Raw genomic sequence first — 111,618 nt, forward strand, 5'->3', positions numbered from 1 at the left:
CGGCTCACCCAGCCGGCTCACTCAGCTTCGAAACCGCCGTGGTGGCGGGCCACAGCGAGCCACTCCAGCCATGCGGTCCACCGGGGCTCCATCTCCAGCCGGGCCCTCAGGTCGGCGGGCGCCCGGCCGTAAGCGGCCAGCGCCTCCTCGATCTCCGCCGCGGTGATCACCCAGCGGTCGTTCGACACCAGCTTGAACGCGGGAATACCCGCCCGCCCGGGCGGGCGCTGCGATCGCCAGAGCAGATCGGCGCCGTCCCTGGCGGTCTCGTCGCCCTGCCCGTCGGGCGGCCCGGTCCACGGTTCCGGTTCGGCTGCGTACCCCATTCCGGTCAGCCGCATGTTCTCGTTGATGTCCGCGAACCGCCGGTACCTGAACTCCGACGGATACTCACCCGCCCCGGGCCGTTCGGCAGCGGCCGTCGCGACCAGACGATCGAGGATCGCGGCGCAGTCAGGCTCGTGCGAACACCGCGGCCCGGCGTCCCGGCAGGCAGCCCACCGATACCGCGCCGCAGCACAGTCGGCCAACTCCAGATCGATCCCCACCCGCCCATGATCGCATTCCGGGGCCTGATCGAACGACGCTGACGCGACCCCGCCCCGGCAGCCGGACATCGATCGCTTCCGTCACGCCAACGGCGGGCGGTCGATCACTTCGACGTACATGATGAGGTTGTCGACCACGTCGAGGATGAGCATGCCGGGGCCGGCCGGGCTCAGGCCGATGTTGCGGTGGCCGGGGCCGTACGCGCCGTCGGGTGGGGGTTGGGTGTAGAAGCTCTGGCAGAAGCTGTCGCCGCAGCCGCACTCCTTCAGCACCCGGAGCTCGTCGATCCGGGCGGCCAGGGCGTTTTCGCCCTCCTCGAGGAGGGCGGTTCTCAACTCGGCGGCGAGAAGGGGCCATCTACTGCTCACAAGTGTCATCGGCCGCGACGGTAGTCAGCTGCGCATCGCCGCGTCGAACGATAATTGCAGCCCGCGCATGACGGTGAGTTCGGCCGGGTCGGCGAAGCGCTCCCGCATCGTGGCGGGGTCGACGTCCTCGAGGTGGGTCTGGATCCACCAGATGTTGCCGACCGGGTCCTTGATCCGGCCGCCGCGGTCGCCCACGATCCTCGACGTGACCACCTCGGTGACGAGCGTGGCACCGGCGTCGAGAGCGCGTGCCACCACCTCATCGGCGTCGTCGACGTAGACGCTGAGAAAGCTCGGGGTCGGGGGCCACTCGGGGTGGGCGTCGAAGGCCATGATGACCGCGCCGTCGATGGTGATCTCCGCGTGCCCGATCGTGCCGTCCTCGTTCGGGACGCGGACTGCCTTGTGCGTGGTGAACACCGCTTCCACGAAGTCGAGGAAGCGGGCCGCGCCCCTGGCCACCACGTAGGGGGTCACTGCCGATTTGCCGCCGGGAATGGTTGTCATGCGGTCCAGCATGGACGCCATTGCGGTCAGGATGTGGCCTCTGCGGGACGGACGAGGGGCAGGAGGATGTCGTCGACGATCGAACGGATGCGGTCCTGTTTCAGGGGTTCGAGGTTCATGAGCAGGTCGTGGCGGACCAGGTCGAAGGGCATGGCGAGGACCGCGGCGGGGATGGTGTCGAGGTTGATCTCGCCCCGGTCGTGGGCGCGCTGGTAGAGGGTGCGCATGCGGGCGTGGCGCTGGTCGCCCATAATGCGGTCGCGGACCTGGGCGGGGGTGCGGCCGGCGGTGGCCAGGCCGGAGGAGACGGCGGCCGCGGCGATGGCGAAGAAGGGGGCGCGGGCCTCGCCTATGCCGGTCAGGGCGGCGAGGAGGTCACCGCGCAGGGTGCCGGTGTCGGGGAGATCGATGCGGTGGGTGGCGCCGTAATGCTCGAGGGCGGCGAGCACCAGCTCGTCCTTGTTGGCCCAGCGGCGGTAGAGCACGGCGATGCCGGTGCCGGCGCGGGTGGCGACGGACTCCATGGTCAGCCTGGCGAAACCGGTCGCGGTGAGTTCTTCCCAGGCGGCGTCGAGGAGCGCGGCCTCGAGCTCGGCTCCGCGGCGGCGGCGCGGGGGGTCTGTGGGCGTCACCACCCCATCATAAGGAAGGGTTGCATTCCTTAAAGACACGACCTACGTTCTTAAGAGAGGTTTCCATCTCTTAAGCGAGGGCTGCACATGACCGTCGACACGAAGTTGTCACCGCAGGTGAGGATGGCGTTGCTGGCGCTGCTCGTCGGGGGGATCGCGGCGATCCTGGACTCGACGATGGTGACGCTGGCGATCCACACGCTGACGGTGGAGCTGCACTCGGGCACCGGCACCATCCAGTGGGTCACCACCGGCTTCCTGCTGGCGATGGCCGTGGCGATCCCGGTCACCGGGTGGGCGGAGCGGCGCTGGGGCGGCAAGCAGGCCTGGATGGCGGCGCTGACGCTGTTCGTGCTGGCGTCGGTGCTGTGCGCGGTGGCGTGGAACGACGTCGCCCTGATCGGGTTCCGGGTGCTGCAGGGCTTCGGCGCCGGGCTGATCTTCCCGCTCATGCAGACCCTCGCGGTCCGGGCCGCGGGCGGGCAGGTCAGCAGCCGGTTGATGGCGTCCGTGACCCTGCCGATCGCGCTCGGCCCGATCCTCGGCCCGGTGCTCGGCGGGATCATCCTGCACTGGCTGAGCTGGCGCTGGCTGTTCCTGGTCAACGTGCCGCTGATCGCGGTGGGCCTGCTGCTGGCGTGGCGGTTCCTGCCCGCGGACCGCCCCGGCCCCGCGGCGCGGCGCTCACGGCTGGACGTGACCGGTCTGGCGTTGCTCGCACCCGCGCTGGCCGGGATCCTGCTCGGGCTCTCGCAACTCCCCGACGAGGGCGCGGGAGCGCTGGTGCCGCTGCTGGCAGGGGTCGCGCTGCTGGCCGTGTTCATCATCCGGGCGGCTCAGTACGGCGCGGGTCAGCCTATCGTCGACATCCGGCTGCTGCGGCTCCGGTCGCTCGGCAGCGCCTCCGCGGTCCTGTTCACCGCGGGCGCCGCGATGTACGCCGCCATGTTCCTGCTGCCGCTCTACTTCCAGCAGCTGCGCGGCGACAGCGTGCTGGAGGCCGGCCTCCTGCTGATCCCCCAGGGCGTCGGTGCGCTCGCTGCGCGCTTCGTGGTCGGCGGTCTGGTCGATCGGTACGGTGCCCGCGCCATGACGATCGCCAGTTTCCTGCTCGCCGCCGTGGCGACCGTCCCGTTCGCGCTCGCCGGCCCGGGCACGAGCCTGTGGTGGTTGTCGATCGTGCTCCTGATCCGCGGGGTGGGCATCGGGGCGGTGCTGATCCCGCCGATGTCCGTCGCCTACACCGGGATCGCGCCGGGCGACATCCCGCACGCCACCATGAACACCCGCATCGCGCAGCAGGTCGGAGCGTCGTTCGGCACCGCGATCGTCGCCGTCGCCCTGCAAGCCACGCTCGGCGCGACCACCACCGACGCCTTCCGCGGCGCCTTCTGGTGGGCGATCGCCATCACCGTCCTCGCAGTGATCCCCGCCCTCCTCCTCCCGGCAGATCGCCCCACGAACACCCGCCCGGAAAGCGCCAGGCCGGGCCGGTGAGAAAGCAGCCCACAGGGATCATGAAGCGGTGAAGGCGGCCATCCAGGCGAGGGCGGAGTTCCAGTTGATGGTCAGCTCGTTGGTGGACCAGGACTGGATGTCGTCGATGTAGCAGAACTGCGCGACGCACCCGGTGAGCTTGCTCTGCGCGTACGGGTCCTGGATCGAGGAGTTCGCGCCCCCGGCGAGGGACCCGTTCGGCGGGTGCGGGAGGGTGGCGTCGAGCTCGTGGGCGTACCAGCGGCTGTGCTGGTTCTGGGAACTGACCTCGCCGTAGCCGGTCACGTAGGACTGGTTGAGCGCGTTGCGGCCGAGCACGTAGTCCATGGTTTCGAGGGCGGCGTCGCGGAAGGCCGAGCGGCCGGTGAGGTCGTAGGCGGTGGCGAGGACCTGGGCGTTGTTGAGGACGGCGCTGTTGGAGCCCCAGTCCCAGGCGTTGTTCGCGGGGGCGTACGGCACGCCGTAGGGCTGGTTGCGCTGGATCGCGAGGTAGTGCGCTGCTCCGCGTACGACGGAATCCCTGATCTGAGCCCGGCCCGGCAGTCTGCTCGGCAGGACCGCCAGGTCGAGGCGGGCGGCAGCCGCGGTGCTGGCCCAGTCGAAGGCGCCCGCACCGGTGAAGACGTCGGCCGTGTGCAGCGGGGAGGCGAGCAGGAAGTCCTGGTAGGAGCGTTCGCCGGTGGTCAGGTAGAGCTCGGCGGCTGCCCAGTAGAAGTCGTCGTCGACCTTGCTGTCGTTGTAGGCGCCACCGCCGATGCCGTCGGACTCGGGGGCGTAGAGCGCCGGGTTCGCCCTGGCGGCGGTGAACGCGGTGCGGGCGGCGGCGAGAGCCTTGGCGGCGAAGGCCGGGTCGAAACGGCGGTAGACGCGGGCTGCCTGCGCGGCGGTCGCGGCGAGGTTCAGGGTCGCGGCGGTGGAGACCGGGTGCAGCTCACGCTGCTGCGGGTCCAGGTGGGGCAGCAGGGGAAGTCCGGTCCAGGCCGCGTCGTGGATCTTGTGGTGGGCCATGCCGGCGTACGCGTGCCCGGCCGGGACCTGCATCTTCAGCAGGAAGTCGAGCTCCCAGCGCACCTCGTCGAGCACGTCCGGGGTGGCGTTGCCGCTTTCCGGGATGGCCAGCTCACTCTTCACCCCGAAGCGTTCGTACGCGCTGAGCACCTGCCACACCGAGATCCCGCCGTTCACGACGTACTTGCCGTGATCCCCCGCGTCGTACCAGCCACCCGTCACGTCGAGGGTGTAATCGCACACGCCGGGCTGACAGGGGACTGCACCGTCGCCGAGGTTCGGGGCGACGTCGACGTGGCCGGCCGGGCGGGCGTACCCGGGTCGCAGGTCCTCCCGGATCTCGATGCCGCTGCGCTGGGTGTAGAAGAACTTGAGCGAGTCCGTCCGCAGCTGCCGGTAGGCGGCGGTGTCCACGTCGAACGGGCGGCTGGTCTCGCCATCGGCGACGAGCGTGTAGCCGGCTCCACGGACCCGGTATCCGCTGAAGTCGATCGAGTGCACGTTCTGCCCGGAGCTGACGTCGACGCCGCGCGGGGTGCTCCGGCCGCTCTTGACGACCTTGCCGGCGGCGTTCCTCAACTGCCAGGGCAGCGCGGTGGTCGCGTCGGTGACGAGGGTGGCCTTCTTCGGGCCGTCCGGCAGATAGCCGACCTGGTTGACGCGGACCCGCGGTCCGGTGTCGGGGACGTAGACCTCGGGTGGCACGCCGCCGAGCAGCGAGGCGTCGTCGACGCAGAAGGTCCAGGGATCGGGGCTGCCACCGAGCTGGAACGCCACTTGCGCCTGGCCGGTGGTCACTGCGGAGGTGAAGGTGTACGCGTACGGCTGCGCGTCCGCGGTCAGCCCGGGTGACGCCTCGAAGTACGTGTCGTAGGGCGCCGCGGAGCCCCCGACGATGGCCCGCACGACATGCCCGGCCCCGGTCGCCGTGAACGAGTAGCGGTAGTTCTCCCCCGCCACCAGGTCGATGTCGTTCTGCCCGATGGAGAAGTCCCATTTGTTCACGGTCCCGCCGGGCACGTCCACGCAGGCCTGCCCGCCCGCGACGGTGATCGCCCCGGAGCTGGCCCACCACGGCGCGGCGCCGTTGTCGAATCCCCCGTTGACGATCTGCTCGACCTCATCGGCATTCGCAGCCCGGGCATCTGCGGTCTGGGCATTTGCGGCCTGGGCATTTGCGGCCTGGGCCGTCACGGGCACGAGCAGCAGTGTTGTGGCAAGGACGACAGCGGTTCGGATCACGTGACGACTCCCTGGGAGCGCTTCCAGCCATCGGGCAATGCAGATATGTTGATGGCTACGTTACGTGCTGTCAACGCTTACGTAACGACGGGCTACCGCAGGGGGTATCGACTGATCGCGTCCGATGCCAGGGCCGCGGCCTGGCTGATCTCCGCCAGATCGGCGTCGGTGAAGTCGTGCCGCTCCGGCGTCATCACGCAGTGGCTGCCCAGGATGTGGCCGTCGGGAAGCACGAGCGGCACTCCCGCGTACGCCCGGACGAGCCCACCGCGTACCGCCGGATTGTTGCGGTATTCGTCGTCCTCGGTGAGATCACCGCACACGTACGGCGCCGCGTCGACCACCACGTGCGGGCAGAACGACAGCTCGTTCGGCGAGCCCCCGATCACCGACAGGAAGTCGGCCTCCCCGGCATTGGTGGCCATCGTCGCCGTCGCGGTGTCGAGCACGGCCTGGACTGCGCTCAACGGCAGCTCGAGGCGCTCGGCGCTGTCCCGGCAGATCTCCTCCAGCTCGGCGGTCAGGTCCGGGTTGAACAGGTCGTAGGCGGCCATCGCGGTGAGGCGATCGAGGTCGGCGAGGGCCGCGGTGTCGGTGGTCATGACGGGCTCCCTTCTCAGCTCAGCGCGCGTCGGCTACGGCGGACGCCGCCGCCTGCAGGTATTCGTAGGACTTGATGCGGATCATCAGGGCGCGGCCGGAGAGGGCGAGGACGGGGTCCGACGCGGCCATGGTGTCGGCCAGCCGGCGTACGGCATCCGGGTCGGTCTCCTTGCCGGTCAGGCCGGACTGCGTGAGCAGCCGCTGCCAGATCTCCGCCGAGGTGTGCCCGTAGAGCTGTTCGAGCGCGGCTTTCGCCTCGGCGAGGTCGGGCCGGCGCATATGGTACGGATCGTCACTCGTCATGCGTCCTCGTTCCTCAGAAGCTCAGTAGCTGAACCGGCCGACCAGGGCATTGAGCTTGGTCGCCAGCCCGGAGAGGTCGTCAGCCGCCTCCTTGCTGGAGCGCGCCGCGTCGGACGTCGCCTCGGTGACCTGGGAGACCGCGGCGAAACTGGCCTGCACGTCACCGCTTCCCTGGGCGGCGTCGCTGATCGAGCGGGTCATCTCGTTGGTGGTGGCCGACTGCTCCTCCACCGCGGAGGCGATCGTGGTGCTGTAATCGGTGATCTGGCCGATGACCTCCTCGATCCGGGCGATCGCCGCGCTGGCACCCGCGCTGCGCTGCTGGATCGCGCCGATCTTGGCGGTGATGTCCTCGGTCGCCCGCGCGGTCTCCTGGGCGAGATCCTTGACCTCGCTGGCCACGACGGCGAAGCCCTTGCCCGCGTCGCCGGCCCGGGCCGCCTCGATCGTCGCGTTGAGGGCCAGCAGGTTGGTCTGCTCGGCGATCGAGGTGATCAGCTTGACCACGTCACCGATCTCCGTGCTGGCCTGGCCCAGTTCGGCGATCTGCGAGCTGGTCTCCTGAGCGATCGACATCGACTCGTTGGCCACCTCCGCGGCCTTCGAGGACGTCGTGGCGATCTCCCGGATCGACGCGGTCATCTGCTCGGCGCCGGCCGCCACCGACTGCACGTTCGAACTGATCTGCTCAGCCGCGCCCGCCGCCGCCCCCGCTTTGCCGGACGCCTCCCCCGCACCGGTGGTCAGCTCGTCGCTCACCTTCGACAACTGCACGGCCGCGGTGGACAACGCCGTCGCGGTGGTCACGAGCTCCCGGATCGTGTCGGCCACGGACGTCACGGCCTGATCCAGGTCCCGGCCCATGGCTCCCAGCTCGTCGCGGGAGTCGAGACCCGCCGACCGGGTCAGGTCGCAGGCCGCCAGGCCTTTCAGCGCGTACGAGACCTTGCCCATCCCGGAGATCACGGAGCGGGCCACGTAGCCGGCGAACGCGAGCGCGACCAGCACCCCGGCAACGAGCAGGACAATGATCTGGGTACGCGCGGTGCCGTATGCGTCAGCGGCCGCGCTCTGGCGCTCCTTCGCGTCGGAGGCCTCGGCCTCGGCCAGCTTGTTGACGATGTCCCCGGCCTTCGTGGCGGCGGGCAGCGTGATCTCGTCACGGGCCTTCTCCACGGCGGGCAGATCACCCTTGCGCGCCGCGGGCAGCAGGTCGCTGTCGCGCAGCTTCTGGAACTCCGCCCAGGTCGTCCCCAACTCGGCAACGAGCGCGGGCTGCACCGACGTCGCCTGGTAGACCTTCAGATCCGCGGCGAACGCGGCATCGTTGGCATCGAGCGCCTGCTGGTACTTCGTGAACGACGCCTCGGTGCTGGAGATCGCATAGTTGAGCATGTTGCGCCGGGTCTGATCCATGTCGAGCTCGACCGCGTCGATCTCCTGGACCGGCAGCAGCCCCTGCTCATAGATGGCGTTCGCGTCATCGCTCAGCTTCGCCATCCCGACGATGGCAAGTATGCCGACGAACACCGCCACCGCCGCCATGACCAGCACCGCGGCAGCGATCTTCGTCAGGATCCCCCGGTCCGCGACCAAGCGCCCCACACCCATGTCAGATTCCCCCCGCCGAGTGCTCCCCCACCCCCGATCGGCACCCACCCCAAAACCCTGAGCCCGCCCGCACGGGCCCGCCCCCACAGGCCCCTCCGCTGCCCACCGCAGGCCCCGCCCACCGCAAGCCCTGCCCGCTGCCCACCGCAGGCCCTGCCCCTCCTGCCCCCTGCAGGCCCAGCCCCCCGCCCACCACAGGCCCAGCCCCCCGCCCACCACAGGCCCAGCCCCTCCTGCCCACCGCAGGCCCCGCTCCTCACGCCCCCTGCTCCCGGCGACCCAGCCGACCGCAGGTCCTGCCCACCACACAGGTCCTGCCCGCCACACAGGCCCCGGCCCGCCACACAGGCCCCCGCCCCCGACGACCACAAGCCGATACGCAGCGTTAGGTTGTGTGCAACTTAATTGCACACAACTTAACCGGCCGTGATCAGGGCACCACGGCGTCCGAGGGCCCAGACGGTGAGCGCGAAACAGCTGAGAACCATCCCGGCGATGGTCACCGCGGTCCAGCCGCCCGCGGACCAGAGCACGGACGCCGCGGCGGACCCGATCGCGCCGCCGATGAAGTTGCTGGTCACGTAGGCGGTGTTGAGCCGGCTCCGCGCCTCGTGCGAGACGGCGAAGACGCGCAGCTGGTTCAGAATGTTGACGCCCTGCATGGCGATGTCCAGCACGACGATGACCACGAGGATCAGCAGCACCGAGCGCCCGGAGAACGCGGCGAGCACAAAACTGAGCAGGATGACCGCCCAGCCGAGCCCGGTGCCCGGCAGCGAGAGCCCCCGGTCGTGCAGCTTGCCGGCGCGCTGGGCGGCCACCGCACCCACGAGCCCGGCCAGCCCGAACAGCCCGATCACCGACACGGGATAGCCGAACGGCGGCGCGCTGAGCAGGAACGTCAGCGAGGTCCAGAACATCGTGAAGGTGGCGAAGCCGGTCGCGCCGAGGACGAGCGTCCAGCGTACGGTCCGCTCCCGCACGACAACGGCAAAGACCGAGCCGATCAGCCGGGGGTACGCAAGCCTGGTCTTGGGTTCCAGTACCGGAATCGCCCGATGGAGCAGCACCGCGAAAACCACCGCGGCCAGCGCGGCGACCACGTAGATCGCCCGCCACCCGGCCACCCCCGCGACCAGCCCGCTGACCGTACGCGAGACCAGGATCCCGGTCAGGATGCCGGACGCCACCGTGCCGACCACGTGCCCCCTGGTCGCCTCGTCGGCGAGGTCCCCCGCGAGCGGCGTGAGGATCTGCCCGGCGACCGTCGTCACGCCCAGTGCGGTGATCGCGGCGAGCAGCACCCCGAAACTCGGCGCGACGGCGCACCCGACGAGCGCGACGGCGGCGCACAGCATCATTACGGGGATCAGCTTGCGGCGGTCGACGACGTCCCCGAGCGGGACGATGAGCAGGATGCCGGCGGCGTACCCCAATTGGGTAGCGGTGACCAGCCACCCCGCGGCCGCGGTCGGCGCGTGCAGGTCCTCCGCGATCAGGTCGAGCAGGGGCTGAGCCCAGTACAGGTTGCCCACGGCGGCACCGGCGGCCACGGCGAAGAGAAAGGTCAGGCGTTTCACCTGATCATCCTCACCCGTCCCGGCCCGGCCGGCCGGCCCGGGGGCGTTGACAGGTGGGATATCAATGATTCCATGGTGGACTCGGAATTGCAGGTGGAGATCCCGCACGCGGCCCGGATCTGGAACTACTGGATGGGCGGGACGGACAACTTCCCCGCCGACCGTGCCGCCGGCGACGCGGTGGCGCAGGTCTACCCCGAGATCGTGCTCATGGCGCGGCAGTCCCGCAGGTTCCTGATCCGGGTGGTCCGCCACCTGGCCGGCGAGGCGGGCGTACGCCAGTTCCTCGACATCGGCACCGGCCTGCCCACCATGCAGAACACCCACGAGGTGGCCCACGGCGTCGCCCCCGAATCCCGCATCGTCTACGTCGACAACGACCCCCTGGTCCTCGCCCACGCCAGATCCCTGCCCGCAGGCGGCGACACGACCTACGTCCACGCCGACTACCACCAGCCCGAGAAGATCCTCGCCGAAGCCGCCCGCACCCTCGACTTCAGCAAACCGGTCGCCATCATGTTCATGGGCGTCCTCGGCTACGAACCGGACCTCACGGTCCTGCGCGACATCGTCCGCACCACCATGTCCGGCACGGTCCCCGGCAGCCACCTGGTCCTGTGGGACGGCACGGACACCACCCCCGCCGTGGTCGAGGGCAGCGCCAAACTCGCCGAGAGCGGCGGCGTGCCGTACATCCTGCGCAGCCCCGAGGACCTCGCCACCTGCTTCGACGGCCTCACCCTCCTCGAGCCCGGCCTGGTCCAGCTCCCCCTGTGGCACCCCGACCCCACCGACGACCCCGAATGGCTCGACGCCTACGGCGCCGTCGCCGCCAAACCGTAGTTTCAGTTCGCGAGACCCGGGGGCAACGTATTCTCGCCGGACGTTTCGCGCTCTTGCCAGGACAACAAGTCACGACGCCGCTGCCGGGCAACCGCCACGGCAGCGGCGATCGCGCCCAGATCCGCCGGCCTGGCAGGGAAGCGCCCCAGCTCCTCACCAGCACCCAGAGCCGGAGCGGGCGACCAGACCGTCGTCGGCACGCAGACGACCGCATCCGCCCGGGAAACGCCGATCAGAGACTCGAAGTCTTCCGTGGTCATGAACCACGCCCGATCCCAGCCGGTACGCCTCCCCAGCCTAACTCCGGCTCGGGGTAGTCCACCCCGCATTCGACCACGGCCGGCCGCACCGGGAGGCCATGCCGCCGCAGAAGCCGGAACCCGGACAAGGTATGCTTCTGATGTCGACGCGGGGTGGAGCAGCTCGGTAGCTCGCTGGGCTCATAACCCAGAGGTCGCAGGTTCAAATCCTGTCCCCGCTACAAAGTAAGTGCAGGTCAAAGGCCCTTCATCCTTCCGGGTGAGGGGCCTTTGTGTATCCCGTGGTCGCAGGGTGGTCGCAGACGAAAAACACGAACGGTTCGACCGGCTGCTGCACGCTCACCCGCGACCACTGCTGCACCGCCAACGCCGGACGCGCCGTCAGGTCCAGCCGGCTCACGCACACAGCGTTCTGATCGGCGTCCAGGAAGATCGCGACCACGCTGTCCTTCGGGTGGGACCCCAGCAGGTAGGGGCACCAGGCCCAGCACCTCCGCACATGAGCGCACATCCTGACGCCTCTGAAGAATTTCAGTCACGCCGAACATTGATCGGTAAGGGATAATTTAGTGCTTCTATCCATCGATTTCAAGAAAGAATTGTATCGGCCCAGGATTGATGCGGAGCTGTCCGGATTGATCGCTCATATATTCGCGAAACTCGACCATGAGCGTGATGCCTCCATTGCTTTCGAAGATGGATCGCAGGCGCCAGTCCTCAGCCCTGGTGATGAAGCGTGGTGCACCTTCGACGAACGATATCGCGGAGAGGGAGAGCCCCCCTCCGGCAAAGCGCTTCTACGTTTGGCGGTCAATGCGGCAACGGGATACGGGTCGCTGACCTGGATGGGGACAGCTCCAGACGGGCAGTCCAGTGATCTCTATGACCACATATGGGTGTCCGATAATCCTCAACCGCTCGACTGGGATCCACGTGTAGTCGGGGATCCCTACGTTCCAACTTTTCATGATCCGCGAAACGCGCTGCCGATCTTTCAAATTCGTTCCGCTGTCGACGAGTACTGCAGTACCGAAGATGGTGAACGGCCGGCAGAGATTCGGTGGGCGCATGGCGAGTTCGACGGGCAACGGCCGGGATGGGGCACTTCAGCTTTCAGCGAGGAGTCGGCGGTCACGGCTCGGGCCGAATCCGTCTGAGATTACCTGGATACAGGGTGGCGTGTCTTAATTTATTTGACGGCCGGGTTGCGAGAGAATGAGGCATGTCTGTTGCTGCCGCGTTGATTCTGCGTCCCGGTGATGGTGTCCGGCTGCGGGAATTGACGCGTTCCTCGACGGCGCTGGCGGGCATATGCAGCAGGCTCGGATGGTGTTGCCGGCTGCGGAAGGCTGCCTAATGCGGAGATCGGCCGGCAGGTGGGGATGACCCGGCAGACGGTGATCGCCTGGCGGTCCCGTTACGAAGCCGGCGGGGTCGAAGCCCTGGCCGATCTACCCCGCTCCGGGCGACCGCCGGTGATCGACGAGCCTGTGTCATCGCGTCCACGTTGAACCCGACGGCGAACGCGGTGGTGGTCTGCGTCGATGAGAAATCAAACACCCGGGCCTCGGCTCGCACCACACCCCTGTTGCCGATGCGTCGACCAGGCCGAACGCCGCACCCGCGACTACCGGCGGCTCGGCACCATCACCCTGTTCGCCGCTTTGGACGTCGCGACCGGGAAGATCACCGCGAACGCCTGCTACGAACGGCACTGCACCACCGAGTTCCCCGCTTTCCTCAAGCAGGTAGCCAAAGCGCACCCGAGGGTTAAGCCGCACGTTGTAGCCGATAATTACGCCACCCACAACCACCCGAACGTCAAAGCCTGGCTGGCGCGTAACCCACGGATCACTTTGCCTTTCACCCCGGCCGGCGATCCGTGCATTCATCGACGGCTGCAACGATCGCTGTCAGCCGTTCCGCTGGACCAAGACCGCCGACCAGATCCTTCAAAAGCGCAGCGCAAGCCCCGGCTTGACGTCAAAGATCACGCCACGTGTGCGGCTCTTGATAGGCATGCCAGCCACGGAAGAACCAGTCCGCCAGGTCTCTCAGCCGCTCCAAGCAGTCCTGGTAGTACTGCACCGGCTCCGGCCGAGGAAAATTCGGGTGACTGGTCCACTCCGCCACACAGTGTGAAGTTTCATAGAATCCCTCTGCCATCCAACGCGGCAGATCGTCACGGTCTTCGTACTGTTCACAGGCCGACCGCATCGCCTGCCCCAAGCGGCTGAACGCCGCCCGGTCCCAGACCAGGCCCTCGCCTCGCAGACACAGCAGGAAACTGCCCTCTGTCCCCTCAAACTCCCGCCTCAGCAGGGTCAACGCGTCATCCACGTCCGCATCCTGGCACGCGGGTACGACAATCCCCACGCCGTCAAACTACTTCAGACACGCGATAGTAGCGGTAGTTTGTCGGCTTCGTAACCTTTTGTTGCTCTGCCACGTTGCACCGGCTGGTGTCGGTCAAGTGAGTCGGGGTGCTGGTGGTTCGCGCGGTGTGTCCACCGGCTGCAGGTCCGTTGGAGGACTATGCAGCCGGGTTTGACAAGTTGTTCTCCCGGCTGGCTCAGCGGCGAGGGTTTCGCGAGTATTTGACCGGTCTGCTGGCCCCGCGCGATCGCAATAAAACGCTGACCGGCCTGGCCGGGTCTGAACCGGTCGAAGGGGCGCAACACGCTGCGGTGCAACGGTTGCAGTACTTCTTGTCACAGTCCACCTGGGATGCCGATGAGGTCAACCGGCGGCGTCTGGAGCTGCTGGTCAACGACCCCGCGACCGCACCACACGCGCGTGGTGTGATCGCTATCGACGACTCCGGTGATCGTAAAGACGGCACCGCGACGGCGCATGTCGGGCGGCAGTGGCTGGGCCGCTACGGCAAGACCGACAACGGCATCGTCACCGTGACCACGGTCTGGGCTGACGAGCGGGTCTACTATCCGCTGCACGCCGAGCCTTACACCCCGGCATCGCGCTTGCCGGGCAAGAAAGCTGATCCCGAGTTCCGGACCAAGTTGCAGATCGCCGCCGACCTGGTCTCCCAAGCACTTTCCGCCGGTGTGACATGCCGGGCGGTCGTAGCGGACAGCTTCTACGGCGACCACGACGCGCTACGGGGAGAACTGAGCCAGAGCGGCTTGGGCTTCGTGATGTCCCTCAAACCCTCCCGCGGCACCTGGCAGTACGGCGCTGATGCCTATACCCCGAAAGACGCCGCGCGGGCCGTGCCATGGGGCGGGCCCGACGATCCCGGCGGCTGGAGCCCGGTCGTGCGCCGGTTCCGTGACGGGCACACCGAAACGTGGTGGGCCGTCGATGCCCAACTCGGCTGGTGGGGGCCCGACGGACACACCCGCCTCGTCATCGCTACCACCGACCCGTCCGTCCTGCCGGACAACGCCACCTGGTACTTGGCCACCAACCTGGCACGCCCCGACGGCCCGCACGACACCCCCGATGCGCTGCACGAGCCGGCCAACCTGACCGAAGTCGTAAGGCTTTACGGCATCCGGCACTGGATCGAGCAGAGCTACAAACAGGTCAAGGACGAACTCGGCTGGGCCGACTTCCAAGTCCGGTCCGCCACCGCGATCCGCCGCCACCAAACCCTCGTCCACTGCGCATTCTCGTTCTGCTGGAATACCTGGTTCGGCCCACCATCCACAAACGACAACTCTGCAAGCTCTCCGGAACCGTCAAACGACGACTCCGGAGAGAGGGGGCCCCGCAACCGGCCCGCCGGCTGAACTCCCCAGCTGGCCCAAAGCGCTGCGCGCCGTCCGCGCCTGGCTCGCACCCTGGCTACTGCTCCAACGCTGGTGGCAGGCCTGGACCGACAAACCCCCACCCGCTGAACTCCAACAACTCTTGAACGCTCTCGAACAGGGCCATGCCATCAATCTATATTTACCACCTTAAAGCCGACAAACTACCGGTAGATGTACCGGATGTGCCACAGGTGCATTACGCGGTCGGCGGGGAAGACCCAAAGCTCAGGACCGGGCGGACGCCGGGACGTCGGCTGCGTCGACGACGGTGGTGGCGACGCGTTCGAGGTCGCGCTGGTCGTCAGGGGTGAGGTTTTTTGCGATGTCGGGCAGGCGGTCGGCGGTCTCGGCGTACACCGCGTCGGCAAGGACCTTTCCCGTGGGTGTGACGCCGAGCATGATGACGCGCCGGTCCTGGTCCGAGCCCACCCGGTTGACCAGGTCGCGCCGTTCGGTGCGGTCGACGAGCTGGCTCAGTGCGTTCTTGGTCATGCCGAGGGAGGCGGCGAGGTACGTCATCCGCTTCGGCTCGTCCTTGATCGCGCAGAGCAGCGTGGCCTGCATGGGGGTCAGGTCGAGCTCGGCGCAGATCTGCGCGTACCTGCGCTGGATCAGGACCGAGAGCCAGAAGAGCTTGTCGCCGTAGCCCAAGCCCGCGTCCGATGCCACCCGCCTACTCTACCGCCGGGGGCGAGCCACCCGGCCGGCTGACAGAGGCCCTATCCGTGAGTTTCCCGCCCGAGGCCCCGGCGGATCGCGATCTCCACGGGAGAGTACGCACCGTCGGGCCGATCCAGTTCGTACGGTGCGGCCGGCATCAGGGGCGGCTGGGCCATGAAGCGGGGGCGGGTTCCGTGGTGGGGCTGTGCCGCGTGGACCAGGAACGGATGGCACAGGAAGACGTCACCGGGAGAGCCCGTGGCGAGCGCGAGGGGGCGGTGGTCGGAGGCTGCTATCAGATCGGGGGCGAGGGTCAGGCCGCTTGCCCCGTCCTCGCCGTACTTCTCCAGCACCTTCGGGACGTCGAGGTGCGAGCCGACCCGGATCACGGTCGGGGCGTCCCGGTCGGCGACCTCGCTGAACAGGAACAGCATCAGCAGCGCGCGGCCCCGGGAGCGTACGTTGGTGAAGTACCAGCTCTCCCCCTCCGGCAGGTAGCTGCCCTCGATGTGCCAGCCCGCGTCGTCCGGCTCCGTCTCGTGCGGGAAGCGCAGCGGGAACGTCCCCAGCGAGTAGCGCGGCTCCCAGCGACCCGCGCCGACGAGCAGGTCGTACGCGTGATGCAGGAACGGCGAGTTGGGCGCCGCCGCGAAGGGGCCCTGCGCCATGCCGGGCACCCAGTGCACGGGCTGTGTCCATGTCGCGGGATCGTCCGGGTCGCAGCCCGTCTCCCGCCACAGCAGCCGCGCGCAGTCCGCGGCCACGCGCGGCGCGACCGCGCCCTCCAGCTTCACGAAGCCGTCGCTGAGGAAACGGGATACCAGGGTCGCATCGTCCACGCCCCATCCTGTCGCGACACCGGCTCCGACCGCACGGCATTTTCCGGGGCGTGGATCTCAAGCGGGCACGTCAGACCGGGGCGGTCCACTTCTGGTTGGCCGCGCCGGTGCAGGTCCAGAGCTGGGTGGGGGTGAAGTCCGCGGAGCTGGCGCCGGTCAGGTCGAGGCACTTGCCGGACTGCGGGTTCACCAGGTCGCGGGCGGCTGTGTAGACCCATTGCTGGGCGCCGGTGCCGTTGCAGTCCCAGAGTTGCACCTTCGTGCCGTCGGCCGTGCCGCTGCCGGAGACATCGAGGCACTTGCCACCCGTACGGAGAGTGCCGTCTGTGGATCTTGTCCACTGCTGGGTCGAGCTGGCCACGCAGGAGTAGAGGTCGACAGCTGTGCCGTTGGCGGTGGCGCCGCCCGCCGCACCGATGCACTTACCGGCCAGACCGGTGATCTGACCGGTCGCGCCGGCGGGTGGTGGCGTGGTGCCGCCGTTGTCGCCGCTTCCGGAGACGAACTTCCAGGTCACATTGAGGACGCCGGGGGTGTTCGCCGGATCCGTGGAGGCGAACTGGGCGAAGGCCGGCGCGCTCAGATCGATGTGCGTGGCGTCGCAGCTGGGGCACTTGTCCCTGACCGGGACCGTGATCGTGCGGCCCTGATAGGTGACCTGCACGGAGATGCCGCTGCACAGCGGGTCGAGGTTGGGGTTCGCCGTCGTCCACCACCGGTAGGAGACGGCGACCAGCATCTCGGTGGCGGCGTTGATCTGCGTGCCGCAGGCACCGTACCCGGCATCGTTGTAGTAGGTCGTCGTGCCGGTCTGGGTCTCGCCGATGGGGATGGCCGCCGCGGCCGGCGCGGCGAGAGCCACCACCGCTGTCAGTCCCGCGGCAACGGCGAGCACGGCCTTACGCACGAAGAGCAATGGGTACGCCCCTTCCAGGATATAGAGCATTACGAATCTGTAAGGACTCTATACGGTTCCTGTGTGGAGGACCATGAGGAACCACGCGTTCGCCACGATCCAGCCGACGACTTCCCCTACCCCGACAAGACGCCGGTCCTACCTGCCGGACTGACCCGACCAGAACGTGACGCGGGCAACGACCGTCACCTCACGAAACGTGCGATATCCTCACGCAGTTTCTCGTCGTCCTCGAGGTCGCCCGGGTCGACCGACCGGGCGACGTCCGCCAAGCGCTCACGCTCAGCCGGGTTCGCCACCCAGTACTCGGCGGGCACCTGCCGCAACACGGCCGCCAGCAGATCGCCCGGGTAGTAGTCACCCTCGGCGAGGGGGTCCCGCTCCAGCACCTCCAACGCGAGCGGCACCAGCGTCGCCACCCCCACCCGCTGGCCGATCAGCACCCGCAGCTCCTCGACGTCCAGCGCACCGACGGGCTTGCGACGCAGCCGGTGCACGGTCTCCATCAGCTTCGGCGCGTCGGCGGGTGCGCTGCCCCACACGCGGTTCTCGATCTCCTCGAGCGACTGCTCCCGCGACATCTCTTCTCCTCGGACTCAAGGGGGCGCGCTGGCCCGCAACGGTGAGACCGGCGGGGAAGACCCTAGACTCCGGCTGTGATCGACGACCCGGTCGCGCAGCGGAGTCTCGGCTTTCTGGTCCAGGTGGAGGATCCCGGCCGGGCCATGTCGCTCTACCGGGCCGCGGCCGAGGGCGGGGACGCCATCGCCGCTTTCAACGTCGGTATGACGCTCGGCAAGTCACCCGCGGCGGTCCCGTGGCTGCGGCAGGCCGCCGCGGCCGGTGCCCGCGGCCTCAGGCGTACTCGGGGAGTTGCCAGGCACCGCCGCGGTCCTGCTTGGCCATGCGGGTGACCAGGTCGGGGATGCGCAGGAAGCAGGCAAGGGACGTGACGGCGTGGAGGGTGTCGATCTCGAACTGGTGCATCGGCATGCCGAGCTTCAACAGCTGAGGCTTCACCTCGGCCTGGATCTTGTCGACGAACGGCCGCAGCGTGGTGTCGTAGTTCGCCAGGGCTGCGGGCAGGTCGTCCGGGTTGCGGTTGAGTTCGCCGGCCAGGACGTACGCGCCGACGAGCCCGCCCGAGATGCCCATGCCGCTGTACGGCGAGGCACAGTGGGCGGCGTCCCCGACCAGCACGACGCGTCCCTGGGACCACGTGTCCGTGCGTACCTGGAGCACTTCCTGGGAGTAAAAGCTTTCCGTCGTCTGCATGCCCTCGATGAACCGCTGCGTCTGCCAACCCGCGTTGCGGAACCGGCCCGCCCAGAATTCCTTCTGCCGTTCGACCGGCTCCCGGTGCACGGCCGATGCCTCCGCGGACTGCTCCCGGAGCACGAAGTACGCCTGGGTGTCGGCCGGGTTGTGACTCCTGCGCATGATCATGCGACCACCCGGGGCCAGGTACGTGTCGCGGATGTTGCTGTCCGACGCGATGCGCGGCACGAACCAGTACGCCATGTGGATCCCCACCCGCCAGTAGGGGTCCGCGTCGTCGGGCAGCAGGGCCCGGCGGATCCGTGATCCCTGCCCGTCAGCGCCGACCAGCAGGTCGAATTCGCCGGACGTGCCATCGGAGAAGTACGCGATGACATGCTTCTCGTCCTGCTCGAAGCTGTCCACGCTGACGCCGAAGACGTACTCCACGTCGTTCCTCGTCGCGTCGTGCAGGATACGGACCAGGTCGCCGCGCATGATCTCGTACTCGGAGGTCAGGGACTGTTTTCCCTGCCCGGACGTGTTGGCCATGATCGTCGCCCGGGCCCGGCCCCGGCTGTTGACGAAGGCGACCCCGGCCTCGTCGACGAGCTTGTCCCGGACGGCGCCGAGCAGCCCCATGCGCTTGACGGCGTCGATGCCCTGCCCGCGCAGGTCGACCTGCGCGCCGGTCGCGCGCAGGGCCGGGAAGCGCTCGGCGACGACGACCTGGTGCCCGCCCCGGGCCAGCCAGAAGGCCAGCGCCTGCCCCGCGATGCCGCCACCGGCGATGAGGATCTTCATGTCGTCAACTCCAACCTATCAGTGAAAGGTAACGGTCGCCTATCGGCGATAGGTTTGTCAAGGACTATCACTGATAGGCTGGCGACATGGCCAAGCTGAACCGGGATTCCGTCATCGCCGAGGCGCTCGACCTGCTCGACGAGGTCGGCCTCGACGCCGTGAGCACGCGGCAGCTCGCGAGGCGGCTGGGCGTCGAGCAGCCGTCGCTCTACTGGCACTTCCACAAGAAGGAAGACCTGCTCAGCGCCATGGCGGAAGCGGCCATGGCACCCCACGCGGCCGCTCCCCTGCCGGCCCCGTCGGACGACTGGCGGAACTGGTTCGCCGAGAACACCCGCAGCTTCCGCCGGACCCTGCTGCTGCGCCGCGACGGCGCGAGGCTGCACGCCGGATCAATGCCCGCCGGCAAGGACCTCGACCGAGCCCTGCAAAAGTACGAATTCCTGGTCGCCGCCGGCCTGCCCGAGCCCGATGTCCGCACGGCGATGCTGGCCACCAGCCGCTACACCGTCGGCAGCGTCCTCGAGGAGCAGGCGAACGCCGCCCCGGGCACCGATCACGAACCGGCGTTCGACGCCGGCCTGGCGCTCATTCTCGACGGCCTGGCCCTCAAACTGCGGGCGTAGAACCTCAGCTGGGGAAGCCCTGCACCACCGCGAGCGCCAAACACTTCACCAGGACCGACCTGAGCGCTGAGCCCGCCACGGGTGCGGGCTCAGCGCGTTCGCCGGGTGCGGGCTCAGCGCGTTCGCCGGGTGACGGCTCGTTGCAGGACGATGAAGGCGAAGAGCAGGACGCCCACGACGATGCGGGTCCACCAGGAGCTGAGTGTGCCCTGGAAGGTGATGATGGTCTGGATGAGGCCCAGGACCAGCACGCCGAGCACCGTACCGAAAAGGTAGCCGGACCCGCCCGTGAGCAGGACCCCGCCGATGACCACCGCGGCGATGGCGTCGAGTTCCATGCCCTGGGCGTTCAGGCTGTAGCCGGAGCTCATGTAGAAGCTGTAGAGGACGCCGCCGAGGGCGGAGCAGAAGCCGCTGAGGGTGTAGACCGCGATCCGGGTACGCCCGACCGGGAGCCCCATCAGCAACGCCGAGTCCGCGCTGCCGCCGATGGCGTACACCGTGCGGCCGAAGCGGGTGTAGGCCAGGACGTACGCGCCGATCAGGACCACGATGAGGGCGATCACCACGCTCGTGGAGATGAAGACTCCGGGGCCGAAGCGGATGCGTTCCTCGGCCATCGCGGTCCAGAAGCCGTCGGTGATCGGGATGGAGTTGCGGTTGATGAGCAGGGCGATGCCGCGGGCCAGGAACATGCCGGCGAGGGTGGCGATGAACGGTTCCACCTGGAAGAAGTGGATGACCGCGCCCATGCCCAGCCCGAGGACGGTGCCGATGAGCAGGACCAGGGGCAGGACGACGGCCGCGGGCCAGCCGGCGTGGAGCAGGGTCGCGGCGACGGTGGTCGTGAGGGCGACGACCGCGCCCACGGACAGGTCGATGCCGCCGGTGAGGATCACGAACGTCATGCCCGCGGCGACGACGAGCAGGAACGCGTTGTCGACGAAGATGTTCAGGACGACCTGGGTGTCGGAGAAGCCGCGGTAGTTCGCGACGCCCACGGCGTACATGATGATTAAAAGCGCGAGTGTCGCCAGGACCGGGACGTGCCGGCGGTTTTGTTTCAGGACGCGGTTGCGGGCCTTCGCCGGTGGTGTGCCGGGCGGGGCGGTGACGTCGATCATGCGGAGGCTCCCACTCGCGAGGGACGGCGCAGCACCTTGGCCCGGAAGGCGGCGGACTGGACGAGGCAGAGGACGATGACGACGATCGCCTTGAAGAGCAACGTCGTCTCGACGGGGATGCCGATGCTGACGGTCGTGACGTTGAGGGTCTCGATGAGTACGGCGCCGAGCACCGTGCCCGCGAGGGAGAACCGGCCGCCGGTGAGTCTCGTGCCGCCGATCACGACGGCGAGGATGGCGTCCAGCTCGATGAGGTTGCCGGCCGCGTTGCTGTCGGCGCTGGAGACGTTGGAGCTGTAGATCAGCCCGGCGATGCCCGCGCAGATCGCGGAGAAGACGTAGACCATGATCGTGAGGCGGCGGGCCTGGATGCCGGCGAGCCGGCTCGCGGTGGGACTGCCGCCGACCGCTTCGATCAGCAATCCCAGCGCGGTACGCCGGGTGAGCACCACCGCGATCGCGACCATCCCGGCGGCGATGAGCACCGACACGGGCAGCGCGATGGTGTAGCCGGCACCGATCACCTTGTACGGCGCGGACGTCACGTTGAGGATCTGCCCGTCGGTGATCAGCTGGGCGATGCCACGCCCGGCCACCATCAGGATCAGCGTCGCGATGATCGGCTGGATCCCGATGCTCGCGACCAGCGCGCCGTTCCAGATGCCGAGCACCAGGGAGAGCGCGATCCCGGCCGCGCAGGCCAGCAGCACGCCGGTGACGCTGTTCTGGTTGTCCAGGTCACCGATCAGCAGGCAGGCCAGGGCGCCGGAGATCGCCATGACCGAGCCGACCGAGAGGTCGATGCCGCCGGTCGCGATGACCAGGGTCATGCCGATGCCCACCAGGATCAGCGGGGCGCTGCGGCGCAGGATGTCGATGATCGAGCCGTACAGGTGACCGTCGTGCACGGTGATGCTGAAGAAGCCCGACGAGAAGAAGATGTTGCTGGCCAGCAGCGCCACGAGGATGGCGGCGGGCCAGAAGAGCCGGTGCCGGACGAAGCTCATTGGGCCACCCCGCCCGCGATCGTGCGCATGACCCGGTCGGCGTCGACGTCGTCGGTGTTGTCGAGCTCCTCGACGAGGCGCCGGTCGCGGAGGACCTCGATCTTGTGGCTGAGCCGCAGGACCTCGTCGAGCTCGGCGCTGACGAACAGCACGGCGGTGCCGCCGTCGGCGAGCTCGGCGACGATGCGCTGGATCTCCGCCTTGGCGCCGACGTCGATGCCGCGGGTGGGCTCGTCGATGATCAGCAGCCGGGGCTCGGTGATCAGCCAGCGCGCCAGCAGCACCTTCTGCTGGTTGCCGCCGCTGAGGTTGCGCACCGGCATGTCGGGGTCGGCGGGGCGGATGTTCAGCGCCTTGACGTACTTGTCGACCAGCTCGTCCTGACGCCGCCGGGCGATCGGCCGGGTCCAGCCCCGCGCCGCCTGCAGCGCCAGGATGATGTTCTCGCGCACGCTCAGCTCAGCGACCACGCCCTCGGTGCGGCGGTTCTCGGAGGAGAAGCCGATCCCGTGCGCCATGGCCGTGCGTGGGCTGCGCAGGACGAGCGGTTTGCCGTCGATCTCCAGGTGACCGGTATCGGCACGGTCCGCACCGAAGAACAACCGCGCCATTTCAGTACGCCCGGAGCCCAGCAACCCCGCGAGCCCGACCACCTCCCCCGCATGGATCTCCATGTCGAACGGGGCGATCCCGCCGGTCCGCCCGAGTCCCACGGCCTTCGCGATCAGCGGGCCGCGTTCGAGTTCCCGGGCGGAGCTGCGGGGCTGGCTCTCCAGTTCCTCGAGGGCTTCCAGGTCCTTGCCGATCATGCGCGCGACGAGCTGCATCTGCGGGAGGTCCGCGGTGCGGTACTCGCCGATGAGCCGCCCGTTGCGCAGCACGGTCATCCGGTCGGCCACCTCGTAGACCTGGTCGAGGAAGTGCGACACGAACAGGATGGCGACGCCCGCGTCCTTGAGCCGGCGCATCACCGCGAACAGCTGGGCCACCTCGGACGCGTCGAGGCTGGACGTCGGCTCGTCGAGGATGAGGACCTTGGCGTCGATGTCGATGGCGCGGGCGATCGCGACCATCTGCTGGATGGCGAGGGAGTACGTGCTGAGCGGCGCCGACACGTCGAGGGTCAGGTCGAGCCTGGCCAGCAGCTCGACGGCCCGGCGCCGCATCTCGGCCCAGCGGATGCGGCCGAGTGTGCGGGGTTCGCGGCCGATGAAGATGTTCTCGGCGACCGACAGGTTGGTGCAGAGGTTGACCTCCTGGTACACCGTGCTGATCCCGGCCTGCTGGGCCTGCAGCGGGCTGCCGAACAGCACCGCGGCGCCCCCGAGCCGGATCTCGCCGCCGTCGGTGCCGTACACGCCGGTCAGCACCTTGATCAGCGTCGATTTGCCGGCGCCGTTCTCGCCCATCAGGGCGTGCACCTCGCCCGGCAGGAGCCGGAAGTCGACGTCGTCCAGGGCGGTGACGCCCGGGAAGACCTTCCGGATGCCGGTCATCTCGAGGACCGGTGGCCGCGAACCCATGTGCGAACCTCTCAGTACTTGCGCTCGGCCAGGACTGCCTTGGCCTGCTCGGGGGTGAAGGTGGTCTCCTCGGTCAGCACGCGCTGCGGCACGGTCTCGCCGGCCTTGACCTTCTTGGCGAGATCCATCAGCTGCGGGCCGAGCAGCGGGCTGCACTCCACGATGTAGTTGATCTTGCCTTCGGACAGCGCCGTCATACCGTCCTTGACCGCGTCCACCGTGATGATCTTGATGTCGGTGCCGGGCTTCTTGCCGGCCGCCTCGATCGCCTCGATCGCGCCGAGACCCATGTCGTCGTTGTGCGCGTAGAGCACGTCGATCTTGGGCTGGGCCTTGAGGAACGTCTCCATGACCTGCTTGCCGTCGGTCCGGGTGAACTGCCCCGTCTGCGACGCGACGACCTTGAACTTCGGGTCCGCCTTGATGACGTCGGCGAATCCGGCCTTGCGGTCGTTGGCGGGTGCCGCTCCGGGCGTACCCTGCAGCTCCACGATGTTGACCGGATCGGTCTTGCCCGTGTAGTCCTTGACCAGCCATTCGCCGGCCTTCTTGCCCTCGAGCACGAAGTCCGAGCCGATGAACGTTTTGTAGAGCGACGTGTCCTGCGAGTCCACCGCGCGGTCGGTGAGGATGACCGGGATGTTCGCGTCCTTGGCCTCCTTGAGCACGGTGTCCCAGCCGGACTCCACCACCGGCGAGAACGCGATCACGTCGACCCGCTGGGTGATGAAGTTGCGGATCGCCTTGATCTGGTTCTCCTGCTTGCCCTGCGCGTCGGAGAACTTGAGCTCGACACCCGCGGACGCGGCCGACTCCTGGATCGACTTGGTGTTCGCCGTGCGCCAGCCGCTCTCGGCACCGACCTGGGAGAACCCGAGGACCAGCTTGCCGTCGCCACCACCGCTACCACTGTCGCCGTCGTCGCCACCACACCCGCTGAGGGCCGAGGTGATCAATAATCCACTCAGTACGGCGGCGGTCCATCTCTTCGACACCACAACACGCTCCTGGGGGGCTGTTAGCGTTCACAATTGAGATTGATCGATGTAGCGGCCGATACTCACCCTGCCGGGGAGGGACGGCGGGAGGCCAATGTGGCCTGAACCACATTGATTTCGGAAGTGTTACCGTTCTCAACCGCAGCGTCAAGAGTCGATTTCTGTCCGTGATGAACGACAGGGGGTCGGGTGCCACTCCAGAAGGCTCCACGGGGCACGGTGATGCGCGACGTGGCCAAACTGGCCGGGGTCTCGCACCAGACGGTGTCCAGAGTGCTCAATGAGCACCCCAACGTCCGTCCCGAGACCCGGCTGCGGGTCCTGGAAGCCATGCGATCACTCAACTACCGGCGCAACCTGGCCGCCCGCACACTGGTCACCCGCCGCTCGAACACGCTCGGCATCATCGGCTTCGAGACCACGCTCTTCGGTCCGGCGTCGATGCTCTACGGCATCGAGAGCGCCGCCCGGGAAGCGGGTTACCTGGTCAGCATCGCCACCGTCCGCAACCTGGAACGCGCCGACGTCCTCAGCGCCGTCGACCGCCTCGCCCAGCACGCCGTGGACGGCATCATCGCGATCGCGCCGAAGACCGCGGTCACCAGTGCGCTGATGCAGGCACCGACCGACCTGTTCTGCGTGGCCGTCGGCGGGGCGGGAGACTCCGAGGCGGTCCCCACCGTACGCATGGACAACGCCGAGGGCGCGTGCCTGGCCACCCAGCACCTGCTCGATCTCGGGCACGCCACCGTCCACCACGCGGCCGGCCCCGGCGACTGGCCCGAGGCCCACGAACGCACCGAGGGCTGGCGCCGCACGCTCTACGCGGCGGGCGCCGTCGTGCCTCCCGTACATCCACAATGGTGGGACGCGGCCTCCGGCTACGAACAGGGCCGCGCCATGGCCGCCGACCCGGCCGTCACCGCGATCTTCTGCGCCAACGACCGCATCGCGCTCGGCGTGCTGCGCGCCCTGCACGAGGCCGGCCGCAAGGTCCCCGAGGAGGTCAGCGTCGTCGGCTTCGACGACATGCCGGACTCCGGCTTCTTCCTGCCCCCGCTCACCACGGTCAGCCAGAACTTCGGCGAGCTCGGCCGGCGCAGCCTCGCACTGCTGCTGGAGCACATGAACCGCCCCAGCGACGCCGAGACGGTCGACCACGTCATCGTGGAACCCACGCTCGTGCACCGGGCCAGCACGGCACCACCGCCCCGCCGTGCTCCGCGCGGCTCACAGGATGCACCCTGAACGGTCGGCAACGGTAGGTGGCCATCACACTGCCAAAGCCTTCGCCGCGCGATCTACTGGAAAGGTGAGAGGAGCGGCGATGATGACCCTTCGATGTACCCCGTTCACGGTCACCTATTCGGAATTCCCCTCCCGGCTGCGGCTGGCCGGCGAGCTGGACATGCAGACCCTGCCGGTCCTCGACCGCGCCCTCGAAGAGCTCCTGGACGCCGCCGGCCACGGCTGGATCGACCTGACCGGCCTGACGTTCATGGACGTCGGCGGCATGCGGGCACTCGCGCTCGCCGCCCGGGCGATGCGCGAGGCCCGCAGAGAACTGCACCTCACCGGAGCCGCCCCGAACCTGCACACCATGGCGCGCATCCTGGGCTGGTCCCACATCTTCCAGCAGTAGCCTCACCAGTCCGGATGGCGGCACAACCCCGGATCCTGCGGGCCGGAAACCCCCGCGTCAGGGGGCGCCATCGGCACGGCGACGTCCACGCTGCCGCCCTCGGTGAACGTGAACCGGACCGACACGCTGTAGCCGTACGTCATCTCGGCCTTGATCTTCCTGGCGATCAGATAGCCACCGTCGGGCGGCACGAGCAGGCTGCAGCCCTGGGCGGCGACGGCGACCGGGAGCCGATGCACGCCGTCGGGGGTGACCTCGGCCGGAATCACCGCGTTGTCCCCCGCCGGGCCGGGCCCGACGGCGCTGAGCTGGACCGTCGACGTCGCCTCGCTGACGATCCGGACCACCAGCGGCACGTCGGACCCGGCCGGGTAACCGTCCTGCCGGAACGGCACCATCAGGTCCAGCAGCCGCATCGGGCCGGCCTGCGCGTCGGCACCCTGCACCGCGGGTGCCTCGTTGCTGGTCTGCGCCTCCTGACCGGCCCCGCACGCCGACGCCGTGACCAGCACACAACCGAGCAGCATCAGGATCTTCCGCATCAGTACGCCAGAACAGGCCGGCCGGTGACCACAGCGTTGTCGCGGGTCTCGTGGACGCGGAGCCGGTGCACCGTCAGGCCGAGCAGCAGCAGGCTGACCGCGGCGATCACGGCGTACCCGGGGGTCGTGCCGATGCTGTCCCAAGCCGCGTGCAGGACGACCGCGACCAGGTAGACGCCGGCGAACCGCAGCACCGGCCGGAGCTTCCAGCGATGGATGGCCGCATACCAGAGGGCGGTCGCGGTGAGACCGGTCCACGCCATGTGCGCGGCCGGGCTCATCAGGCCCCGGATCAGCAGCACCCCGTCCACCGCGCCGATGTCACCCTGGCTCTGCACCAGCGAGACGAACGCGTACCCCATGGTCTCCAGCGCGGCGAACCCGGCGCCGGAAGCAACCCCGACCAGCAGGCCGTCGGCCGGGCGCCGGTGCCGGGTGAACAGCAGCACGGCGAGCGGCGCGATCAGCTTCGCCGCCTCCTCGATCACCCCGACCGCCACCATCGGCAGCGTCCCCAGGTCCTTGGCCGTGTCGTACTCCAGCGTCCCCGCGGCGGCGATCCCCACGATCCCCCCGACAATGGCGATCAGCGCGACGGTGCCGCCGTCCACACTGAACGTCAGCTTGCGGGCCCGCACGAACGTGACGAACGCCGCGGGCACGATCGCCGCACCCAGCACGATCAGCGCCGGCAGCAGGTTCGGGTTCTCGGTGGCGATCACCGTCCGCCGGATCACCTCGAACAGCACCAGCCCGACCACCAGCACCAGCAGCCAGGCGCTCCTAGCAAATCTGCTCATGACCATGCCCTCTTTCCGGAAGTCACGCGACAGGGTCGACCGCGTTGACCCGGCCTACGATCAGCGGGTCCGCGGGGGTGAACGGCAGGGCGGGCAGATCCCCGACACCCAGCCCGAACGACGCGGCGACGACCTCGGGCCGCAGCGCGCTCATCGCGGCCCGGTACCCGACGTCGTACGGCATGGGCTGATCGAAGAAGATCAGGAAGTGGATGTCGCCCTCGCCGACGTCCTCGATGTGATGCGGGTACGAGCGCGGAATGAAGTACACGTCGCCCTCGTGCAGCTCGAACGTGTCCCAGGTGCCGTCCGGGTCGAGAATCGTCATCCGCCCGGTGCCCTTGGCGATGTAGCCCATCTCGGCGGTCCCGGGATGCCAGTGCGGCTCCCGCATCCCGTTGTCGGCGATCGTCAGCGAATACATGGCGACGTCCTCGAGCGCGGCCCAGAACTGCTTACGCCCCAGCCGCGCCTGCCCGTCCGACGTCCCGATCGGCGCGGACTGTGCCTCGATGTCGAACTTGAACGGGTCGAGCCGCCGATCGTCCAGCGTCGGCACCGGCCCCGCACCGAGATCCTGCAGGACTCCGTCGTGCACGGCGTGATTGCGCTTCGCGACGGCGGCTGCCGGGAGATCGTACGTATTCCCGATCACCGCGTCCGTCATGACCGCGAGCGACCCGGACATGCCGAACTCCTCCGGCAGCTCATGGGTGAGCGTGGCGATGAACTCGGCCTCGCCCTCCCCCACCACCTCGATGGTGTGCAGCGCCCCCAGCGGCACGAAGAACATCTGCCCCGCACCGATCGTGAACCGGTGATACCGGCTCCCGCTGTCGAAGATCGTCACGATCGACGCCCCGCGCAGGCAGTACGTCAGCTCATGCGCATTGGTATGCCAGTGCGGCTCCCGGATCATCCCCGGCTGCAACACCAGCCGCCGGATGGACAACCGGCTGAGCACCGGCAATTCCGTGGCCGAAACCTGCTGCACCGAGCTCCCCCGCAGTTCGGCGCTCGGCTTCTGCTCCCGCAACGAGACGACATGTCTCATGGCACCCTCCTGTCTGTAGACCCCCTCAAGTCAATGTCCTGCCGCCGGGCCCGCCAATGTGTGCCTTCCCCACCCATACCGGCCAGCCGGTGGGCCCAGTAAACGGTTTACCGTTTCCCGTGCGGTCGACCCCGCCCGCCGATGCGACCGTTCCGCTCATGACCGCCCGCCGTCTCGCGTTGTTCGGGCCGGCCCTGGTGGCCGCGATCGCCTACGTCGACCCCGGCAACATCGCCGCCAACACCCAGGCCGGCGCCCAGACCGGCTACGCCCTGGTCTGGGTCATCGTCCTGGCCAGCCTGATCGCCCTGCTCGTGCAGTACCTGTCGGCCAAACTGGGACTGGCCACCGGTCGCAGCCTCCCCGAGCTCTGTGCCGCCGAGTTGCCGCGCCGCACCAACATCGCGATGTGGATCCAGGCGGAAGCGATCGCCATCTGCACCGACGTCGCCGAGTTCGTGGGAGCGGCCCTCGGCCTGAACCTGCTCTTCGGCACCCCGTTACCGATCGCCGGCATCATCACGGCCGTAGCCTCTCTCGCCCTGCTGCACCTCCACCGCTTCCAGGGCGCGGTGGCGGCCCTGCTGGTGCTCACGGCAGGAGGATTTCTGTACGACACCATCGCCCTCGACGACATCACCTGGCCCGCCATGGGCGCGGGCCTGGCCCCCACGCTCCCGGACGCCACCGCGGTGACCCTGGCCGCCGGCATCGTCGGCGCCACCGTGATGCCGCACGCGGTCTACCTCCACTCGGCCCTGACCACGACCCACCCCGCAGCGGACCGGCAGCACCTGCTCCGCTCCCTGAAACTCGACTGCCTGACCGGCCTCGGCCTGGCCTCCCTGGTCAACCTGGCCCTGCTGGTCCTGGCCGCCGAGCTGTACGCCACCCACCCGGACGGCGCCGAGACCATCCAGGGCGCGCACACCTTGATCCAGGGCTCGGTGGGAGCCCCGGCCGCGGTGATCTTCGCGGGCTCCCTGCTCACGTCTGGCCTGGCATCCTCCAGCGTCGGCACGTTCGCGGGCGAGGTCGTCATGGCCGGCTTCATCCAACGCCGCATCCCCGCCACCACCCGCCGTCTGATCACGATGCTGCCGTCGCTCGTGGTCCTGTGCACAGGAATCCCGATCACGGCGACGTTGGTGGCCAGCCAGGCCGTGCTGTCGTTCGGGGTGCCGTTCGCACTGGTGCCGCTGGTGCTCTTCACCCGCCGGCGCCGGCTGATGGGCCCGCTGGTCAACCGGCGGCTCACGACGCTGGTTGCCGCAGTGGCCTGCGCGCTGGTCATCGCGCTCAACATCGGGCTGCTGGTGACCCTCTTCCTGTGAAAGGCGCGCCCGTGCCCCGATTCCTCCGCGACCCCGACCACGGCCCGCTACCCGGCCTCCTTCTGCTGCTCACCCTGACCACCGGAATGGTCGACGCGGTCACGATCATCCGGCTGGGCAAAGTCTTCACGGCGAACATGACCGGTAACACGGTCTTCATCGGCCTGGCCGCCGCTGGGGTGCCGGGGTTCGCGTTGTGGGGATCATTGCTGTCGCTGTCATGCTTCGCGCTCGGGGTCGCTCTGGGCGGCCTGGTCGCCCGGCGCGCCGCAAACCGGGCGCACATGCTGCGCAACACGACGGCGTGCCAGGTCCTACTCCTGCTTGCTGCGACCCTGCTGTCCCTGACCTCCGTGACGCACTACCTGTTGCTGGCGCTGTGCGCCCTGACCTTCGGCATCCAGAACGCAGCGGTGAACGTCCTCGAAGTCCCCGACCTGACCACCTCAGTCCTCACCCGAACCCTCACCGCTCTGATCGTCAACGCCCACCACGCCCCCGCACCAGTCACCCTGCGCCGCCTCCTGTCAGTCCTCTGCATCTTTACGGGCACACTGATCGGCGCCCTGCTCGTACTCCATACGAGCGTCGCCGCGACGCTCACCACAGCGGCCATCACCCAAACAGCGGTCACGATCCTGGTGACGCTGTCCAACCGCCGCCCGGCAAATTGGCAACGCGTGTCATGAACGTCGGGCTCTATTTCTCTCCGGCACGGAAACGGACTCATGCTCGGGGCAATTCGCCCGCTACGCGATCTACTACCCCTTCGAGCCGTCCGACGTCGTTCCATCTGTCGATATGGCGCATGATCCCGGGAAGACGCTCGGGCTTCAGACCGGTGTGCAGAAGGAGGCAAAGCGTGGTCACATAGAACATACTCTCCGCGAGCCAGAGCAGGTCGGCGCCATCAAACTTCCGTTGTGCCTCGTCAAGGTGCGTGAGAGAGTTCCGGGCCTTCTTGACGGCGGTCACCCAACGGCCGACATCGCCACCGACAAGGAAGTAGGCAAGATCCCCCAGTTCAGCCGCCAGGTCCCGCAATCTTCGATCAAGATCGAAATCATTTGCGTGAGCCATGACGCTGTTGAACCACTTGTAATGGTCAGGCGAAACGAGCTGCTCCCGGACAGCACGTCTCAGTCGGTCAAATTTCTTCTTCGGCATGTGCTCGCCTTTACCGACGAGAGCCCGATGGAGACCCTCCCGCAACCGCTCGATCACGACCGTGCGTAACTCCGGCGAGCGTTCGACCGCGAACAGTTTCGGCCACCCCCGGGCTGCCGCCGCGGCGGTGCCGGCGGCCACCGCCCGGTAACCGGCCCGGCCGCCGTGCCGGGCGACCTCCCGCGACACGATCGACGGGTCCCGGCCGATCCGCACACCGATTTCCTTATACAGCAAGCCTTCCGCCATTCCGCGGGAGATCTCTTCACGGTCGATCGACGTCAGCATCACACGCACGGCGGGCATCCTGTCCCACCGAACCAGCAAGATCAAATGCTACGACCGACTGAATCTGCCAGCTTCTTGGTTGACCCAGGGAGCAGCATCACGCAGCCGAACGATGACAGACTCGAATTCAGTTTCCTCATCGGTCGCGAAGTGGCCGCCGATCAGGAATGAATTCGGTCGATATTTTCTCCGGGCAGACCAGATGCAATCAATGAGCGTAACCGGCTGGAGCACTTCGCCGTCGTTGATGACACCGAGGATCCGGCCCCGGACCCCGCCGTCCAACTCGTGCTCTTGCCCGCTCGGCAGCCTTTCGATGAGCGAGTCAGCCAGCGTGAGGGAGGTTCCTTCGACAGGGTCGAACACAAGGCGGCCATCCGCCTGACTCCGTGCGGACCCGGAAGCCAAATTCTCCGATTGCATCAAGCGCCTGCATTTCGCCGATGCTATCTCCGGGATGACGACGGTAAAACCACGTTTCGAGTGACACGGCCGATGCGCCGAGTCGTTCTCACGTATCGCAGCAGATCTACAGGCGCCGCAGGCGACGGGGAGCTCAAGGGTCGGCCGGATGTCCTGACCGTGTCCGATGTGCGAGGGAGCAAGGCGGGTGACCCGGAGCGGGCGAGGCTGCCATCCTGACGGCATGGATCTCGACATCGCGCCTCTGGATGGCCGGATGGGGTTGTGGGAACAGCTCAGCGGCTACTGGCCCACGTTCGTGACCAATGATCCGACCGGGGCGCTGTACTACCGGCATTTCGCGGAGATCTGGCCGGAGTTCACGTTGCTGGCGGTGGATCGGGCGACCGGGGAGCCCGTGGCCAAGGCGCACTCGGTGCCGCTCTCCTTCACCGGAGACATCGGCGACATCGGCGACGGGCTGCCGGAGAACGGCTGGGACTGGGCGATTCGCTCGGCGGCCCTGGACCACATGGGCAGTGTGAAGCCCACGATCGTGTCCGCGTTGGAAATCATGGTGCGGCCCGATGTGCGCGGTAGCGGGTTGTCCGGGCTGATGCTGGGTGCGATGCGGGAGAACGCGGGCCGGCTGGGCTTCAAGGATCTGGTTGCCCCGGTGCGGCCCAGCGGGAAGCATGCTCAGATCGACAAGTCCATCGATGAGTACGCGTACGAGACGCGCGCCGACGGCCTCCCGATCGATCCGTGGCTGCGGGTGCATGTGCGGGCCGGCGGCACCATTCTGAACGTGGCGCACAGCAGCATGGTGGTGGCCGGTTCCCTGAAGCAGTGGCGGGAGTGGACCGGGTTGCCGTTCGACCGGACCGGGCCGGTGGTGGTGCCCGAGGCGCTGACCGCAGTGCACTGTGACGTGGAGGAGGATCACGCCGTGTACGTGGAGCCGAACGTCTGGGTCCACCACCGGATCTGAGCCGGCAGAAGGCAGGATCTGAGGCGGCAGAAGGCCGGATCTGAGGCGGTTAGAAGCCGGTCGGGGCCGTGATGGTGACGGGCTGGCCGAAGTCGTAGAACTCGGTCAGGGTGCGGCGGTCGGTCTGGTCGACGGCGATGCGGCGGATGAGGTTGCCGGAGGTCCAGACGTCGAGGGAGAGGATGTCCTCGGCGTGCTCCACCTCGAACCAGGCGGTCTCCACCGGTGGGAGGGCTGCCAGGGCGGCGCGGGACTTTGCCGTGAGCTGCACGTGGTAGTGGGTGGCCTCGGCTCCGCGTACCTCATCGGTGCCTTTGTCCGTCACGTCGGCGTCGTTGAGGGCGGCTCGGACGACGTCGGCGGCTGAGTCGGCGAACGGGGCGAGGCGCTGCTCGGGCTGCATCTCCTGCTTCGACTTGTCGCCGTCGGAGTTCGATTCGTAGCCGATGTTGCCGACGATGGTGGTGGTGATCGTACCCATGTCGTCCTGGGTGATGATCTTCATGTCGGGGCCGTTGGCCTCGATGGTGGAGCGGGTGGAGCCGCCGGTCTTGACGTCGTCCTGGGTGGTGCCGCGCAGGGTGACCACGGTCTCGGTCTTGTCGGCCGCGGTCAGGACGGCCGCCGACGCGGAGGTGGTGTTGCCGCCGAGGACGACCATCGTGGCCACCACCGACGCTGCCACGCCCGTCCCGGCCGCCGCCCAGGTCATCCAGCGGCGCGAGCCCCCGGAGCGGAATCGCTGCCGACGGAGAAGGGCGGGCCGGCGGGCCGGTTCCCAGGGGCCGGAGTCGACCGGGCGCCACGGGGCAGGAGCAGTCGACAGACTAGGGCGGATCGCCTCGTAGCGCGCCGAGCCCGGCGCCGGCGGCTCGTCGTGCAGGGTGGGGTCGAGGGAGCGCAGGAAGTCGAGGTCAGTGTCAGGCATGTTCGTCCTCTCGCGGGCGGGCTGTGTCGAGGTGCTGGTCGAGGCGGCGGCGAGCCTTGTGCAGCCGGGAGGAGACCGTGGCCGCTGACGTGTTGAACAGCGTGGCGATCTCGGTGACGGCGAGGCGGTCCCAGGCGCGGAGCAACAGCAGCTCGCGATCGTCCGGGTTCAGGGCCGCCAGGGCGTGCCACAGGCCGGCGGCTGCGGGGTCGGGCGGTTCGAGGGCGACCGGCGGCGGGTCCTCCGTGGCGATCTTGAGGTGCAGGCGGCCACGGCGGCGGGATTCGCGGTGCTGGTTGGCCAGGACGTTGCGGGCCACCCCGAACAGCCACAGCCGGGCGCCTTCCGCGGGGATGTCGTCCCGGCGGCGCCAGGCCACGGCGAAGGTCTCGGCCGTGATGTCGTCGGCGTCCTCGCCTGTTTCGGTACGTCTGCGGGCGAAGCGCCACAAGTCAGCGAACTGTGCGGTGTAGAAGTCGCTGAAGCTGTCCTCGTCCATGCCACCTCCAGAGGGTCGAAGTGTTCCACTCGCCCTCCACATGTCCGGTGCCCCGGAAATCTTGCCGGCTGCATCCGCGGAAAATTTTGCAACGCGACAGCTGCGGCAGACGTCTTCAGTACGTGAATCCCGATCGGAAAGTGCTGCGACGCAACGTCATCATCGGCGGACTCGGCGCGACTGCCGGCCTCGCCGTCGCCGGCTGCTCCACGCCGACGCACGCGAGCAGCCGTACACAAACGGATGAAAGCCCGGTAGCGGGCACCTGGCAGTCACCCTCCGCAATGCCCGTCAGTCTGACCGTGACCCCCAAGGCCGGTAGCACCAAGGCCTCCCCGGCCGAGCCGGTCACCGTGGCCGTCACGGGTGGCAAGCTCGCGTCGGTCAAGGTCGTCTCCGGGAAGAAGACCGTCAGCGGCGCGGTGCAGTCCGACGGGGTGACCTGGCGTTCGACCGGAGCCCTGGCCTACGGCAAGACCTACAAGGTGACGGCCTCCGTGCTGGACAGCCTGGGCGCGCAGGTCGAGAAGACCTCCACCTTCACCACACTCAAGCCGGCCCACACCGCCGGAACAACCTTCCAGGCCAATGCGATGAGTACGCTCACAGCAGGCGGAACGTACGGCATGGGCCAGCCGGTCATCGTGGCGTTCAGCCGCAACGTCACCGACAAGGCGGCAGCGGAGAAGGCGATCACCGTCGAGACCTCGCCCGCCGTGGACGGCAAGTTCTACTGGGTCACCAAGTCGATCGTGCACTGGCGCCCCGCGAAATACTGGACGAAGGGCACCACGATCAAGGTGTCCGTCAACGCGTTCGGGGTGAACCTCGGCAACGGCGTCTACGGCTCGGCCGACGCGAAGACCCACTTCACCATCGGGCGTACCCTCCTCGCGGTCAGCGACAACAGCACCCACCACACCAAGGTCTACATCGACGGCAAACTCGTGCGGACCATGGCCTGCAGCAACGGCAAGGGCGGCTACACCACGGGCGCGGACGGCCAGCAGCTCCACTTCTGGACCCACGAGGGCCCCCACGTCGTGCTCTCCAAGGAACGGACGCACAGCATGAGCTCGGCGAGTTACGGGCTCACCGACCCGACCAACCCGAACTACTACGCCCCCGAGATCGTCAAACTGTGCACCCGGATCAGCTACTCCGGCGAATTCCTGCACGCCGCCCCGTGGAACGGCTCCCTGGGCCAGGCCAACCTCTCCCACGGCTGCATCAACCTCAGCACCGCCGACGCCCAATGGGTCTACGACAATTTCCTCGTCGGCGACGTCGTCGACGTCCGCCACACCCCGAAACCCCTCCCGATCGGCGACGGCCTCGGCGACTGGACGGTCTCCTACGACAAGTACGGTGCGTAGGTGGGCTACGACTGGCACATCACCCGGGCATTCGTGTCGTACGAGAGCCGGTGGTTCCCGATTCTCGGCACCGAGGTGGACGCCCTGGTGAACGCCGAGCCCGACCTGCTCATCCCCGCCGGCACACCGAAGCGCCCGGACTTCTGCTACGTCAGCTGGACGGGCGAGGCCGCCGACGAGGACGACTACCTGATCTTCCAGGACGGCCGCCTGTCCAGGAAGAACCCCCGCCCGGCGTTCCTGCGCCGCATGGCCGCCATCGCCGCCCACCTCGACGCCTGGCTCATCGGCGACAACTGCGAGGTGTACGCCGACCCCACCGCCTGGGAACGCGGCCCCGCAGCCTTCGCCACCCGCCACTTCATCACCCGCGGCCCCTGGCACACCGGCGAGAACAATCCCCCACCAATCCACACCGACGAGTGGGCCGCGCTCGTGGACACCCAGCCGGACTTCGAGTGGGCAACCCGCATCGAGGCCGTCCTACCTTCCGGAGCCCGACCGATCCCCTGCCCCCCGACAGCCACCTGGACCACCCACCCCACCGCCCACCCCGTCCCGTTCTTCATGGACGACGACGCCATCCAGGTCCGCAACGCCGACCCCCCGACGATCACCCGGATGAAAGCCCTCGCCGTCCCCCTCAAAGCCCACATCCTCGACGACAACGCCCAACCCGCCTGACGCCGCCAATCCCCCTCAGACCCCAGCAGTCATCACCACACCTGACACGCTCAGCAGCGAACATCCGCTCACGCCGATGACAACAAGACGGCCAACGAACTCGTGGCGCGATGAGCACGAGGATCGCCCTCCCGGGATCCATCCGCCACTACTTTACGGCTATCTGAATACTCACTATCTGCCATTCGAGTTCGTGTGATCCCCCTCAACCCGACAATGGCACACCCGCCCTTCCGATCATGAAACTCCCTGAGAAGAATAAAGGAATGAAATACGCTCAGCTGGAGATCTTCACGACCGTTGAACTGGCGTGGATACGTGACCCTACACGGCGCCGGAACTACTCCCCGGCAACCGAAGAGTTCCGGCGCGAGCACAAGGTTCGGCGGGCCTTCGGAAAAGCTCTCGGCCACACCACCCGCTTACGGCGCGACTCTCCCGAAGCCCGGACACCGGACGGCAAGCTGATCTGGATCGAAGCCGCACGAGCATTGTTCCGTGAGGCGAACTCCCACCGGGCACAGGCCACCGCCGACCATGAACGTGACCGCAGACGCGCCGCCGGTGACCTGTTCGACTGGGGCCGGTTCACCAACCGCTGGCTGGTGAAGTACGCCGCCGCCTCTTAACCCGCGAACACCGGACTCTGCGTCACACCCGGGGCGTGACACGACAATCAACACGCGCACGTGAAAGCACTCAACCAAAGGCGGCGGCCAGCTCCGAGCGTTGCCGGCCGGTGCTGCGATACGTCAGTCCACGACCGGTGGCGAGTCCGGCGGGAATAGACGCGACATGGGCGACGTGGCGGCTCTACGCCTACGAGCCGGACACAGGCAGGCAATCCTGCGTAACGAAGGAAATCCTGCGCGTCTTCTTCACGAGTCCCACCCATGCCGTACTTCACCTCAGCAACGGCAGCAACCCTGCCGCGATCGAGCAAACAAACCGATCTTCAACCACTATTCCGGCGGCACGCTCTCATGCCGCGGTCCGCGCGCGCAGCGAGTCGCAGCGGTATTGACGCGACCATCGGAGCCGCGACCATCGGAGCCGCGACCGTCGGAGCCGCGACCGTCGGGGTCTGCCGGTCAGGGGGTGGGGCCGCCGCGGACGGTGGCGAGGTTGGTCAGGTGGATGGCTTCGAGGGCGTTGGCCGGGCCGCCGTTGCTGGTGACCGCGAGGGCGATCGTGTTGCGGCCGTTCGGGTGGAGGACTCCGGTGGGGAGGACGAAGGTGTGTTGGGGGCCGACGTCGGCGATGTACTGGCCCATGTTCCAGCCGTTGACGAAGATCAGGGCTCGGTAGTGGCCGCCGGAGCGGGGGACGGACGGGTCGCCGATGGTCAGGCCGAGGGATGCGTCGTGGCCGGTGGGAACGTGCAGGTCGAAGGTGGTGCGGTACCAGGAGGTGCCGGCGGGGGCGTCGGTGTCCGGGACCGGGTGCGTGGACCAGGTGCGGTCGGGGCTGGCGGGGAGGTACCAGCCTGCGCGTTCGCCGTAGAGGCCGCCGTTGTTGAGGGGGCCGCGTAGTTTCTCTGTGCCGGTGGCGCCCTGGAGGCGCCAGTCCGCCAGCATGGATGCGCTGATCAGGCCGCGGCCTTCCTTGTGGGCGTCGTTCACGCCGCCGTCCTCGTTGTGGGCGTTGTTGCGCACCATGATCGAGAGGGTGTGGGGGCCGTCGTCCGTCGGTGGGAGCGTGAATGTCGCCGTGCCGCGCGTGGGTGGGGCCGCTACGCCGGTCGGGAGGACCGACTGGCCGAGGTAGACGCCGTCCAGCCAGGCTTGCAGGAGGCCCGCGCCGCCGCCGCCGAAGTCCAGGCTGACGCTCTGCGGTGCCGCGCCGGTGAAGTGGCCGCGGTACCAGATGTCGCCGTGGTGGAAGCCGTAGTCGTCGGCGGTGAGGACCGGTTGCCCGGCCGGGGGTTTGGTGGTGCTGTTGGTGCTGGTCAGGTCGGCGGTGCGCCAGGTCGTGTCGTCGAAGGCGGGCGCTGCCTCGGGCGACTCCGGGGCGAACTTCCAACGGGTCAGGGCGGGCAGGGTGACCGGGGCCGCTCCGGGCAGGCGGTGGAGAGCTTTCAGACTGCCGCTTTCGGTACGCCGGAACGCCACTGGGACGCCGTTCCACGTGAGCAGCCGGGTCGGTGCGGACGGCCACACCTCGAGGTCGGCGGGTGTGTCGGTGTCGCCGGTCAGCGCGAGGACAGCGCCGTGCGTGGTCGCGGTGCGCACGAGCAGCGGGCCGCGCGCGAGGACGTCGCCGACGCGCCAGAAACCGTCCGCCGTTGACTGGTCGGCGATGAGCAGCGTCAGATCCTTGTGGCCGGGGGTGCTGATCCGGATGCGGATCAGGCCGCTGTGCTCGTACCCGAGGGTGAGGTCCTTGGTCGTGTCGTTGTACTTGACCGTCGCCGTTCCGTCGAGCACCTGCACGTTCGGGCGGTTCGGGTAGCGCAGGACCGTCTCGCCGTGTTCACCGTCGCGGCCGTAGAGCAGCGCTGTGCCCGTACCCAGATGGGTCTCGATCTCTGATGTGGAGTAGACGAGGTGGTGGCCTGCCAGGTCATAGTGGGCGACCAGGGTCTTGGCGTCCTGGCCGTTGAGGCGCAGGGGGACGGTGTACGACCCGTCAGCGGTCTCCAGCGGGAAGGTGAACGAATCGTCCGTGGTCGCGCCGGACGGGTTGTGCACGGCGAAGTAGAAGTGCGTGCCGGTGTCCGGGTTGACCGTGTGCTCGATGCGCACCGCCGTCGACGACGTCAGGACGTCCGCGCCCTTGTCCACCTTGGTCAGCGGCGTCACGCTCTGCACGAAGTAGCCGAGCTCGCGCAGCGCGGCGGTCTTCGGGCGCAGCCGGCGAGCCTCGTCGATCGCCGCGCCGTAGTCGTACGAGCTGTAGACGACCGGCGCCGGCAGCCAGCCCCACGAGGTGCCCCCGAAGGTCATGTAGAAGTTCTGCACGGTGATCCGGTTGGCGATGTTGGTGCCGTAGAAGACCCGTTCGTAGCCGTTGCCCTCGCGGACTGCGGTGCACGGGTACGTCCCGACGCTCCCCCAGTAGTCGAACCAGCCACCGCCGAACTCCGCGACGAACCCGGGCGTTGCCGGTGAAGCGCTGGCGCCGCCCTTCGCCCCGCCGATGCCCTGGATGCCCCAGTCCGGTGCGGCGTTCGGCGTGCCAGGGGTGCCGTCGGTGTGGCAGGTGCCGCCGGGGTAGCCGTCGAACGCGTACATGTCGACCGGTCCCGGGACGGTGCCCGGCACTGTCGAGCTCGGCGGCACCCAGTAGCCGTTGCGGCCCTTGTCGTTGTGGTAGATCGGCACCTGGATGCCGTCCGCGCGCGCCTTGTCGTACAGGTGCTGCAGGTAGTTTCGCTGACTCGCGCCGGTCGCGGCCAGCTCGTTCTCGATCTGGTAGAGAATCACCGAGCCGCCCCCGTCGGTCACCTGGTGCCGGGCGATGATCGGGTCGATCGCGCTCTGCCACTCGTCGGTCGCCGCGAGATAGTCGGGCGCGTCGCTGCGGGCCCTCCCGGCCTGAGTGGTCAGCCAGGCCGGAAACCCACCACCATCAGCTTCAGCATTGATGTACGGCCCGGGGCGCGCGATCACGTACAGCCCGACCTGCTCGGCGATGGTCAGCAGCCGGTCCATGTCACGGACGCCGGTGAAGTCGTACACCCCCGGCGCGGGCGAGTGGTAACCCCAGTCGAAGTAGAACGACACGGTGTTGAAGCCGGTCGCCTTCATCTTCTGCAGCACGTCCCGCCACAACTCCGGGCTCGGCAACCGGAACGGGTGCATCTCCCCGGACCACAGGTACGTCCGCTTCCCCCCGATGATCATCGAATACTGATCGAACGCCACCGTCTGCGGCGCGGCGGGCGGGACGGCGTCCAGAGCCGCGGGCGGGACGGCGTCCAGAGCGACGTGCGGCGCGGCGGCCGGCGGCGCGGCGGCCGGCGGCGCGGCGGCCGGCGGCGCGGCGGCCGGCGGCGCGGCAAGGGCGGCCGGGACGAGCGCGGGGGTCGCGGCGGTTGCGGCAGTTGCGGCTTGGACCGGCGCGGCCTGGACCGAGGCGGCCTGGACCGAGGCGGCCTGGACCGAGGCGGCCTGGACCGAGGCGGCCTGGACCGAGGCGGCCTGGACCGCTGGAGCAGAGATCGCCGCGACGGGGAGGAGGAGCGCGGCCGTCACCGCCACGAGGATCATCCGCCGTCCGGCCATGCCCGCCACCTCCAGGAAATGTCATCGAAACGCTTCGATCGAGTCTTGGCCCTACATCGGCGAACGTCAATAGATAGCCGGCGTTGGGACGACAGGAGCGGCGCGGGCCGGAACCTGTGCCGGCGGAGGGACGTCCAAGGGGCCGGATGGCAGGGCTCCGGGAGGGGACGTGACCGGGAGGGGACGTGACCGGGATGGTTCGCTGGACCTACGCTGAACGGGCGGCCGGGGTGGCCGCCGCGGGACTCATCGCTACGGGCCTGGTCTTTGTCGGGTGTGCGAGTGGTGATGACGGGAGTGCCGCGCCGCCGGAGTCATCGGCGATCGAGGGGCGTTCCTTGGATGCTGTGGGGCCTGCCTGCGGGGAGCCGTGGCAGTTCAACCCGGGTGATCTGACGGTCACCGCCACCTTCCCCACCGGGGCGCCGGCGGGGCCGCAACCGGTTGCCGGGGAGGTCGAGGTCACCAGCCGAGCGGCGGTCCGGGGCGTGGCCGGGCCCGCCGCGGACGTGTTCGTGGTCCGGGACGGCCTGATCGTGACCATGCCGATGGCCCAGGACGCGGTGGGGGTGCGCTGGGAGCTGGCCGCCGGGCAGGCCCGCACGCTGCCCGCCCAGCTCGTGCCGCTTTCCTGCGCCCCCGGCGGGGAGGCGCTGCCGCCCGGCTCCTATCAGCTGTACGCCCGGGTGGTCCTCATCCCCGATGACGGCACCCCGCAGACGTCCTACGGCGGTCCGTGGCCGTTCGAGATCCGCTGACACCCGCGGCCGGGAACCGCACCCCCGCGGTCCCCGGCCGTCCCATCCAGCAGAAGGATCGAGTCAGCCCGTGACGATGCTGACGCCCAGCTCCGGTGCGGTGACGGTGTACGGCTCGGCGTAGCCGGTGGTGCCGTCGGTGGCCAGGATGTGGCCGCGGATCCAGGCGCCGCCCGCGCTGTCGTAGACGTAGAACGGGCTGCCCGAGTCACCGCCCTGGATCATGACGCCGCCCGTGAAGGCGATCACCGGGGATTTGCAGCCGGTCTGCGTACACACCTGGGCGGTGATGCTGGTGGCGGTGTGCCCGCAGTTCTCACCGGTGGTGCGGCCGCTGTGGCAGTAATTCGTGAAGCCGACATAGGCGGTGCCGGCGGCCACGACGGGCGCGCTGGTCGAACTGGTGACGCCGCCGGTGAAGATCCGCCCGGCGTAGGACGAGCCGCCGATCAGTTCCAGGTCCTGGGCGTGACCGGTGACCGTCGGCAACCGCCGGTGGGAAACCGTGCCGTAGGTGGTGGCGCCCGATTCGGTGGTCACGGTGGTGCCATCCGCGAAACAATGGCCGGCGGTGACCATGAAACGGGTTCCGGCGGAATTCTGCACCGCGTATCCGGAGGAGCAGACACCCCCGCCGAATGTGATGCCGCCACCGCCGTAGAACGACGGGACGTCGTCGCGGCGGCTGAACACGTCGTTGAGCTCCGAGTGCCGGACCTGCACCGACGAAGCCTTGGCCGCGGTGGTCAGCGTGGACACCACATCGGCGGGCGCGTCGGTGCTGAGCACGATCCGGCCGGCCGTGGCGTCGTAGTAGCTGGCGAACGTGTACTTCGTGCCGTTCGTGGCCACGTACCGGGCGATCCTGGTCTGGATCGTGGTCAGCTCGGCCGAGGTGGCGGCGGGTGCCGCCGGTGCCGTGACCCGGTCCGGTGCGAGACCTTCGGCCTTCGCCACGGTGCGCTTCTCGGGCGGCTTGGTGTTGCCGCCCGGGTCCGCCTGGGCCGGTGTGGTGCCGAGCACCGTGGTGACCGCGGCTGCCACCGCCACCACGGACATCAGCAGTCTTCTGTTTCCGCGCATCTGATTCCTCCCCCTGTTGCGCGGACCGCGGCATACGCCGCGGGCCACGACCAGAACAGCCGCTCGGGGCAGCGGAAGTCCAGCGGGGAGTCGGCCTCGCGACAGCTATTCGACGGGCCGGTGAATACAGTCGGATTCCATCACCGGATAAAGTACGCAGATACCGTCAGCGGCAATTCAGGCGTGCCATTCTCAGCTGCGCACCAGCCGCCGGCGGAATTCCGCGTACGCCGCCTCCATGACATTGTTGAGCTGCTCGAGCTCCGCCTGCGCGGGCTCGCGCCGCAGTTCGACATCGATTTTGAAGTCGCCGTCCTCGACCGTCACGTCGAGACGGGCGAGCAGGTCGGCGGGCAGCTGGTGCACGACGAATTCGCGGAACGCCGCCGCGGTTGTCGCCGGTAGGTCGCCGCACCCGCAGGTCCGGCCGTCCAGCACCGCGCCGAGGTGGCTGCGGCCGATGAGGGCATCGGGGTGCAGCGGGTCCATGGCGGGCAGGCACTCCTCCAGGATCGTGCGGGCCTCCGGCAGCCGGTTCTCGTGCTGGAGGAACAGCCCCAGCGCGACACCGGCCCGGCCTGCCATCTCGTGGTCGGCGCCCCGGCGTGCCTGGGTCAGCGCCTCGGTCAGCCGCTGCTCCGCGGGGACCGGCCGGCCCGCTTCCTTCAGCGCCAGGCCCCAGTTGCGCAGCACCTGACTCTGCAGCTCCGGGCGGCCGATCCGCTCCGCCCGCTCGTACGCCGACTCGTACGTCAGCAGCCCCGCCTCGGCCTCCCCTGCGTCGTCCTGCGCCATCGCCAGCCCGAGCGACGCCATCAGCCCCTCCTCGGCGCGGCCCTGCCGGTCGTACGACGCGAGCACCCGCTCGATCGCCTCGACCCGTCCCGCCTGATCGCCGATGTCGCGGCCGTGGTTGGCCAGTGCGGACCAGCCGTTGACCGTCGCCTGGTGGTCGGCCCCGAGCCGGGTCTCCAGCGCTGTGACCAGCTCGGTGAGCACCCGCCCGGACACGGGCCGGCGGCCGGTGACGGCCCGCGCGAGCCGGTCGACGACGGGGTCCGGCAGCTGGTCCAGGCCCAGGAACAGCGGTTCCGGCGAGCCCGCGGCGTCGACGACGGCCGCCCGCAGTGCCATCGCGTCCGCGACGTGCGCGTGGCTGTTCGACCAGAGGTTCTGCACGGCTTCCTCGGCGACCTGCCGGGCCGCGGGCAGGTCGCCGCGCTCCAGCAGGAGCTCCGCCAGTGGCTGGAGGCCGAACGCGTACCCCGGGTGCTCACGGCCGTAGAAAGCTTGGCGCTCCTGCAGGCCCCGGCGCAGCTCGGTCTCCGCCTCGTCGAGCCGGCCGGCCATCCGCAGGGCCATACCCAGATTCATCAGGTACGTCAGCTGGTCCTTGTGCGACTCGTGATCGCGGGGAGCGGCGGAGACGGCCTGCCGGAAGCACTCGATCGCCCGATCGAGCTGGTCGCCGTTGAGCAGCACGTTGCCGAGGTCGCACTGCACCGAGGCCCACTCCGGGCTGCCCGCGCCGTGCCGCTGCGTGACGGCCTCCAGCTCGCGGGTCATGACGTTCTGGGCGTCGACGAGACGGCCCTCGCCCAGCAGGGCAAAGGCCGTCTCCACGGGCGTGCTGGGTGTGGTCACGGTCGGGGATCCTACGACCGCCGCGGGTCAGGCGATGAAACGGGTACGCCGCCGGCGCGCGACAACTACGACAGCGACCCCGGCAACCACCAGAAGCGCGGCGAGCCCGCCCAGCAGCCCGGCCGTCGGCCCGGTGACCGGCAGACCGCCACCCGCTCCCCCACCCGCTCCCCCATCCGCTACGGGAGTGGTGGTCGGGGACGGGGACGGGGACGGGGACGGCGATGAGGTGGGGGAAGACGTGGACGACGGGTTGAGGACCAGGACCGTGGCGTTGTTCGTCACGTCGCTCTCGTCCGGAAACGGCAGCGGCTCGTCCACCGAGAAGTCGCCCTCGTAGTGGTAGGCGTGGATCTGCACGGGTGCCTTCGCGTCGGGGACGACCCGGTCGACCCGGAGCTTGAAGTCGAAGGTCTTCTCCTCACCCGGATGGATCCAGATGAGCTGATCGCTGTCGTTACCGGCGCCCGGCGAACCCCGGCGGCCCACTCCGCACCAGTAGCGGCCCTCGTGACCGGGCGTGGCGTCGCACTCGCCGGGGACTGCGGTGACGGTGGTGCCGGGCGAGGCCGTGAAGTAGACGCCCAGCATGTCGGCGTACGCGAGCATGATGCTGTAGGGCGCCGCGTTGCGGAAGCCGACGGTGGCGGTGACGACGGCGCCCGCCTTGCCCCGCACCGGTGACGTGACGACCGGGACCACATCGTTGCCGGTCTGGCCGCCCACGGCGAGGTGGAACTGGGCAGCGTTGTTGGAAGGGTCGTGGTCCTGCTGGCCCGTGCGGGCGGCGGCAGTCGCGACCGGCTCCAGCTTCAACGGCGCGGCGGTGCCTGGGGTGCCCGCCGGCTCGGGGGTCTGCCCGTTGACCGCGGACCACACCTCGATGATCGCGCCGGGGGCGTTCAGGGGTGCGTCCGCCCTGGCCTTCAGGGGAATCCTCGCCGTGTACTCCGTGCCGGGAGCGAGGTCCTGGTCGAACCGGCACGAGAGGGGCAGACCGCGCTCGTCGTAACGGCAGTTCCCGAACTTCACCGGCGCGGAGTCCACCAGCAGGTGCGACCGGTATGAGCCACCGCCGAGCCGCAGGAAGGACAGTATGGGGGTGTGGACGGTCGTGTCACCGGTGTTCACCACGTCAACCGGCAGGGTGAAGTCCTCCCCCACCCGCGGGGTCAGGTCGGTGTCGGCCACCTTGGCGGCCAGGTTGACCGCCTCGGCCAGCTCGATCGGCGCGTCGGCCGTGCTCGGAGCCGCGAGGTTGTCAGCGCGCAGCGTCGCCTTGATCACAACGGTGTCGCCTACGTGGGCGCCCGGTGTGGTGGCCACCTCGAGTGCGGAAGTGGAGTTCACCGGCGAGTAGCCGCTGTTGATGGTGACCCCGAGACAGGTGACCCGGGTCCCGTCCCCGGCGGTCGTGCACCGGTCCTTCGTGGAGACGACCTTCAGCTCGGGCGGCAGCTCGTAGGTGATCGTCGGGTTGACGAGCCGCGACGAGTTCCCCTCGTAGCTGTACAGCCACGGCTTGGCGGTGCCGGCACCCACGCTGAGCACCACGGTGTGGGCCCCGATCGGGTATTCCAGCGCGGCGAGCGCGGGTCGCGGGAACACCATGGACAGTGCGGCGCCGAGCAGGACCGCTGCCGCGGCCGCCCGCCGGGATCTGCGATGCATCAGAACTCCCCCGTTGCCGGCCCACGGTGGCGCGGGCGGTCGAGGCAAGATATTCGATGCCCGCCTGCCCGCGCGACCCCGCTCAACCCGGTGGCGGGTCGTCGCCGGACAGTGCCCCGCGGTTCTGCAACGAGAAGAGCAGCAGGAACGACGGCACCACCAGGACGACCACGAGCACTGCGACCACCAGCAGCGCGCGCAGGGACGCCTCCGGGGCCGCCGAGCCGGCGAGGGTGAACCCGCCCCGCGGCACCACGACCGGGTACTGCGCGGTGCCCCAGGCCCCGACGACCGCGGCGATGCCGGTCCAGGCGAGGATGCGGACTCCCCGCGTACGGTGCAGGAAGAGCCGGACCACGACGGCCAGGCCGCAGGCGGCAGCGAGCGCGGTCAGCGGCAGTGCCCGGCCCAGGAGCCGGTCGGCGAGCCGGGCGTTCGCCGTGTGCAGCACCACCAGGCAGACGATCGACGAGAGCCCGGTCACCACGCCCGCCCACTGGGCCCGCACGGCGAAATATCGCTCCAGCTCCGGCGTTTCCCGGGCCTCCCGCACCAGGTACGCGGCCGCGAGGTACGCCCCCGCGGCCACGAACAGCACCCCGCACGCGGGGGCGAAGTACCAGCCGTGCCCGCTCACCACCAGGCCGATCGCCCAGCCCATGCAGAACGGCGTCACGATCGACGACGCGGCGAAGGTGCCGTTGAGCAGGCGCCGGAGTCCGGGCGTACGCGTGGTGGCGAGAAACGCGAAGGCCGCGCCGCGCAGCACTATGCCCAGCAGAGCGAGCCAGAGCGCGGGCGCCGCGACCGTCCACACGCTCGCCGAGGCCGCGGGGAAGCCGGTGAAGAACAGCACCAGCCCGAAGACCAGCCACACATGGTTGGACTCCCACACGGGGGTGACCGACGCCGCGATCAACCGCCGCGCCCCGGGATCGCGGGCGGCCAGGAGGTTCCAGAAACCGGCGCCGAAGTCCGCACCGCCGAACGTGACGTAGAGCGTCGCCGTCACGAGCAGGGCCACCGCCACCAGCGTCGCGGTCATCGCGCCGCCATTCTGCGCAGCAGGGCCAGCGTGGCCGCACCGAGCACGGTGTAGACGAGCACGACCACCACCAGCGCGGGTACGACGTTCTCGCTGGTCATGGCGTCGGCGGTCGTGAGGTAGCCGTAGACGACCCAGGGTTGACGGCCGACCTCGGTGACGATCCAGCCGCACTCCATCGCCACCACGGCGGCCGGGCCGGCGACGACCGCGGCCCACCAGAACAGCCGTCCGCCCGGAAGTGACCGGCGGCGGCGCCACACGACCAGCGCCCACAGCGGGAGCAGGATCAGCAGGGTGCCGATCCCGACCATCGTGTCGAAGCTGAGGTGCAGCAGGGTCGGCGACGGCGGTCGCAGATCGGTGGGGACACTGTCCAGGCCGGTCACCACGGTCCGCGGGCTGAAACCGACCAGCACCGAATCCATGTCCGGGATCGGGATGCCCCCGTAGACCGTGCCGTCGAGATAGATGCCGCCCAGGTATTCGGGTTGCTGGGCGCCGGTCGTGGTCACGTATTCCATCGCCGCGAACTTGACCGGCTGATCGTGCGCGACGGCCCGGGCCGCGACGTCGCCGAGCAGAAATTCGACCGGAGCGAGGACGCCTGCCAGGACGAACGGGATCAGGAACCCCAATCGGTGATAACGGTCCCGGCGACCCTTCAGCCAACCGTACGCATAGACGCCCGCGGTCAGGAACCCGGTCACGAGATACGCGGCCACGGTCATGTGCGGCACCTCGTAGAAGAACGCGTGGTTGAAGAAGACCTCGAGGGGCCGTACCTGGGTGATCCGCCCGTCGACAACGGTGAACCCGCCGGGCTGATTCATCCAGGCGTTCACGGCGACCACGGACGCCGCCCCGGCGATGCCGCTGACCGCCACGGGAACGCCGGTCCACCAATGTGTCCAACCCCGTAACCGCCGCCACCCATACACGTAGATGGCGGTGAAAACGGCTTCGAGCAGAAAGAAAATGCCCTCGAACCCGAAGGGCAACCCGAGCACCGCGCCGTATTTCGCCATCAGTCCCGGCCAGAGCAGACTCATCTCGAACGAGAGCACCGTGCCGGTGACCGCCCCCACGGCCACCAGCACGGCGAGCGCCTGCGACCAGCGCCGGGCGAGCAGCATCGCGGTGTCGTTGCCCCGCCGCAGCCCTATTCCCTCCGCGATCAGCACCAGGGTCGGCAGGGCGATGCCGAGGCACGCGAGAATGATGTGGAATCCCAGCGTGCCCCCCATCAGGACGCGGGCGGTCACGCGCTTGCCACGATCTCGACAACGACGTGCTTCATCAGTGGCTGGTCGCTCTGGGAACTGACATCGCCGATGGGGCACAGGACGTTCAGCTCGGGCATGTATCCGGCCGCGTTGCCGGGTGGCACGTCGTATCGCATCGCCTGGTAGCCGTACACATGTCTGCGGGTGCCGTCCTTGGCCAGGCTCGTCACATCCACCCTGTCGAATTCGGCGAGGCCCCGGTCGGCCATGTCCCGCTCGTTCATGAAAATGACCGTCCGGGTGCCGCGCAGGCCCCGGTAACGGTCGTCGTTCGAGTAGATGGTGGTGTTCCACTGGTCGTGCGACCGCATCGTCGACAGCATCAGGAACCCCGGCGGGACCTCGAGATCGGGCAGCGCGGCGGCGGAGAATTCGGCGTGCCCGGACGGCGTCAGGAATTCCCGCTCCCGCGCGGGCTGCGGAATGCGGAACCCGAGCCGGTCGCGGACCTTGCGGTTGAACCCCGCGAAGCCGTCGAGCACCTCGGCCATGGTGTCGCGGATCCGGTCGTAATCGTCGGTGTACTCGGCCCACGGTGTTCGCGATTCCGGCAGGGTGGCAGCGGCCATCCCGGCGATGATGGCCGGCTCGGACAGCAGGTAGGGCGACGCCGGCCGTTTCGAACCGCGGGACAGATGAACCTCGCTCATCGCGTCCTCGACGGAGATCGACTGCGGGCCGGTCTTCTGCACATCCCTTTCGCTGCGGGCTATGCAGGGCAGGATGAGGGCGTCCCGGCCGTGCACGAGATGGCTGCGGTTCAGCTTCGTGCTCACGTGCACAGTGAGATCGCACTGACGCAGAGCCTGCGACGTGTACGCCGTATCCGGCGCGGCCAGCACGAAATTGCCGCCCATTCCCACGAACACCCTGACGTCCCCGCGCCGCATCGCCTCGATCGTCGCGACGGTGTCCAGACCGTGCTCCCGGGGCGGATCGATCCCGCACACCTCGGCGAGCTTGTCCAGGAACGCCGCCGTGGGCCGGTGATCGATGCCGCACGTCCGGTTGCCCTGCACGTTGCTGTGGCCCCGCACCGGGCTCGGCCCGGCACCCTCCCGCCCCAGATTCCCGCGCAACAGGAGCAGATTCACGATCTCGCGGACGGTGTCGACGCCGTGCTCCTGCTGGGTGAGGCCGAGACACCAGCTGATGACCGTACGCTCCGAGCGGATGTAGACGCCGGCGAGCTGCCGGATCTGCTCCTCGTCCACCCCGGACCCGGCGACGATGTCCTCCCAGGACGTCGTTACCACCAGATTCCGGTAGGCCTCGAACCCGTCGGTGTACCGGTCGAGGAAATCGGGGCTCACGGCACCGGCCTCGATCGTCGCCTTCGCCACGCCCCGCAGCAGGGCCATGTCCCCGCCGATCCGCGGCTGCACATTCATCGTCCCGATCCGCGTCGGACGAAACGTCGCCATCGCCAGGATCTCGTGCGGCACGATCGTGTCCCGCGACGCCGCCTCGACAAGCGGATTGATGTGCACGATCTGAGCACCACGGCGGTACGCATCGGAAAGCGCGGTCAGCATCCGCGGGGCATTCGAGGCGGCGTTCACCCCCATCACGACAATGGCGTCGGCCTTCTCCCAGTCGTTCAGGTCGCAGGTCCCTTTGCCGGTGCCCAGGGACGCCTGCAGAGCCCGGCCGCTCGCTTCGTGGCACATGTTGGAGCAGTCGGGAAGATTGTTGGTGCCGTATTCGCGTACCCAGAGCTGGTAGAGAAAGGTCGCCTCGTTGGCCAGTCGTCCGGAGGTGTAGAACGCTGCCCGATGCGGGCTGTCCAGTCCCCGCAACGCCCGGCCCACCAGCTCGAACGCGTCGGCGAACAGCTCGCGGCCCGCGCGCTTCGCGGTCATCTCCCAGGTGACGTGCTTGATCCCGTTCTCGCAGAGGTCGAGCTTCAGGCCGTCGGTCGCATCCGGCCACGCACAGCCCGGGCAGTCGAAGCCGCTCCCCTCATGGTTCATGGTGAACAGCGCCTTCGCCGCCTGCCCGGGAACGCCGCTCGCGGCGACGACCTTGCCGACACTCACCGCCGCACCCCAGCCGGCCGCGGGGTGGGTGTAGTCCTTCTGCCGTGGCTTCCCGGTGACAGCGGGTCCCCGGCCGGCAGAAGGCACACCCGGCGCACCACCGAGCATGGCCGCCTCACGCGGGCCTACCTGCTTCTCGTTGATGTCCATAGCCCGCGCCGCTCAGCTGGCCGGGTTGGTGAAGGTCGTGCCGCCTTTGCGGAAGACGTACTCGTAGAGGACGGCGGCCAGGCTGCCGCCGAGGATCGGGCCGGCGAGGTACGCCCACCAGTCGACGAACTCGCCCGCGACCAGCATCGGGCCGAGGGCGCGGGCGGGGTTGACGCCGGCTCCCGTGACCGGACCGGCGATGAAGATGGCGACTGCGAGGGCGAGGCCGATCGCCAGGGCCGCCCCGGCCCGCGGCACTCTCGGGTCGGTGGCGACGGAGATCACGACCAGCACCAGGATGAAGGTGACGATCGCTTCGGTGAGCAGGACCCGGCCCGCGCCGACCGCCCCGGCCGGTCCCGTGGCGCCCAGGTCCGCCACCGTGCGGGCGCCCCAGCCGTCGATGGCCCAGGCGGCGAGCGCTGCCACGACCGCGCCGCCGAGCTGGGCCAGGACGTACGCCGGGACGTCGCGCCACGGGAACCTGCGGGTGACGGCGAGGGCGACGGTGACGGCGGGGTTCACGTGTGCGCCACTGATGTGGCCGAGGCCGGCGACGACGACGATCAGCGCGAACCCGCCGGCCAGGGGCACCGCCAGGGACTCCCAGGCGCCCCCGGCGACCGGCTCGCCCAGCGCCGCCGGGATCACCGTGGCGATGATCGCGAGGACCAGGACGAACGTGCCGACGAACTCGGCGGCGACGGCCCGGGCCACCTCGGTGCCGAGGCGGTGACCGTGCAGGCCGGTGGGGGCGGTCGCGAGGCGTTTGCCGATCAGCGGGGGCATGGTGGTGTCGGTCTGCATGGTGATCGTCTCCAACGTCAGGGCTGTTACGTCCCCAGCGTGGAGGGATCACCGTGCGGTCACCTCACGCGGCGGCGGATTGTGTTGCTCTCCTCCTCCGGATGAAGCCCACGACGGTGGGAATCGCCCACCAGATCGCGTACGCCCAGTGCGTGAAGTAGGCGACCGGGATCGCGAGCAGGAATGCCGCGGCGACGGTCAGCGTCCGGGCGACGGCGACCCGGAAGTACGCGGCGGAGGTGCCCGGCCTGGCGAGTTCGTGGCGCTGGGCGTACCGCATGATCAGGACGAGGACGACGGCGGCGAGGGCCTGCAGGATCGCGTACAGGGTGAAGGCCATCGGGAAGGAGACCTCGCTGACCAGGAGCTTGGTGGCGAACGGGTTCACCACGACGGTCAGCAGCCAGAGCAGGTTGAGCTGGCCGAGGCGCCGGTTGGTCCACTCGATGTTGCGGAACACCGCGTTGTGGTTCAGCCACTGGGTGCCGATCACGATGAAGCTGATCAGGAACCCGAGGTATTCCTGCCAGGCCTCGCCGAGCGAGCGCCAGGCCTCCCCGACCGCCTCCCCGTGCGGGACGGGCAGTTCGAGGACGAGCAGGGTGATGGCGATGGCGATGACGGCGTCGGAGAAGTACACGAGCCGCTCGGTGGGCGACCGGTCGGCGTTGCCGTCCTGCTCCAGCTCCTGCGCGATGAGGGACATCGCGCCAACATACGGCAGTACGCCCGGGCGGTTGCCCGGGCGTACTGGGTGTCTCTTACAGCAAGATCAGGCGGCGAAGTCGAGCTGGCCGCGGAGCTTGACGAGGGCCTTGGTCAGCAGGCGGGAGACGTGCATCTGGGAGATGCCGACCTGGTCCGCGATCTGCGACTGGGTGAGGTTGCCGTAGAAGCGGAGGGTGATGATCTTCCGCTCGCGCTCGTCGAGGGTGGCGAGGGCCGGGGCGAGGGCCGCGCGGGTCTCGGCGAGCTCGAACTCGCTGTCCTCGCCGCCGAGGGTGTCGCCGAGCTCGGTGTTGCCGTCGGCGCTGATCGGGGTGGAGAGGCTGGTCGCGTTGTACGCGCGGGCGCCCTCCAGGCCCTCCAGGACCTCTTCCTCGGTGATCTCGAGGTGGACGGCGATGTCGGCGACCGTCGGCGAGCGGCCCAGGGTGTGGGTGAGGTTGGTGTTGGCGGCCGTGATCGCGAGGCGCAGCTCCTGCAGGCGGCGCGGCACGCGGATCGACCAGGTGCGGTCGCGGAAGTGGCGCTTGATCTCACCGATGATGGTGGGGATCGCGAAGCCGGCGAACTCGACGCCGCGGTCCGCCTCGAAGCGGTCGACGGCCTTGATGAGGCCGATGGTGGCCACCTGGACGAGGTCGTCGAGGGGCTCGCCGCGACCGGCGTAGCGGTTGGCGAGGTGGCGGGCCATCGGCATCCAGGCCTCGATGGTGCGGGCCCGGACGGTGCTGCGCGACGGGTGGCCGGCGGGCATCGCGGCGAGCGCGGCGATCAGCTCGCTGGCCTTGTCCGTCGTGGCCGAAGCGTCAGAGGCGGCCTCGGTCTTGATCGGGGCGGCGGTAACGACGGTCATGGGAGGGACTCCTTCGGCGGCACGGTCTTTCCGGGTCGGCGCACATATGCCCCCGGCCCCACCCTGCCTAAACTCACCTTTTCGGTTACATGTAGATCACCGAAAGTATGAGCTTTACGGAAAATCACTTTCCCTCATCCGCCCGGATCATGCGCCGACGTACTGACGGAGACGGGACGAGCTGGAGAGGGGTGGGACCGTGCAGAGGCGTCCGTTCGACCTGATCCGGCGCGATCCGGTCCTGCTCGCCCTGGTGGCGCTGACCGCGCTGGGCTGGGTGCTCTTCACGCTCTTCGAGGGCGACAACGTCCGTCAGGTGCAGATCTTCTGGGCGTGCCAGGTGCCGCTCGACGCCGCACTGGCCGTGGGCGGGTGGCGCCTGCGCACGCTCGCCCCCGCGCGCTACCGGCGGTTCTGGTCGTCGATCGCGTTCGCCGGCACCTCCTTCACCACGGGTGACAGCTACCAGTTCCTGCACACCCTCCTCGCCGCCGGCACCCCGTCGGTGAACGGCGGCCTGGTCCAGAGCGTGTTCTTCACGATCGGGATGTGCGCCAACGTCCTCGCCTGCCTGATCTTCCCGCAGGGGCTGCGCTCCGGGCGCGAGAAACTCGTCTTCTGGCTCGACGCGGCGACCGTCCTGGTCGGCGGTGGCGTCATGGCCTGGTGTTTCGCCGTCAACCCGATCGACGAGCACACCGACCGGGTGACCGCGAGCATCACCGCCGCGCTGGTCATCGTCGCGGCGTTCTCGGCGACGAAGGTCGCGCTGATCCGCAAGCCCCCGATGGCCCTGATCGCCGCGTGGCCGATGGTCGCGGCGCCGATGGTCCAGGGTGTCGCGACGTTCCTGCCCGGCGCGTTCCAGCACGACAACCACGTGTACGTCCTCGGCATCCGGCTGCTGCCCTCACTGCTGATCGCGGTCGGGCCGAGGATCCAGGAGATCACGGTACGCATCGAGGGCACGGGCACGCGCAAGAAGCGGCGCCCGTACAGCCTGCTGCCGTACGGGATGATCGCCCTGACCTTCCTGGTCTTCTTCGCCATGCTCCCGGCGCACGTGTCGACCCAGTTCTGGGGCGCCCTCGCCGGTGTCGTCGTGATCACCGCGCTGGTCGCCGCGCGGCAGCTCGTGGCGTTCCAGGACAACGTCGTGCTGATCCGGCGCCTCGACACCGCCCTCGGCGAGCTGAAGGACCAGGAGGTACTGCTGCGCGAGCAGGCCGCCTCCGACGCGCTGACTCACCTCGCCAACCGCACCACGTTCAACGCCGAGATGGACCGGCTGGGCGGATCGGGCGAACGCACCGTGCTCCTGATCGACCTCGACGACTTCAAGACGATCAACGACACGATGGGGCACGCCGCGGGCGACGCCCTGCTGATCACGATCGCCGAGCGGCTGCGCGCCGCGGTCCGCGCGGACGACCTGGTGGCCCGGCTCGGCGGTGACGAGTTCGCGGTCCTGCTCAGCGGCACACCGGGCGCGGAGGCCGGTCGCGTCGCCGAGCAGATCCTCGGCCGGGTCGCGGAGCCGGTCACCATCCAGCAGCACACGATCGCCGCGCGCGCCAGCATCGGCGTCGCCGCCGCGAGCCCCGGCGACGAGCCGTCCGCGCTGCTCAGCAACGCCGACATCGCGATGTACGAGGCCAAGCGGCGCGGCAAGGGCACCTGGGTGCTCTACAGCGACGAGATGGGCGCGCGGATCGGCGCCGAGGCCGAAATGATCCGGGAGCTGTCGCAGGCCGTGGACGAGGGGCAGTTCATGCTCGCGTATCAGCCGATCGTCCGGCTCGACGACTCCGCGCTGACCGGCGTGGAGGCGCTCATCCGCTGGAACCACCCGGCCCGGGGCCTGGTCTCGCCCGAGGAGTTCATCCCGCTGGCCGAACGCTCCGGGCTGATCGTCGCGATCGGCGACTGGGCGCTGCGCGAGGCCTGCCGCCAGGCCGCCGACTGGCGGGCTACCTATCCGGGCGCGGCGCACATGACGGTCGGGGTGAACGTCGCCGGGCGCCAGCTGCGTACGGGCACGTTCGTCGACGACGTGGCCCAGGTCCTGGCGGCGACGGGCCTGCCCGCGGGCTGCCTCAACATCGAGGTCACCGAGACCGCCGTCCTCGACGACACGGAGTCGCACGAGGCGATGCTGAGCCTGCGCGGGCTCGGCGTACGGCTGGCCCTCGACGACTTCGGCACCGCGGCGTCGTCGCTGGGCCTGCTGCTCACCTGCCCGGTCACCACGCTCAAACTGGACCGCTCGTTCGTCGAGTCGATCACCACGGTCGGCCGGCAGGCAGCGGTCGCCACCGCGGTCAGCCAGATGGCCACCGCCCTGGACTTCGCGTCGGTCGCCGAGGGCATCGAGACCGAGGAGCAGCGTGACCTGCTGCAGAAACTCGGCTATCAGTACGGCCAGGGCTACTACTTCTCCCGCCCGCTCCCCGCCGCCCGCATGGGCGAGCTGTGGGCCGCCGTGCCGTCCCTCACTCGATAACATCCCGTTGTGGAAATCATCGGTACGGTCACCGCTAACCAGCCGCTGCTAGTCATGGCCGTGCACCTCGAAGCCGAGGCGCTGGCGAGTGACCTCCCCGTCCTGCTGACGGGCATGGGGAAGGTCAACGCGGCCCTGGCGGTGGCCACGGTCCTGGCGCGCGGCCCGCACCCCAGCGAGATCATCAATCTGGGTACGGCCGGAGGTCTGCGCCCGGGCCTGACCGGTACGCACACCATCGGCACCGTGCTCCAGCACGACCTCGACAGTGACGCGCTGCTCCGCATCACCGGCATCCTGACCGGCCCCCCGCTGCTGGTCGGCGATCCGGACGGCCCCACGCTGGCCACCGGCGACTCGTTCATCGCCGACGAGGTGACCCGCGACCGCCTCGCCGTGCACGCCTCGCTGGTCGACATGGAGGGCTACGCGGTGGCAGCGGCGGCCCAGGCGGCGGGCGTACCCGTCAGGCTGGTGAAGCATGTCAGCGACGACGCCTCCGAGCAGGCCGGCAGGACGTGGCAGCAGTCGGTCGCGGAGTGTGCCAAGTCGCTCGCCGCCTGGGTCGCGGAGAACGTCCACCGCTGAGTCGTAGCCAGGACCTGGCGGTCCTATGACAACCGGACCACTGGTTGATCTCCGGGCGCTGCCCCACGATCGGTGCATGACAAGCACAGCCACGTCGTGTGACACCGGGACCCTGGCCTTCGTGGGCGAGTTCGTCCGGAGGCCGATGGCGGTCGCGTCGCTCACCCCCAGCGGCCGGGCCCTCTCGCGGCGGGTGATCGCGCCCGTGCCGTCGTCCGGTGACCCGGTCGTGGTGGAGCTGGGCCCGGGCACCGGGGCGTTCACCCGCCTGATCCAGTCGCAGCTCGGCGGGCGCGGCCGGCACATCGCGGTGGACGTCAACGAACGGTTCACCGCCCTGCTCGGCGAGCGGTTCCCCGGCGTCGACGTGCTGACCGCCGACGCCCGGCACCTGCCCGCGACGCTCGACGGGCTCGGGCTCGACCGCGCCGACGTGATCGTCAGCGGCCTGCCCTGGGCGGCGTTCCGGCGCCCGCTGCAGCGCGAGGTTCTCGACGCCGTGGTGACCTCGCTCGCCCCCGGTGGAGCGTTCACGACGTTCGCCTACGTCCACGCCCGCTGGACCGGCCCGGCGCGGCACTTCCGGCGCGCGCTGGAGAACCGGTTCGACGAGGTCGTGGTGGGCCGCACGGTGTGGGCGAACCTCCCGCCCGCGCTGGTCTACCACTGCCGCCGCCCCCTTTCCTGAACGATCTTTCACGTGTCGCCCGCCACATCGGGGGCCCGCGCGGAATGACCGCCCGGGTGGACCGGGTTGGGTTGGCGAGGATAGATCTTTTTCGTTTACCGAGGTGGAACCCGTGATGGACGTGCGATCCGATGCCGTCGTGCTCTTCGGCGTGACCGGGGACCTGGTCTCCAAGAAGCTGTTCCCCGCGCTGTACGAGCTGACGCGCCGCGGCCGGGTGCCCGCCACGGTCATCGGTTTCGCCCGGTCGCCGTGGGACCAGCAGCAGCTCGTGACGGCGGCCCGCAAGTCGGTCACCGAGGCCGGAATCGACGTCGACGAGGACGTCTTCGAGGATCTGGCCGGCCGGCTGAGCATGATCTCCGGTGACTACGCCGACCCGGAGACGTACGCGCGGCTCGCCGACGCCCTCGCCGGTGCCGAGCGCCCGCTGTTCTACTTCGCGATCCCGCCGGCGGTCTTCGACGCCGTCGTCGAGGGCCTCAAGGGTGCCGGGCTCGCCGACCGCGGCCGCGTCGTCGTGGAGAAGCCGTTCGGGCACGACCTGGCGTCGTCGCACGAGCTCGCCGCGACCCTGCGCGGCGCGTTCGCCCCGGAGCGCACCTTCCGCATCGACCACTACCTGGGCAAGGAGCCGGTCGAGGGCATCACGCTGTTCCGCTTCGCCAACGCCGTCTTCGAACCGCTGTGGAACCGCGAGCACATCGCGAGCGTGCAGGTCACGGTCGCCGAGAAGTTCAGCACGCAGGGCCGGGCCGGCTTCTACGACAAGGTCGGCGCGACCCGCGACGTGCTGCAGAACCACATCCTGCAGGTCGTCGCGCTGCTCGCGATGGAGGAGCCCGCCGACGACACACAGGAAGCCTTCCAGGCCGCGGAGGCCGCGGTGCTGCGCCAGGCCGCCGCGCTCTCCCCGGAGACGACGGTGCGCGGACAGTACGAGGGCTACCGCGACGAGCCGGGCGTCGCCACCGGCTCGCAGACCGAGACGTTCGTGGCGACCCGGCTGACGGTCGACAACGAGCGCTGGGCGGGCGTGCCGTTCTACCTGCGCACCGGCAAGTCGATGCCGGTCACGTCGACCGAGGTCGTCGTCGAGTTCAAGGGCGCGAAGCCCGGCACCGGTAATCTTCTGCGCTTCCAGCTCGGCAAGAAGGACGGCATCTCGCTGACGGTGCAGGTCAAGCGGCCCGGTGCCGACGTGACCGCGCAGACCGTCTCCCTCGCCGTCGACTTCGACGACGTGCTGGAGCCGCGCCGCGAGGCGTACGAGCGGCTGCTCGACGACGCCATGGACGGTGAGCACCTGCGCTTCGCCCGCGAACAGGCCATCGAGCAGGAGTGGCGGATCGTCGAGCCGATCCTGGACCTCGAGTCGGGCGTTCTCGCGTACCCACAGGGAAGTTGGGGTCCGGACGAGGCCGACGCCCTCGCCGGGGGCTGGGCCTGAGGTTTCGTAGAAGGGCGGGGCTGCGGCCTCGCCCTTTACGTTCGTGATGTGCGTGCACTGACATCGGGAGTGTCGCTTCGCCCGCCGCCGGAGAAACATGGCCGTTACGAGAACGTAACGATGCGTGTCGATCGGGAGGCTGCGATGCCAGGCAACAGAGCGGTTGTCTATCAGGGTGCGGGGCAGGTCGAGGTCCGTGACACCGACTATCCGACGTACGAGCTGCAGGACGGTCCCGGCGTCAACAAGGAGAACGTCGGGCGCAAGGTCCCGCACGGGGTGATCCTCAAGACCGTCGCCAGCAACATCTGCGGCAGCGACCAGCACATGGTCCGGGGGCGCACGACCGCACCCGAGGGCCTGGTGCTCGGCCACGAGATCACCGGTGAGGTCGTCGACGTGGGGCCGGACGTCGAGTTCATCAAGGTGGGGGACCTGTGCTCCGTACCGTTCAACATCTCCTGCGGCCGGTGCCGTAACTGCAAGGAACGCAAGACCGGCGTCTGCCTCAACGTCAACCCCGACAGGCCAGGATCGGCCTACGGGTACGTCGACATGGGCGGCTGGGTCGGCGGACAGGCCGAATACGTGCTGGTGCCGTACGCGGACTGGAACCTGCTCAAATTCCCGGACCGCGACCAGGCCATGGAGAAGATCCTCGACCTCGCCATGCTGACGGACATCTTCCCCACCGGCTACCACGGCTGCGTCAGCGCCGGCGTCACCAGCGGCTCCACGGTCTACATCGCGGGCGCCGGACCGGTCGGACTCGCCGCGGCGACCTCGGCGTACCTGCTGGGCGCCGCCGTCGTGATCGTCGGTGACCTGAACGAGGAGCGGCTGGCCCAGGCCCGCAGCTTCGGCTGCGAGACCATCAACGTGGCCGACGGCGACCCTGCCGACCAGGTCCAGCAGATCCTCGGACACGACGCACCGGCGATCGGTCAGCCACTCGTGGACTCCGCGGTGGACGCGGTCGGCTTCGAGGCGCGCGGCCACGGCGAGAACGCACAGACGGAGATGCCGGCCACCGTGCTGAACTCCCTGATGACGGTGACCCGGGCGGGCGGCGCGATCGGCATCCCGGGGCTCTACGTCACCGGCGACCCGGGCGGGGTCGACGACGCCGCCAAGGTGGGATCGTTGTCGCTGCGACTCGGCCTGGGCTGGGCGAAGTCCCACTCCTTCGTCACCGGCCAGTGCCCCGTCATGAAATACAACCGCGAACTGATGATGGCGATCCTGCACGACCGCGTCCAGATCGCGAAGAACGTCAACGCCACACCCATCCGGCTGGACCAGGCCGCCCAGGGCTACGCCGACTTCGACAAGGGCGCGGCCCGCAAGTACGTCCTCGACCCGCACGGCGTCATCGCCTGACGGGACCGCCCTGCCGGGGTCGCCCTTCTGGGGCCACCCTGGTGGGGCCGCCCCTGGTTTGGCCCCTTCAATCGGCCCTGCGGGCCGCCTGCATGAGCGGGACGATGGTGGTGAGCGCGTGCCGGCGGTTCTCCGGGCTGGTCGCCGCGAGGAGGTCGGCCCGCGGGTCCCACGGGTGCTCGAGCATGCCGGCCACCGCCCGGGCCGTGTCGGTGTTCTCCAGCCGGTCGATCAGGTGCAGTGCCATGTCGATGCCGGCGGTGATGCCCGCGCTGGTCACCACCGGGCCGGCGTCCACCCAGCGCCGGTCGCGGACGACCTCGACCTTCGGGTGCTGCCCGGCCAGCTCGTCCAGGACGAGCCAGTGGGAGGTGGCGGCCCGGCCGTCGAGCAGCCCGGCCGCGGCGTAGACCATCGCGCCGTTGCAGACCGAGGTCATGACCGTGCCGTTCTCGGCGAGGCCCCGCATCCGGGCCAGATGGGCCCGGTCGGCGTAGAGCGTGTCGATACCCGCGCCGCCGGGGTGCACGACGAGGTCGGGCCGGGGCTCGTCGTCGATCCCGCCGTCCGGGGTGACCGTCAACCCCAGCGCGCAGCGTACGGGCGCCCCGTCGAGGCTGGCCGTACGCACGCTCACCGGACGGGTCGCCACCGTCTGCCAGATCCGGAGCGTCTCCCACGGGCCGGTGAAGTCCAGCTCCTCGACGCCGTCGAAGAGGAGCACGGTGATGCGGTAGGGCCGTGTGTCCGTCATGCCCTCATCCTTCGCGCCCCGCCCCGTCGCGACGAGTAGCAGGAATGCCCCTGGTCGATAAGATTCCGCCATGACCGGTTCGTCTCGGCGGCGCCATCGCGTCGCGGTGCTCGCCCTCGACGGCGTGCAGCCGATGGAGGTCGGCATGCCGTTCCAGATCTTCGGCCTCCACGACCGCCGCTACGACGTCATCCTGTGCGGACAGTCCGCCGGGCCGGTCGAGACCCTCCACGGCTGGTCGCTCACCGCGCCGTACGGCCTCGACGAGGTGTTCACGGCGGACACGGTGATCGTGCCGGCCTACGGGGGCTCGGAGCGGGACACCCCACCGGATGCCACCCCGGACGTGCGGGACGCGCTCCGCGAGGCGCACTCCCGGGGCGCGCGGATCGCCACCATCTGCACGGCCGCGTTCGCCCTGGCCTCCACCGGCCTGCTCGACGGCAAGCGCGCGACCACCCACTGGCTGCTCACCGACGAGCTGGCCCGCCGGCATCCGCGCATCGAGGTCGACCCCGGCGCGCTCTACGTCGACACCGGCTCCCTGATCACCTCGGCCGGGGTGGCCAGCGGCATCGACCTCTGCCTGCACCTGCTACGCCGGGACTGCGGCGCGGCCACGGCCACCGCGATCGCCCGCGGAATCGTGGCCGCGCCCCACCGCGAGGGCGGCCAGGCACAATACGTGACCCACCCGCCCGCGCCACCGAACCGCACCGAGCTGAGCGCGACCCTGGAGTGGGCCCTGCACCGCCTCGACAATCCGCTGACGGTCGCCGCACTGGCCGCGCACGCCACCGTCGCCGAGCGTACGTTCGCACGGATGTTTACCGCGCAGCTCGGGATCAGCCCGATCAGGTGGCTCACCGCCGCCCGGATCACCCGCGCCCGCGAGCTGCTCGAGACGACCGACGCCAGCATCGACCACATCGGCCAGGCATGCGGCATGGGCACCCCGGCAAACTTCCGCCACCACTTCCGGCTCGCGACTGGAACCACCCCGACCGCCTACCGCCGCACCTTCTCGTCCCGCACTTTCACCCACGGACCATGAGGGGCGACCGCCTGGCAGGTGTTCATCAGCCACCTCGGCTCCCCGAAGGGGCCGCCCTGCCGCGCCGGTCTCTGCTCCCGGCGCGGCAGGCCCCCGATCCACCGGCGCTCCCGTGACGGCAGCGCCGGCGACCCCGATCTGGTGCGTGCACACCAATAGCGCCCCGATGCAGGACGCACGGCCCGATCCGATCGGCGCCCACCGGCATGACCTGAGCATTCCGCCCGCACGAACGCCGGCCCTACGCGTCGAGGCAGGTGCCGTCCGACTGCCTCGGACATCAGGCTCCGCAGGTGGCAGGTGGGGACGCCGTGCGGTGCAGTCGCGTTCGGGCGTGCCTCATGGCCCGGTCTGATCGGCTGCCACGCCGCGGATCTGAGGGATCTCCCGGAATCGTGCCACGTGGTGGTCGACTGTGGATCTCTGGTGGCGGGGGCGGATTAGGGTTTTCCCAACATCGTTTGTTCACGGGGAGTTTCAGGATGAGTTTTCTCAAGCGGGCCGCTGTTGCCGCGACGGCAGCTGTCATTGTCTCTGCCGGGCTGTTCGCCGGGCCGGCTGATGCCGCTGCGGCCAAGCCGGCGGTTGTTGTCGACTACGGCAGTGCGAAGGTTGTCACGAAGGTGAAGCCGAAGACGATCCGGCCGTACAAGGACGTCTCCTACACCAGCGTGCACTGGACGAAGCTGACCGGCAGCACCGGCTATGCGACGGCTGTCCGGAAGGTCAACACCTGCGTGCCGGACTGCGCGACCGGGAAGGTCAAGTCGGACAAGGTGAGCCTGAAGTTCACCCGGGTGCGCAAGGCCTCGAACCACAGGAACGTCTTCACGCGGGTGCGGGTGACCGTCATCAAGACGCACAAGGTCACCACCCACGCGCTGCCGACCTCGGTCAGCTGACACCGGACAACCCTCGAACCCCTGGTGCCACGGTGGCACCAGGGGTTCCGTGCGCAGAGGGCTCAGGGCTCAGGGCTTGGCGGCGAAGACCATGATGCCGAGGCACATCTCGTCGCTGGTGCCCTCGCCCCAGACGACGTAGCGGGGCGGGAGTTTCTGCAGCTGGGGCAGTTGCTTGCGCAGGGTCGCGTCGTGGGTGCAGGTGACCCGGACGGTGTCGCCCCGCTTGACCTGGACGGGTTTCGGGAGCGGGACGAGGGCCTGGTTGTCGAAGTCGTAGCGGGGGACGTCGATGACCGTCTGCGCGGCGGGCGTACCCGGATTGATCTCGACCTTGATCGATCGTCCCAGCAGGTGCATGTGACCGGCGGCCATGAGGATCGTGCCGTCCTGGTCGATGGGCTGGTCGCACTGCTGGGTGTTGCCCGGTTTCGGGGCGGCGCCGCCCTGGCACTGCTGGTTGAGGCCCTGGACCATGTCGCCGGATTCGGCGCCGAAGCGTTTCTCGACGTCGGCGACCGCCGTGGCACGGTCGCAGAGGGCACCGGTCGCGCCGGGCTCGCAGGGCAGCTCGATCGGGGCGAAGGCCAGAGCGGTCTGCAGCGACGTCAGTTTCGTGGTGCTGTCGGCGAGGCGCATCTTGATCCCGGACCTGTCCGTGGCCGGGACGCTGCTGTCCACGTTGAGCAGGTTGTAGTGCACCTGCATCACGAGTTTGCTGCCGGGCGGCATCTCGAAGCCGTAGCCGGCCGGCATCAGCGTCTCGCCCGCGCCCGGTGCCCAGTGCGCCACCCAGGCCGTCTGCCCGTCGACCCCGGCGCCGCCGAAGCAGGTCCAGCCCTCGCCGGGGGTCTTCGCGTCGACCGCGACCGCGTCGGCGGACTGCTCCGGGCTGAGCCGGTAGAAGATCGCGTGGTGCACGATCTCGGCGTTCTGCGGCAGGAACGTGCTGCCGGTGAGGTACGCGGTCGACGTCAGCCCGGGGTCGACGAGGAAGCACCTGTACTCGTCGGTGCCGCCGTTGGGCGCGGCCGGGGTGTAGGCCTGCGGGATCGACAGGTCGACGAAGCGTTCACCCGCGCGCAGCGCCGCGGGTGGGGCCGCTGAGCCGGCGGAATGGCCGGAGTGTGCGCTGCTGGAAGCGGGTGGCGCCGCGGCCGGTGAGGAACCGCAGGCGGCGATCAGGCTGAGAGCGGCGAGGGCGGTGACCGTTGCCTTGAGACGCATGGCTGCCTTCCGAGTGGCCGGATGGAAACCCGCTAATCCTCCCAAGAACACCAAGTCGGCGTAAATCAGGGACAACCCGGATTAAGAAGATCAAGACTGTCGCTGCCGGTACGCCCGGGTCTTGTGCCGGTTGCCGCAGACCGCCATCGAGCACCACCGGCTGCCACCGTTGCGGGAGACGTCGTGGAACGCCCAGCGGCACTCCGGCGCAGCACAGAGCTTGATCCGCGCCCAGGCGCCCGTCACGACGGCGTTCGCGACCGTCTCCACGATCGGCACCAGCGCCGGGACCGGTGACTGCGCGGCGAGCCGCAACCCGCCCGCGGTGTCCGGGACGAGCCGTAGGGGGAACGCCGCCAGGGCCGGCTCAGCCCCCTCGGACAGCGCGTCACGCAACGCACCCCGGAGCCCCTCGGCCAGCCCGTCGCGGTCGGCCTCACCCAGCCAGGAGCCGAGGACGTCGCCGCCCTCGTGACTGCCGAAACTGCGCACGTCGAGCGTGTTGAGAAAGGCCACCACCTGATCCACGACACCAGTGTACGCCGACACTGGTGTTAGCCTGAGGCCATGTTCACGGTTGCTGAGGAAGAACTGGCCGACCTGCGTGACCGGCTCCGACGTACCCGCTGGGGCAGGACCTGGCCCGGCACGGACGACAGCGAGCTGCGTGACCTGGTCGCCTACTGGGCCGGCGACTTCGATTGGCGCGCGCGAGAGGCGGCCATCAACGCGCTGCCCGCGCATTTCGCCGACGTGGCCGGGACGCGCCTGCACTACCTGCGCTACGACGGCGGCACCCCGGACGTCCTGCCGATCGTGCTGACCCACGGCTGGCCCAGCTCGATCCTGGAGCTGACCGGCCTCGCCGAACGCCTCGCCGCCGCGGGGTTCACGGTCATCGTGCCGTCGCTGCCGGGATACGCGTTCTCGCAGGTCAGCGACGTCCAGACGCACGAGCTCTGGCATCGCCTGATGACCGAAAACCTGGGATTCTCCCGGTACGCGGCCCACGGCGGCGATCTCGGTGCGGGAGTCACCGCCCGGCTCGGTCAGGCGTACCCGGAAGCTGTGGTGGGCATTCACGTGCTGGCCGTCGCCGACCCGCCGCGCTACGACCCGGACACGCTCACTCCCGACGAGCGTGCCCACCTCGACCGGCAGGCGAGCTGGCTCGCCGAGGAGGGCGCCTACCAGCACCAGCAGCGGAAACGCCCGCTCACCCTCTCCCCCGGGCTGGCCGACTCACCGGTGGGACTGCTGGCGTGGCTCCTGGAGAAGTACCGGTCCTGGAGCGACACCCCGTTCACCGACGACTTCGTGCTGACCCAGACGTCGCTCTACTGGTTCACCGGCACGATCGCCACGTCGTTCCGGCCGTACTACGACCACGCCCAGGGCAGGGTCACCCGGATCGAACGGGTCGAGGTGCCGACGGCTGTGGCGCTGTTCCCCAAGGACCTGAGCCACCCGCCACGCAGCTGGGCGGAGCGGACCTACCACGTCGAGCGTTTCACGACGATGCCGCGCGGCGGGCACTTCGCCGCCCATGAGGAGCCGGACCTGCTCGCCGCGGACATCGTCGCGTTCTTCGCGGACAAACGCTGAGGCGCCGGTCAGAACGTGCGGTCCTGCCAGGTGCAGAGGCAGACCTTGTTGCCCTCGGGGTCGGCGAGGACCCAGAAGCTGGGGGCCTCGGCATCGCTGACCAGGGTGCCGCCGGCGGCGACCGCGGCGTCGATGCGGGGCTGGACCTGGGCGGGATCGATCCAGACGTCCGGGTGCCAGTGCTGGCGGGGCTCCTCGGAGCCCGACTCCTGGAACCAGACGGTCGGCAGCACACCGTGCGGGTCGCGGACCTCGTCGCCGACGTCGTCGCCCACCCGGTGCTCGCCGCCGAGGACCGCCGTCCAGAACGGCAGGATCGCGGTGTGGGCCGGGGTGTCCAGGGCCAGCTCGACGAGCGCGATCGTGGCGCACTCCTGGGTGAGGCCGGCATCGGCGACCAGGGCGGAGATCGTGCGGGCCATCCGGATGTCGCGGCCGGTGACCGCGCCGGTGTCGTGGCTGGTCAGCACGATGTCGACCCGGGTGTAACGCAGGTCCAGATCGGGATGGTGGTCGGCCGCCTCGGCTGCCGCGCCGAGCGCGTTGACCAGGGCGAGGCCGGTGGCGAAGTCCGGGGTGGCGACGCGGGTGCGCAGCGCGCCCAGGATGTAGACCCAGCCGTCGAGCTTCTCGGCGGCGATCTGCTGTGCCGTCAGTTTCGCCATCGGATCAGCCCTCACCTTCGACGATCCGCTTCAGGCTGGTCAGGTCGGCCAGCACCGCCTCCGCGTCGGCGGCCCACTCCTCATCCGTCATGCCGGTGCGGCGGCGCAGGGTGAAGACCACCTCGCTGTCGTCGCCGTCCCGCAGGACCCGGAACGGGTTGTAGATGCTGTCGCCCGTCGGCAGGGTGACGGTGTGGTCGAGGACGAGATATTCGTTCTGGGGCGCGTAATCGAGCTTGAGGCGACCGCCCGGCGTGTCGACGTACCAGACGCCGTCGACCTGTTCCACGGACGTGCCCAGGCCCGGTGCCCACTGTGGAATATTGGTGGGGTCCGACGCGTACGCGTACACGTCGGCTGCGGGCTTGTCGATCGCGACGGCGAGGTGTCTCGTTTCCGTAGCCATCCCCTCATTCTGGCACCACCGGCCGGATGTGGTGGGATGCCGCGGTGACCGACGCGAGCTGGGCCCGTACCTACACCTTGACCGTGCCGACCGAGAAGGCCGCCCGCGCGGTCGCCGACCGGCTGGCCGAGCGCGGGCATCTGCTCACCGCCGTCCGCATCGTCGACCATTTCTCGTTCGAACCCGGCAACTTCTGGTACGGGAAGCCGAGCATGCGCCCCGAGTTCAGCGGCTGGTGGGACGTGTTCAGCGTCGTGCTCGACGACCAGGTCATGGATGACGCGGAGAAGGCGGCCGTCGCGGATCTGGCCAGGGAGAGCGGCGGGATCTCGGGCGGGGCGGGCAGCGGGCACCGGGACACGGTGCTGCAGATCTTCAACCGGACCGGGCTGGTGCACGAGCTGACCCCCTCGCAGGCGGCGCGGCGGCGCCCGGCCCCGATGCCCGTGGCCGCTGCCGGGGAACTGCCGCCGGGGCCACCGCTGGAGAGCCGCCCCGCACCGGACCTGCGCGGGGAGCTCATCGCCGTCACCGAGTGTTGTGCTGGGGACGGCGGCGACGGGGCAGGAACGGGAGACCTGCTGGGAGACCTGTTCAACGCCGCGATGCATCAGGGGACGTGTTATCCGCACACGGCGGGCATGGTGCCGGTGTTCGTGGAGCTTGCCGCCGACGACCGGCTCGGGGACCGCTACCGGGGCTGGGTGCTGATGGACCTCTTCCTCATCGCCTCGGTCGGCCGCCGGGACCTCGCCTCGATGGCCGACACCCTGCGCGCGCTGGGCAAGCCCGCCGTCGAGGCGCCGGAGGCCGTCGCCGCGCGGGAAGCGGTCACCGCGGCGGTGCCCGGGCTGCTCGACCGCTGGGAGGAGGCGTCCGAGCACGAACGGTTCCTGCTCGCCGCCCTCGCCGCCGCGTGCTCGATGCCGGCCCCGGACCTCGGGACGATCCGGGACAACGCCGTAGGAACCACCCGGGAAGCGACGATCCGGCTCATCGACGAGCTCGCGGAGGGAACCCTGCGCGCTGACGCGGAACAGCGCGCTCTGGGCGTACTCATGAAAGATCTTGGGTCTGAGCTGGGGTGACCCGCTCAGGTCGGGCGGGCGGCGGCCGACAGTGAGGGCCGCCCCGACCCGAGGAGTCCGATGCAGCCCGCCGATGTCAGCTTCGCCGCGGCCGCCGCCTTTCCCGAGGTCGCCGCGGCGGTCCAGGCCCTGCAGATCTGGGACTGGCCATCGGTACGGGCGGAGCTCGACGCGGCCCCGCCCGGCATGCGCGCGTTCGTCGTGCACGAACTGGCCGAACACCCCGAAGCAAGACAACTCGCCGGGTACGCGTGGCAGCAGCAGCCGTCGGACACCGCAGCCGCCGCCGTCCTCGCCGCCCACCTGATCCACACCGGGTGGCAGATCCGCACCGGCGCACCGGCCGAGCGGGTCAGCCCGGAACAGTTCACCGGCTTCCACGAGCACCTGGCCGCCGCCGAGCAGGTCCTGATCGACGCCGCGGCGCGCAACCCCTACGACAGCGCCGTCGGGGTCCAGCGCCTGCTGACGGCGCGTGGCCTGCGGCTGGGCCCCGGGGAGGTACGCCGCCGCTACGCACGCCTCGCCCGCATCGACGCGCACAACGTCACCGGCCAGCTGCAGATGCTCCAGTCGCTGTGCCCCAAATGGTCGGGCACGTGGCCCGAGGTGCACGCGTTCGCCCGCGACCGGACGCTGGCCGCCCCGCCCGGAGCCCCGAACGCCCTGCTGGTCGCCGTCGGACACCTCGAACACTTCGCCGAGCTGGGCGGCGGTGACACTGCCCGTGCCTATCTGCGCTCCGATGCGGTACGCCGCGAGCTGATCGACGCCGCCGACCGTTCGGTCTGGCACGGCTCGTTCGGGCGGGAACCGGGCTGGGTCCTGGCCCTGAACGCGTTCGCCATGGTCTTCCTCCAGCTCGGCGACGAAACCGCCGCCACCGGCCTGCTCGCGGCCGCCGCGCCGTTCGCGACCCGGTTCCCGTGGTCGTGCCTCGGGGATCCGGCGGGTGTGCTCCGGGCGTACCGTCGCAGCCTTGCCGGAGCCGCCCGATGATCACCCTCCTCGAGCACGACGGTGTCCGCACGCTGCTGGCACCGGCCACGGGCCCGATGCGCGCCGGCCTGGTCTTCCCGGGCGGCCAGGTCAGCGTCACCGGCCCGGAGGACGAGATCGCCCGCTTTCTGAGCGGCCACCAGCTCGTGACACCGACGTCCGCGACCCTGCACCTGCGGCGGTACGGCGTGCCCCTCGAAGTCACCCGCGAGAACACTGTCCTCTGGATCGCCGGCGACCGTGTCCCGCCCGGCCTGACCCTCCCGCTGCCCGCCGACCGCCGCCGGACTTCCCCGCCGGTGACCGGCATGCTGCCCCCGGCAGACGCACCCGGCGGCTACTCCTTCGCCGGCTCGCTCGGCACCGTCGCCTGGCAGACCGTCGTCACCCACAGCGCCCCCGCCGCCGTCCTCGCCGACATGCTCGCGGTGATGCTCGGCCGGTCGTTCCCCGTCGCCACCAGCTACCTCCCCCGCAGCGACGGCACAGCGATCATCACCGTGATCGCAGCCGGCTCGCACCGCTCGACCGGCTCGGACGCCGTGCTGGGCGAGTTCATCGATGTCCTGGCCCAGCTGCGCGTCGGCCGCCTCGACCCGGCCGACCTCCCCCTGGCCCTCTCCCACCCGGACAGGCCTTCCGCTTCCCAGCCCGACAGGCTTCCCATGCTGGCTGCGGAGATGCTGGCCGGACTTCCTCCGCTGAGCGCCGACCAGTTCCAGGCGGTCACGCCCGCGGCGGTTGCCGCCGTGGGCATGGCATCGATGCGCCACGGCCTGCTGCTCACCCCCGGCGACCGCGACGCGAGCTGGGCAGGTTTCGCCCCCGCCCCACTCCCCTTGCCCCTCCCACCTGCACCGCTTCCGGCGGGGCCGCCCCGGGTCGCGCCGGCCCTGTTCACCCTCTACATCGTGCTGACGATCGCCCTGACCGGCCTGCTGGCGCTGCTGTTCATCGACGGCGACAGCCACACGACATTCCAGCGCGCACTGTGCGCCCTGGCGATCGCCCTCACGGTCCGGGGCGCGATCCGCGCGTTCCACCGCTTCCGCCACGCCTGACCGGTGTCGCTCCCGCCCGAGCGGGGTACGCCCGGGTGATGACCCACCAGTGGTTCGCCAGCCGCTCCGCCGGGCGCCTCTCGATGCTCGGCGGCATCCTGACCCTGACCGACGACGAGGTCACCTTAACGCCCTGGCTCCACCTCGGAGCGACGCAGCGCATCGCCCTCACCGCCATCGAGAGCGTCGAGACCCACGGCGACCGCCCCGCCCGGCTCCGCATCACCGCAACGGGCCGCCGCCCGCTGATCCTCATGGTCCTGCCGGACCTGACAACGGCGGTCTGGTCCCGCGACAACTCTGCCCGCGACGCCGCGATCACCGCGATCACCGCCCGCCTGAACACGCGGTGACCTGCGGGTTAAGTCTTTTGTGGACACTCCCGGATTCGTGCCACCACCGGTTGTTCTCCCCGCCGGGGGCATCGGCCGCGACCTAGCGTTCCCGCCATGAGGACATTCGCTCCGGCCGCCACCTTGGCCGCCACCGTCGCCCTGACCATCACGGCCGGCCCGGCGCTCGCCGCCACCCCGGACCACTCCAGCGTCACCGTGACCGGGACCATCACCGGCCGGATCCTCGGCCCGGACGGCACCCCGGCCGCGAACACCGACATCTACGCCACCAACATCAGCACCGCCGCGCAGCACACCGCCCGCACCAGCGCCAACGGCACCTACCGGCTCCGGGTGCAGGCGGACCAGACATTCATCGTGAGCTACGCGGTGGGCCGCTACTTCGAATACGTCCCGCACACGTTCCGCTCCGACGAGGCCACCGAATACTTCGTCCCGGCCCGCAGGACCATCCGGGTCGACGACCGGGCCATCGCCCTCGCCGGGATCACCGGCCGGCTGACCGGCGCCGCGGGGGCGCCTGCCGCCGGAGTCACCGTCCGCGTCACCAACGTCGACACCGCCAACGAGGCCGAGACCACCACCCTGCAGGACGGCACCTACGACCTCAGCGGCCAGCTCCCCCCGGGCGTCTACAAGGTGAGCTTCACGGCCGACGGCCGCACCCAGTACGCCCACCAGGCCGCCGACTGGAACTCCGCAGCCGACATCACCCTCACCTCTGGCACCACCAGCGTCGTCGACGACCAGCTCCTCTGGGACCCCGCGTCCTGATCCCGCCAACCAGAACCCCCGCGCCCCGGACATCGCCGTCCGGGGCGCGGGGCCTGTTTAGGTTGTGCACAATTTAATTGTGCACAACCCAAACCCTGCGGGGCTTTTGTTGTGCGCAGAACGCACGTAAGTTCTCAGGGAGAACACAAATGCGATGCCGGGAGGTGGCGTGCGCACGAGGGTCGGGATCGTGGGAGCCGGACCGGCCGGGCTGGTCCTCGCGCGGCTGCTGGAGCGCGCCGGCATCGACTCGGTGATTCTGGAGAGCCGCTCCCGGGCGTACGTCGAGGGCCGGGTGCGCGCCGGCGTCCTCGAACACGGCACCGCCGCGCTGCTCGACGAGTTCGGCGTCGGTGACCGGATGCGGCGCGAGGGCATGGTGCACCGCGGGATCGAGCTGCGCTTCGACGGCGCGGGGCACCGGATCGACCTCGAGAAGCTGACCGGGCGGACCATCACCGTCTACGGCCAGCAGGAGGTGGTCAAGGACCTCATTGCCGCGCGTACGCAATCCGGGCTGCCCCTGCACTTCGATGCCGAGGTCACCGGGGTTGACGGAACCACCCTGCGCTACGTGCACGAGGGCGTGACCCGGGAGCTGCAGTGCGACTTCGTGGCCGGGTGCGACGGGTCGCACGGCGTCACCGCCGCCTCGCTGCCGGGCGGGGCCGTGCAGCGGTGGGAGCGCGACTACCCGTTCGCCTGGCTCGGCATCCTGGCCCGGGCGCCCGCGGCCAACGAGGAGCTCGTGTACGCGTACCACGAGCGGGGCTTCGCGCTGCACAGCATGCGTACCCCGGAGATCGTGCGGCTCTACCTGCAGGTCCCGCCCGGCACCGACCCCGCGGCCTGGCCGGACGGGCGGATCTGGGACGAACTGCGTACCCGGCTCGGTCTGGCGTTGCAGGCTGGACCTGTGCTGGAGAAGAGCGTCACCCCGATGCGCAGCGTGGTGACCGGGCCGATGCGTCACGGGCGGGTGTTCCTCGCCGGCGACGCGGCGCACATCGTCCCGCCGACCGGCGCGAAAGGGCTCAATCTGGCGGTCGCCGACGTACGTGTCCTCGCCGAGGCCCTCGTCGCCCATTACCGCGACGGTTCGCAGCAGCTGCTGGACGCGTACTCCGAGACCTGCCTGAAGCGGGTGTGGCAGGTGCAGCGCTTCTCGAACTGGATGACCTCGATGCTGCACCGCCCCGGCTCGCAGGACGCGTTCGGGCACCGCCTGCAGCTCGCCGAGCTCGCGTACGTCACCGGTTCCGACGCGGCCGCCACCACGCTCGCGGAGAACTACGTCGGATTGCGCAAGGAGTTGTGATGACCAGCCCCCACCCCCCGCTGCTGTCCCCCGGCTACAAGTCGACCGTCCTGCGCGCCCCGCAGCAGGCCCCGATCCTGCTGCCCGGCTCGCTCGGCGAGCTCACCGGACCGGTCCTCGGCGAGGGCCCCGTCGCGTCGGGCGACGCCGACCTCACCCTGGACGGCAAGGGCGGCGAGGCGCAGGGCCAGCGGATCATCGTGCACGGCGTTGTCAGCGACGCCGCCGGCAGACCCGTCCGCGACCAGCTCGTCGAGGTCTGGCAGGCCAACGCCGCCGGGCGCTACCTGCACAAGTGGGACCGGCACGACGCGCCCCTGGACCCGCACTTCACCGGGGTCGGCCGGGCGCTGACCGACGACGAGGGCCGCTACCGGTTCGTCACGGTCAAGCCGGGCGCCTACCCGTGGGGCAACCATCCCAACGCCTGGCGCCCCGCGCACATCCACTTCTCGCTCTTCGGCCGGGCCTTCACCCAGCGTCTCGTCACGCAGATGTACTTCCCGGACGACCCGCTGTTCGCGTTCGACCCGATCTACCACTCCGTCCCCGAATTCGCCCGCGACCGCCTCGTTGCCGGTTTCGACCTCGGCGCCACCGTCGACTCGTGGGCGCTGGGCTTCCGCTTCGACATCGTGCTCTCCGGCGACTCCGCGACCCCCTGGGAGACCAAGTGACGACGCCGTCGCAGACCGTCGGGCCGTACCTCTCGATCGGCCTCTCCTGGGACGAGGGACCCTTCGTCGTGCCGGCGGACGCACCCGGCGCGGTATGGCTGCGCGGCGAGATCCGTGACGGCAACGGTGACCTGGTGCCGGACGCGCTGGTCGAGACGTGGCAGGCCGACCCGGACGGCAGGTTCCACACCCCCGGCTTCCGCGGCTTCGGCCGCTGCGGCACCGACGACGAGGGAAAATGGGCCATCCGTACGCGTAAACCGGGCCCCGTCGACGGCCAGGCACCCCACATCGCCGTGTCGGTCTTCGCCCGCGGCCTGCTCGACCGCGTCATCACCCGTGTCTACTTCGCCGACGAGGCCCCCGCCAACGCCGCCGACACGGTCCTCGAGAGCGTCCCCGAGGCCCGCCGTCACACGCTGCTCGCCGCACCGGACGGCGACGGCTACCGCTTCGACATCCGACTGCAGGGCGACGATGAAACAGTCTTCTTCACTTTCTGACCCCGATGTGCGCCTGCCCGGCTGGAGCCCGCCCGGCGGCGACCGTCCCTGGGCGGGCCGGCTCTCGGACCGGGGGCTGCCCGAGGCCGAGCTGCCCGAGCGGGGACTGTTCGACGGGGTGCTCGCCGCCGGGCCGGTCTGGCTCGAGGTCAGCGACCCGGCCTGGATCCACGCCCTGCTCGACGCGGAGGCCGCCCTCGCCCTGGCCACGGCCGGGGCCGGACTGGCGAGCTACACGGACGCCCGCGCCGTGGCCAAGGCCTGCGCGGGACTGCGGGTCGACATCGCGTCGCTCAGCGCGGAGGCCGCGGCCACCGGCACTCCCGTCGTGCCACTGGTCGCCCGGCTCCGGACCGCCCTCACCGGGGACGCCGCCGCGCTCGTCCACCGCGGCGCCACCAGCCAGGACATCGTCGACACCGCCGCCATGCTGGTCGCGCACCGGGCCGTCGAAGCCCTGCTCCTCGATCTGGACGCCGCGGCTTCGCTTGCCGCCTCGCTCGCGGACCAGCACCGGGACACCCTGGTAGCGGGCCGGACCCTGCTGCAACAGGCGCTGCCGACCACGTTCGGGCTGGTCGCCGCTGGCTGGCTCAGCGGCCTGGACGCCGCCCGGCAGCGGCTCGCCGAGGTCCGGCAGACCCGCCTCGCCGTCCAACTCGGCGGCGCCGTGGGCACGCTCGCCGGCTTCTCCCCCACCCCCGATCCCCACTCCCGCACCGCCACCGCCACCGACTCCGGCTCCGGCTCCGACTCGGGCTCGGGCTCGGGCTCGGGCTCGGGCTCGGCGGATGGGCACGGTGGCGGGGCCGGTTACGACCCGGTGAGGGCGTTGGCGGTGGTGGCCGGGTTCAGTGAGTTGCTGGGGCTGGCGGAGCCGGAGCTGCCGTGGCACACCGAGCGGACCAGGATCGCCGAGCTGGCCGGGGCGCTGGGGGCGGCGGCCGGGGCGATCGGAAAGGTGGCGCGGGACATCACGCTCTACGCGCAGACCGAGGTCGGGGAGCTGGCCGAGGGCGGGCCGGGTGGGGGCTCGTCGACGCTGCCGCACAAGCGGAACCCGATCCACGCGGTCAGCGCCGCAGCGGCCGCGGCGACCACTCCCGCGCTGGTCGCCATGCTGCTCTCTGCCATGCCGCAGGAACATCAGCGGGCGGCGGGCTCGTGGCACGCCGAGTGGCAGCCGTTGCGGGCGCTGCTGGTGGCGGTGGGCTCCGCCGCGTACAGCATCAAGGAAAGCCTGAGCGGTCTCGAGGTCCACGCCGACCGGATGCGGGCCAACCTGGATCTCACCCACGGGGCCCTGCTCGCCGAACGGGTCGCGGGAGCGCTGCGGCCGGTGCTCGGCGCCAAGGCCCACGACGTGGTCCGCGAGGCGGTCCTGCGCGGCGACCTGGCCACCGACCCGGCCATCACCGCGCACCTGTCGCCCGCCCGGCTGGCCGGCCTGCTCGACCCCGGCGGCTACATCGGCAGCTCCTCAGCCCTCATCGACCGCACCCTGACCAGCCGAAACTCAGCCACCCCAACCCCACCCGCCTCAGCCGCGGCAAGCCCAGCCGCCTCAGCCCCGGCCGACCCGACCCCCGCCGACCCGACCCCGGCCGACCCGACCCCCGCCGACCGGGCACCGGGCCGATGATTCCGCACCACGAGCTGGCGGGGCCGGTGGACGGGCCGCCGTTGCTGCTGATCAACTCGCTCGGGGCGGACCTGTCGATGTGGGATCCGCAGCTGCCCGTACTCGCACGGCGGTTTCGCGTCGTCCGGTACGACGCGCGGGGTCACGGGCGTTCGGGCGTACCCGAGGGCAGGTATTCCCTGGAGGATCTCGGCCGGGACGCGCTCGACCTGCTGGACCACCTCGGCATCGCGCGTACCCATGTGTGCGGGTTGTCGCTGGGCGGGATGACCGCGATGTGGCTGGCGGCGTTCGCACCCGCCCGGGTCGACCGGCTCGTCCTGTGCTGCACGTCCGCGCTGCTGGGGCCGCCCGAGGCGTGGGCCGATCGGGCCGCGACCGTGCTGGCGTCCGGGACGGGAGCGGTCGCGGACGCGGTGGTGGCACGGTGGGTGACCGTGGGCTTCGCGCAGGAACACCCCCGGGAGGTGGTCCGGCTGCGCGGCATGATCGCCGCCACCCCACCCGTCGGGTACGCCGGAGCGTGCGCGGCGATCGAGGACATGGACCTGCGCGCCGACCTGCCCCGGATCACCGCCCCGACCCTGGTGATCTCGGGTGCGGAAGATCCCGCGACCCCGCCGTCCCACGGCTCGGCGATCGCAGCGGCCATCCCGGGCGCGCGGCTGGAAGTGCTCTCGCCGGCCGCGCACCTCGCCACCTACGAACAGGCCGACGAGGTCAACCGACTGCTGCTGGAGGCCTTCGATGACTGACGCCTACGACAAGGGCATGACCGTACGGCGGGAAGTCCTCGGCGACGCACACGTGGACCGGGCGGTGGCGGCGACCACGGAGTTCACGGCCCCGTTCCAGGACTACATCACCCGCTCGGCGTGGGGTGACGTGTGGGGACGGGAGGGCCTTGACCGGCGTACGCGTAGCTGTGTCACCCTGGCCGTCCTCACCGCCCTGCACTGCGACGCCGAGATCGCCATGCACGTGCGCGCCGCGCGCCGCAACGGCCTGACCCCCGAGGAAATCGCGGAGGTCCTGCTCCACACGGGTGTCTACGCGGGCGTCCCGGCGGCCAACGCGGCATTCAAGATCGCCCAAGAGGTCCTCGCTGAGGAGGACCCTGGTCTGTGAGCGACCGCGAACCACACTTCGTGCAGTCCCTCGAACGGGGCCTCGCGGTCATCCGCGCCTTCGACACCCACCACCCGCAACTCACCCTCAGCGAGGTCGCCCGCATCTGCGACCTCACCCGCGCGGCCGCCCGCCGCTTCCTGCTCACCCTGACAGACCTCGGCTACGTACGCACGGACGGCCGCATGTTCTCGCTGACCCCGCGCGTCCTGGAACTCGGCTACTCGTACCTGTCGAGCATCTCGCTGCCGGAGGTCGCCCAGCCCCATCTCGAAACCCTCGTCGCCGACATCCACGAGTCGTCCTCCGTCTCCGTCCTCGACGGCGACGACGTCCTCTACGTCGCGAGGGTCCCGACCCGCCGCATCATGACGGTCGCGATCAACGTGGGGACACGCTTCCCGGCGTACGCGACGTCGATGGGCCGCATCCTCCTGGCACACCTGCCGGAACCGGAGATCGCAGCGTTCCTCGCCCGGGTGAACCTCCTGCCCCTGACGGACCGGACCCTGACCACACCGGAGTCCCTCCGCACCGAACTGAACCGCATCCGCGACCAGGGCTGGGCCATCGTCGACCAGGAACTCGAAGAAGGCCTCCGCTCCCTGGCCGCCCCCGTCCACGACCGAACGGGCACAGTGGTCGCCGCGGTGAACATCTCCGTCCACGCCAGCCGCACCCCGGTCGACGACATGCGCGAACGCCTGCTCCCCTGCCTCCTGGCCACAACTGCTGCGATCGAAGCCGACCTCCGCAACACCCGCTGACCACCGGCTACCCGAACTGGTCGGCGAGCTTCGTCAGCTTGGTGACGTACGCCGGCCAGTCGTAGTCCTCGGGAACATTGGTGTTCTCCCGGCGCAAGCCGATCGCGCTATCGTGCTGCTCGCGCATGATGTCGGCGTGACCGGCGTGCCGGGCGAGGTCGCAGGTCACGTGGATGATGATCCGTTGCAGCGTCACGACGTCCCGGCGCGGCTGCCACCAGGGCACCCGCCCCGGGGCGTCGAGCGGTAGCTGCTCGATCGTCTGGTCCGCGAACGCCCCGACCCGGCGATACAGGTCGATCAGGCCGTCCTTCGTCTCGTCCGCCCGCGCGTACCAGTCCGCCTGCGGGTCCTCGTCGAATGCCGCCAGGGGAACCAGTTCCCCGGGGGCCGGGAACTCGCGGCCGAAGGTCGGTCCGAAGTAGCCGGCTTCGACATTGAGGCAGTGCTTGAGAACCCCCAGCAAATTGTTGCCGGTCGCGGTGCGAGGCTGCCTGACCTCACGTTCGCTCAGCCCGTCGAGCTTCCAGATGAGGTCGTCGCGAGTCGCCCGCAGATAGTGGCGCAGCGCAGCCTTCGGTTCGCCCAGATCAGCCATGACTGCGAGTCTTCCCTACCCACCGGCCGATGAGAGCAACGGGTTGTGTGGCGCCTGCGTGCCGGGCTACCTCCAGCTGCGATGGACGCTGCCCCGCGGGCACCTCGCCACGGAAGGATGGTCGCTCGGCTAACCTGCGGTGGTGGCAGGAACCGAACTGGACGAGTTGATCGTGGCCGACGGCGCGGCGCTGCGCGTGTGGCTGCTGGACAATCACACCACCTCCCCCGGGGTGTGGCTCGCTCTGGCCAGGAAGGGCGGTTCCGTCACCACGCTGACCTGGCAGCAGGCGGTCGACGAGGGACTCTGCTTCGGCTGGATCGACGGGCAGGCCCGCAAGCGGGACGAGGAGAGTTCGTGGCGGCGGTTCACCCCGCGCCGGCCCCGCAGCATCTGGTCCCAGCGCAACGTCGCCCACGTGGCCCGGCTCGAGGCGGCCGGCCTGATGCTGCCCGCCGGGCGCGCCGCCGTCGACGCCGCGAAGGCCGACGGCCGGTGGACGGACGCCTACGCGCCACCGTCGGAAGCGGAGGTGCCGGCCGACCTGCTGGCCGCGATCGCCGCCGACCCGGCGGCGCAGGCGATGTTCGACGTCCTCACCAGCACCAACCGCTTCTCCCTCATCGGCCGGGTCAACGGCGTCAAACGGGCCGAGACCCGCACCCGGAAGATCGCCGAGTTCGTCGCGATGCTGGCCCGGCACGAAACGATCCACCCCCAGCGAGCCAGACCAGCCGACCCGCCGACACCCTGACGCGGCGCTGCGCAGCTTGCCGCATGGGAGCTCGTGCTCTACCAGGGCCTCAACGAACACGACGATGGGCATGCAAAGATTTGGCGTGCGGACGTTCTGGGCGCAGCGTCGGGTGTGCCGCCGGCTCGGCGTCCCCTCGCTTCGACCCGGGCCGGGGACGATAACCGGTGTTGCTCTGGGGCGGGCAACTGAGCTGGAACCCTTGAACGCCATTCGTCATCTGCCCGTCGGGCAGTCCAACGGCTGGTACGTGTGGCGAGGCGGGCAGATCCCCCAGGACGACGATGAGTTCTTCAGTCCCGTCCACATCGAGCACGCCAAGGATCACTTCCCCGGGCTGCTGCCGTACCTGGCGCTTCCGCCTGGATTCGGCGTGATTCTGGCACCCGGGTATGAGGACGTATGGCAGGACCAAGGGCTCCTTGATCCCTGACCGCCAAACAGGGAGCAGCGCACTCACATACCGCTGCGCGCTCGAGCGGACACCCGCTTCCCGTTCCACAGCTATGATCTTGGTCGACTCGGGGAGTGCTTGACGACGTTGGTGCGTACGCTGCAATGCCGCCGGATGGCGAAGCTTCCGGTTCTGAACGACGGCGAAGGCCTCGTTTCAGCCGTAGCAGCTCACCGAGTGCCGGCTGCGGGACGGATCCATCGTCGAACACGGTCCGGCCGCCCTCACCCCGGTGAAGGATTTCGACGTCGTCAGCACCCGCGGAAGCCGCCTCTACCTGCGAACCACCCACTCGGTCTTCGCCGCCGACCTGGCTGAATCCTGACGACCCGGATACCTGGCTAAGCGGCGGCGACCGGGAAGGCGGTTCGCGTACGGTCCTCGGAGATCTGCCAGATGCGGCGGGCGTCGTCCTCGCTGCGCAGGCGTGAGTAGAGCGCCTGCTCGGCCGGCGCACCGCCCAGGTGGCCCACACCGCGGGGACCGTAGAAGCGTCCTCCGCCGTCCGGTGCCGTTGCCGCCAGCAGGGCCGGGAGCGGCGCCGACTCCAGGGTCCCGACGAGCAGGCCACGCGCGGACAGCGCCCGGATGACCCGTACCCCCACCGTGTCGCGGGCCCGGCCGACCTCGGGGCGGGCCGCCAGCAGGCTGGTCGGGGCGATGCCCGGGTGGGCGAGGTTGCTGGTGATCCCCCAGCCCCCGGCCTGGCTGCGCCGCTGCAGCTCCAACCCGAAAAGACCGAAGGCGATCTTCGATTGACTGTACGCACGACCTCCGCTGTACGACCGTTCCCAGTTCAGGTCGTCCCAGTTGATCGCGCCCTGGTTCGCGGCGATGCTGAGCTGCGACGTCACCCGGGCCCGGCCGGCACGCAGCAGGGGCAGCAGGTGACCGGTGAGGGCGAAGTGGCCCAGGTGGTTGCTGCCGAACTGGAGCTCGAAGCCGTCCGCGGTGACCTGCCGCTCCGGCGGTGTCATCACGCCGGCGTTGTTGACCAGGATGTGGATCGGCCGGTCCTCGCCCCGCAGCGTGGCACCGAGCGCGGCGACCGATTCCAGTGATGACAGGTCGAGCTCTCGCAGGGACACGACAGCTTCCGGATGCTGCTGCCGGATCTTCGCGATCGCCGCCTCGCCCTTGCGCTGATTGCGGACGGGCATGACGACTTCGGCCCCGGCGCCGGCGAGCCGGGTGGCCAGGCCGAGGCCGACCCCGTCGGAGGCGCCGGTGACGACGGCGATTTTGCCGGAAAGACTCGGGACCGTGATGGCGGGTGTACGTGGCATGTCCTTACGATGCGCGCCGGAAGCGGCGTTATCCACGGCTTACCGATCCCAGGCTGAGCAATCCCTCTCCAGCCGGGTGAGCGGTATAACCGACCTATGATCGATCGTGCCGGGCTCGCCGCATTTCTGCGCCACCGCCGGGAGTCCCTGCAACCCGAGGATGTGGGCCTGCCCCGCGGGACGCGCCGCCGGACCAGCGGCCTGCGCCGGGAGGAGGTCGCCGCGCTCTGCCACCTGTCGGCGGACTACTACAGCCGCCTGGAACGCGAGCGCGGCCCGCACCCCTCCGACCGCCTGATCGGGTCGATCGCCCAGGGGCTGCACCTGTCGCACGACGAACGCGATCACCTCTTCCGGCTGGCCGGGCACCACCCGCCCACGACCGGTGCGGGTGGCGAGCACATCAGCCCCGGCATGCTGCGCATTTTCGACCGGCTGACCGACACGCCCGCCGAGATCGTCACCGAGCTCGGCGAGACCCTGCGGCAGACAGCGCTCGGCGTGGCCCTCACCGGCGACCTCAGCCGGCACACCGGCCCGGCACGCAGCATCGGTTACCGCTGGTTCACCGACCCGGCCTTCCGCGCCCTCTACCACCCCGACGACCACCCGCTGCACGCCCGCGTCTTCGCCTCGGGACTGCGCAGGGTAGTCACCCTGCGCGGCCCGCAATCGCACGCCGCGCACCTGCAGCGTCTCCTGCTCGACCGCAGCGAGGAATTCCGCAGCCTCTGGAACGACCACGGGATCGGGGTGACCTACCAGCACCTCAAACGGTACGTCCACCCCGAGGTCGGCCACCTCGAGCTCACCTGCCAGGCATTGCTCGACCCGGACCAGGCCCACTCCCTGCTCGTCTACACGGCCGTGCCCGGCAGCGAGAGCTACGACAAACTCCAGCTACTCTCCGTCATAGCCACGACCGCATCGGATCTGAGCGCGCACTGAATCATGTCGATGCGAATGGGGTGGGCGGGGGCGCGAGCGCATCGTCCAGGGCCGCCCGGGCGCCGCGCAGGGCCAGCCGGAGCTGGTCGGGTGAGCGGCGGACCTGGGCCAGCAGCAGGCCACCCTGGATCGCGGCCATGGTGAGGTCGGCCAGCTCCGTCACGTTCACGTCCGGGAGCAGGTCGCCCGACTCTTGCATCCGGCGCAGACCCGCGATGAGGGGGGCCTCCCAGCGGGCGAAGGCGTCCACGAATGCCTGCCGGGCGAGGTCGTCCCGGCCGCCGAGCTGGGCAGCCAGCGAGCCGATCGCGCAACCGCCCACGGCGTCCTGCCGCGTCCCGTTGGCCACGATCGCGTCGAACCAGTGGTCGATGCCGGCGACCGTGTCGACATGCAGGAGCAGTGGTTCCTGCGCGGCCAGCACGGTGTCCACGGTGGCGTGGACCACCGAGCGGACGAGGTCGTCCCGGTCGTCGAAGTAGTGGTAGAGCTGGCTGCGGCCGACCCCGGCGGCGCGTTCGACATCATCCAGTGTCACCGCCGCGACGCCGTGCCGCTGGATGAGATCGGCGGCCGCGTCGAGGATGCGGCCGCGAGTCGCGCGGCCCCGCGTGGTGGTCGGCGTGTGTCCCATGAAGCTCCCTCGCTGTTCTGTACCTCATAGTACAAGGTTTCTGTACTCGCTGATACAGTCGGCGCCAGCCTCTCTGTACCGGGCGATACAGTCTCGGGCGGGGAGGACGGAAGGAGAATTGTGTCCGCCAGCCCACCCGTCCGGCTCTCCGTGCTGGACACCACACTCATCGGCCGCACCCCGGAGTCGGCGTTCGCCGACACGATCGCGCTCGCCCGGTACGCCGAACGCCTCGGATACACGCGTTACTGGATGGCCGAGCACCACGGTGCGCCCGGGGTCGGCAGCTCAGCGCCCGCGATCACGGCCGGTGCCATCGCCGCGGCGACCGCACGCATCCACGTCGGCTCCGGCGGGGTCATGCTGCCCAACCACGTCCCGCTCGTCGTCGCCGAGCAGTTCGGCACGCTCGCCGCCCTGTACCCGGGCCGGATCGACCTCGGCGTCGGCCGCGCCGCGCCGGAGCCGCGAACCCGGGCCATGCTTGCCCGCGACCTGGTCAACTACCCGGCGGACGACTTCGCCGGTCGCGTGGCGGAACTAATCGGCTCCCTCACCCAGGGGTTCGTGTCCCCGCGGGCCACGCAGCCGCCATCGGTGTGGATCCTCGGCTCGTCATCCGCGGGCGCCTCACTCGCGGCCACCCTCGGCGTGCCGTTCGCCTTCGCCCACCACTTCGGACGTGGCGACGCGGCGGCGGCGATCGAGCACTACCGGCGCCATTTCCAGCCGTCCACCGCCTTCCCGGAGCCGTACGCGATGGTCACCCTGCTCACCGTCGTCGCGGACACCGACGCGGCGGCCGCCCGGCTCGCCGGCTCCGCCGACCTGATGTTCCGCAGCATGGTCGCGGGCCGGCCGATCCTCCTCCCGTCCCCGGAACAGGTGGACACGCACGACTGGACCGCGGAGGACCTGGCCTTCGCCGAGCAGCGCAGACGCGGGCAGGCGATCGGCGGCCCGGAGACAGTGCGGGACGTCATCGCTGGCCTCCTGGCGCGAACGGGCGCGGACGAGCTGATGGTCACCAGCCAGATGTACCACCTCGCGGACCGCATGCGATCCCTCGAGCTGACCGCCCGGCAACTCCCCGTACCCGCCTGAAGGAAGATCATGTCACCTCTTCTTCCCACCGCACTGCGACAGAGCGGTGCCACTCTCGGCCTCTCCGCACTGCTCGCCGCTGGCACGGCGACCCCTGCGGCCATTGCCGGCACCCCGGCACACACGGGTCATGCCGCCGGCACCCGCTTGAGCAGCGTGTGCGTGCTCGCCCACTTCGACCGGGCCGCAGGCCAGGCCGCCGAGAGCATCGCCCCGGAGCCTGACGGCGGCGCGGTCATCGGCATGATCCCCGGCCGGCAGGTGGTGCGGGTCGCGCCGGAAGGAACCGTCCAGGTGCTGGTCACCATGCCGCTGCCGGAGGGTGGCGGGGGCACCACCCCGGTCGTCGGCATCCCCGTGGTCACCGGGGTCGCCCGATCAGCCGGCGGCGTCAGTTATTTTCTCTACTCCGCCGGCGAAGGCGGCCTCACCGGCATCTGGCAGATCCGCCCCGCGGGCCCGCCCCGGCTCGTCGTGCCACTGCCGGCCGACACCATGGCGAACGCCCTGGTCATCGACGCCGGACGGGCCCGCTTCCTGGTCACCGACTCCGCCGGAGGACGCATCTGGCAGGCCCCGCTGCGCGGCGGCGAAGCCACCGTGTGGTCGGCGGACCCGGCCCTGGCACCCCACGGCTTCTTCGGTGCCAACGGCATGAAGATCCACGACAACGCCGTATGGGCGAGCAACTCCGACCGCGGCACCATCGTCCGCATCCCCCTGACCGCGACGGGCGGCTCCGGCCGCGCCGAGATCCGCGCCACAGGCCTTGAGGGCATCGACGACTTCGACTTCACCGGCCGCGGCACCGAGATCCTCGCCGCGATCAACCAGAGCAGCGAACTCGTCAGGGTGGGCCCGGACGGCGACCACGAGGCCCTCCTCGACGCCGGCGACGGCATGCAGGGAACCACGGCCGTCGTCGTCCGGGGAACCCGCGCCTACGTGACCAACGGCGCGAACCTGGCCGGCAACGACCCGAACCTGCTGCTAGCGGAGCTCCATCATGGATTCGCCCCCACGACGATGACGCCGGCCACGATCCGCGCCGCTCCGTCGCCGGTCAGCACCACAGTGGCGCTGCGGACCGGGTCCAGCTCCGTGACCGGCACATCCTGGTAGAGCATGATGCTCTCCAGCTCGACGGCGCCATGCTCCGTCGTGAAAGAGGCGTGCAGGTGGACCGGGCCGGCCAGGCACCGCACGATCGCGGTGACCCGGCCGGCCGCAGAGCGCACCACCTCGTGGATCTGCAGGCTCACCGGGGTCGCCAGCACCTTCGTGATCTCGACCAGGCCGGGCTTCCCTGTGGACCGCGGCGAATATTTCTCGTCGCAGACCAGCGCCCCGTCGTCCTGGGTGCTCCACCGCACGTCGCTCTCGAGCAGTTGCCGGGCCGCTTCCCCGGCGACTGCCGGGTCACATCCGGGTACGGCGACGCTCAGCAACGCCTCGACGACCCGCGGGCCCAACGCCTGGTGAGCGTCCACATCGCCGAGCGCGGTCAGCATCAGTAACAGCCGCTGCTCCTTCGTCCCCAGCATGCCCCACTCGACAAGCCGCTCGGCCTCCCGCCACGACAGCCCGGGCCCGTACCCGTGGCCCTCCCGAGCGGCAACGCTCACGCATCGCCCGTCGCCGGTCAGCACGACGTGGTCCTCGCCGCCCTCGTCGTCGTACCCGAACCAGATGATCACCGCGTAACCCGGGCTGAGCCGCAGCACAGGCCACTGCCCTGACTCCTGCATCAGCTCGTAGAGCGCCGGCGAATCCTCGTCGCCGAACAGAGCCTCGACCAGCTCGCCGTCGACGTTCCCATCGACCAGGGAACACCAGAACGCCCGCTCGCCGAGCAGCCGGCTCCCGTCGCTCAGCACATCCGCAGAGACACCGTCATACCGCCGCACGTAGTCCTCGGCCTGGGCACGATCAAGCACCGTCAGACCCTATGACAACGCCGGGTACGCGGGAGTGCTCCTCCAGGCTCGCGACGAATGCGGCGTACGCATCGTGGTCGGGGCCGGCGATCCACTTTGCCGGAGTCCTCGTCAGAAGTTCCGAGTATTGGTCCTGCAGCGGCGCGCGGACGTCCCAGAGGACGCACGGGCCCGGCACCTCGACGGATAGTCGTTCGTCGCCGGCGGTGACCACGATCTGGTAGTCCTCCTCGACGTCGAGCAGGCACATCCGCGCCCCCGCGCCGAGAGCGAGCGACGCGAACGTCTCCCGGATGGACGGTGACGCCAGGAAGAGTCTGCTCTGCTGGCTGACCGCGGGCGTGAAGGAGAAGTTCCAGCAGTCCGGGATCGCGGTCTCGTGCACGCTCAGATAGACGTATCCGACGGCGACCTGATCGCCGCGGGCGTTGTCCACGACGTCGAGATAGGAGTCGCGGTAGTCCTGGAGGCGTTCGTCGCGGGGAAAACAGAGCGAGAGGTCGAACTCCGGGCGTACGGCCGTCGCGAGCTCGACGATCTCACCACCCTGGAACCGGACCGTCGCGGGAAACTGCACCGCCGGCCCCTGCGGAACGACCACCGTGGTGAACTCGTCCCGCACATCACACAGCGCGGCGACCAGGGTGAGGAACCGCCCGGCGTCGCGCCCGTCCACGTACACGTCGTAGCTGTAGTCGATTCCCAAGCCATAGACCCCCGAGACGGTAGGTCAGCAAGCCTAGTACTGCAACCCGATGTCGTTGCTTACGGCGGTTCGAGTCGTTTGCGGTAGTGACAGGCTCGAGCTTGTTGCTGGCGTCGGCGGCGATATCGGGACCAGTGCCAGACGTGTGCGGCGGTGTGGACGACAGCCAGAACGAATCTGGCGAACAGGCGGCGGATTTCGTTGCTGGTCAACGGGATCAGCTCACCGCCGTCTGCGCCGGTACCCCCTTTACGGCCTCAGCGGCGCGGGTCACGACCAGGAACGCTGCGGCGGCCATGGCCAGGGTGATATGCGCGTACCAGGCGTCGTAACGGCGGACCTGGTACTGGTCCAGACCGACCTCGTTCTTCGCGGTCTGGAACGACTCCTCGATCGCCCAGCGGGCGCCGGCGACCCGGACCAGATCCCGTAGCCGGGTCCCGCGTCGGCCGAAACACCGGTAGTAGGCGATCTCACCAGTGCTGATCGAGCGGCGGGCCAGGACCCAGCCGCGCCGGTCATGGGCGAACGGGGCCCGGATCGGCGTCCAGGCCCAGTCGTAGACCCGGGGGCCGTGGGGGGCCGTCGCCGCAGGACAACCGCTGCCACGCCCCAGCCCGGATATCGGCGATCATGTCCTTGACCGGCCGGTCGGTGTGCAGCCCGGCCGGGACCTCGTCGTCGTTGCGGGTCGCCATCACATAGGCGATGTCCTGCTCGTGCAGCCAGTCCCGCAGGCCGGGGTTCTGCCCGAACGCCTCGTCGGCGGTGAACCAGGCGAACGGCACCTGAGCTGCTACGGCCCGCTCGATCATCGTGCGGGCCTGCTGCGGTTTGGTCACGAACCCGACGTCGTCGGGCACCGCCGCCCGTTCGCACCGCTGCTGGTCGTCTGTCCAGGACTTCGGTAGATACAACTCCCGGTCGATCAACGCCCGGCCCTTCGGCGTCGCGTAGGCCAGGAACGTACCGATCTGGCAGTTCTCGACCTTGCCCGCCGTGCCCGAGTACTGCCGTTGCACCCCCGCCGACCGGACGCCTTTCTTGACGAACCCGGTGTCGTCGGCGATCAGCACCCCGTCGGCGCTACCGAGGTGTTTGACCAGGTAGTCCCGCACGTCATCACGGACCAGATCCGGTTTCCAGCACGGGCTGTAGAGCATCTCCTGCACCGCGTTCGGTGACCGCCGGCCCGCGTGTTCAGCGATTGTCCAGCCGTTACGCCGCTCCAACGGAGCCAGCAACCCCCGTATATAGGCGAACGCCAACCGGCGCGGCTCCACCCGATAAAAACGGCTCGCCACCAGCGCAAACAAGTCATCCAGACCCGCCTGCCACTCCGCGAGAACCTGCCCACCCAGCATGACCAATCAACGAGCGACCGCTACTCAAGTCGCAACACCGGGTTGCAGTACTAGGCCACGGCCTTTCCGGAATCGTCGTGCAGGCGGCGGCGAGAGCGGTCAGGAATCGAGAAGCGCAGGTCAGCGCCGCGGTCATAGCGTGATCGGCATGCAGAAGAACACGTGGGTCCGGCCGTTCCACCGGTGGACGTCGATTGCTTTCACCGTCACCGTGATTGCCACGTTCGTCGCGTTGGCGCAGGAGGAGCCGGTCGTCTGGGTGTCGTACGTGCCGCTGGTGCCGTTGGCTTTGTTGCTTTTTACCGGGTTGTACCTGTTCGCGCTGCCGTACCTCGCGAAACGGCGCGGGTAGCCATACTGGGCCGCATGCGGCGGCTACTGGGGATCATGTTCGTGCTGGTGCTGGCCGGGTGCGGGACGCCGGCGAAGACCATGACGGGTGCGGAGGCGATCCAGCAGATCGACGACTATCTGAAGGACGCGGTCGCTGCGGCGCCGGCGGGGGTGAGTCTGGTGCGCAAGGCCGATGCCACGAACGGCAGCGGGTGTGTGCGGGGGCTCTCGGATTCCGGTTTCACCGGACAGGTCAAGGCCGAGGTGGCGTACGAGGCCCAGGTCGACCCCGCCGTCGCGGCACAGTATCTCCAGGCGCTCGGCGACCTCTTCGACCGCAAGTGGGGCAAGCCGGAGCGGTCTGCGGACAACGTCGGCGTGTACGTCGACGAGGTGCGGCTCTACGGCGACTACTGGCCGGAGATCAAACGGCTGACCGTCGGCGGCAATTCCGGCTGCGTCTGGGTCGGCGGCACACCGGGCCCCGACGACCGCCCATAAAGACCGGAAGCCGGCCCGACGACCGCCCGTGAAAGGCCAGAAGCCGGCCCCGGGAAGTCCCGGGGCCGGCTTTTGAAACGACGGATCAGGCGTTCTCGAGGGCCGGGGTGGCCGGGACCTCGCGCTCGAGGGCGGCGCCTTCGACGTCGAGGACCGGGAGCCAGGTGAGCCAGGACGGGAGCCACCAGCCGGCGCGGCCGAGCAGGCTCAGTGCTGCCGGGACCGCGATCAGCCGGACGATGAGGGCGTCGAAGAGGATGCCGATGGCCAGGGCGAAGGCGATCGGTTTGATCGTGTCGTTGCCTTCGGGGACGAAGCCCGCGAAGACCGCGAACATGATGGTGGCCGCCGCGACCACGACCGGGGCCGCCTGGCGGAAGCCCGTGATCACCGCGTCGCGGGGTGAGGCGCCGTGGGCGTGGGCCTCGTGCATGCGGGAGACCAGGAAGACCTGGTAGTCCATCGCGAGGCCGAACAGGATGCCGATGACGATGATGGGCGAGAGGCTGAGCAGCGGGCCGGTGGTCTCCGAGTTGACGATCTGCTGCGCCCAGCCCCACTGGAAGACGGCCGTGGTCGCGCCGAGGGCCGAGCCGATGGTGAGCAGGAAGCCGAGGACGCCGACCACCGGGACCAGGATGGAGCGGAACACCAGGACCAGCAGGACCAGGGCCAGACCGACGACGAGGATCAGGTAGCGGGGCAGGGCTTCCTGGAGTTTCTGGGAGACGTCGACGCTGACCGCTGTCTGGCCGGTGACGTAGACGCCGTCCTGACCGTCGAAGGAGTCACGCATCGCGTGGACCAGGTCGACCGTCGTGGTGCTGTCCGGCTCGGAGGCCGGGATGACGGTGACCAGGGCGGCGGTGCCGGCCGGGTTGGGGGTCGGCGGGGCGACGACGGCCACGTCGGGGAGGTTCTTGACCGAGCCGGCGATCGTCGTGGCGCGGGCGGCGGCGTTGTCGCCGTCGACGAGGATCAGCAACGGGCCGGTGAAGCCGGCACCGAAGTGCTGGGCGATCAGGGCCTGAGCCTTGGCCTGGGTGCTGTCCGCGGCGGGCGGCTGGATCAGCGAGGTCCGCATGGAGAAGAACGGGATCGAGATCACCGCGAGTACGGCGACGGCGGCAAGCAGGCTGAGCACGCGGAACCGGGTCACCGTGGCGGACCAGCGCCGGTAGACGGCCCGGCCCTCGCCCTCGCCGTTCGCGGCGGCGGCCGCGGCACCGGGGGCGCGCAGCTTGCGGGGCAGCGCGCGCAGGCCGATGAAGCCGAGCATCGCCGGGACCAGGGTGATCGCGATGAGGACCGCCACCACGATGGTCGACGCCGCGGCGATGCCCATCTCGGTGAGGAACGGGACCCCGGCGACGGACAGCCCGGCCAGGGCGATGACGACGGTCAGGCCGGCGGTCACGACCGCGGAGCCCGCGGTGCCGACGGCGAGGGCAGCGGCGTCCTGCGGGGTACGCCCGCGGAGCAGCTCCTGGCGATGCCGTGTCACGATGAACAGCGCGTAGTCGATGCCCACGGCCAGGCCGAGCATGATGGCGAGGATCGGCGTGGTCGACTGCAGGTCGATGAACCCGGTGAGCGTGGTGATGCCGAGCGCGCCGATGCCCACGCCGACGACCGCGGTGAGCAGGTTCATCCCGGCGGTGACCAGGGAGCCGTAGGTCAGGGCGAGCACCAGCAGCGCGACGACCACACCGATGATCTCGGCGGGGCCACCGATGTCGGCGGCGTTGGCCTGGCTCGCCTCGCCGGTGACCTCGACGGTCAGGTCGGCCGTGTTCGCCGCGGCGACCGCGTCGAGCAGCGCGGCCCGGTCGGTGTCGGTGATCTCGGTGGCGACTACCGGGTAGGTGACTGTGCTGTACGCGGCCGTCTGATCGGCGGAGACCGTCGGCGCCTTGGGGTCGAGGGGGTTCGACGCGGACGCCACGCCGGGCAGCTTGCCGAGCCCGGCGACGAGCGTGGCGACCTTGGCGGCGGTGGCCGGGTCGGTGACCTTGGTGCCCGCCGGGCCGGCCATGACCACCTGGGCGGTCGCGCCGTTGGCGCCGTCACCGAAGCGCTGCTCGATCAGGTTGAGCGCGGTGGTGGACTCCTGCCCCGGGATGCTGAACGTGTTGACCGTCGAGCCGGACAGCGTCGCCGCGCCCACCCCGGCGGCGATCAGGACCACGAACCAGACGGTCGTGACCCAGACCCGGTGCCGGAACGCGCCCAGCCCGAGTCGATGCAGGAAGGTAGCCATGGCCTAAGGGGTTCCTCTCGTCGCGGCCGGGTGCGAGTGCCCCAGCGCGTCATAACTGGTGGCGACGAGGTGCCCGCGCACCTCGTCGCGGGGGTGGTCACGCAGGGCGAGCGCGGCGACAGCGAGCGCGCCCAGTGCCCCCACGACCCGGGTTGCCCGGCCGAGGTCGGGATGGTTCGGGTCGTGGGGGTGCTGGACGTCGATGCCGAACGCCGCGAGCAGCACCTGGCCGACCTCGTCGAGCAGGGCGGACTCGCCGGTCTCGGTCATCCGGCTGAACGCGCTGAGGACGAGCGCGATCAGGCCGGGGTGAGCGAGCGCCACATCGGCGAGGGCTTCCAGCACCACCCGGTCCCGGCCGGGGCCGAGCGGCTGCCCCTCGACCCGGGCACCGATCTCCCGGAGCACCCCGGTGCAGCGGCCGGAGACCGCCTCCCAGAGGGCTTCCTTGCTGGGAAAACGGTGCAGCAGGCCGGTCTTGGAGTAGCCCGCCGCGTCCGCGATCCGCTGCACGGAGGTTTCCTTGAAGCCGTGCCGGGCAAACAGAGCAGCGGCCTGGTCAACGATCTCGTCGTCGATCTCCTGCTTCGTGGGGCGGCGCATGCGGACCAATGTAGTCCAGCACGGACCAGACCGGTCCAGGAATGAGCGTAACGCTCCTCACGTTCCCGCCAGGGACGAAGATCAGGCTGCGGCGCCGGCCCGGCGCTTCTGGGCGTACATGGCGTGGTCGGCCTGGGAGGTCAGGAGCTGGACGTCGTCGCCCGCGTTGCCCACCGCCCAGCCCACGCTCGCGCCCACCCGGTAGAGACCGGAGACGCCCTTGATCGGCTCACCGATCGCGTCGCGCAGTCGTGTCGCGGTCTCGGCGATGGTCTGCGTCAGATCCGGGCCGCTGAGCACGGCCACGAACTCGTCGCCGCCGGTCCGCGCGATGACGTCGCTCTCGCGCAGATGGCCGCGCAGCCGCTCGGCTACCACCACCAGCACCTCGTCGCCGGCCTCGTGCCCCGCCTCGTCGTTGACCTTCTTGAAGCCGTCGAGATCGATGACGAGGACACCCACCTGACCGAGCTGCCCGTCGAGCCGGTCCGCGCGCGCCTTCAACAGGGAACGGTTGGCGAGGCCGGTCAGGGAGTCGTGGGTGGCGGCGTACTCCGCCTCGGCCTGGCTGCGCTCCAGCGCCGAGTGCAGGCGGGCGTGCTGGATCGCGATGGCGGCGTGCTCGGCGAACAGCGCGAGGATCTCCTGCTGCTCGGCGCCGGGGCGGAGCAGACCCTCGGGCAGGTCGACGCTGAGGACGCCCAGCCACTCCCCCGACGGCGACTGCAGCGGCGCGAACAGGCAGTCCATCGGGTGCCACGCCCCGGGAACCTCGGTGACCTCGATGTCCGGCGTCCAGATGTAGAGGCTCTCCGGGACACCGATCCGATGGTCGACGAAGTAGAGCGTGCCCCACCGCTCCGAGATGCGGAACAGCTCCCGCCAGCTCTCGGCCGACCCGCGGCTGCCCAGCAACTCGCTCCTCAGGTCGTCGCTGCCCGCCACCGCGACCGTCAGATAGTCACCGTTGGGCTCGGCCAGGTTGACCGCGGCCAGCCCGAAGCCGGCCACCTCGACCACCCCGTTGGCGACGGCCTCGAGCGTCGCGGTGAGGTCGAGACTGGCGTGCACCCGCTTGGTAACGGCGTGCAGGGCCCGCAGAGCCTGCAGCTGGGTATCGGCGCCCAAGATCCAGGCTCCTTCCGCGCATCGCTGATCAACTGACCGTAGTGCATCCCCTCACGAGTAGTGGAATCCGCCGATCGGCGTCGTTCACCGCAATCTGAGATCTTTGCCCGCCCCTGCCATGGCGGCTGCGCCCGCAACGGCCACCGTCTCGGCGAGCGAGTCGTGCAGCGTCAGCTCCGGACGGGCCAGACCCAGCTGCACGCGTACGTCCAGACGTCGCGGATAGTCCCGATCGGCACCCACCACCAGGGGCGCACCGCGGGTCGCGTGCACACCGAGCTCATACAGCGTAATCGGTTGGACGCTGCCACCGCCCGCGAACCAGAACAGCACCACGTCGGCGCGGTGCAACTGCTCGTGCTCCCAGGTGATCTGCTCGACGGCGACGCGTTCGTCGTCCTCGTACACGGGACGGCGTGGGTTGAGAACGGTCAGACCGTTGTGCCCGGCGAGCATCGCGGCGGCCCGCGCCTGCCAGTCCGGGCAGCCCGTGATGCCTCCGGCGAGGAACAGGCTCGGCCCCGGGCCGGTGAACGGCTCGGGCGCGTGCACGTGTCGCATCGCGGCACCCTACCGTCACGCAACTGTCATGTGGCCGCGGACGCACCGCCATCTGGGACGTAGATCATGGTGGCCGGGTGGCGCTCCGCCAAGTGCCGTCCCGATGGCTACGCGCGGGTGTCCGGTTCGGACGCCCGCGCGTTGTCGTCTCCAGCCCTTTCAGGTCGCGGAAGTACGCAACTGCGTACCGGACAGGCGGCCCCCCGCAGCGGAGAATGCGCGGGTGGTCAGCGGATACATCGAGCCCGGGAACGTCGTGGCCTTCCTGCAGTGGCTCAGCCTCTACATCGACCATCCCCATGACGACCTGGATCAGGTCGCGCTGGCGGGCGCTCTCAAGCCGACGGACAGCGACGACCCGGCCGCCTGGTTCGAATATCCCCTCGCGGGAACCCCCGACCTGCTGGTACGCATGGCACGCGAGGTCGGCTCCGTCGGCGTGCACGTCGAAGTCGTCGGCGAGATCGACCCCGTTCTGACCGCCCGTATCGAGACCCTCATGGATGTGTACTGGTGACACTGCTCGCCCACGACGTAACCGGCGAAGGCACCCCGGTCCTGCTGCTGCACTCGACCGCCTGCGACCGCCGGATGTGGGATCCGCAAATTCCGGCATTGACCACCGCGGGTCACCGGGTGATCCGGTGCGACCTGCGCGGCTACGGCGACAGCGCCGTGCCGGACGAGTCCTGGAGCGACGCGCAGGACGTCGTGGATCTCCTCGACCACCTCGGCGAGGCGCGTACGGCGCTGGTCGGGGCATCCGGCGGCGGGCGGGTCGCGCTCGAGGTCGCCGCACGCTGGCCCGGCCGGATCACCGCGCTCGCCCTGCTGTGCACCGCGCTGGCCGGCCACGAGCCGAGCCCGGTGCTCGCTGCCTTCGGTGACGAGGAGGACGCGCTGCTCGAGGCCGGTGACGCGGCGGCCGCCACCGAGCTCAACGTCGCGCTGTGGCTCGGCCCCGACGCCACCGACGACGTCCGCGACAAGGTCAGGCAGATGCAGCGGCACAGCTTCGACGTGCAGCTCGCCGCCCGCCAGGACGTCGGACCGGTCCGCGCGGAGATCGACCTCGCGACGATCACCGCGCCCGCGCTGGTGGTCTCCGGCGCCTTCGACGTGCCCGACTTCCGCGAGATCGCCGCCACGGTGGCGAGCGCGCTCAAGACCGAGCACGTCGAGCTAGAGACCGGTCACCTGCCGAGCCTCGAGGCCCCCGAGCCGGTCAACGCCCTGCTCACCGGGTTCATCCAGGTCGCGTAGCCAGTCCAGGGCCTCGTCGCGCTCGTCGAAGAGCGGGAAGAGACCGTGCACCTGCATGGTGTGCAGCACGGTGATCACGAAACGGGACGGGGCGGCCAGGCAGACCAGGCCGCCCCGGCGCCGGGCGTTGCGGTGCGCGCGCACCAGCAGACCCAGGACGGTGTCGTCGAGGGTGTGCACACCGGCCAGGTCGACCACGACATGCGGTCTGCTCGCCACGGCGGCGGCCAGCGCCGCCCGCAGCTCGTCGGGCTCGCAGGCGTGCACACGCACGACGGCGGCGACGGGGTGTTCCTCCAGCTCGACGGCGCTCATCGGGCTTCCTCCACCTCCAGGACATGGTCGACACGGGCCAGCCCGAGCATCCTGCGCACCCGGTCGACCGGCCCGCGCAGGGTGAGCCGGCCGTCCGTACGCATCATGTCGCGGTGCAACTGCAGCAGCACGACGATGGCCGCGGCGTCGATCCGGGGGCTGCGGCGCAGGTCCACGACGAGCCGGGCCGGGCGCAGCGCCGCCGCCTCGGCCAGCCGGGAACGCCAGCGCTCGACGGCCGCACCGTCCAGCGCCTCGGTGACCACGACGGTCGTCTCCTGCACCGTGTGTTCCGCTCGCACCCGGCAAGAGTCCCTCCGGTGTGTGGCGGAGGCCACGCGCGCGTATGACGGTTCCGTGACAAAGGTGCCACGGACCCGCACGAAATTCGCCGCCGGCACTCCCGCCCGGCAACACTGAGTCCATGTCAGCAGTACTCGTGATCGAGGACGACGACCGGATCCGGCTCTCGCTGGTGCTCGCGCTGGAGGACGAGGGCTACGCGGCCACCGGCGCGCCGACCGCCGAGGAGGGCCTGGCCGCGCAGCGGGACCACCCCGCCGACACGGTCCTGGTCGACCTCATGCTGCCCGGCATCGACGGTTTCGAGTGCATCCGGCAGCTGCGCCGCTCGGATGACGTACCCATCGTGGTGATCAGTGCCCGCGACGACACCCACGACATCGTCGCCGCCCTCGAGGCCGGCGCCGACGACTACCTGGTCAAGCCGGTCGCGGTGAAGGAGCTGACGGCCCGGCTGCGGGCGTTGCGCCGCCGCGCCCGGGTCGCCATCGCCGACGAGGTGCCCGTGCTGCGCTTCGGTGACCTGGAGATCTCCCCCGAGGCCGGCGAGGTGCGGCTGCACGGCGAACAGGTCCCGGTCACCCGCACCGAGTTCCAGCTCCTGTGTGAACTCGCCGAGCACCCGGGCCGCGTCCTGTCCCGCCAGCAACTCCTGCAACGGGTCTGGGGCTACGACGGCGGCGACGAACGCCTGGTCGACGTGCACGTGGGCCGCCTGCGGCAGAAGATCGAGGACAGCGCGGGGACACCCCGGCGGCTGGTCACGGTCCGCGGGCTCGGCTACAAGCTGCAAAAATGAGAAGAGCCGGGCTTCGCGTACGCGTCATCGCGGGTTTCGCCGCCGGCGCGCTCGCGCTGTCCGCGACCATGGCGCTGGTGTCGTTCCAGGTCGTGCGGCAGAGCCTGCTGAGCGAGCGGGAACGCACCGCCGTCCGCGCCGCCTACTACGACGCCGCGATCGTGCGTTCCGGTCTCGGCACCCAGAGCGACCCGGATGTCGGGGCGGTCCTGCGCACCCTCGACACCGGCGAGAACAGGCGAGCGGTCCTGCAACGCCGCGGCGACTGGTATTCCCGCCAGGCCGACACCGGCGTCACCGAGGCGATCCCCGTCAGCCTGCAACAGGCCGCTGCCGAAGGCACCCCCTCGGTCCAGCGGGTACGCGCCGACGGCCGCCCCACCCTCGTCGTCGCCGTACCCCTGTCCCGCACCGAGGTCTTCTACGAGGTCGACTCCCTGCAGGAACTCGAACACACCCTCGGCGTCCTGACAGCGGTGCTCACCGCCGTCGCGATCAGCACGGCGGCCCTCGGCGCACTGCTCGGCTGGTACGCGAGCCGTTACGTCCTGCGCCCGCTGACCCGCGTGGCGGACGCCGCCCAGGAGATCGCCGGCGGCGCCTCCAAGTATCGCCTCGACCCGGCCACCGAACCCGACCTGGCCCGCATCACCACCTCGTTCAACCACATGGTCGACGAGCTGTCCGCCCGCCTCGAACGCGACCGCCGCTTCGCCGCCGACGTCAGCCACGAACTACGCTCCCCCTTGCAGACCCTCGCCGCGGCGGCAAGCGTCCTGGAACGCCGTCGTGACCAGCTCGACGAACGCACCGCCATGGCCGCCGGCCTGGTCAGCGACGAGATCGCCCGCTTCCAGCAACTCGTCAACGACCTGCTCGAACTGTCCCGCGGCGACCGCCCGGCCACCCGCCGCCCGGTCGACATGCCCGAACTCGCCCAGCAGATCTGCCGCGACCGCAAAGTGAGCACGGACATCGTCACCTCCGCCGGCTCAGCCACCTGGTCGGTGGACCGCAGCCGGGTCGGGCAGCTCCTCGGCAACCTGCTCGACAACGCGCAGGCGTACGGCGGCGGGGCTGTGGCCGTACGCCTCGCACTGGAAGGAGAATCGGGACGCATCGAGGTGGACGATGAAGGCCCCGGCGTGAGCCCGGACGACAAGCCACTGATCTTCGACCGTTTCGTACGCGGCCGCTCGGCGAGCGCCCGCGCGGACACCGCCGGCACCGGCCTCGGGCTCGCACTGGTCGCCCAGCACGCCGCTGCCCACGGCGGCACGGTCACCGTCCTGGACCGGCCGGGCGGCGGTGCCCGCTTCCGCGTCGACCTGCCCGGATGTGTCTCATGAGGCGGGTGCTGGTGGTTCTGCTCGCCCTCACGCTGGCCGGGTGCGGGGTGCCGCTGGACTCCTCGCCCCGCTCGATCGAAACCCCGGGCCGCATCGACGCCTCCGGCAACCCGGTCCCGGACGAGGCAGGATCGGCGGTGCTGCGGCTCTATCTCGTACGCGACGGCCGCCTGGTCCGCGTCCCCCGCAGAGTCACCACCGTCCTCGGCCCCCGCCAGCAACTCGCCATCCTCCTGGCCGGCCCCACCGCCGAGGAAAGCGCCGACGGCCTGACCAGCGCCCTCACCACCATGACCGTCACCGACGTCGACCTCCTCGACCGCCGCGCCACCATCACCATCGGCGACCGCCCCGACCAACTCGTCCGCAGCGACGAAGTCCTCGCCTTCGGCCAGATCGTCTGCACCCTCACCAGCCAAACCGAAGTCGGCACGGTCTCCTTCATCTCCGGCGGCGAACCCCTACGAGTCCCCCGAGCCGACGGCTCCCTCGCCGACGGCGCCCTCACCATCGCCGACTACAACGGCCTCCTCGACTGACGGGCGCGTGATTGGCTCCAGCCTTCTCACGCATCCAGGATCCGAGGGTTCACCGGCACAGCAGGCTGCTGCTCCGGTGGCGGGAGAGGCTTCCGCTCGGTGGCCGGATCCCACCACCGCCCCTGGTACCCGTAGTAAATTCCGGTGGCCCAGTCGGTCGGCTCGTCGTGGTAGATGAGGCTGTCACCGACGATCAACACCCGGGGAACATCGTCGCCCGGGGTCGCGGGTTCCGACCATTGCCGGTTGACCCGCGCCACCGCCTCGGCCCGGGAGATGCCGAAGGCGCGGACCATCTCGTCGGCCACCTCGTCGCAGAAGTCCCGGGCTTCGTCGTCGCCCGCACAGGGAAACGTGGTCATCTCGCCCCGGGGCCCTTCTTGGCGCAGGCCGACTTGACGAACGATTCGCGGGAGATGACGTCGGCCTTCTTGTAGTCGATCGGCGCGAGGACCTGGCCCTCCCCGATCCGGGCGAGGTCGTCGGCGGTGAAGGTGACCATGGGGGCCGCCGTGCCCTCCGGGCCTCCCTCCGAGGCGTTGAGCGTGTAGTGGAGGCCGGGCTCGAACGACGTGAGCGCCCGCGCCCGCATGCCGGTCACCCCCGGTGAGCCGGTCTCGTCCCGGGAGGTGACCCGCAGTCCGGCCCGGTCCGCGCCGAGCAGCTCGACCACGACGTCGTCAGCCGGTGCGGCCGTGGTGACCGTGGCCGCCCAGTAGACAAACTCGTTGTCCGCGGAGTGGTTGTTGTCATCCTCGAAGACGGAAAGATCGAACTCGGATCGTCCACACAGGGCGACCACAGCACCCGCCTTGCCACCGACCACCGCCAAGGCCCCGTACTGCACCGGATCCGGCCCCAGGTAACAGCCGCTCACCAACGCACCCGCCAGCAACGAGACGCCCGGAAGAACAAACACCCGCTTGATATCCCCCATCCCCGAATCCTGTGCGGGCGGCGTCACAGCGGCGTCACAGGCAGGCATCCGTTCAGGCTGTGTGTAACCCGGATTTCTGGCCGGGCTTGTCGTCGCGGGGGGTGATCGGGGTGCCGGCCGTCGCGGACGAGGAGTTCTACTACACCGACGCGCTGGAGATCGTCGGCGTGGTCCGGGAGCTCACCGCCGAGTTCCTGGGGGAGCCAGCTATGACCGGCTGCTGAGCCGTATCCGACAGGCGAGCGGGTCCTCGTCCAGCGGATCGGGCTAGGACAGCAGGTTCAGGTAGCGGCCGCGTGCGCGTTATACGGGGCAGAGGCCGAGCTCGGCGCCCTCGGCGCACCCGGGGAATGGGCCTGAGGAGAAAGGCGCAGCCGTGCTGGAGAAGATCGCCGCGGAGACGCGGGCGGGGCGGGACGCCACGCTGGGCAGTATCTTGCGGCTAACTGCTGACGAGATCGAACCGGGCGGGTGCGGAGGCCGTATCCAGGGATGATTTCATCCAAAAGAAATACCCGGGGTGTCAGAATCAGGGCGTCGCGGGGCGGAACGACGCTGCGGGGCCCGGTGATGAAATAGGGTTGGGCCCGGATACCGCCGTGGGCGCAGGAGGCAGACGCGTGTTTCAGGATCGAGCCAGCCGCCGTCAGGTCGAGGCTCGAGACGGACGTGTCCTGGAGTTCGCGGTGACCGGGCATCCGCAGGGGTCGCCGGTGTTTCTGCTGCACGGGACGCCGGGGAGCCGGCTCGGGCCGAAGCCGCGCAGCAGTGTGCTCTATCGGCTCGGGGTGACGCTGATCAGTTATGACCGGCCGGGGTACGGCGGGTCGACGCGGCATCCGAAGCGGGCGGTGGCCGACGCGGCGGAGGATATCGAGACCATTGCTGATTCGCTCGGGCTGCGGCAGTTCGCCGTGGTGGGGCGGTCGGGGGGCGGGCCGCACGCGCTGGCTGCCGCCGCGTTGTGCCGGGGGCGGGTGAGCCGGACCGCGGTGCTGGTCGGGATCGCGCCGTCGGATGCGAGCGGGCTCGACTGGCTCAGTGGGATGACCGACGGGAACGTCCGGGAGTACGAGACCGCTGACAACGACTGGTCGAAGCATGTCGAGCGGTTGCGGTTGCAGGCCGATCGGGCCCGGCGGGATCCGGAGAGCATGGTTGACGTGCTGCGGACGCAGATGACCGACCCGGATCTCAAGGTCGTCGATGACATCGTGATCCGGCGGCTGCTGGCCGAGACCTATGTGGAGGCGTTGCGGGAGGGGCCGTTCGGCTGGATCGACGACGTTTCCGCGTTCCGGTCGAGCTGGGGGTTCCGGTTGGAGGACGTGCGCGGTGAGGTGCTGTTGTGGCACGGCGCCGACGACAACTTCTCGCCGGTCAGCCATGCGCGGTGGCTCGCCGGGCAGATTCCCGGTGCGCAGATCCAGATCCAGGCCTCCACCGCGCATTTCGGAGCGGTGGAGGTGCTCCCCGAGATCTTGACGTGGCTGGTCGCCGAGCGCCCGGTGCCGGTCAGAACGGGTGCGGGTCCAGCATCCGGTGCAGGTATCGCCGTTCCTTGAGGGCTGTCACCGCCGGGTGGTGATCGCCCAGCGCCCGGGACAGCCGCTCCCCCGCGTCCGAGCCGTCGCCCGAGCGCATCAGGGCCCGGTTGGCGGCGCAGCGCAGCGTGTCGGGGTGGTCCGGGCCGAGCACCTCGAGATGCTTCTCCATCGCGGCGTCGATGATCCGCAGACCTTCGCGGGCCTCGCCGGTCTCGGCGTGCAGGATCGCCAGGTTCAGCTCGGCGGCCAGGACGTAAGGGTGGTCCGCCCCGAGCACCGCGCGCAGCTCCCCGGCGGCGTGCCCCGCGTAGTCCTTCGCCGTGGCCAGGTCGCCCGCCGCCCGTGACGCCGCGGCGAGGTTGTTCACGCAGGCCAGGGTGTGCGGGTGCCGCTGGCCGAGGCTGGCACCGTACGCGAGCCGGACCTCTTCCAGCTCGCTGGTGGCACTGGCCGTCTCCCCGATCGCGAGCAGGCTGACCGCGCGGCTGAGCCGGCACGCGAGGGTGTCCGGGTTGCTGGGCCCGACGACCTCGTTGAGCTGCTCATACGCCTCTTCGAGCAGCTGCGCGGCCCGGTCGGGGCGTCCGGCGCTGCCCACCGAGACGGCGAGGTTGGCGCGGGCGCTGAGCGTGCGGTGCGACCCGGAGCCGTAGACGCTCTCGTGCCGGCGGGCGACGATCTCCAGCAGCTCGACGGAGTTGCGGTACTCGCCGGCTTCGCGCAGGTCCCGGCCGAGGTTCGTGCCGGTGCCCAGGGTGTTCGGGTGGGCCGGGCCGACGGCGTCCTTGCGGCGGTCCCAGAGCTCCTGGTCGTGCTTGCGGGCGCTGCGGAAATCGCCGGCGAGCCGCTGCGTGGTGGCGAGGTTGTTCAGCGCGGACTGCGTACGCGCATAGTCCTCCCCGAAGTGCTCCACCCAGGATGCGTACGTCTGCTCGTCGCGCTGCAGCGCCTCGGTGTAGCGGCCGAGGGCGCGCAGGTCGGCGCCGAGACCACCGGCGGTCATCAGGGTGTGCGGGTGATGCGGGCCGAGCAGCTCCAGCTGCGCGTCGAGGACCTGCTCGTCCAGCGCGCGGGCGTCCTCGAAGTGCGCCATCTGCCGCATGATGTTCGCGACGTTGAACCGCAGGTGCAGGACCTGGCGGTGCAGCGCGGTCGCGGTGGCGGGCTCCAGGCCCGCGGCCAGCATGGCGCTCCAGCGCCGGTCGATCTGCTCGCCGAGCAGGCGCCCCTCCTTGAGCCCGCCGGTGAGCCAGATGTAGCGGATCCGGTCGATCATCAGCTGGCGGACGGCCTCGTCCTTGCACGAGTCGGCGTTGGACAGCTCGAGGTGCGGCCACAGCATCCGGAACCGCGCCCACGAGCGGGGGTCGTCGATCTCGTAGCGGGGCCGCAGCCCGGCGAGGACGAGGTGGATCTGGTGGCGGGTGTCCTCGAGCTCCTGCGGGCTCATCCGGCTGCGCAGCACGTGCTGCAGCAGCCGGTGCACCTGGATCTGGTTGCGGGCGACGTCGAGCTTGAGCAGGGCCAGGCGGTTGATGTGCTGCACCAGCGAGCCGCGGTAGGCGCGTTCGGAGACCAGCGGGTCGTAGGAGCTCAGCGCCGCGGCGAGCTCGTCGCTGTAGATCAGGTCGAGGGAGATCTCCGGCGCGAGCACGGAGCAGAGTTGCAGCAGCCGGTACGCCGCCTCGGACCGTTTGCGCAGCAGCCCCAGCGACAGCTCCCACACCTCGTCCACGGCACCGCCGGGGCCCTGCTGCTCGACGTGGCTCAGGTATTCGCCGACCTGTTCGCCGGTCTCCGCGAGCCAGGCCCCGGCGGCGGCGACCGCGATGGGCAGGTCACCGAGGATCTCCGCGATCCGGTCGGCCTGGTCGAGCTTGATGCCCGGCACCCGCTGGCGCAGGTGGGTGATGCTCTCCCGGCGCTGGAACACGTCGATCTGCACCGTCTGCGCGCGGTCACCCCACTGGTTGTTGCGGGAGGTGATCACGACGTGGCCGGGGCCGCGCGGTACGAACTTCAGGACCGACTCGACGTCCTCGGCGTTGTCGAAGATCAGCAGCCAGCGGGCCGACGGGTCGCCGTGCTCCAGCGCGTTGACCACGGCTTTCGCGGCGTCCAGGACGCTGGTCTGTGGCAGCAGGAGGTTGAGCCGGGCGCCCAGCTCGGCCAGCGCGACGTCGATGAACATCACCTGCTCCGCGTCGATCCACCAGACCACGTCGTAGGCGTTCTTGTAGCGATGGGCGTACTCCAGAGCGACCTGGGTCTTGCCGATGCCGCCCATGCCCTGCAACGCCACCGGCATCGGCCCGGACAGCACCACCGGGTTGCCGCCGCGCAGCCGGGAACGCAGCTCGCGCAGGTCCTTCTCGCGGCCGGTGAACCGCGCGTTGCGGGCCAGCGGGTTGAACACGAGCGCCGCCTCGCCGGGGAACCGGACCCCGGCCGAGTCGACGTCGGCCGGGGCGAGGGGCGGGCGTCCCACCAGCTTGAGCAGGCGTTCCACCGCGACGTCCCGGGTGGTGCCGCTGAGGAACGCGGACGAGCCGATCGGGAACGCCGGCACCCTCGGGACGTCCTCGACGTAGACGGCGAGCGGCGGTCGCGGATCGCTGCGGTCGCGGGGCACCACCCCGGCCTGCTCCCCGGCGTTGGCGTGCGAGACGACGGTCAGGCTGCGCCCGGACCCGGCCCCGGCGGCGCCCGGCTCGTGCACCTGGATCCCGGTCGCGGCGAGCAGCCCGCCGATCCACTCCGCCCAGACCTGGTCCTCCGGGGCGTGGTGCAGCGTCACCTCCTCCTCGACGAAGGAGAGCTGGCGCAGGAAACGCGCCACTGTGCGCGTACGCAGAGATTCGTCCATGGCCGGCAGCGATCCCACCTCGCCGTCGGTGATGTGCCGGGTGAGCATCTCGTAGGCCGCGAGCAGTGACATGTACTGACCGGGCCGGTCACCGAACGTCGCGAGGGTCTCCTCGTAGGCGTAGAACGGCCGGTAGGGCACCTCGACCGCGTTCCAGTAACGGTCGCGGTCGCCGGCCGTCATCCCGGTCGGCATGCCGGGGAAACGCTGCATGGCGAAGGCCCGCCCGGCGTCGGCCTTGTCCTTCTCCGCCGGGTCGACCCGCATCGGCACCGGCAGGATGCGTACGCTGCGCGGCGACCTGCGTTTCGCGATCGCGGCGGCGACCCGGGCCGCACCCTCGATGCCCTGCTCGCTGAACGTGAAACAGTCGACGAGCACGTCCGGGAGCTGGATCGTGCAGATGTCGGCCACGTCGCTGAGCCCGGTGCGGCTGTCGATCAGCGTGTAGTCGTAGTTCGCCTTCATGTCCTCGCGCAACGCGTCGAGGAACGCGCCCCCGCCGAGGCGTTCGTAGAAGTCGTCCCAGTTCATGCCGGTGAGGTTGGCTGCGTAGTTCTGGTTCTGCCGACCGGCGGACAGGAAGTCGAGCTGGCCCTCGCCGGGGAATTCCGTCCAGTCGAGCGAGAACGCGTACTTGCTGACCCGGGCGAGCTCCTGGTGCCAGCCCTCGCGCAGATCCTCGGCGCGGGTGGTCTGCCACTCGTACGAGCGGATCATGTCGATGACGCCGCTGGTGGTCTCGATCGCCTCGGTGTCGAGGAACGGCTGGAAGAAGCGGTGCAGCCCGGGTGACTCGAGGTCCCAGTCGGCGACGAGGACGCGTTTGCCGTTCGCGGCGAGGATCCAGGCGACGTTGGCCAGCGCCATGGTCCGGCCGGTGCCCCCCTTGAACGAGTAGAACGTCACCACTTTGCCGTGCCGGTGCTCAGACATCGGTGCCCTTCCCGGGTGCCGGCGGCGGGTCGCCGTCGCCGAGCCGCGGACGGGGGGACCCGCCCGGAACGTGAACGGATTCGCGGCGGAGATACTGCCGGCGTGCCTCGCTCACCGCGGACGGCATCATGTCGGCCAGTTCCTCCACTTCGAATGCCTGATGTACGCGGTGAGCGCCGAGCGCCGTCAGCCGGGTCACCGCCCGTCCGGCGGCCTCGGCCCCACCCTGGGGATAACGCGGCTCATGACGGTCGGTCACCACCACCGTCGTCACCCAGGGGTGCAGGTGGCCCCGCAGTTCACCGAGAGCGTCGTCGCGGTCGACCGCCCGAGGGTCCACGAGGATCACCGCGGGAGAGTTGTCCACGGCTTTCAGGTCCGGGGGACGGTCGATGATCCGGGTCGGCAGCCCGAGACGTTCGGCGACGTTCGCGACGTACTCCGCGACCGGCGGGTCCTGCGCCGCGCCGAACGGCCGCCAGCCGGACCGTTCGCCGACGCCGCCGGGCCGCTCCGCGATCACGCCGACCACGAACGGGGTCTCGTTGGTCATCTGGTCGGGCAGGGCGATCTCGTTCAGCGGCGTCACCTCGCCCGGGGGCAGCTCGCTGCGCTCGGTTACCTCCACGATCCGGTGGGCGAGCCGGTTGAGGACCCTGCGGTACTGCTCCCGGTAGGACGCCAGCATGCACAGGGCACGCAGGCCGTTCTCGGCGTACTCGGGGATGCCGGCGCCGAGCGTCAGGGCGGCGTTCAGCTCCGGGATCTTGTCCCAGGACGGCAGCGGGATCCACAGCACCGGCACGACGTGCGCGCGGGCCCGGTCGGGGCGGTCCGCGAAGGCCCGCGCGATCCGGTCGAGGAACGTGGCACGCTCGCGCAGCGGCCACGACTTGTTGAAGTAGCCCGGCGAGTAGAGCGGGACGAACACCTCCGCCCGGCCCAGGCTGTCGGTGAGCATGGCCTTCCAGTCGGCGCCGGGCTCCACGAGGTAGTCGACGAACCCGACGCGGCCCGGGTCGGTGGACAGCAGCCTCGCGACCTCCTGGGACAGGTCGTTGAAGCAGCGGCGTACCCAATAATCGGTATCGGTGTCCCGGCGGCCCGCGTCGGTGAGCGGCGCCGAGTGCGCGTAACTCAGGAAGAAGCTCATGGCATCCCCTCGCTGAAGCTCTGACGCAGGCCAGCGATGCCCTCCGGCACGCCCGGCTCGACCCAGTACAGGCTGTGGATCCGCTGGATGTGCATCGCCAGCTTCCAGACGATCGCCTCGTAGATCTCGGTCTGCCCGGTCCGCAGCAGCCCGAACAGCCCGTCGGTCAGATACCGGGCGGTGTAGTCCTCGTCGGGCAGCCCGGTCGGCCGGAAGATGTTCACGTCGGCGGTCACCCCCGGCAGCATCTCGTGGAACGGTGTCCAGAGCACGGGCACGATCGCGCTCTCGATCCCCGGCGCCGCCGCGGCCCGGGGCAGCACCTTGCGGCGCGCGAACACGTCCCACTCCAGTGGACACCAGTTGCTCTGGAAGAGATAGGGCCGCGACAGCAGGCAGACGAGCACCTGGCACGTTCCCGCTCCGTGCAGCACCGCCTTCTGCCAGTGCTCCCCACCGCCGTGGCCGAGGTCGAGGTATCCCGGATCCTGCCCGGCCGGCGACCCGACGAGCTCGTTGACGTTCGCGGTGAGCTCGTCGAAGAACCGCATCACGTACCTGTTCGGCTCGCGCGGCGCCGACACCGCACGGGCCCGGTCGGGACGCGCATAACTCAGGAAGAACACGGGGGCACCGGGATCGTCGATGATCGCTGCGGCCACTTGCCGTCCCCCTCTTGGAGCTTCCGACTATCAGTCAACCACCGCACTGCAAAGTGGACGGCCGCCCGCACCGGCAGGACGGTGACGGTAGTGCATCCGAGGGGCCCGCTCCACGCCCCGCCCGTCGCCTCGAACGCCCTGCCGAGCGCGAGAAAGTCGCTGTCGTCATGGTCCACACCGAGGAAGTCCCGGGTGATCCGCCGCCCGTGGTGCTCGACGAAACAGCGGTACCGTTTCCGCGGCATCCGGGGCACCCTGCACTCGGCCAGGTGCAGCGCGGTGCAACTCGACCAGTCACACCCGATCAGCAGGGCATGACCACCGTCGCGGTACAGCGCCCCGAGCGGCGAGCGCTCCCCCAGATGCGACTCCAGATCGTGCACCGCCATCAGGTCCGCGGCCCGCGGCCCCACCGCCGCGAACGAGGTCTGCGGGTGGCCGCTGCGGACCGCCCCGGGCAGCTGACGTACGTACTCCGCGAACCCCCCGCACCCGGACGACGGCATCGCCGGCGAGAACCCCGGCATCGCCGCCTCATACTCCCGGATCTCCCGCTCATCCATCCCCGCAACCGCCCGCCGATAGGCCGGACTGGTAACCGAGTTGTGCGCCGTCTGCGCCGGCACCATGATCGTCGCCCCCGGCCCGGCCGCCTCCCGCAACCCCGCCAGCAGCAACGCCTTGTCCACCCCCAACCGGCTCAACGACACATGCACAAGCAGATCACTCCCTATGGGTACGCCCGCAGCGCGCAACTGACCGGCCACCGCCCCCGCTGCCACGGCGGACACCGCGTCATCGCCACGGGTCCCGCCGGGCGCCGCATCATCGCCACGCGTCACGCCGGGCGTCGGGCTTCGGCCGGGAGTCGCACCGGGCGTCGGGTGATCGCTGCGGGTCACTTCGGCCAGCGGGCGATCGTGGCGGCGATGCCGTCGACGAAGCGGCGGCCCCTCTCGGTGAGCGCTGTCCCGTTGCGCAGTGCGTCGGCCGCGTGGAGGGTCCAGTCGCGGTACATCGTGTAGTACCCGGCCGCTCCCGGGGCCGACCGCAGGGCCCGGCGGCGCCAGATGTCGGCGACGGCGAGGTGGGCGTACGTTCCCTGCAACGCCAGCTCGGCCGGCCGTGCGTCCGGTCGCCACCCCACCGTCACCGGATCGGCCGAGTCCGGGTCGACCAGGTCGTAGAGGTCCAGCACCGCCCCGAGCTTCGCGTGCTGGAACTCGTGCACCAGCATCACGGCCAGCGCGGCGGGATCGTCCGTCGCCGCGATGCCCAGCGCGCCGAAAGCCTGCTGCGACGTCGCGCTGCGTAACGTCCCGTCAGCGGCCGCCACGAGCGGGGTCACCACGGTCACCAGCTCGCCCAAGCCGGCTAACTGCTCCGGCGCATCGAGGCTCAGCTCGCGCCAGGCCGCCGTCAGGCTCGTGGCCCACGCCTCGGCGTCGCCGTCGGTGAGCGGCCCGGTCGCCGGCCATTCGTGACAGTCCCGGTAGGGGTCGGCGTCCTCGAGCCGCAGCACCCGCCCGTCCACCTCGACCGTCCGAACCGGCGCAAACCCGGAACCGACGACGACCCCTCCGACTCCCGCAACCCCGGGGGGCGTCTGAGCAGACGTCCCAGCAAGCGTCTCAGCAGGCGTTCCGGCGGCGAGTGGACCGGTGGCGGTCAGGGCGCGGGAGGTGATCATGACGTTGGCGGGGGTGGGCGCGGTGAGCGTACCTATGGAAGGGAGGTGGATCTGGCCGTTGCGGGGTGTGACCTCGACCTGGGCGTCGGTGCCGGCAGCGATCACCACCGCCGCCACGACGTCCGCGAGCCGGGCGGTGTCGTGCCCGTCGCGCAGGCACTGGACCGCCCAGGTGCGGACGAAGGGGTGGGTCACCACGGCCCGTACCGCTGCCGGCGACTGCTTGTCGAGGTCGGCGAGCAGCGGCCACGCCCGGGCTGCTGTCTCGTCGGCGTGCCCGGCGACGGCCACCAGGAGCGCCCGGGTGATCGACTCCTGCGCGGCTGTCAGGTAGGCGATGGCCAGGGGGCCGCCGCCACCGGACGCGAGCTCGTCGAAGACCCAGTCGGGCAGGACCGGGAGGCCGTTGCCAACGGGCTGAGGCGCGCTGTCCATGGATGTGATGAGCCCCTTCAGATCGGCGCAGTAGACCGACGGGTTGTCGAATCCGGAGCCGGTGCGGTAGCGGTGGGCGTACAGTCCGCCTCCGCACCGGGCGACCACCGGACAGGCGCGACAGGTCGCGCTGAGCCCGGCCAGTCCGGACTGCCGGTGACGCATCGCGGGCAGGTCGAGCAGCTCGTCGGCGGAGGTGGTCACCACGTCGCGACCCGTGCCCGCCGCGCCGTGGAAGGCGACCTTCATCGAGTCCGGCTGCTCCCAGGTGCCGTCCGTCTCGATCACCGCCACGATGCCCCGGTCGACGCCGACGGCCTCGGTCTCGCTCCGGCCGCCCCGCGCGATCGTGTGCAGCGCGTCGAAGGAGCGGATCGGCACCGGGCGGCCGTCGGCGAGCCAGCGGTCGTGCACGCGCAGGAGCCAGTCGGCGTACGGCGTGGTGCCCGGCTGCGCGTACGGCGGGGGCTCGTCCCAGGTCGCGTGGGGCAGCAGCAGGTCGACGTGCGGTGGCTCCTGCGCGAGCAGCGCCTCGTAGACCGCGATCGGGTCGTTGCGGACGTCGATCGTGCAGAGCAGGCCCGCGTACAACTCCCGGAATCTCGGTTTGCGCAGCAACGCCAGCCCGCGCAGCGTCTCGGGGTGACTGCCCCCGCCGTGCCGGTAGCGCCGGTGCCGGTCGTTGGCCTCCCGATCGCCGTCGAGCGAGACGCCGACCTTGACCCCGAACTCGAGCAGCAGCTCGCCGATCTCGTCGGTCAGCAGGATGCCGTTGGTCTGCATCCGCCAGTCGATCCACGCGACCGGCGCGATCGCCGCGTCGAGCACGGTCAGCGTCTCGCGCAGCCGTGGCGCGCCCATCAGCAGGGGCTCACCGCCGTGCAGCACGATGCCGACCGCGCCGAGGCTGTGCTCCGCCGCGTGCTCGGCTATCCGGGCGGCCGCGTGTCGCACCGTCCCCGGCGCCATGAACGCGGGCTTGTCGCGCCAGGTCTGGTCCGCGAGCTCGTACACGTAGCAGTGATCACACGCCAGGTTGCACAGGCCGTGCACCTTGAGAACGAACTGGCGCAGGGGCGTCCCGGGGCGCGGATGCGTCCTAGATGAAGGACTGGAAGGCGGAGACGTCACGGGACCGCTGATCACGCGCAGGGACCCGCAGGATCCGGTCGACGATCGGCGCGGCGACCGGTGCCGCCCGGCGCTCGAGCGGAACGCTCACCGCCGGTGGGCGGGTGGTGGGCTCTTCCACGGTGGACTGCTCCATGGCGCTGATTCTCCCTGGATCGGATGCCTGCACGGACGCCCCTCCGATCGGGATGGGGCGGACCATCCCACCATAGACAGTTCTCTACTCGAAGTCATCCAAAGCTGACGGAACGTGAATCGTTTGCCGGGCCTGTCAGGCGGGCGTCCATCCACCCAGGATCCGGCCGATCCTGCGGACCGCTTCCAGCAGGCGATCGGGCGGCTGTGCCGCATACCCGAGGACGAGACCCGGCGGCCCCGGTCGCTGCCGATGCCAGGACAACGGCTGCACGCGTACGCCCAGAGCCCCGATCCGCGCCGCCAGCTCCGCATCGTCCGCGTCCCCCGGCAGCGTCACCAGCACGTGCAGCCCGGCCGCCACCCCCTCGACCCGCGCCGCCGGCACATGCTCGCGCAACGCGGCCACCAGCGCGTCGCGGTGCCGCCGCTGACGCCGCCGGACCGTGCGCAGGTGCCGGTCGTGTTCCCCGGTGGCCAGCAGCCGGGCGAGCACGAGCTGGGCCAGCGCCGGGTTCCCCAGGTCACTGCCGTGCTTGGCGGCAACCAGATCGGCCTGCAACTCCCGCGGCGCGATCAGCCACCCGAGCCGCATCCCGGGTGCCAGCGACTTGGAGACGCTCCCGCAGTACGCCACCCGGTCCGGCGCGGACGCCTGCAACGCGGCGACGGGCGGCCGGTCGTAGCGGTGCTCGGCGTCGTAGTCGTCCTCGACGATCAGCCCGGACCACTCCAGCAGGGCGAGCCGCCGCCGAGGACTGAGCACCACCCCGGTCGGGAACTGGTGAGCCGGAGTGAGCAGCACCGCGCGCAGCTCCGTCGCGGCCAGCTCGGCGACCCGCAGCCCGTGCCCGTCCACAGGCACGGCGACCGGCTGCACACCCCAGTGAACGAGCTGGTCACGGGCACCGCGCGAGCCCGGGTCCTCCATCCCCCACGCGTCGATGCCCCGCGCGCACAGGACCCGGCAGAGCAGCGCGAGCGCCTGGGCGACGCCGCTCACCACGAGGATGTCGTCGGCGGTGGCCCGTACGCCACGGTGCCGGCCCAGCCAGGTCGCCAGCTCGGCACGCAGCCGCGGATTACCCCGCGGATCGCCGTAGCCCAGATCGGCACCCGTGGTCTCACCGAGCACGGCCCGCTCCGCCCGCAGCCACGCGGCGCGCGGGAACGCCGACAGATCCGGCAGCCCGGGTGACAGGTCGAGCTCCAGCCCCCGCACGGGCGGCAACGGCAACCGCAGCCCCGGCGGCTCGGCCCGCTCCGGCCGATGCCAGGCGTGCGACGCCGGCGCGGTCACCCGGGTCCCCGCCCCCGTACGCCCGCTGAGCAGCCCCTCATCGGTCAGCCGCTGATACGCCTCGACAACCACACCCCGCGAGAACCCGAGCTCCTGCGCGAGCACCCGGGTGGCGGGCAACCGTGAACCGTCGGCGAGCCGCCCGTCGGCGATCGCGGCGCGCAGGGCCTCCACGAGCCACGCGGTGCGGTCCCGGGCAGGTGGGACGCCCAGGAAGTCCATTTGGCCCTCCCGCTCGGCTCGGGATTGGTCCTTCCGGAAGGACCATAACCCCGCCGAGCATCGGTGAGGTGTCCCGCCTCATTCCGTACCTGACCGCAGCCACCGGCATGGCCTTCGTCGGCGGCTCCGTCGCGATCTCCGGCTCCCTGGCCGACGCCCCCCAATTCACGGTCCAGGCCTTGCGCTACGCGGTCGCCTGCCTGCTTCTCTACGGGTACGCCCGGAGCCGCCGGATCCCCGTCCTCCGCCCCCGCGGCCGCGACTGGTTCTGGCTCACCGGCATCGCAGCAACCGGCATGGTCCTGTTCAACCTGGCCCTCGTCGAGGGCGCCGGCCACGCCGAACCCGCCGTACTCGGGGTAGCCGTGGCCTGCGTACCACCCCTGCTCGCCGTCGCCGGCCCCGCGCTCGAGGGCCGCCCGGTGAGCCGCACCGTCCTGCTCGCGGCAGCCGTCGTGACCGCCGGCGCCGCCCTGGTCCAGGGCTTCGGCCGAGCCGACGCCACCGGCCTCGCCTGGGCAGTCGTCACCTTCGCCTGCGAGGCCGCCTTCACCCTCCTCGCCGTCCCGGTCCTGACCCGGCACGGCGCCGTCGGCGTCTCCCTGCACACCACCTGGCTGGCCGCCCTCATCCTGACCGCGCTCAGCCTGACCGTCGAAGGCCCCGGCGCTGTATCGCGGCTGACCGGCAACGACCTCCTGGCCGGCGCCTACCTGGCGGTCATGGTCACCGCCGTCGCCTTCGTCCTCTGGTACAGCAGCGTCCGCAGCCTCGGCGCCGGCCAGACAGGCCTGCTCACCGGCGTAGCCCCGGTCGCCGCGGCCCTGGCCGGGACCGCCCTCGGCGACCCTCTCCCCCGCCTGCTCGTCTGGGCCGGAATCGCCACGGTCACGGCCGGACTGGCCCTCGGCATCTCCCGCCCCCGCGCCATATAGTCAACAACTTCGATGTCCCCGTTGCCGCTGCTGCCCGACGAAGGTAGGTATCCCGTTGCGTCCCCTCACGGCCCGGCTCGTCACCGCTGTCATCCTCAGCGCGACCGCCGCCCTCGCAGTCCCCCAGCCCGCGACGGCCGGCGCTTCGTGCTTCGACCGGACAGCCCCCACCACGTACGAGGAGAGCCGCATCGAAACACCCGCCCTCCCCGGCGGCACCCGCGTCCCGTACGAACTCGTGTCGCTGGGCGGCTTCACGGCGTACCCCCGCAAGCTCTCGACTGCTCTCTGCCGTGCCCCCTCGATCGCGGCCGCGCACCGGATCCTGCAACGCCAGGGCGCTGCCCTCTGGCGCACCGCGGTAGCCCGAGCCCAGGGCCGGATCACCATGGGCACCATCGACCGTTACGACGACCGCCCGCTCTACTGGACCCGCCTGATGGGCACCCGCGACATCCGCCAATGGAACCCCCGCTTCCCCCTCACGCAAACCACCCGCGAAGCCCTGCTCAGAACCTACGAGTACGCAGCCCGCGGCATCACCTCCACCACCTTCGGCCCCGGCGTGAAGAAGATCCTCATCAGCGGCTTCGACCCGTACCAGCTCAACGGCGAGATCCGCCGCTCGAACCCCTCAGGAGCCTCGGCCCTGCAACTGGACGGCCTCACCTATAGCTCGCAAGGCCACCCCATCCGCATCCAGTCCGTCGTCCTCCCGGTCACCTGGAGCGCCTTCAACACCGGCATCGTCGAGGACGCCTTCGGCCCCCACCTCACCCACGACGCCCCCGAACGCGCCGACCTCATCATGACCATCAGCCAGGGCAACCGAGGCCTCATGAACATCGAACAATGGGCCGGCGCCTGGCGAGGCGGCTCCCCCGACAACAACAACGAAGGCACCCCCGAACTCATCCCCCCGGCCCCCCACTGGCCCCAACCCACCCCCACCCCCGAATTCATCGAAACCACCCTCCCCCACCAGTCCATGATCGACGCCGCCACCACCCCCTGGCCCACAGCCCTCAACCCCCGAACCTGCACCTGGCCCGACGCTGACCGCCCCACCGGCCCCATCACCTGCCAAACCACCGCCCCCACCCCCACCTCCCAAGCCCAATCCGGCGGCGGCGGCAACTACCTCTCCAACGAAAGCATGTACCGCACCAACCGCCTCCGCCTCCAACTGGGCGCCACCGACATCCCCGGCGGCCACCTCCACATCTCAGCCCTGATCTACCCCACAGACCCCCTGACCCTGATCGACACCCCCTTCACCCAGGACCGAACAGCCACCATCACCCAAACCATCACCCTGGTAAAAGCCGCCGGCGCCACCGCCTAACCATCCCCTATCCAATTCTCAACACACAGAAAACCCACGAGCCAGCGCCCAAAATCACCACCGAAACCCGCCTGGAACACCCACACCAATCGCACCAAACCTCCCGCAGTATCGCCCCTCATACCCTCCAAGAAATCAAAGCAAAACGAACAAGCACGAACTTTCGAAAGCCCCAATCGTCAACTCAGAAGCCCGCCACGAATAATGGCGGCAACAATGATGCCGCACAGGCAAGGACGTCCCACAAACCGCACCCCAGCCCCTAATCTCGCATAACGAACCACAATTCAGCCGCCGAACGAGGTGGCCCGCGCGTCCTCGGTCTGGCCGCCTGAACGCCCCCAGACCCCGCCCGCCCAGACCCCGCCCACCCAGACCCGGACCCTGACTGCCCCAACACCAGCCCCGCTCCCGCAACAGAATCCGGCCCTCGCCCCGACTCCAAAAGCGGCTGAGGCCGCGGCTCCAGTTCCCGCTCCGGCGCCAGTTCCCGGTCCGGGTCCGGGTCCGAGTCCAGGTCCGAGT

Annotated in this window: 113 protein-coding genes, 1 tRNA gene and 2 pseudogenes; 52 read left to right on the forward strand and 64 right to left on the reverse strand. The window is 70.0% G+C overall.

Going from position 1 to position 111,618, the window contains the following annotated elements:
- Positions 1–17 precede the first annotated feature (17 nt).
- The 4 genes from Aco04nite_RS33340 to Aco04nite_RS33355 form a co-directional block, all read right to left on the reverse strand.
- Positions 18–548, reverse strand: a complete 531-nt coding sequence (locus tag Aco04nite_RS33340; RefSeq protein WP_213001221.1) for a hypothetical protein — start codon at positions 546–548, stop codon at positions 18–20.
- Between the two features lie 81 nt (positions 549–629).
- On the reverse strand, positions 630–926 hold the full coding sequence (locus Aco04nite_RS33345; RefSeq protein WP_213001222.1) for a hypothetical protein: 297 nt from the start codon (positions 924–926) through the stop codon (positions 630–632).
- A 15-nt stretch (positions 927–941) separates the two neighbouring features.
- Positions 942–1,424 (reverse strand): VOC family protein, encoded by a 483-nt coding sequence (locus tag Aco04nite_RS33350; protein ID WP_213001223.1) that lies wholly within the window; start codon positions 1,422–1,424, stop codon positions 942–944.
- Between the two features lie 26 nt (positions 1,425–1,450).
- Entirely contained in the window at positions 1,451–2,056 is a 606-nt protein-coding gene (locus Aco04nite_RS33355; protein WP_213001224.1) for a TetR/AcrR family transcriptional regulator, read from the reverse strand.
- Between the two features lie 87 nt (positions 2,057–2,143).
- On the opposite strand from Aco04nite_RS33355, the gene Aco04nite_RS33360 reads away from it, so the two are divergent.
- A complete protein-coding gene (locus tag Aco04nite_RS33360; RefSeq protein ID WP_213001225.1) occupies positions 2,144–3,553 on the forward strand; it encodes an MDR family MFS transporter in 1,410 nt (469 codons plus the stop codon).
- Between the two features lie 18 nt (positions 3,554–3,571).
- On the opposite strand, the gene Aco04nite_RS33365 is transcribed toward Aco04nite_RS33360, so the two are convergent.
- The 5 genes from Aco04nite_RS33365 to Aco04nite_RS33385 form a co-directional block, all read right to left on the reverse strand.
- On the reverse strand, positions 3,572–5,755 hold the full coding sequence (locus Aco04nite_RS33365) for a glycoside hydrolase family 9 protein (RefSeq protein WP_280519403.1): 2,184 nt from the start codon (positions 5,753–5,755) through the stop codon (positions 3,572–3,574).
- 140 nt (positions 5,756–5,895) lie between these two features.
- A complete protein-coding gene (locus Aco04nite_RS33370; RefSeq protein WP_213001227.1) occupies positions 5,896–6,405 on the reverse strand; it encodes a GAF domain-containing protein in 510 nt (169 codons plus the stop codon).
- Positions 6,406–6,424: 19 nt separating this feature from the next.
- A complete protein-coding gene (locus Aco04nite_RS33375) occupies positions 6,425–6,709 on the reverse strand; it encodes a hypothetical protein (protein WP_213001228.1) in 285 nt (94 codons plus the stop codon).
- A 21-nt stretch (positions 6,710–6,730) separates the two neighbouring features.
- A complete protein-coding gene (locus tag Aco04nite_RS33380) occupies positions 6,731–8,320 on the reverse strand; it encodes a methyl-accepting chemotaxis protein (RefSeq protein WP_213001229.1) in 1,590 nt (529 codons plus the stop codon).
- A 416-nt stretch (positions 8,321–8,736) separates the two neighbouring features.
- Positions 8,737–9,900, reverse strand: coding sequence for an MFS transporter (locus tag Aco04nite_RS33385; protein WP_213001230.1), 1,164 nt, complete (start codon positions 9,898–9,900; stop codon positions 8,737–8,739).
- 72 nt (positions 9,901–9,972) lie between these two features.
- Between Aco04nite_RS33385 and Aco04nite_RS33390 the strand changes: the two genes are divergently transcribed.
- Positions 9,973–10,743 (forward strand): SAM-dependent methyltransferase, encoded by a 771-nt coding sequence (locus tag Aco04nite_RS33390; protein ID WP_213001231.1) that lies wholly within the window; start codon positions 9,973–9,975, stop codon positions 10,741–10,743.
- A 2-nt stretch (positions 10,744–10,745) separates the two neighbouring features.
- Here Aco04nite_RS33390 and Aco04nite_RS33395 read toward each other — a convergent pair whose 3' ends face one another.
- Entirely contained in the window at positions 10,746–11,003 is a 258-nt protein-coding gene (locus Aco04nite_RS33395; RefSeq protein WP_213001232.1) for a hypothetical protein, read from the reverse strand.
- Positions 11,004–11,150: 147 nt separating this feature from the next.
- Here Aco04nite_RS33395 and Aco04nite_RS33400 point away from each other — a divergent pair.
- A tRNA-Met gene (locus tag Aco04nite_RS33400) sits at positions 11,151–11,224 on the forward strand.
- A gap of 26 nt (positions 11,225–11,250) precedes the next feature.
- On the opposite strand, the gene Aco04nite_RS33405 is transcribed toward Aco04nite_RS33400, so the two are convergent.
- Complete coding sequence (locus Aco04nite_RS33405) at positions 11,251–11,514, reverse strand: DUF4192 family protein (RefSeq protein WP_280519400.1); 264 nt, start codon at positions 11,512–11,514, stop codon at positions 11,251–11,253.
- Positions 11,515–11,572: 58 nt separating this feature from the next.
- Between Aco04nite_RS33405 and Aco04nite_RS33410 the strand changes: the two genes are divergently transcribed.
- Positions 11,573–12,160, forward strand: a complete 588-nt coding sequence (locus Aco04nite_RS33410; protein WP_213001234.1) for an Imm1 family immunity protein — start codon at positions 11,573–11,575, stop codon at positions 12,158–12,160.
- A 65-nt stretch (positions 12,161–12,225) separates the two neighbouring features.
- Positions 12,226–12,956, forward strand: a pseudogene (locus tag Aco04nite_RS33415) (transposase); the annotation flags it as partial.
- A gap of 30 nt (positions 12,957–12,986) precedes the next feature.
- Here the strand turns inward: Aco04nite_RS33415 and Aco04nite_RS33420 are convergent.
- Positions 12,987–13,343, reverse strand: a complete 357-nt coding sequence (locus Aco04nite_RS33420) for a hypothetical protein (protein ID WP_213001318.1) — start codon at positions 13,341–13,343, stop codon at positions 12,987–12,989.
- Positions 13,344–13,504: 161 nt separating this feature from the next.
- Between Aco04nite_RS33420 and Aco04nite_RS33425 the strand changes: the two genes are divergently transcribed.
- Positions 13,505–14,755 (forward strand): IS701 family transposase, encoded by a 1,251-nt coding sequence (locus tag Aco04nite_RS33425; RefSeq protein ID WP_280519404.1) that lies wholly within the window; start codon positions 13,505–13,507, stop codon positions 14,753–14,755.
- Positions 14,756–15,001: 246 nt separating this feature from the next.
- On the opposite strand, the gene Aco04nite_RS33430 is transcribed toward Aco04nite_RS33425, so the two are convergent.
- The 4 genes from Aco04nite_RS33430 to Aco04nite_RS33445 form a co-directional block, all read right to left on the reverse strand.
- Complete coding sequence (locus tag Aco04nite_RS33430) at positions 15,002–15,445, reverse strand: MarR family winged helix-turn-helix transcriptional regulator (protein WP_244876470.1); 444 nt, start codon at positions 15,443–15,445, stop codon at positions 15,002–15,004.
- A gap of 50 nt (positions 15,446–15,495) precedes the next feature.
- Complete coding sequence (locus tag Aco04nite_RS33435; protein ID WP_213001236.1) at positions 15,496–16,275, reverse strand: phytanoyl-CoA dioxygenase family protein; 780 nt, start codon at positions 16,273–16,275, stop codon at positions 15,496–15,498.
- Positions 16,276–16,345: 70 nt separating this feature from the next.
- Positions 16,346–17,221 (reverse strand): cysteine/serine endopeptidase inhibitor, encoded by an 876-nt coding sequence (locus Aco04nite_RS49195; protein ID WP_244876471.1) that lies wholly within the window; start codon positions 17,219–17,221, stop codon positions 16,346–16,348.
- A gap of 155 nt (positions 17,222–17,376) precedes the next feature.
- On the reverse strand, positions 17,377–17,772 hold the full coding sequence (locus Aco04nite_RS33445; protein ID WP_213001237.1) for a contact-dependent growth inhibition system immunity protein: 396 nt from the start codon (positions 17,770–17,772) through the stop codon (positions 17,377–17,379).
- 75 nt (positions 17,773–17,847) lie between these two features.
- Between Aco04nite_RS33445 and Aco04nite_RS33450 the strand changes: the two genes are divergently transcribed.
- Positions 17,848–18,105 (forward strand): hypothetical protein, encoded by a 258-nt coding sequence (locus Aco04nite_RS33450; RefSeq protein WP_213001238.1) that lies wholly within the window; start codon positions 17,848–17,850, stop codon positions 18,103–18,105.
- Here the strand turns inward: Aco04nite_RS33450 and Aco04nite_RS33455 are convergent.
- The gene (locus Aco04nite_RS33455; RefSeq protein WP_244876472.1) at positions 18,047–19,252 is read right to left on the reverse strand and encodes an FAD-dependent monooxygenase; all 1,206 of its coding nucleotides are present in this window, start codon (positions 19,250–19,252) and stop codon (positions 18,047–18,049) included. The two genes, Aco04nite_RS33450 and Aco04nite_RS33455, sit on opposite strands and share 59 nt — an antisense overlap.
- A gap of 86 nt (positions 19,253–19,338) precedes the next feature.
- Between Aco04nite_RS33455 and Aco04nite_RS33460 the strand changes: the two genes are divergently transcribed.
- Positions 19,339–19,878 (forward strand): TetR/AcrR family transcriptional regulator C-terminal domain-containing protein, encoded by a 540-nt coding sequence (locus Aco04nite_RS33460; protein ID WP_213001239.1) that lies wholly within the window; start codon positions 19,339–19,341, stop codon positions 19,876–19,878.
- A 113-nt stretch (positions 19,879–19,991) separates the two neighbouring features.
- Here the strand turns inward: Aco04nite_RS33460 and yjfF are convergent, their stop codons facing one another.
- The 4 genes from yjfF to Aco04nite_RS33480 are packed head-to-tail and all read right to left on the reverse strand — an operon-like array spanning position 19,992 to position 24,488.
- Entirely contained in the window at positions 19,992–21,002 is a 1,011-nt protein-coding gene (yjfF, locus tag Aco04nite_RS33465) for a galactofuranose ABC transporter, permease protein YjfF (RefSeq protein ID WP_213001240.1), read from the reverse strand.
- Positions 20,999–22,009 (reverse strand): ABC transporter permease, encoded by a 1,011-nt coding sequence (locus tag Aco04nite_RS33470; protein WP_213001241.1) that lies wholly within the window; start codon positions 22,007–22,009, stop codon positions 20,999–21,001. The genes yjfF and Aco04nite_RS33470 overlap by 4 nt, the downstream gene beginning before the upstream one ends.
- Positions 22,006–23,532, reverse strand: a complete 1,527-nt coding sequence (locus Aco04nite_RS33475) for a sugar ABC transporter ATP-binding protein (RefSeq protein WP_213001242.1) — start codon at positions 23,530–23,532, stop codon at positions 22,006–22,008. The genes Aco04nite_RS33470 and Aco04nite_RS33475 overlap by 4 nt, the downstream gene beginning before the upstream one ends.
- Before the next feature lie 11 nt (positions 23,533–23,543).
- Positions 23,544–24,488 carry an ABC transporter substrate-binding protein gene (locus Aco04nite_RS33480; RefSeq protein WP_438874962.1) on the reverse strand — a complete coding sequence of 315 codons (945 nt, stop codon included), beginning with the start codon at positions 24,486–24,488 and terminating at the stop codon, positions 23,544–23,546.
- 264 nt (positions 24,489–24,752) lie between these two features.
- Between Aco04nite_RS33480 and Aco04nite_RS33485 the strand changes: the two genes are divergently transcribed.
- On the forward strand, positions 24,753–25,778 hold the full coding sequence (locus Aco04nite_RS33485) for a LacI family DNA-binding transcriptional regulator (RefSeq protein WP_213001323.1): 1,026 nt from the start codon (positions 24,753–24,755) through the stop codon (positions 25,776–25,778).
- A 79-nt stretch (positions 25,779–25,857) separates the two neighbouring features.
- On the forward strand, positions 25,858–26,172 hold the full coding sequence (locus Aco04nite_RS33490) for an STAS domain-containing protein (RefSeq protein WP_213001243.1): 315 nt from the start codon (positions 25,858–25,860) through the stop codon (positions 26,170–26,172).
- Positions 26,173–26,174: 2 nt separating this feature from the next.
- Here the strand turns inward: Aco04nite_RS33490 and Aco04nite_RS33495 are convergent, their stop codons facing one another.
- Genes Aco04nite_RS33495 through Aco04nite_RS33505 form a run of 3 tightly spaced genes read right to left on the reverse strand, consistent with a single transcriptional unit; the run spans position 26,175 to position 28,568 of the window.
- A complete protein-coding gene (locus tag Aco04nite_RS33495) occupies positions 26,175–26,714 on the reverse strand; it encodes a hypothetical protein (protein ID WP_213001244.1) in 540 nt (179 codons plus the stop codon).
- On the reverse strand, positions 26,714–27,514 hold the full coding sequence (locus Aco04nite_RS33500; protein WP_213001245.1) for a PrsW family intramembrane metalloprotease: 801 nt from the start codon (positions 27,512–27,514) through the stop codon (positions 26,714–26,716). The genes Aco04nite_RS33495 and Aco04nite_RS33500 overlap by 1 nt, the downstream gene beginning before the upstream one ends.
- A gap of 22 nt (positions 27,515–27,536) precedes the next feature.
- Positions 27,537–28,568, reverse strand: coding sequence for a cupin domain-containing protein (locus tag Aco04nite_RS33505; protein WP_213001246.1), 1,032 nt, complete (start codon positions 28,566–28,568; stop codon positions 27,537–27,539).
- A gap of 158 nt (positions 28,569–28,726) precedes the next feature.
- Between Aco04nite_RS33505 and Aco04nite_RS33510 the strand changes: the two genes are divergently transcribed.
- Both Aco04nite_RS33510 and Aco04nite_RS33515 read left to right on the forward strand, forming a co-directional pair.
- Positions 28,727–29,902 carry an Nramp family divalent metal transporter gene (locus Aco04nite_RS33510; protein WP_213001247.1) on the forward strand — a complete coding sequence of 392 codons (1,176 nt, stop codon included), beginning with the start codon at positions 28,727–28,729 and terminating at the stop codon, positions 29,900–29,902.
- Positions 29,903–29,913: 11 nt separating this feature from the next.
- The gene (locus Aco04nite_RS33515) at positions 29,914–30,591 is read left to right on the forward strand and encodes a YoaK family protein (protein ID WP_213001248.1); all 678 of its coding nucleotides are present in this window, start codon (positions 29,914–29,916) and stop codon (positions 30,589–30,591) included.
- A gap of 37 nt (positions 30,592–30,628) precedes the next feature.
- On the opposite strand, the gene Aco04nite_RS33520 is transcribed toward Aco04nite_RS33515, so the two are convergent.
- Both Aco04nite_RS33520 and Aco04nite_RS33525 read right to left on the reverse strand, forming a co-directional pair.
- Positions 30,629–31,357: a HEPN domain-containing protein gene (locus Aco04nite_RS33520; RefSeq protein ID WP_244876482.1), complete on the reverse strand. Its 729-nt coding sequence runs from the start codon at positions 31,355–31,357 to the stop codon at positions 30,629–30,631.
- Positions 31,358–31,405: 48 nt separating this feature from the next.
- Positions 31,406–31,723, reverse strand: a complete 318-nt coding sequence (locus tag Aco04nite_RS33525) for an ApeA N-terminal domain 1-containing protein (RefSeq protein WP_213001250.1) — start codon at positions 31,721–31,723, stop codon at positions 31,406–31,408.
- Positions 31,724–32,003: 280 nt separating this feature from the next.
- On the opposite strand from Aco04nite_RS33525, the gene Aco04nite_RS33530 reads away from it, so the two are divergent.
- The gene (locus tag Aco04nite_RS33530; RefSeq protein ID WP_213001251.1) at positions 32,004–32,750 is read left to right on the forward strand and encodes an N-acetyltransferase; all 747 of its coding nucleotides are present in this window, start codon (positions 32,004–32,006) and stop codon (positions 32,748–32,750) included.
- A 49-nt stretch (positions 32,751–32,799) separates the two neighbouring features.
- On the opposite strand, the gene Aco04nite_RS33535 is transcribed toward Aco04nite_RS33530, so the two are convergent.
- Positions 32,800–33,678, reverse strand: coding sequence for a hypothetical protein (locus Aco04nite_RS33535; protein WP_213001252.1), 879 nt, complete (start codon positions 33,676–33,678; stop codon positions 32,800–32,802).
- Positions 33,671–34,177 carry an RNA polymerase sigma factor gene (locus Aco04nite_RS33540; RefSeq protein ID WP_213001253.1) on the reverse strand — a complete coding sequence of 169 codons (507 nt, stop codon included), beginning with the start codon at positions 34,175–34,177 and terminating at the stop codon, positions 33,671–33,673. Before Aco04nite_RS33540 ends, Aco04nite_RS33535 begins: the two co-directional genes overlap by 8 nt.
- 284 nt (positions 34,178–34,461) lie before the next feature.
- On the opposite strand from Aco04nite_RS33540, the gene Aco04nite_RS33545 reads away from it, so the two are divergent.
- The 3 genes from Aco04nite_RS33545 (at position 34,462) to Aco04nite_RS33555 (ending at position 36,866) form a co-directional block, all read left to right on the forward strand.
- The gene (locus tag Aco04nite_RS33545; protein ID WP_244876473.1) at positions 34,462–35,553 is read left to right on the forward strand and encodes a L,D-transpeptidase; all 1,092 of its coding nucleotides are present in this window, start codon (positions 34,462–34,464) and stop codon (positions 35,551–35,553) included.
- A complete protein-coding gene (locus Aco04nite_RS33550) occupies positions 35,554–36,237 on the forward strand; it encodes a hypothetical protein (RefSeq protein WP_213001255.1) in 684 nt (227 codons plus the stop codon). It begins immediately after the preceding gene.
- 266 nt (positions 36,238–36,503) lie between these two features.
- On the forward strand, positions 36,504–36,866 hold the full coding sequence (locus Aco04nite_RS33555) for a hypothetical protein (protein ID WP_213001256.1): 363 nt from the start codon (positions 36,504–36,506) through the stop codon (positions 36,864–36,866).
- Positions 36,867–37,328: 462 nt separating this feature from the next.
- Here the strand turns inward: Aco04nite_RS33555 and Aco04nite_RS33560 are convergent, their stop codons facing one another.
- On the reverse strand, positions 37,329–40,463 hold the full coding sequence (locus tag Aco04nite_RS33560) for a beta-galactosidase (protein WP_244876474.1): 3,135 nt from the start codon (positions 40,461–40,463) through the stop codon (positions 37,329–37,331).
- 185 nt (positions 40,464–40,648) lie between these two features.
- Between Aco04nite_RS33560 and Aco04nite_RS33565 the strand changes: the two genes are divergently transcribed.
- A complete protein-coding gene (locus Aco04nite_RS33565) occupies positions 40,649–41,221 on the forward strand; it encodes a hypothetical protein (RefSeq protein WP_213001257.1) in 573 nt (190 codons plus the stop codon).
- 63 nt (positions 41,222–41,284) lie between these two features.
- Here the strand turns inward: Aco04nite_RS33565 and Aco04nite_RS33570 are convergent, their stop codons facing one another.
- The 9 genes from Aco04nite_RS33570 to Aco04nite_RS33610 form a co-directional block, all read right to left on the reverse strand.
- Positions 41,285–42,304, reverse strand: a complete 1,020-nt coding sequence (locus Aco04nite_RS33570) for a chymotrypsin family serine protease (RefSeq protein ID WP_213001258.1) — start codon at positions 42,302–42,304, stop codon at positions 41,285–41,287.
- 192 nt (positions 42,305–42,496) lie between these two features.
- Positions 42,497–43,948: a tetratricopeptide repeat protein gene (locus Aco04nite_RS33575; protein ID WP_213001259.1), complete on the reverse strand. Its 1,452-nt coding sequence runs from the start codon at positions 43,946–43,948 to the stop codon at positions 42,497–42,499.
- Positions 43,949–43,975: 27 nt separating this feature from the next.
- On the reverse strand, positions 43,976–45,619 hold the full coding sequence (locus Aco04nite_RS33580; RefSeq protein WP_213001260.1) for a hypothetical protein: 1,644 nt from the start codon (positions 45,617–45,619) through the stop codon (positions 43,976–43,978).
- An 82-nt stretch (positions 45,620–45,701) separates the two neighbouring features.
- Positions 45,702–46,664 carry a cytochrome d ubiquinol oxidase subunit II gene (locus Aco04nite_RS33585; protein ID WP_213001261.1) on the reverse strand — a complete coding sequence of 321 codons (963 nt, stop codon included), beginning with the start codon at positions 46,662–46,664 and terminating at the stop codon, positions 45,702–45,704.
- Positions 46,661–47,929, reverse strand: coding sequence for a cytochrome ubiquinol oxidase subunit I (locus tag Aco04nite_RS33590; protein ID WP_213001262.1), 1,269 nt, complete (start codon positions 47,927–47,929; stop codon positions 46,661–46,663). The genes Aco04nite_RS33585 and Aco04nite_RS33590 overlap by 4 nt, the downstream gene beginning before the upstream one ends.
- Positions 47,926–50,139, reverse strand: coding sequence for an FdhF/YdeP family oxidoreductase (locus Aco04nite_RS33595; RefSeq protein WP_213001263.1), 2,214 nt, complete (start codon positions 50,137–50,139; stop codon positions 47,926–47,928). Before Aco04nite_RS33595 ends, Aco04nite_RS33590 begins: the two co-directional genes overlap by 4 nt.
- A 12-nt stretch (positions 50,140–50,151) precedes the next feature.
- A complete protein-coding gene (locus Aco04nite_RS33600; protein WP_213001264.1) occupies positions 50,152–50,946 on the reverse strand; it encodes an MIP/aquaporin family protein in 795 nt (264 codons plus the stop codon).
- Between the two features lie 64 nt (positions 50,947–51,010).
- Positions 51,011–51,652, reverse strand: a complete 642-nt coding sequence (locus tag Aco04nite_RS33605) for a TMEM175 family protein (RefSeq protein WP_213001265.1) — start codon at positions 51,650–51,652, stop codon at positions 51,011–51,013.
- A gap of 66 nt (positions 51,653–51,718) precedes the next feature.
- Entirely contained in the window at positions 51,719–52,525 is an 807-nt protein-coding gene (locus Aco04nite_RS33610) for a SigB/SigF/SigG family RNA polymerase sigma factor (protein ID WP_203843651.1), read from the reverse strand.
- Positions 52,526–52,724: 199 nt separating this feature from the next.
- On the opposite strand from Aco04nite_RS33610, the gene Aco04nite_RS33615 reads away from it, so the two are divergent.
- The 5 genes from Aco04nite_RS33615 (at position 52,725) to fdhA (ending at position 59,134) form a co-directional block, all read left to right on the forward strand.
- Positions 52,725–55,028, forward strand: a complete 2,304-nt coding sequence (locus Aco04nite_RS33615; protein ID WP_213001266.1) for a putative bifunctional diguanylate cyclase/phosphodiesterase — start codon at positions 52,725–52,727, stop codon at positions 55,026–55,028.
- Between the two features lie 9 nt (positions 55,029–55,037).
- The gene (locus Aco04nite_RS33620; RefSeq protein ID WP_213001267.1) at positions 55,038–55,616 is read left to right on the forward strand and encodes a nucleosidase; all 579 of its coding nucleotides are present in this window, start codon (positions 55,038–55,040) and stop codon (positions 55,614–55,616) included.
- Positions 55,617–55,692: 76 nt separating this feature from the next.
- Entirely contained in the window at positions 55,693–56,304 is a 612-nt protein-coding gene (locus Aco04nite_RS33625; protein WP_213001268.1) for a class I SAM-dependent methyltransferase, read from the forward strand.
- Between the two features lie 115 nt (positions 56,305–56,419).
- Complete coding sequence (zwf, locus tag Aco04nite_RS33630; protein WP_213001325.1) at positions 56,420–57,754, forward strand: glucose-6-phosphate dehydrogenase; 1,335 nt, start codon at positions 56,420–56,422, stop codon at positions 57,752–57,754.
- Between the two features lie 144 nt (positions 57,755–57,898).
- Positions 57,899–59,134 carry a formaldehyde dehydrogenase, glutathione-independent gene (fdhA, locus tag Aco04nite_RS33635; RefSeq protein ID WP_244876475.1) on the forward strand — a complete coding sequence of 412 codons (1,236 nt, stop codon included), beginning with the start codon at positions 57,899–57,901 and terminating at the stop codon, positions 59,132–59,134.
- 67 nt (positions 59,135–59,201) lie between these two features.
- Here the strand turns inward: fdhA and Aco04nite_RS33640 are convergent, their stop codons facing one another.
- Positions 59,202–59,888 (reverse strand): DJ-1/PfpI family protein, encoded by a 687-nt coding sequence (locus tag Aco04nite_RS33640; RefSeq protein ID WP_213001270.1) that lies wholly within the window; start codon positions 59,886–59,888, stop codon positions 59,202–59,204.
- Positions 59,889–59,958: 70 nt separating this feature from the next.
- Between Aco04nite_RS33640 and Aco04nite_RS33645 the strand changes: the two genes are divergently transcribed.
- Both Aco04nite_RS33645 and Aco04nite_RS33650 read left to right on the forward strand, forming a co-directional pair.
- Complete coding sequence (locus tag Aco04nite_RS33645; RefSeq protein ID WP_213001271.1) at positions 59,959–60,942, forward strand: GlxA family transcriptional regulator; 984 nt, start codon at positions 59,959–59,961, stop codon at positions 60,940–60,942.
- Between the two features lie 482 nt (positions 60,943–61,424).
- Positions 61,425–61,844: a hypothetical protein gene (locus tag Aco04nite_RS33650; protein WP_213001272.1), complete on the forward strand. Its 420-nt coding sequence runs from the start codon at positions 61,425–61,427 to the stop codon at positions 61,842–61,844.
- A gap of 69 nt (positions 61,845–61,913) precedes the next feature.
- Here Aco04nite_RS33650 and Aco04nite_RS33655 read toward each other — a convergent pair whose 3' ends face one another.
- Both Aco04nite_RS33655 and Aco04nite_RS33660 read right to left on the reverse strand, forming a co-directional pair.
- Positions 61,914–63,071: a monooxygenase gene (locus tag Aco04nite_RS33655; protein ID WP_213001273.1), complete on the reverse strand. Its 1,158-nt coding sequence runs from the start codon at positions 63,069–63,071 to the stop codon at positions 61,914–61,916.
- A gap of 90 nt (positions 63,072–63,161) precedes the next feature.
- On the reverse strand, positions 63,162–63,599 hold the full coding sequence (locus Aco04nite_RS33660; protein WP_244876476.1) for a CGNR zinc finger domain-containing protein: 438 nt from the start codon (positions 63,597–63,599) through the stop codon (positions 63,162–63,164).
- Positions 63,600–63,638: 39 nt separating this feature from the next.
- Here Aco04nite_RS33660 and Aco04nite_RS33665 point away from each other — a divergent pair, with 39 nt between their 5' ends.
- Positions 63,639–64,676: an epoxide hydrolase family protein gene (locus Aco04nite_RS33665; RefSeq protein ID WP_213001275.1), complete on the forward strand. Its 1,038-nt coding sequence runs from the start codon at positions 63,639–63,641 to the stop codon at positions 64,674–64,676.
- Positions 64,677–64,684: 8 nt separating this feature from the next.
- Here Aco04nite_RS33665 and Aco04nite_RS33670 read toward each other — a convergent pair whose 3' ends face one another.
- Together Aco04nite_RS33670 and Aco04nite_RS33675 are read right to left on the reverse strand one after the other, a co-directional pair.
- Positions 64,685–65,341, reverse strand: a complete 657-nt coding sequence (locus tag Aco04nite_RS33670) for a 4a-hydroxytetrahydrobiopterin dehydratase (RefSeq protein WP_213001276.1) — start codon at positions 65,339–65,341, stop codon at positions 64,685–64,687.
- 4 nt (positions 65,342–65,345) lie between these two features.
- Positions 65,346–65,747 (reverse strand): SRPBCC family protein, encoded by a 402-nt coding sequence (locus Aco04nite_RS33675; protein WP_213001277.1) that lies wholly within the window; start codon positions 65,745–65,747, stop codon positions 65,346–65,348.
- Between the two features lie 44 nt (positions 65,748–65,791).
- Here Aco04nite_RS33675 and Aco04nite_RS33680 point away from each other — a divergent pair, with 44 nt between their 5' ends.
- The 12 genes from Aco04nite_RS33680 to Aco04nite_RS33735 all read left to right on the forward strand — a co-directional run bounded on the left by Aco04nite_RS33680 (position 65,792) and on the right by Aco04nite_RS33735 (position 76,060).
- On the forward strand, positions 65,792–66,835 hold the full coding sequence (locus Aco04nite_RS33680) for a hypothetical protein (protein WP_213001278.1): 1,044 nt from the start codon (positions 65,792–65,794) through the stop codon (positions 66,833–66,835).
- Between the two features lie 60 nt (positions 66,836–66,895).
- Positions 66,896–67,834, forward strand: a complete 939-nt coding sequence (locus Aco04nite_RS33685) for a hypothetical protein (protein ID WP_213001279.1) — start codon at positions 66,896–66,898, stop codon at positions 67,832–67,834.
- The gene (locus tag Aco04nite_RS33690; protein ID WP_213001280.1) at positions 67,831–68,895 is read left to right on the forward strand and encodes a hypothetical protein; all 1,065 of its coding nucleotides are present in this window, start codon (positions 67,831–67,833) and stop codon (positions 68,893–68,895) included. Before Aco04nite_RS33685 ends, Aco04nite_RS33690 begins: the two co-directional genes overlap by 4 nt.
- A 38-nt stretch (positions 68,896–68,933) precedes the next feature.
- On the forward strand, positions 68,934–69,248 hold the full coding sequence (locus tag Aco04nite_RS33695; protein WP_213001281.1) for a hypothetical protein: 315 nt from the start codon (positions 68,934–68,936) through the stop codon (positions 69,246–69,248).
- A gap of 96 nt (positions 69,249–69,344) precedes the next feature.
- A complete protein-coding gene (locus Aco04nite_RS33700) occupies positions 69,345–70,025 on the forward strand; it encodes a carboxypeptidase-like regulatory domain-containing protein (protein ID WP_213001282.1) in 681 nt (226 codons plus the stop codon).
- 169 nt (positions 70,026–70,194) lie between these two features.
- Positions 70,195–71,343, forward strand: coding sequence for a 4-hydroxybenzoate 3-monooxygenase (locus tag Aco04nite_RS33705; protein ID WP_213001283.1), 1,149 nt, complete (start codon positions 70,195–70,197; stop codon positions 71,341–71,343).
- Entirely contained in the window at positions 71,343–72,020 is a 678-nt protein-coding gene (gene pcaH, locus Aco04nite_RS33710; RefSeq protein ID WP_213001284.1) for a protocatechuate 3,4-dioxygenase subunit beta, read from the forward strand. Before Aco04nite_RS33705 ends, pcaH begins: the two co-directional genes overlap by 1 nt.
- Positions 72,017–72,523, forward strand: a complete 507-nt coding sequence (gene pcaG / locus Aco04nite_RS33715; RefSeq protein WP_244876477.1) for a protocatechuate 3,4-dioxygenase subunit alpha — start codon at positions 72,017–72,019, stop codon at positions 72,521–72,523. The genes pcaH and pcaG overlap by 4 nt, the downstream gene beginning before the upstream one ends.
- Entirely contained in the window at positions 72,498–74,165 is a 1,668-nt protein-coding gene (locus tag Aco04nite_RS33720; protein ID WP_213001285.1) for a lyase family protein, read from the forward strand. Before pcaG ends, Aco04nite_RS33720 begins: the two co-directional genes overlap by 26 nt.
- On the forward strand, positions 74,162–74,920 hold the full coding sequence (gene pcaD, locus Aco04nite_RS33725; RefSeq protein ID WP_213001286.1) for a 3-oxoadipate enol-lactonase: 759 nt from the start codon (positions 74,162–74,164) through the stop codon (positions 74,918–74,920). Before Aco04nite_RS33720 ends, pcaD begins: the two co-directional genes overlap by 4 nt.
- The gene (pcaC, locus tag Aco04nite_RS33730) at positions 74,913–75,293 is read left to right on the forward strand and encodes a 4-carboxymuconolactone decarboxylase (protein ID WP_213001287.1); all 381 of its coding nucleotides are present in this window, start codon (positions 74,913–74,915) and stop codon (positions 75,291–75,293) included. Before pcaD ends, pcaC begins: the two co-directional genes overlap by 8 nt.
- Complete coding sequence (locus Aco04nite_RS33735; protein ID WP_213001288.1) at positions 75,290–76,060, forward strand: IclR family transcriptional regulator domain-containing protein; 771 nt, start codon at positions 75,290–75,292, stop codon at positions 76,058–76,060. The genes pcaC and Aco04nite_RS33735 overlap by 4 nt, the downstream gene beginning before the upstream one ends.
- 7 nt (positions 76,061–76,067) lie before the next feature.
- Here Aco04nite_RS33735 and Aco04nite_RS33740 read toward each other — a convergent pair whose 3' ends face one another.
- Entirely contained in the window at positions 76,068–76,658 is a 591-nt protein-coding gene (locus tag Aco04nite_RS33740; protein WP_213001289.1) for a DinB family protein, read from the reverse strand.
- Between the two features lie 142 nt (positions 76,659–76,800).
- Here Aco04nite_RS33740 and Aco04nite_RS33745 point away from each other — a divergent pair, with 142 nt between their 5' ends.
- Together Aco04nite_RS33745 and Aco04nite_RS50290 are read left to right on the forward strand one after the other, a co-directional pair.
- A complete protein-coding gene (locus Aco04nite_RS33745; protein WP_213001290.1) occupies positions 76,801–77,412 on the forward strand; it encodes a YdeI/OmpD-associated family protein in 612 nt (203 codons plus the stop codon).
- A gap of 70 nt (positions 77,413–77,482) precedes the next feature.
- On the forward strand, positions 77,483–77,845 hold the full coding sequence (locus Aco04nite_RS50290) for an immunity protein Imm33 domain-containing protein (RefSeq protein ID WP_438874963.1): 363 nt from the start codon (positions 77,483–77,485) through the stop codon (positions 77,843–77,845).
- Between the two features lie 362 nt (positions 77,846–78,207).
- On the opposite strand, the gene Aco04nite_RS33755 is transcribed toward Aco04nite_RS50290, so the two are convergent.
- On the reverse strand, positions 78,208–79,152 hold the full coding sequence (locus Aco04nite_RS33755; protein ID WP_213001291.1) for an SDR family oxidoreductase: 945 nt from the start codon (positions 79,150–79,152) through the stop codon (positions 78,208–78,210).
- Between the two features lie 96 nt (positions 79,153–79,248).
- Between Aco04nite_RS33755 and Aco04nite_RS33760 the strand changes: the two genes are divergently transcribed.
- The gene (locus Aco04nite_RS33760) at positions 79,249–80,100 is read left to right on the forward strand and encodes a helix-turn-helix transcriptional regulator (protein WP_213001292.1); all 852 of its coding nucleotides are present in this window, start codon (positions 79,249–79,251) and stop codon (positions 80,098–80,100) included.
- 1 nt (position 80,101) lies between these two features.
- Here the strand turns inward: Aco04nite_RS33760 and Aco04nite_RS33765 are convergent, their stop codons facing one another.
- On the reverse strand, positions 80,102–80,734 hold the full coding sequence (locus Aco04nite_RS33765) for a TetR/AcrR family transcriptional regulator (protein ID WP_213001293.1): 633 nt from the start codon (positions 80,732–80,734) through the stop codon (positions 80,102–80,104).
- A 120-nt stretch (positions 80,735–80,854) separates the two neighbouring features.
- On the opposite strand from Aco04nite_RS33765, the gene Aco04nite_RS33770 reads away from it, so the two are divergent.
- Positions 80,855–81,838, forward strand: a complete 984-nt coding sequence (locus Aco04nite_RS33770) for an MsnO8 family LLM class oxidoreductase (protein ID WP_244876479.1) — start codon at positions 80,855–80,857, stop codon at positions 81,836–81,838.
- A gap of 9 nt (positions 81,839–81,847) precedes the next feature.
- Positions 81,848–82,960, forward strand: coding sequence for an SMP-30/gluconolactonase/LRE family protein (locus tag Aco04nite_RS33775; protein ID WP_213001294.1), 1,113 nt, complete (start codon positions 81,848–81,850; stop codon positions 82,958–82,960).
- Here Aco04nite_RS33775 and Aco04nite_RS33780 read toward each other — a convergent pair.
- The 3 genes and pseudogenes from Aco04nite_RS33780 to Aco04nite_RS33790 all read right to left on the reverse strand — a co-directional run bounded on the left by Aco04nite_RS33780 (position 82,843) and on the right by Aco04nite_RS33790 (position 85,845).
- Positions 82,843–83,775, reverse strand: coding sequence for a hypothetical protein (locus Aco04nite_RS33780; protein WP_213001295.1), 933 nt, complete (start codon positions 83,773–83,775; stop codon positions 82,843–82,845). The two genes, Aco04nite_RS33775 and Aco04nite_RS33780, sit on opposite strands and share 118 nt — an antisense overlap.
- On the reverse strand, positions 83,768–84,481 hold the full coding sequence (locus Aco04nite_RS33785; protein ID WP_213001296.1) for a hypothetical protein: 714 nt from the start codon (positions 84,479–84,481) through the stop codon (positions 83,768–83,770). The genes Aco04nite_RS33780 and Aco04nite_RS33785 overlap by 8 nt, the downstream gene beginning before the upstream one ends.
- A gap of 217 nt (positions 84,482–84,698) precedes the next feature.
- A pseudogene (locus tag Aco04nite_RS33790) lies at positions 84,699–85,845 on the reverse strand (IS701 family transposase).
- A 148-nt stretch (positions 85,846–85,993) separates the two neighbouring features.
- Here Aco04nite_RS33790 and Aco04nite_RS33795 point away from each other — a divergent pair.
- Positions 85,994–86,197 carry a hypothetical protein gene (locus tag Aco04nite_RS33795; RefSeq protein WP_213001297.1) on the forward strand — a complete coding sequence of 68 codons (204 nt, stop codon included), beginning with the start codon at positions 85,994–85,996 and terminating at the stop codon, positions 86,195–86,197.
- Positions 86,198–86,211: 14 nt separating this feature from the next.
- A complete protein-coding gene (locus tag Aco04nite_RS33800; RefSeq protein ID WP_213001298.1) occupies positions 86,212–86,679 on the forward strand; it encodes a hypothetical protein in 468 nt (155 codons plus the stop codon).
- 85 nt (positions 86,680–86,764) lie between these two features.
- Here Aco04nite_RS33800 and Aco04nite_RS33805 read toward each other — a convergent pair whose 3' ends face one another.
- The 4 genes from Aco04nite_RS33805 to Aco04nite_RS33820 all read right to left on the reverse strand — a co-directional run bounded on the left by Aco04nite_RS33805 (position 86,765) and on the right by Aco04nite_RS33820 (position 91,231).
- A complete protein-coding gene (locus tag Aco04nite_RS33805) occupies positions 86,765–88,939 on the reverse strand; it encodes an MMPL family transporter (RefSeq protein WP_213001299.1) in 2,175 nt (724 codons plus the stop codon).
- A gap of 3 nt (positions 88,940–88,942) precedes the next feature.
- On the reverse strand, positions 88,943–89,542 hold the full coding sequence (locus tag Aco04nite_RS33810) for a TetR/AcrR family transcriptional regulator (protein WP_213001300.1): 600 nt from the start codon (positions 89,540–89,542) through the stop codon (positions 88,943–88,945).
- Positions 89,543–89,623: 81 nt separating this feature from the next.
- Positions 89,624–90,670, reverse strand: a complete 1,047-nt coding sequence (locus Aco04nite_RS49200; RefSeq protein ID WP_244876480.1) for a diguanylate cyclase domain-containing protein — start codon at positions 90,668–90,670, stop codon at positions 89,624–89,626.
- 84 nt (positions 90,671–90,754) lie between these two features.
- A complete protein-coding gene (locus tag Aco04nite_RS33820) occupies positions 90,755–91,231 on the reverse strand; it encodes a nucleoside 2-deoxyribosyltransferase domain-containing protein (RefSeq protein WP_213001301.1) in 477 nt (158 codons plus the stop codon).
- Positions 91,232–91,454: 223 nt separating this feature from the next.
- Here Aco04nite_RS33820 and Aco04nite_RS33825 point away from each other — a divergent pair, with 223 nt between their 5' ends.
- Both Aco04nite_RS33825 and Aco04nite_RS33830 read left to right on the forward strand, forming a co-directional pair.
- Entirely contained in the window at positions 91,455–91,748 is a 294-nt protein-coding gene (locus Aco04nite_RS33825) for a hypothetical protein (RefSeq protein ID WP_203836182.1), read from the forward strand.
- Positions 91,745–92,494: an alpha/beta fold hydrolase gene (locus Aco04nite_RS33830; protein WP_213001302.1), complete on the forward strand. Its 750-nt coding sequence runs from the start codon at positions 91,745–91,747 to the stop codon at positions 92,492–92,494. The genes Aco04nite_RS33825 and Aco04nite_RS33830 overlap by 4 nt, the downstream gene beginning before the upstream one ends.
- On the opposite strand, the gene Aco04nite_RS33835 is transcribed toward Aco04nite_RS33830, so the two are convergent.
- Both Aco04nite_RS33835 and Aco04nite_RS33840 read right to left on the reverse strand, forming a co-directional pair.
- Positions 92,414–92,809 (reverse strand): STAS domain-containing protein, encoded by a 396-nt coding sequence (locus Aco04nite_RS33835; protein WP_213001303.1) that lies wholly within the window; start codon positions 92,807–92,809, stop codon positions 92,414–92,416. The two genes, Aco04nite_RS33830 and Aco04nite_RS33835, sit on opposite strands and share 81 nt — an antisense overlap.
- Positions 92,806–93,111: an STAS domain-containing protein gene (locus tag Aco04nite_RS33840; RefSeq protein ID WP_213001304.1), complete on the reverse strand. Its 306-nt coding sequence runs from the start codon at positions 93,109–93,111 to the stop codon at positions 92,806–92,808. Before Aco04nite_RS33840 ends, Aco04nite_RS33835 begins: the two co-directional genes overlap by 4 nt.
- 122 nt (positions 93,112–93,233) lie before the next feature.
- Between Aco04nite_RS33840 and Aco04nite_RS33845 the strand changes: the two genes are divergently transcribed.
- From Aco04nite_RS33845 to Aco04nite_RS33855, 3 genes are read left to right on the forward strand one after another with little or no spacing between them, the layout of a single operon-like run.
- The gene (locus Aco04nite_RS33845) at positions 93,234–93,911 is read left to right on the forward strand and encodes a response regulator transcription factor (protein ID WP_213001305.1); all 678 of its coding nucleotides are present in this window, start codon (positions 93,234–93,236) and stop codon (positions 93,909–93,911) included.
- Positions 93,908–95,260, forward strand: coding sequence for a sensor histidine kinase (locus Aco04nite_RS33850; protein ID WP_213001306.1), 1,353 nt, complete (start codon positions 93,908–93,910; stop codon positions 95,258–95,260). Before Aco04nite_RS33845 ends, Aco04nite_RS33850 begins: the two co-directional genes overlap by 4 nt.
- Entirely contained in the window at positions 95,257–95,799 is a 543-nt protein-coding gene (locus Aco04nite_RS33855; RefSeq protein WP_280519401.1) for a GerMN domain-containing protein, read from the forward strand. Before Aco04nite_RS33850 ends, Aco04nite_RS33855 begins: the two co-directional genes overlap by 4 nt.
- Positions 95,800–95,825: 26 nt before the next feature.
- Here Aco04nite_RS33855 and Aco04nite_RS33860 read toward each other — a convergent pair whose 3' ends face one another.
- Both Aco04nite_RS33860 and Aco04nite_RS33865 read right to left on the reverse strand, forming a co-directional pair.
- Positions 95,826–96,161, reverse strand: coding sequence for a hypothetical protein (locus Aco04nite_RS33860; RefSeq protein ID WP_213001308.1), 336 nt, complete (start codon positions 96,159–96,161; stop codon positions 95,826–95,828).
- Complete coding sequence (locus tag Aco04nite_RS33865; RefSeq protein ID WP_213001309.1) at positions 96,158–96,736, reverse strand: hypothetical protein; 579 nt, start codon at positions 96,734–96,736, stop codon at positions 96,158–96,160. Before Aco04nite_RS33865 ends, Aco04nite_RS33860 begins: the two co-directional genes overlap by 4 nt.
- A 620-nt stretch (positions 96,737–97,356) precedes the next feature.
- Here Aco04nite_RS33865 and Aco04nite_RS33870 point away from each other — a divergent pair.
- Positions 97,357–98,301 (forward strand): alpha/beta fold hydrolase, encoded by a 945-nt coding sequence (locus Aco04nite_RS33870; RefSeq protein ID WP_213001310.1) that lies wholly within the window; start codon positions 97,357–97,359, stop codon positions 98,299–98,301.
- Here Aco04nite_RS33870 and fxsT read toward each other — a convergent pair.
- From fxsT to pdxR, 7 genes are all read right to left on the reverse strand, one after another.
- Positions 98,252–102,085, reverse strand: a complete 3,834-nt coding sequence (gene fxsT, locus Aco04nite_RS33875; protein ID WP_213001311.1) for an FxSxx-COOH system tetratricopeptide repeat protein — start codon at positions 102,083–102,085, stop codon at positions 98,252–98,254. The genes Aco04nite_RS33870 and fxsT overlap by 50 nt on opposite strands.
- The gene (locus tag Aco04nite_RS33880; protein ID WP_213001312.1) at positions 102,078–103,238 is read right to left on the reverse strand and encodes a TIR-like protein FxsC; all 1,161 of its coding nucleotides are present in this window, start codon (positions 103,236–103,238) and stop codon (positions 102,078–102,080) included. Before Aco04nite_RS33880 ends, fxsT begins: the two co-directional genes overlap by 8 nt.
- Positions 103,235–103,900 (reverse strand): TIR-like protein FxsC, encoded by a 666-nt coding sequence (locus Aco04nite_RS33885; RefSeq protein WP_213001313.1) that lies wholly within the window; start codon positions 103,898–103,900, stop codon positions 103,235–103,237. Before Aco04nite_RS33885 ends, Aco04nite_RS33880 begins: the two co-directional genes overlap by 4 nt.
- Positions 103,852–104,691, reverse strand: coding sequence for an AAC(3) family N-acetyltransferase (locus Aco04nite_RS33890; RefSeq protein WP_213001314.1), 840 nt, complete (start codon positions 104,689–104,691; stop codon positions 103,852–103,854). Before Aco04nite_RS33890 ends, Aco04nite_RS33885 begins: the two co-directional genes overlap by 49 nt.
- Before the next feature lie 107 nt (positions 104,692–104,798).
- Positions 104,799–107,171, reverse strand: a complete 2,373-nt coding sequence (locus Aco04nite_RS33895) for an FxsB family cyclophane-forming radical SAM/SPASM peptide maturase (RefSeq protein WP_308161710.1) — start codon at positions 107,169–107,171, stop codon at positions 104,799–104,801.
- Positions 107,125–107,292, reverse strand: a complete 168-nt coding sequence (locus Aco04nite_RS33900; RefSeq protein ID WP_203836168.1) for a hypothetical protein — start codon at positions 107,290–107,292, stop codon at positions 107,125–107,127. Before Aco04nite_RS33900 ends, Aco04nite_RS33895 begins: the two co-directional genes overlap by 47 nt.
- A gap of 135 nt (positions 107,293–107,427) precedes the next feature.
- A complete protein-coding gene (pdxR, locus tag Aco04nite_RS33905; protein ID WP_213001315.1) occupies positions 107,428–108,813 on the reverse strand; it encodes a MocR-like pyridoxine biosynthesis transcription factor PdxR in 1,386 nt (461 codons plus the stop codon).
- A gap of 68 nt (positions 108,814–108,881) precedes the next feature.
- Between pdxR and Aco04nite_RS33910 the strand changes: the two genes are divergently transcribed.
- Positions 108,882–109,748: a DMT family transporter gene (locus Aco04nite_RS33910; RefSeq protein ID WP_213001316.1), complete on the forward strand. Its 867-nt coding sequence runs from the start codon at positions 108,882–108,884 to the stop codon at positions 109,746–109,748.
- 55 nt (positions 109,749–109,803) lie between these two features.
- Positions 109,804–111,093: a PA0049 family protein gene (locus Aco04nite_RS33915; protein ID WP_213001317.1), complete on the forward strand. Its 1,290-nt coding sequence runs from the start codon at positions 109,804–109,806 to the stop codon at positions 111,091–111,093.
- Positions 111,094–111,618 lie beyond the last annotated feature (525 nt).

The organism is Winogradskya consettensis (assembly GCF_018332715.1).
Taxonomy (GTDB): Bacteria; Actinomycetota; Actinomycetes; order Mycobacteriales; family Micromonosporaceae; genus Actinoplanes; species Actinoplanes consettensis.

Coding starts and splice junctions, on each gene's coding strand:
- Aco04nite_RS33445 (WP_213001237.1), bottom strand. CDS start 17,772: ATGTCGCGGGAGCAGTCGCTCGAGGAGATCGAGAACCGCGTGTGGGGC.
- Aco04nite_RS33600 (WP_213001264.1), bottom strand. CDS start 50,946: ATGCAGACCGACACCACCATGCCCCCGCTGATCGGCAAACGCCTCGCG.
- Aco04nite_RS33755 (WP_213001291.1), bottom strand. CDS start 79,152: ATGCCACGTACACCCGCCATCACGGTCCCGAGTCTTTCCGGCAAAATC.
- Aco04nite_RS33375 (WP_213001228.1), bottom strand. CDS start 6,709: ATGACGAGTGACGATCCGTACCATATGCGCCGGCCCGACCTCGCCGAG.
- pcaH (WP_213001284.1), top strand. CDS start 71,343: ATGACCAGCCCCCACCCCCCGCTGCTGTCCCCCGGCTACAAGTCGACC.
- Aco04nite_RS33655 (WP_213001273.1), bottom strand. CDS start 63,071: ATGCGTCTCAAGGCAACGGTCACCGCCCTCGCCGCTCTCAGCCTGATC.
- Aco04nite_RS33380 (WP_213001229.1), bottom strand. CDS start 8,320: ATGGGTGTGGGGCGCTTGGTCGCGGACCGGGGGATCCTGACGAAGATC.
- Aco04nite_RS33585 (WP_213001261.1), bottom strand. CDS start 46,664: ATGACCGCGACGCTGGTGGCGGTGGCCCTGCTCGTGACGGCGACGCTC.
- fdhA (WP_244876475.1), top strand. CDS start 57,899: ATGCCAGGCAACAGAGCGGTTGTCTATCAGGGTGCGGGGCAGGTCGAG.
- Aco04nite_RS33580 (WP_213001260.1), bottom strand. CDS start 45,619: ATGCATCGCAGATCCCGGCGGGCGGCCGCGGCAGCGGTCCTGCTCGGC.
- Aco04nite_RS33765 (WP_213001293.1), bottom strand. CDS start 80,734: ATGGGACACACGCCGACCACCACGCGGGGCCGCGCGACTCGCGGCCGC.
- Aco04nite_RS33530 (WP_213001251.1), top strand. CDS start 32,004: ATGGATCTCGACATCGCGCCTCTGGATGGCCGGATGGGGTTGTGGGAA.
- Aco04nite_RS33800 (WP_213001298.1), top strand. CDS start 86,212: ATGCGGCGGCTACTGGGGATCATGTTCGTGCTGGTGCTGGCCGGGTGC.
- Aco04nite_RS33545 (WP_244876473.1), top strand. CDS start 34,462: ATGCCCGTCAGTCTGACCGTGACCCCCAAGGCCGGTAGCACCAAGGCC.
- Aco04nite_RS33795 (WP_213001297.1), top strand. CDS start 85,994: ATGCAGAAGAACACGTGGGTCCGGCCGTTCCACCGGTGGACGTCGATT.
- Aco04nite_RS33395 (WP_213001232.1), bottom strand. CDS start 11,003: ATGACCACGGAAGACTTCGAGTCTCTGATCGGCGTTTCCCGGGCGGAT.
- Aco04nite_RS33510 (WP_213001247.1), top strand. CDS start 28,727: ATGACCGCCCGCCGTCTCGCGTTGTTCGGGCCGGCCCTGGTGGCCGCG.
- Aco04nite_RS33880 (WP_213001312.1), bottom strand. CDS start 103,238: ATGAGCTTCTTCCTGAGTTACGCGCACTCGGCGCCGCTCACCGACGCG.
- Aco04nite_RS33855 (WP_280519401.1), top strand. CDS start 95,257: ATGAGGCGGGTGCTGGTGGTTCTGCTCGCCCTCACGCTGGCCGGGTGC.
- Aco04nite_RS33720 (WP_213001285.1), top strand. CDS start 72,498: ATGAAACAGTCTTCTTCACTTTCTGACCCCGATGTGCGCCTGCCCGGC.
- Aco04nite_RS33820 (WP_213001301.1), bottom strand. CDS start 91,231: ATGCGACACGTGCACGCGCCCGAGCCGTTCACCGGCCCGGGGCCGAGC.
- Aco04nite_RS33370 (WP_213001227.1), bottom strand. CDS start 6,405: ATGACCACCGACACCGCGGCCCTCGCCGACCTCGATCGCCTCACCGCG.
- Aco04nite_RS33505 (WP_213001246.1), bottom strand. CDS start 28,568: ATGAGACATGTCGTCTCGTTGCGGGAGCAGAAGCCGAGCGCCGAACTG.
- Aco04nite_RS33460 (WP_213001239.1), top strand. CDS start 19,339: ATGGCCAAGCTGAACCGGGATTCCGTCATCGCCGAGGCGCTCGACCTG.
- Aco04nite_RS33555 (WP_213001256.1), top strand. CDS start 36,504: ATGAAATACGCTCAGCTGGAGATCTTCACGACCGTTGAACTGGCGTGG.
- Aco04nite_RS33350 (WP_213001223.1), bottom strand. CDS start 1,424: ATGACAACCATTCCCGGCGGCAAATCGGCAGTGACCCCCTACGTGGTG.
- Aco04nite_RS33390 (WP_213001231.1), top strand. CDS start 9,973: ATGGTGGACTCGGAATTGCAGGTGGAGATCCCGCACGCGGCCCGGATC.
- Aco04nite_RS33610 (WP_203843651.1), bottom strand. CDS start 52,525: ATGACCGTCGTTACCGCCGCCCCGATCAAGACCGAGGCCGCCTCTGAC.
- Aco04nite_RS33470 (WP_213001241.1), bottom strand. CDS start 22,009: ATGAGCTTCGTCCGGCACCGGCTCTTCTGGCCCGCCGCCATCCTCGTG.
- Aco04nite_RS33360 (WP_213001225.1), top strand. CDS start 2,144: ATGACCGTCGACACGAAGTTGTCACCGCAGGTGAGGATGGCGTTGCTG.
- Aco04nite_RS33560 (WP_244876474.1), bottom strand. CDS start 40,463: ATGGCCGGACGGCGGATGATCCTCGTGGCGGTGACGGCCGCGCTCCTC.
- Aco04nite_RS33595 (WP_213001263.1), bottom strand. CDS start 50,139: ATGGACATCAACGAGAAGCAGGTAGGCCCGCGTGAGGCGGCCATGCTC.
- Aco04nite_RS33535 (WP_213001252.1), bottom strand. CDS start 33,678: ATGCCTGACACTGACCTCGACTTCCTGCGCTCCCTCGACCCCACCCTG.
- Aco04nite_RS33845 (WP_213001305.1), top strand. CDS start 93,234: ATGTCAGCAGTACTCGTGATCGAGGACGACGACCGGATCCGGCTCTCG.
- pdxR (WP_213001315.1), bottom strand. CDS start 108,813: ATGGACTTCCTGGGCGTCCCACCTGCCCGGGACCGCACCGCGTGGCTC.
- Aco04nite_RS33570 (WP_213001258.1), bottom strand. CDS start 42,304: ATGCGCGGAAACAGAAGACTGCTGATGTCCGTGGTGGCGGTGGCAGCC.
- Aco04nite_RS33405 (WP_280519400.1), bottom strand. CDS start 11,514: ATGTGCGCTCATGTGCGGAGGTGCTGGGCCTGGTGCCCCTACCTGCTG.
- pcaD (WP_213001286.1), top strand. CDS start 74,162: ATGATTCCGCACCACGAGCTGGCGGGGCCGGTGGACGGGCCGCCGTTG.
- Aco04nite_RS33760 (WP_213001292.1), top strand. CDS start 79,249: ATGATCGATCGTGCCGGGCTCGCCGCATTTCTGCGCCACCGCCGGGAG.
- Aco04nite_RS33675 (WP_213001277.1), bottom strand. CDS start 65,747: ATGGCTACGGAAACGAGACACCTCGCCGTCGCGATCGACAAGCCCGCA.
- Aco04nite_RS33850 (WP_213001306.1), top strand. CDS start 93,908: ATGAGAAGAGCCGGGCTTCGCGTACGCGTCATCGCGGGTTTCGCCGCC.
- Aco04nite_RS33695 (WP_213001281.1), top strand. CDS start 68,934: ATGACCCACCAGTGGTTCGCCAGCCGCTCCGCCGGGCGCCTCTCGATG.
- Aco04nite_RS33690 (WP_213001280.1), top strand. CDS start 67,831: ATGATCACCCTCCTCGAGCACGACGGTGTCCGCACGCTGCTGGCACCG.
- Aco04nite_RS33625 (WP_213001268.1), top strand. CDS start 55,693: ATGACAAGCACAGCCACGTCGTGTGACACCGGGACCCTGGCCTTCGTG.
- Aco04nite_RS33490 (WP_213001243.1), top strand. CDS start 25,858: ATGATGACCCTTCGATGTACCCCGTTCACGGTCACCTATTCGGAATTC.
- zwf (WP_213001325.1), top strand. CDS start 56,420: ATGGACGTGCGATCCGATGCCGTCGTGCTCTTCGGCGTGACCGGGGAC.
- Aco04nite_RS33670 (WP_213001276.1), bottom strand. CDS start 65,341: ATGGCGAAACTGACGGCACAGCAGATCGCCGCCGAGAAGCTCGACGGC.
- Aco04nite_RS33805 (WP_213001299.1), bottom strand. CDS start 88,939: ATGGCTACCTTCCTGCATCGACTCGGGCTGGGCGCGTTCCGGCACCGG.
- fxsT (WP_213001311.1), bottom strand. CDS start 102,085: ATGTCTGAGCACCGGCACGGCAAAGTGGTGACGTTCTACTCGTTCAAG.
- Aco04nite_RS33475 (WP_213001242.1), bottom strand. CDS start 23,532: ATGGGTTCGCGGCCACCGGTCCTCGAGATGACCGGCATCCGGAAGGTC.
- Aco04nite_RS33835 (WP_213001303.1), bottom strand. CDS start 92,809: ATGAGCGCCGTCGAGCTGGAGGAACACCCCGTCGCCGCCGTCGTGCGT.
- yjfF (WP_213001240.1), bottom strand. CDS start 21,002: ATGATCGACGTCACCGCCCCGCCCGGCACACCACCGGCGAAGGCCCGC.
- Aco04nite_RS33540 (WP_213001253.1), bottom strand. CDS start 34,177: ATGGACGAGGACAGCTTCAGCGACTTCTACACCGCACAGTTCGCTGAC.
- Aco04nite_RS33650 (WP_213001272.1), top strand. CDS start 61,425: ATGAGTTTTCTCAAGCGGGCCGCTGTTGCCGCGACGGCAGCTGTCATT.
- Aco04nite_RS33685 (WP_213001279.1), top strand. CDS start 66,896: ATGCAGCCCGCCGATGTCAGCTTCGCCGCGGCCGCCGCCTTTCCCGAG.
- Aco04nite_RS49195 (WP_244876471.1), bottom strand. CDS start 17,221: ATGCTCTATATCCTGGAAGGGGCGTACCCATTGCTCTTCGTGCGTAAG.
- Aco04nite_RS33740 (WP_213001289.1), bottom strand. CDS start 76,658: ATGGCTGATCTGGGCGAACCGAAGGCTGCGCTGCGCCACTATCTGCGG.
- Aco04nite_RS33775 (WP_213001294.1), top strand. CDS start 81,848: ATGTCACCTCTTCTTCCCACCGCACTGCGACAGAGCGGTGCCACTCTC.
- Aco04nite_RS33700 (WP_213001282.1), top strand. CDS start 69,345: ATGAGGACATTCGCTCCGGCCGCCACCTTGGCCGCCACCGTCGCCCTG.
- Aco04nite_RS33900 (WP_203836168.1), bottom strand. CDS start 107,292: ATGGAGCAGTCCACCGTGGAAGAGCCCACCACCCGCCCACCGGCGGTG.
- Aco04nite_RS33645 (WP_213001271.1), top strand. CDS start 59,959: ATGACCGGTTCGTCTCGGCGGCGCCATCGCGTCGCGGTGCTCGCCCTC.
- Aco04nite_RS33500 (WP_213001245.1), bottom strand. CDS start 27,514: ATGAGCAGATTTGCTAGGAGCGCCTGGCTGCTGGTGCTGGTGGTCGGG.
- pcaC (WP_213001287.1), top strand. CDS start 74,913: ATGACTGACGCCTACGACAAGGGCATGACCGTACGGCGGGAAGTCCTC.
- Aco04nite_RS33455 (WP_244876472.1), bottom strand. CDS start 19,252: ATGAAGATCCTCATCGCCGGTGGCGGCATCGCGGGGCAGGCGCTGGCC.
- Aco04nite_RS33810 (WP_213001300.1), bottom strand. CDS start 89,542: ATGCGCCGCCCCACGAAGCAGGAGATCGACGACGAGATCGTTGACCAG.
- Aco04nite_RS33605 (WP_213001265.1), bottom strand. CDS start 51,652: ATGTCCCTCATCGCGCAGGAGCTGGAGCAGGACGGCAACGCCGACCGG.
- Aco04nite_RS50290 (WP_438874963.1), top strand. CDS start 77,483: ATGCAAAGATTTGGCGTGCGGACGTTCTGGGCGCAGCGTCGGGTGTGC.
- Aco04nite_RS33860 (WP_213001308.1), bottom strand. CDS start 96,161: ATGACCACGTTTCCCTGTGCGGGCGACGACGAAGCCCGGGACTTCTGC.
- Aco04nite_RS33495 (WP_213001244.1), bottom strand. CDS start 26,714: ATGCGGAAGATCCTGATGCTGCTCGGTTGTGTGCTGGTCACGGCGTCG.
- Aco04nite_RS33520 (WP_244876482.1), bottom strand. CDS start 31,357: ATGCTGACGTCGATCGACCGTGAAGAGATCTCCCGCGGAATGGCGGAA.
- Aco04nite_RS33640 (WP_213001270.1), bottom strand. CDS start 59,888: ATGACGGACACACGGCCCTACCGCATCACCGTGCTCCTCTTCGACGGC.
- Aco04nite_RS33485 (WP_213001323.1), top strand. CDS start 24,753: ATGCGCGACGTGGCCAAACTGGCCGGGGTCTCGCACCAGACGGTGTCC.
- Aco04nite_RS33665 (WP_213001275.1), top strand. CDS start 63,639: ATGTTCACGGTTGCTGAGGAAGAACTGGCCGACCTGCGTGACCGGCTC.
- Aco04nite_RS33345 (WP_213001222.1), bottom strand. CDS start 926: ATGACACTTGTGAGCAGTAGATGGCCCCTTCTCGCCGCCGAGTTGAGA.
- Aco04nite_RS33865 (WP_213001309.1), bottom strand. CDS start 96,736: ATGGGGGATATCAAGCGGGTGTTTGTTCTTCCGGGCGTCTCGTTGCTG.